The organism is Streptomyces marinisediminis, from assembly GCF_026262575.1.
GTDB lineage: Bacteria > Actinomycetota > Actinomycetes > Streptomycetales > Streptomycetaceae > Streptomyces > Streptomyces marinisediminis.
This window is the reverse complement of sequence record NZ_JAPKFL010000006.1, coordinates 57112-172454: the sequence shown is the minus strand read 5'-3', so window position 1 is coordinate 172454 and position 115343 is coordinate 57112. Positions and strand designations below refer to the sequence as shown.

Sequence of the window (115343 nt, the reverse complement as noted above, 5' to 3'; positions counted from 1 at the left end):
GCGCGCCGCCGGAAAGTCATCGCACCACACGGAGCACCGGCGCGGACGGGAACGCCCGGACGGACCGGCACGGCACCGGGACCGGGCGCCCGGCGGGGTGGGGATCGCGGGCGGGCGGCGCGGGACCGGCGGCGGGCGGGGCGCGGCGGGCGGCGGACGGGCCGGCGGGGGGTGCGGTGGGCCGCGCCGGGGCGCGCGGCGGGTGTGGTGGGATGGCGGCATGCACGGCTTCCCCGACCCCGCCGCCACCGCCGCCCCCACCGCCCCCACCGACGCGACCGACGCCCCCGGCACCGTCAGCGTCACCACCTGGTCGCTGGAGCAGACGTCACCGCACGACCTCACCCCAGTCCACGGAGTGGACACCCGTCCCGGAGTGCGGATCGAGCGGGCCGAGGTGCCCAGCCCGGAGTTCAGCCGGTTCCTCTACACGGCCGTGGGCGGCGACGTCACCTGGACGGACCGGCTCGGCTGGGACCGCGCCCGCTGGCAGGCGTTTCTGGAGCGGCCGGGCACCGAGACGTGGGTGGCGTGGGAACGCGGCACCCCGGCGGGCTTCATGGAGCTGGACGCCCAGCCCGAGGGCGTCGTGGAGATCAGCTACTTCGGCCTGCTCCCGGCCTTCCGCGGCCGCGGCATCGGCGGGCGGCTGCTGACCGCGGGCACCGCCCGCGCCTGGGACCTGGCCCTTCGCTGGCCGCACCGGGAGCCGACCCGGCGGGTGTGGCTGCACACCTGCTCCCAGGACGGTCCGCACGCCCTGCACACCTACCGGCGGCACGGCTTCCGCGTCTTCGCCACCAGGACCGAAAGGGAGCCCCACGTTCCGCCTCCCGGGCCGTGGCCGGGGGCCCACGGTCCGCACGACCGCTGAGCAGCCGGTAAACCTCCCCCACCCGGACACCCGGGTGTGACGCGCGCCACACCTGTCCGTAGAGTGGGACGCGAATGTCCGCACTCTGGATTACGGTGGACTGAGTCTCCCACCGCGTGCCACGCTTCTGCCCATGTCCAGAGCTGGGAACGCCTTGGTGAGTCGGCGCCACGTCGACCTCGGTCGCATGTCCAGCGCCATCTGTCCGGCGGGCTGACAGTCACAGCACCAACGCCACGCCGACGTACGCCGCCCCCGCCGACGCGGGCGGCGGCCGCACCCCCCCCCGAACCCCCGCCACGCGGCCGCGAGGCCGTGTGCCGTCGTGCCCGGACGCCCGCACGCGGGCGCCCCGGCGGCCTCCCGCACGGGAGGTGACCCCAGTCCGCCCGTCAGCCCCTAAGGACCTGCCACCATGGCCGACCAGCCCAAGCAAGCCGTCGCCCCGACGCGCCGCAAGACCGGCCGCCACCGCGGTGAAGGCCAGTGGGCCAAGGGACACTTCACCCCGCTGAACGCCAACGAGCAGACCAAGAAGGACGACGACGGTCTCAATGTGCGGACACGCATTGAGACGATCTACGCCCACCGCGGCTTCGACTCCATCGACGGCGCCGACCTGCGCGGCCGCATGCGCTGGTGGGGCCTCTACACCCAGCGCAAGCCCGGCATCGACGGCGGCAAGACCGCCGTCCTGGAGCCGGAGGAGCTGGACGACGAGCACTTCATGCTGCGCGTGCGCATCGACGGCGGGCGGCTGACCACCGAGCAGCTCCGCGTCATCGGCGAGGTCTCCCAGGAGTTCGCGCGCGGGACCGCCGACATCACCGACCGGCAGAACGTCCAGTACCACTGGATCCGCATCGAGGACATGCCGGAGATCTGGCGCCGCCTGGAGGCCGTGGGGCTGTCCACCACCGAGGCGTGCGGCGACACCCCGCGCGTGGTGCTCGGCTCCCCCGTCGCCGGGATCGCGGCCGACGAGATCATCGACGGCACCCCCGCGATCGAGGAGGTGCAGCGCCGCGTCGTCGGCAACCCCGCCTTCTCCAACCTGCCGCGCAAGTTCAAGTCGGCCATCTCCGGCTCGCCGCTGCTGGACGTGGCGCACGAGATCAACGACGTCGCCTTCGTCGGCGTCGACCACCCCGAGCACGGGCCCGGCTTCGACGTGTGGGTGGGCGGCGGCCTGTCGACCAACCCCAAGTTCGGCGTGCGACTGGGCGCGTGGACCCCGCTGGAGGAGGTCGCCGACGTCCTGGAGGGCGTCGTCAGCATCTTCCGCGACTACGGCTACCGGCGGCTGCGCACCCGCGCCCGGATCAAGTTCCTCGTCGCCGACTGGGGCCCGGAGAAGTTCCGCCAGGTGCTGGAGGACGAGTACCTGGGCCGCAAGCTGGCCGACGGCCCGGCCCCCGCCGCCCCCGTCCAGCAGTGGCGCGACCACGTGGGCGTGCACCGGCAGAAGGACGGCCGCTACTACGTCGGCTTCGCGCCGCGGGTGGGCCGGGTGGACGGCGCGACGCTGACGAAGATCGCCGAGCTGGCCGAGGCGCACGGCTCCCGGCGGGTGCGCACCACCGTCGAGCAGAAGATGCTCATCCTGGACGTGCCCGAGGAGCGGGTGGCGCCGCTGCGCGAGGAGCTGGCCGCGCTCGACCTCACCACCGAGCCCTCCCCCTTCCGGCGCGGCACGATGGCCTGCACCGGCATCGAGTTCTGCAAGCTGGCCATCGTCGAGACCAAGGGCCGCGGCCAGTCGCTCATCGACGAGCTGGAGCGGCGCCTGCCGGACTTCGCCGAGCCGATCACCATCAACATCAACGGCTGCCCCAACTCCTGCGCCCGCATCCAGGTCGCCGACATCGGCCTGAAGGGCCAGCTCGTGCTGGACGACGACGGCCACCAGGTCGAGGGCTACCAGGTGCACCTGGGCGGCTCGCTGGGGCTGGAGCCGGGCTTCGGCCGCAAGGTGCGCGGCCTGAAGGTCACCGCGGCCCAGCTCCCCGACTACGTCGAGCGGCTGCTGCGCAACTTTTCCGCGCAGCGCACCGAGGGCGAGCGGTTCGCCCAGTGGGCGGCCCGGGCGGACGAGGGGTCGCTGCGATGAGCGAGCGCGCCGCGCCGTTCTACTGCCCGTACTGCGGGGACGAGGACCTGCGGCCGAACGAGGAGGGGCACGGCGCCTGGGAGTGCGGTGCGTGCAACCGGGCGTTCACGCTCTCCTTCCTCGGCCTGCTGGCCCGCGGGTTCCACCGCACGGGGGACGCCCGGCGTCCCGACCACAGCGAAGGGGGAAGGGCATGACCACCGCGACCGACCTGCGGGCGCTGGCCGAGCGCGCCGGACGCGAACTGGAGGACGCCGACGCGCTGGACATCCTGCGCTGGGCCGCCGACACCTTCGGCGACCGCTTCTGCGTCACCTCCTCGATGGAGGACGCCGTCGTGGCCCACCTGGCCTCCCGGGCCCGGCCGGGCGTGGACGTGGTGTTCCTGGACACCGGCTACCACTTCCCGGAGACGATCGGCACCCGCGACGCCGTCGACGCCGTGCTGGACGTCAACGTCATCACGCTGACGCCGCGGCAGACGGTCGCCGAGCAGGACGCCGAGTACGGCCCGAAGCTGCACGAGCGCGACCCCGACCTGTGCTGCGCGCTGCGCAAGGTGGCGCCGCTGGAGCAGGGCCTGCGCGACTACGACGCCTGGGCCACCGGGCTGCGCCGCGACGAGTCCCCGACGCGGGCGAACACCCCGGTCGTGGGCTGGGACGAGAAGCGGCAGAAGGTCAAGGTCTCGCCGATCGCGCGCTGGACGCAGGACGACGTCGACGCCTACGTGATCGAGCACGGCGTGCTCACCAACCCGCTGCTGGAGGACGGCTACGCCTCCGTCGGCTGCGCGCCGTGCACCCGCCGGGTGCTGGCCGGTGAGGACGCGCGGGCCGGCCGCTGGGCCGGGCGCGGCAAGACCGAGTGCGGACTGCACGGCTGAGGGACGGGCGGTTGATGAGCGACGGGACGCGAGGAGCGCAGATGGGCGAGGGAAGCGACCGGGGCGCCACGGTGTGGCTGACCGGGCTGCCCAGCGCGGGCAAGACGACGATCGCACGGGCCCTGGCCGAGCGGCTGGGCGGCACGGGGCGGCGGGTGGAGGTGCTCGACGGCGACGAGGTCCGCGAGTTCCTCTCCGCCGGGCTCGGCTTCTCCCGGGAGGACCGGCACACCAACGTGCAGCGCATCGGCTTCGTCGCCGAGCTGCTGGCGTCCAACGGCGTGACGGTGCTGGTGCCGGTCATCGCCCCGTTCGCCGACAACCGCGAGGCGGTGCGCAAGCGCCACGAGCGCGAGGGCACGCCGTACCTGGAGGTGCACGTGGCCACCCCCGTCGAGGTGTGCTCGACGCGGGACGTGAAGGGCCTGTACGCCAAGCAGGCGGCCGGGGAGCTCTCCGGCCTCACCGGCGTCGACGACCCCTACGAGGCGCCCGCCGCCCCGGACCTGCGGATCGCGGCGCACGAACAGAGCATCGAGGAGTCCGCGGCGGCGCTGCACGCGCTGCTGACCGAGAGGGGACTGGCATGACGCCCGCGGCCACGGCAGCCACCACCGAGGCGGCCGACAGCCCGTACGCCCTGAGCCACCTGGACACCCTGGAGTCGGAGGCCGTCCACATCTTCCGCGAGGTGGCCGGCGAGTTCGAACGCCCGGTGATCCTCTTCTCCGGCGGCAAGGACTCCATCGTCATGCTGCACCTGGCGCTCAAGGCGTTCGCGCCCGCGCCGGTGCCGTTCGCGCTGCTGCACGTGGACACCGGGCACAACTTCCCCGAGGTCCTCCACTACCGCGACCGCACGGTGGCCGAGCACGGGCTGCGGCTGCACGTCGCCTCGGTGCAGGAGTTCATCGACCGCGGCGAGCTGCGCGAGCGCCCCGACGGCACCCGCAACCCGCTGCAGACGGTGCCGCTGCTGCACGCCATCGAGGCCAACCGGTTCGACGCCGTCTTCGGCGGCGGCCGCCGGGACGAGGAGAAGGCCCGCGCCAAGGAGCGGGTGTTCTCGCTGCGCGACGAGTTCGGCGGCTGGGACCCGCGCCGCCAGCGCCCGGAGCTGTGGCAGCTCTACAACGGCCGGCACGCCCCGGGTGAGCACGTGCGCGTCTTCCCGCTGTCCAACTGGACCGAGCTGGACGTGTGGCAGTACATCGCCCGGGAGAAGATCGAGCTGCCGGCCATCTACTACGCCCACGAGCGCGAGGTGTTCGCCCGCAACGGCATGTGGCTGGCCCCGGGCGAGTGGGGCGGGCCCAAGGAGGGCGAGCGCGTGGAGACCCGCCGCGTGCGCTACCGCACCGTCGGCGACATGTCCTGCACCGGCGCCGTCGACTCCGGCGCCGACACCATCGAGAAGGTCATCACCGAGATCGCCGCGTCCCGGCTGACCGAACGCGGGGCCACCCGGGCCGACGACAAGCTGTCGGAGGCCGCCATGGAGGACCGCAAGCGCGAGGGATACTTCTGATGAGCCAGGCCACCCACCCCACCGCCGACGACGTCGCCGGCCTGTCGTCGAGCTCGCTGCTGCGGTTCGCCACCGCCGGCAGCGTGGACGACGGCAAGTCCACCCTCGTCGGCCGGCTGCTGCACGACTCCAAGTCCGTCCTGGCCGACCAGTTGGAGGCCGTCGAACACGCCTCCCGCAACCGCGGACAGGAGGCCCCCGACCTCGCGCTCCTGACCGACGGGCTGCGCGCCGAGCGCGAGCAGGGCATCACCATCGACGTCGCCTACCGCTACTTCGCCACGCCCCGGCGGCGCTTCATCCTCGCCGACACCCCCGGCCACGTGCAGTACACCCGCAACATGGTCACCGGCGCCTCGACCGCCGAGCTGGCCGTGGTGCTGGTCGACGCGCGCAACGGCGTCGTCGAGCAGACCCGGCGGCACGCCGCCGTCGCCGCCCTGCTGCGCGTCCCGCACGTGGTGCTGGCCGTGAACAAGATGGACCTGGTGGACTACGCCGAGCCCGTCTTCGCCGCGATCGCCGAGGAGTTCACCGCCTACGCCGCCTCGCTGGGCGTCCCGGAGATCACCGCGATCCCCATCTCCGCGCTGAGGGGCGACAACGTCGTCACCGCCTCGGCGACCATGGACTGGTACGGCGGCCCGACCGTGCTGGAACACCTGGAGACGGTCCCGGTCACCCACGACCCCACCGGCGACGTGGCCCGCTTCCCCGTGCAGTACGTGATCCGCCCGCAGACCGCCGAGCTGCCCGACTACCGCGGGTACGCCGGCCAGCTCGCCTCCGGTGTGCTGCGCGTCGGGCAGGCCGTCACCGTGCTGCCCTCCGGGCGCGCCTCCACGATCGAGGCCATCGACGCGCTGGGCCAGTCCGTGGACGTCGCCTGGGCGCCGCAGTCGGTCACCCTGCGCCTCGCCGACGACCTGGACATCTCCCGCGGTGACGTCATCGCGCCGGCGGACGCCACCGTCACCCCCAGCCAGGACCTGACGGCCACCGTGTGCCACCTGCACGACACCCCGCTGACCGTGGACCAGCGGGTGCTGCTCAAGCACACCACGCGCACCGTCAAGGCCATCGTCAAGCAGATCCCCTCCCGGCTGACGCTCGACGACCTCTCCCAGCACCCCCGGCCCGGGCTGCTGGAGGCCAACGAGATCGGCCGCGTCGTCCTGCGCACCGCCGAGCCGCTGCCCGTCGACGCCTACGCCGACTCGCGCAGGACCGGCTCCTTCCTCCTCATCGACCCGGCCGACGGCACCACCCTGACCGCCGGCATGGCCGGCGACGCCTTCGCGGAGGCCGCCGAGGAGACCAAGGCGGTCGCCGAGGACGAGGGCTGGGACTTCTGACATGCCGGCGGTGACGGTGCCCGGCGCGGCGGGGGCGTATCCGACCTTCGACCGGCGGGGCGTGCGCGTCGGCGGCGGCCCGCTCGGCAGCGGCCAGGGCGGCATCGGGCGATGCCGCCGGTGACCCCGCGCCCGCCGCGTCCGTGCCCGGCACCACCCGCACCACCTCCGTACGTCCGATCTCACCTGCCGTAGCCGCCCGTCCGGGGCGGCGCACGACGAGAGGACACCCACCCGTGCCCCCGAAACTCGCCACCTCGACAGCGGCGACCACGACCGGCACCGCCACCGCACAGGCCGCGCCCCCGCCCTACGCGGTGAAACTGGACCACGTCTCCAAGGCCTTCGGCGCCCCGGGCGCCCAGCAGTTGGTGCTGGACGACATCCAGCTCCAGGCGGCGCCGGGCGAGTTCCTGTGCCTGCTCGGCGCCTCGGGCTGCGGCAAGTCCACCCTGCTCAACCTCGTCGCCGGGCTCGACCAGCCGACGGCGGGCACCGCCAGCGTGCCCTTCGGCCGCCCCGCGCTGATGTTCCAGGACCACGCCCTGTTCCCCTGGCTCAGCGCGGGCCGCAACGTCGAGCTGGCACTGCGGCTGGCCGGGGTGCCCAGGGCGCGGCGGCGCACCCAGGCCCGGGAGCTGCTGGACCTGGTCCGCCTCCCGGACGCCTACGGCAAGCGCGTGCACCAGCTCTCCGGCGGCATGCGCCAGCGCGTCGCCCTCGCCCGCGCGCTCGCGCAGGGCAGTGAGGTGCTGCTGATGGACGAGCCGTTCGCCGCGCTGGACGCCATCACCCGCGACCTGCTGCACGAGGAGCTGACCCGGGTCTGGTTCGAGCGCAAGCTGACCGTCCTGTTCGTCACCCACAACGTGCGCGAGGCCGTGCGGCTGGGCCAGCGCGTGGTGCTGCTCTCCTCCCGTCCCGGCCGGGTGGCCCACGAGTGGGAGGTCGACCTGCCCTACCCGCGCCGCATCGAGGACAACGGCGTCACCACGCTCGCCCGCGAGATCACCGGCCATCTGCACCAGGAGATCGTGCGCCATGCCCGCCACTGACACGGTGCCGGCGGACGGCGGCGGGCCCCCGGAGCCACCGGGCGACGCGTCCACCGAGATGACGTCCGGGCTCGACGCGCTGGAGAGCCAGCCGCCGGGCAGGGACGCCTCCCGGCGGGCGCTGGCCAAGGCGACGCCGCCGCTGCTCGCCGTGGCCGCCGTGCTCGTGCTGTGGCAACTCGCCTTCTGGCTCGGCTGGTCGGCGGAGCTGCCCGCTCCGGGCGCCGTCGCCGGGGCGCTGGGCGACTCCCTCGCCGACGGCACGCTGCTGCCCGCCCTGGGGCAGAGCGTGCTGCGCTGCCTGATCGGCTTCGGCGCCTCCGCCGCGATCGGCGTGCCCCTGGGCGTGCTGCTGACCCGCGTCACCGTGCTGCGCACCGTCCTCGGCCCGATCCTGTCGGCGGTGCAGTCCCTGCCCGCCGCGGCGCTCGTCCCGGTCGCGGTGATCGGGCTCGGCCCGTCGGAGGGCGCGGTCTACGCCGTCGTGCTGCTGGGCGCCGTGCCGTCCATCGCCGTCGGCGTCGCGGCCGGCATCAGCCAGGTGCCGCCGCTGCTGCTGCGCGCCGGCCGCTCCATGGGCGCCACCGGACCGCGCGGCGCGGTGCACGTCCTGCTCCCGGCCGCCCTGCCGGGTCTGGTCTCCGCGCTGCGGCAGGGGTGGACGTTCGGCTGGCGCGCGCTGATGACGGCCGAGCTCATCACCGCCACCCCGCTGCCCGGCATCGGCCGCATGCTGGCCGAGGGCACCGCCGCGGAGTCGATGAGCCGGGTGCTGGCGGCCGTCACGCTGATCCTCGCCGTCGGCGTGCTGGTCGAGTCCGCCCTGTTCACCCCGCTCGAACGCCGCGTCCTGCACAGCCGCGGCCTCACCGGCCGCTGACGGAACGGACCGATCCACGATGCGCTCCCCCACCCTGCTCGTCGTCGCCCACGGCAGCCGCGACCCCCGGCACGCCGCCACCGTCGCGGCGCTGTGCTCCCGCGTCCGCTCGCTGGCCCCCGGCGTCCGCGTCGAGGTGGGCTACCTGGACTTCGACACCCCCACCGTGCCCCAGGTGCTCACCCGGCTGCACACCGCGGGCGAGCGCGAGGTCGTGGCGCTGCCGCTGCTGCTGACGCGCGCCTTCCACGCCAAGACCGACATCCCGGCCGTGCTGCGCGAGGCGACCGCGCGCCTGCCCGGGCTCACCGTGCGCCAGGCGGGCGTCCTCGGGCCGCACGCGCTGCTGCACCGGGCGCTGGAACGCCGCCTGGCCGACGCCGGCCTGGACCGCGGTGCCGTCCCGGCGACCGGCGTGGTCCTCGCCGCGGCCGGCTCCACAGACCCGGAGGCGATCGCAGTGATCGCAGAAACCGCGCGGGAGTGGCGGCGTACCACCGGTTGGTGCGCCGTGCGTCCTGCGTTCGCCTCCGCATCCCCGCCCCGCACGGCGGACGCCGTCCGCGCCCTGCGCGCCGACGGCGTCCGCCGCGTGGTGGTCGCCCCCTACGTCATCGCCCCCGGGTTCCTGCCGGACCGCATCGCGGCCGGCGCGCGCGAGGCGGGCGCCGACCTGCTCGCCCCGGTGCTGGCCGACGCCCCCGAGCTCGCGCGCCTGCTGCTGAGCCGCTACGCCGAGACGGCGGCCGCCCGCCCCCTCCTGGCCGCCGCCTGACCCCGGTCGGCCGCCGCCGCGGCCTGCCGGAGCGCCCGGCGTCACCGGCCGGGGGGGCGGGGGCCGAACCGGCGGCATCGAGTACTGGACCCGCGAGGGCTTCCCCGTCGAGACGGCCCACGGCATCCGCCAGCGGCACCCCGCGCGGGTGGGCCTGCGGCGCGTCCCGCGGCCAGTCCCCCGACACGTGGCCGGACTGCGGCTGCTGACGCCCCCTCACCCGGCGGTGTCCGCCGTGGGCGTATTCCGCCCACGGCGATCCCCGGTACCGGACGCGCCACGCCTGCCGCACGGTGGGGGCATGAAGCCGCTGATCCTCGGGGCACCCGCTTCGTCGGGCGGGCCGTCCCCACGGAGGCCGTCGCCCGCGGCCGGGAGGTCACCGTCCGCGACCGGGGCGACCGGCCCGCCCCGCCGGGCACGCGCCGACTCCTCGCCGACCGCACCGCGCCGGACGGCGTCGCCGCCCTCGGCGGCCCACCACGCCACCGTGGCAGGCAGGTGAGGGGAGCGGCGGCGGCGCCTGCGGCGAGTCCCGGCCGGTGGGGCGGCCGGGACTTCCGGAGCGACTGCGGGGGCCGCGCCGGCGCGCCGGTGGGTGCGGGCGTCGGGTCGGGTCAGGTCGGGAGTTCGGCTTCGATGAGGTCGGCGGCGTAGGGGGTGCCGGGTTCGTCGTCGAGCCGGGTGCGCAGGGCGGTGAAGCGGGCGGGGAGGGCGGGGTCGGTGGTGAGGGCGAGTGCGGCCGCGCGCAGGGCCTCGGGGGTGGCGTCCTCGGTGTCGATGCGCCGTGCCACGCCGAGGGCGGCCAGGAGGTCGGCGTTGGTGAACTGGTCCACCGCCTGCGGGACGGCGATCATCGGGACGCCGCAGGTCAGCCCCTCCTGGCTGCCGCCCATCCCGGCGTGCGTGACGAACAGGTCGGCCTGCTGGAGAACGCGCAGTTGCGGCACCCAGCGGTGCACCTCCACGTTGGGCGGCAGCGGGCCGAGCTCCGCCTCGGCCACGTGCTTGCCGATCTGCAGCACCAGGTGCCAGCCAGGCAGGTCGCCGAAGGCGGCCAGGCACGCCCGGTAGAAGGCGGGCTGCCGGGTGAAGGTGGAGCCGAGCGAGACGAGGACGACGCGTTCGGCGTCCGCGGGGCGCGTCCAGTCGCCCTGGTGGCCGCGGTCGCCCTGGCAGGCGCCGGTGAAGGTGTAGACGGACCGGTCCACGCGGTCGGCCTGGGGCTGGAGCGCGCTGGGGATGAGGGCGAGGCTGCGGCGCGGTCGGCCGACGAACCGCTCGGGGTCGGTGCCGGGCAGGCCGTTCTCCGCGAGCCAGGCGCGGAAGCGGGCGGTGTAGGCGATGCCGCGCGGCGAGGTGCGCACCGGCGCGTACAGCTCTTCGCCGACCTCCTCCTCGTAGCCCTCCCAGGCCACCATGCACGGTGAGAGCTGCACGGCCGGGACGCCCCAGCGGTGGGCCAGGACGGGGGCGGGGTAGGCGGCGATGTCGTACAGGACGAGGTCGGGCTCGTCGCCGGCGTAGGCCCGGGCGAGCTGCGGGAGCGCCTGGACGGCGTCGTCGAGGAAGAGCTCCAGGGCGTCGATCAGCTCGGTGCCCCAGGCGGCGGGGTCGTCGTCGGTGGGCAGGACGGAGGTGTAGGGCCGCGGCTCGGCCCCGACGGAGGCGACCGCTTCGGCGAACTGCGCCGGGACGGCGTAGGTGACGCGGTGGCCACGGGCGACGAGTTCGCGCATCACCTCCAGGCTGGGGTGGACGTGGCCGGCGGCGGGGATGCTGAACATGGCGATGTGGGCGCGGCGTGTTGACGGCATGCCCCGCACCCTAAGCGAGACGATACGTCTCGTGCAACCCCGTTTCGCCCGGGCGCCCGCCCCGGCGCCCGTCACGACACCGGCCGCGCGTCACCCCACACCGACTCGAACTCCTCCCGGTAGGTGCCCAGCAGCCCCTCGTCCACCGGGCCGGGGCCCGCGCCGCTGATCACGTTCCGCCCGCCCCCGCGCAGGACCAGCACCGGCGACTCCATGCCGCGCGCGCGGCGCAGGTAGGGCTGGACGACCGCGAGGCCGTCCGGCCCGTCGCCGTCCACCAGGTAGGCGGTGAAGCGCGGCGTCTCGTCGAAGACGTGGATGCGGAACGCCGCCGGGTCCCGCACGTTCGCGCGCACCCGGCGCATGTGCAGGATGTTCGTCTCCACCGCGCGGCTCAGCTCCCCGCGCTTGAGCCCCAGCTCGCGCTCGCGGCGGCGCACCGCGCTGCTGGCCGGGTTGAGGAACAGCAGCCGGACGCGGCAGCCGGCGTCGGCCAGCCGCATCAACCGCCGTCCGGAGTAGTTCTGCACGAGCAGGTTCAGCCCTATGCCGATCGCGTCGATGCGCCGCGCGGAGCCGAAGAGGTCCTCGGCCGGCAGGCGGCGCTGGAGCCGCACGCGGTCGGGGTGGACGCCGACGACGTCCGCGTACCGGTCGCCGATCAGCTCCTCCAGGGCGTCGGCCGGCAGCCGCCCCTGGGACGGGGCGTCCCCGGCGCCCGCCCCCAGCATCGACAGCAGCCGCTGCGCGGTGCGCTCGGCCTGGGCCAGCACGGCCGGCGACAGCGCCCGGTTGCGCGAGACGGCGCTGCGCGCGACCTCCAGCTCGTCCAGGGCCAGCTCCAGCTCCCGGCGCCCCTCCAGGTACGGCTCGTAGCAGGGCCAGTGCTGGACCATCAGCTCGCGGAGCTGGGGCAGCGTCAGGAAGGAGAGCAGGTTGTCGTCGTCCGGGTCCAGGACGTAGCCCTTGCGGCGGCTGACCTCGCGCACCGCCACCGCGCGCTGCACCCACTCCTGGCCCGCCGGGCCCGCCGCCGCGACGACCCACTCCTCGCCGTGCACCGGCTCGTAGATCGGCCGGAGCACCCCGGCGACGACGGCCCTCAGCCGCTGCTCGACCAGGTTCAGCCAGATGTAGGCGCGCCCGGCGCGCTGGGCCCGGGTGTGCACCTCCGCCCACTGGCCGGCGTCCCAGGCCAGGTCGGCGCCGATCTCCACGGTGGGGGCGAGGGAGACCGCGCCGGGCGGCGCCTCGGGGGTTTCGGGGGCGCCCTCGCCCGGACCGCTGCCGCCCGGCGGGAGCTCAAGCCCTCCCGAACTCACCTGTGCACCGCCTTCCGCCCCCGTTGTTCGATCAAGGAGCCTACTGTGCCGCCGGGGACGCGGCGCCAGTATGCCCCACCAACTTCCTTTGCCTGACGGCCTCGCCAGGGGAAGATAGTCGCTTGTGTAGCACGACGTGCACAGGGTGTGGTCACCGAGCGGTGCGCCGGCCGGCGTCCGAGTGCCGCCGGCACCGCCGGGACGGCGACGGCGAGGACGGCCACCACCGCGACGACCGCGAGCCGCCGGGGCCGCGGCCGCGCACACGACGGACACGAAACACGAGGAAAGAGGGCCCATGCAGATCTGGCCGGGGCAGGCGTATCCGCTGGGCGCCACCTACGACGGGGCGGGGACCAACTTCGCCGTCTTCTCGGAGGCGGCCGAGCGCGTCGAGCTGTGCCTGCTGCACGAGGACGGCTCGGAGACGGCGGTCGAGCTGCGGGAGTCGGACGCGTTCGTGCGCCACGCCTACCTGCCCGGGGTGATGCCCGGGCAGCGCTACGGCTTCCGGGTCCACGGCCCCTACGAGCCGCAGCACGGGCACCGCTGCAACAGCGCGAAGCTGCTGCTGGACCCGTACGCGAAGGCCATGAGCGGCACCGTGGACTGGAACGAGGCCGTCTACGGCTACCACTTCGGCCACCCCGAGCGGCGCAACGACCTGGACTCCGCGCCGCACACCATGGCCGCGGTGGTGGTGAACCCCTACTTCGACTGGGGCGACGACCGGCTGCCGCGCACCGAGTACCACCGCACCGTCATCTACGAGGCCCACGTCAAGGGCCTGACCATGCGCCACCCCGACCTGCCGGACGAGCTGCGCGGCACCTACGCGGCGCTCGGCCACCCCGCGATCATCGAGCACCTCACCCGGCTGGGCGTGACCGCGCTGGAACTCATGCCGGTGCACCAGTTCGTCACCGACCACCGGCTGGCCGACGCGGGGCTGACGAACTACTGGGGTTACAACACGATCGGGTTCTTCGCCCCGCACAACGCCTACGCCTCCTGGGGGGACCGCGGGCAGCAGGTGCTGGAGTTCAAGCAGGCGGTGCGGGCCCTGCACACGGCGGGCATCGAGGTGATCCTCGACGTCGTCTACAACCACACCGCCGAGGGCAACCACCTGGGCCCGACGCTCTCCTTCCGGGGCCTGGACAACGCCTCGTACTACCGGCTGGCCGACGACCCGCGATACTACATGGACACCACCGGCACCGGCAACTCGCTGCTCATGCGCAGCCCGCACGTGCTCCAGCTCATCATGGACTCGCTGCGCTACTGGGTCACCGAGATGCACGTGGACGGGTTCCGCTTCGACCTGGCGGCCACGCTGGCCCGGCAGTTCCACGAGGTGGACCGGCTCTCCTCGTTCTTCGACCTGGTGCAGCAGGACCCGGTGGTCAGCCAGGTGAAGCTGATCGCCGAGCCGTGGGACGTGGGCGAGGGCGGCTACCAGGTGGGCAACTTCCCGCCGCTGTGGACCGAGTGGAACGGCCGCTACCGCGACACGGTGCGCGACCTGTGGCGCGGCGAGCCGCGCACCCTGGCGGAGTTCGGCTCCCGGCTGACGGGCTCCTCCGATCTCTACCAGGACGACGGGCGCCGCCCGCTGGCCTCGATCAACTTCGTCACCTGCCACGACGGCTTCACCCTGCACGACCTGGTCTCGTACAACGACAAGCACAACGAGGCCAACGGCGAGAACAACCGGGACGGCGAGAGCCACAACCGCTCCTGGAACTGCGGTGTGGAGGGACCGACCGACGAGCCGGGGGTGCTGGCCCTGCGCGGCCGCCAGATGCGCAACTTCATGGCGACGCTGATGCTCTCCCAGGGCGTGCCCATGATCAGCCACGGCGACGAGTTCGCCCGCACGCAGGGCGGCAACAACAACGCCTACTGCCAGGACAGCGAGCTGTCGTGGGTGCGCTGGCCCGAGGCGGACGACGACGACCCCCTGTGCGCCTTCACCCGGGCGATGGTGTGGCTGCGCCGGGACCACCCGGTCTTCCGGCGGCGCCGCTTCTTCCACGGCCGCCCGGTCGAGGGCACGCACGACGAGCTGTCCGACATCGCCTGGTTCACCCCCGAGGGTGAGGAGATGACGCAGCAGGACTGGCAGGAGGCCCACGCCCGGGCGCTGACGGTCTTCCTCAACGGCAACGCGATCTCCGAGCCGGGGCCGCGCGGCGAACCCATCGCGGACGACTCGTTCATCCTCATGTTCAACGCCCACGAGGAGAAGCTGGACTTCACCGTCCCGGCCGACCACGGCCGCGAGTGGCGCACGCTCGTGGACACCTCCCGGGAGGACGGCCACCCCCCGTGGGTGGGGCCGCACGTCGCGGGCGGCGAGGTGGTCACCGTCACCGACCGGAGCCTGGTGGTGCTGCGGCGGCCGGCCTGACCGGCACGGACCGGGCCGCCCCGGGGACAGCCGAGCGGGCGGCGGGGCGGGCGGGTTGCCGGGCGGGCGGGTGGCCGGGCGGGACGGGCGGAGGCGGTCACACCCGGGCCACCACCGCCGCGTGGGCCGGCAGCCGGGTGCCCGCGTCGCCGTGGGTCGCGGCGAGCCGGGTGCCGTGCGCGAGGGCGGGCACGTCCGCGTCGGCGTCCCCGAGGTTGACGGCGACCAGCAGCGCCCCGTGCCGCACGGTCAGCCACCGCTGCCCGGGGCCGCCGGTGCGCACGGTGACGTCCCGCAGCCGCACCCCGGGGTCGGCGTGCCGGCGCCGGACGGCGAGCAGGCGCCGGTGCCACTCCAGCAGCCGGGCGTGCGGCGCGCGGGCGGGTTCGGACCAGTCCAGGCAGGAGCGGTCGCGGGTCGCCGGGTCCTGCGGGTCGGGGACGGCGTCGGCGGGCCAGCCGTGCTCGGCGAACTCCCGCCGCCGCCCGGTGCGCACCGCGTCGGCGAGCTGGGGGTCGGGGTGGTCGGTGAAGTACTGCCAGGGCGTGCCCGCGCCCCACTCCTCGCCCATGAACAGCATCGGGGTGAACGGCCCGCACAGCACGAGCGCCGCGGCGCACGCCGCCAGCTCGGGGGCGAGGGAGGCCGCGAGCCGGTCGCCGAGCGCGCGGTTGCCCACCTGGTCGTGCGTCTGGGCGTAGCCGACGAACCGGTGGGCGGGCGTGTCCGGGGGCACGGGGGCGCCGTGGCCCCGGCCGCGGAAGGTGGAGTAGGTGCCGTCGTGGAAGAACGCGCCGGTCAGCGTCTTGGCGAGCGCGGCCAGCGGAGCGCGGGCGAAGTCGGCGTAGTACCCCTGGGCCTCGCCGGTGAGCGCGGTGTGCAGGGCGTGGTGGAAGTCGTCGTTCCACTGGCCGTGCAGCCCGAGGCCGCCCGCGGCGCGCGGCGCGGTGGTGCGCGGGTCGTTGCGGTCGGACTCGGCGATGAGGAAGAGCGGCCTGTCCAGCTCCGCGGCGAGCGCGTCGACGGCGGCGGACAGCTCGGCCAGGAAGTGCTCGGCCCGGGTGTCGGCGAGCGCGTGGACCGCGTCCAGGCGCAGCCCGTCCAGCCGGTAGTCCCGCAGGAACGCCAGGGCGCTGCCGAGGAAGTAGGCCCGCACCTCGTCGGAGCCGGGCGCGTCCAGGTTGACGGCCGCGCCCCACGGCGTGTGGTGGCGCTCGGTGAAGTAGGGGCCGAAGGCGGGGAGGTGGTTGCCTGCGGGGCCGAGGTGGTTGTGCACGACGTCCAGGACGACGCCGAGCCCGTGGCCGTGCGCGGCGTCCACGAAGGCGCGCAGCCCGTCGGGGCCGCCGTAGGGCTCGTGCACCGCCCACGGGGCCACGCCGTCGTAGCCCCAGCCGTGCCGCCCGGGGAACGGGCTGAGCGGCATGAGCTGCACGTGGGTGACCCCCAGCTCGGCCAGGTGGGCCAGGCGGTGCGCGGCGGCCGCGAAGGTGCCCTCGGGCGTGAACGTCCCCACGTGCAGCTCGTAGAGCACCGCCCCCGGCAGGCCGCGCCCGGGCCAGGGGTGCCGCCAGGCCGGGGGGCCGGGGTCGGGCACGGCGCTCAGCCCCTCGGGGCCGTCCGGCTGCCGGCGCGAGCGCGGGTCGGGGCGCACGGGGCCGTCGTCCAGGACGAAGCCGTAGCGGTCGCCGGCGGTGGCGGCCGCCTGCGCACGCCACCAGCCGGGGCGGGCCGGGTCGGGTTCCATGGGCTGGTCCGACGCGGCGCCCGCCGGGTCGTCGGCGCCGCGTCGGACCAGCCGCAGCGCCACCCGGTCCGCCCGGGGCGCCCACACGTCGAACAGCATGGCTCCATGGTCGGGCGCGGGCGCGCCGCGCGCCACGGCGCGCCGCACGCGCCCGGCGCGCCCCGGGGCCCGTCACCGGGCGGCCGGACCCCGGCGGCGGGGCCGACCTGGACACCCGTGGCGCGCGAACGGACAATGTGCGGCCATGACGACGTTCGAGTTCGCCGCCCTGCCACCGCGCCTGACCGACGCGGACCGCGACCGCGCGCTCGACGTGCTGCGGGAGGGCGCCGTGCGCGGACAGGTCTCCCCCCACACCTTCCAGCAGCGCATGGAGGTCATCCTGCGCGCCCAGCGGCCGGAGGAACTGTACGCCGTGCTGGGCGACCTGAGCGGGCGTCCGCCGGAGCCGGGCGCGCTGGCGCGCGCCGTCGGGCGCGTCGGCGGGCTCGGTCGGCGGCTGCGGCAGGCCTGGCAGGCCGAACGGCTGCCCGAGCTGCTGCTGCCCGGGCCGGGCCCCCACCCGCTGTCCATCGGCCGGGCGGCGGGCTCGGTGCTGCGGCTGAACCACCACACCGTCTCCCGCCGCCACGCCCAGCTCCGGCACACCGGCGCCGGGTGGACGCTGCGCGACCTCGGCTCGTTCAACGGCACCTGGGTGAACGGCCGCCGGGTGACGGGCTCGGTGGCGGTGCGCCCCGGCGACCAGGTGCGCTTCGGCGAACCGGGCTTCCGGCTGACGGCACCGTGAGGGCGGGGCGCGGCGCTCAGTCCCCTTCGCGCACCAGCAGCGCCACCGGGCCGCGGGCCAGCAGCCCGGCGAGCGGGACGCGGCCCGCCGCCGCCTGACCGGTCAGCAGGTCCCGCCACCGCCCCGGCGGCAGCGGCAGCGCCGTCTCGCGCCAGCCGCCCGCCGCCGTCAGCCGCCGCGTCAGCCGGCTGACGACGGTGACGACGGCGTCCGCGCGCGCGAACGCCAGGCAGTGCGCGGCGGCCGGGCCCTCCGCGGCCAGCGGCGTGTACCCGGCCTTGGCGCCGAACCAGTCCGGGTGGTCCCGGCGCAGCCGCAGGGCCGTCCGGGTGAGCCGCTCCTTCTCGTCCGGCTGCCCCGGCTCCTCGGGCTCCCCCGAGACCCCGTGCTCCCCGGGCGCCGGTCGCGCGTCGAACGCGGGCGGGCGCCGGTTGTCGGGGTCGACGAGGGCGAAGTAGGGCCGCTGGGTGCCCTGGTAGACGTCCGGCACCCCGGGCATGGTCAGGTGCAGCAGGGCCATGCCCAGCGCGGTGGCGCGGGTCCGCGGCGCGGCGGAGCGGGCGAAGGCGGCCAGCGCCGCGCGCCCGGCGCCGCGGGGACCGGCGTCTGCGTCCACATACCGCCGGACCCGCTCCTCGTACGCGGCGTCGGGCTCGGTCCACGTGGTGTGCAGCCCGGCCTCGCGGACCGACTTCAGCAGCGCCCCGGTCAGCCGCTCGCGGTCGGGGGCGTCCGGCCCGCAGCCCAGCCCGTAGGCGGTCTGCCACACCAGCCAGGCGGTGTGCGCGTCCAGGGCTCCGCCCGGGGGGCGGGCCGCCTCGCCCATCACCTGGCGGAGCAGCGCGGCCCAGCCCTCCGGGTCCTCGCTGAGCGCCGCGAGGGCCGCCCGCACGTCGGCGCTGCGCTTGGTGTCGTGGGTGGACAGCACGGTGCCGGTGGCCGGCCAGTCCCGCTGGACGCGGGCGCAGTAGGCGTGGAAGTCGCCCGGCGTCAGGGCGGGCCGTCCCGGATCGCCGCCCACCTCGGCGGCCGACAGCAGCGGCAGGTAGCGGTAGAAGGCGGTGTCCTCCACGGACTTGGCCCGCAGCGCCCCGGAGACCTGCGCGAAGCGGGCCCCGAACCCCTGCTCGCGCAGCCGGAGCGCCAGCCGGGCCACCGCGTCGACGGTCGCGGCCTCCTCGGGCACGGTGAACGCCTCGCGCGCCGCGGCGGCGATGCCGCCCAGCAGGTCGGCGCTCAGCGCCGGGTCGTCGTCGGGCGGCGGGTAGAGGCGGTAGACGGGCAGCCGCACCAGCAGCTCGCGCAGGGCGCGGGCGAGCGCCCAGTCGGCGTGGTCGCCGTGCCGCCCGCTCTCGGTGCGGTCCAGCGCCGCCCGGGCCTCGCGCACCAGCCGGTGCACCTCGGCGGCGAGTTCGTGCTCGACGACCTCGTGCGCGGCGCGGTGCGCGGTCGGCGCCCACCGGCCCCCGGCGTCGTCGGCCACCCGGGTGACCTCCCGGTACAGCGCGGCGAGCCGGTCGGCGCCCTCGGGGTCGACGAAGACGGCGTCGACGCGGCGCAGCGCGTCGTAGCCGGTCGTCCCGGCGACGGGCCAGCCGGCGGGCAGCGCCTCGTCGGGGCCGAGGATCTTCTCCACCACCGTCCAGGCGCCGCCGGTGCGCTCGTGCAGGCGGCGCAGGTAGGCCCCCGGGTCGGCGAGACCGTCGGGGTGGTCCACGCGCAGCCCGTCGACGACGCCCTCGCGCAGCAGGGCCAGGACCCGCTCGTGGGTGGCGTCGAAGACGTCCGGGTCCTCCACCCGCAGCCCGATCAGCTCCGAGACGGTGAAGAAGCGGCGGTAGTTCAGCTCGCTGCGGGCCAGCCGCCACCAGGCGAGGCGGTAGTGCTGGGCGTCCAGCAGCTCGGGCAGCGGCAGGTGCCCGGTGCCCGCGCGCAGCGGGAAGCGGTGCTCGGCGTAGGCCAGCTCGCCGTCGACGACGCCCAGTGCGTCCAGCTCGTCGCCGAGGCGGCCGCCGAGCACGGGCAGCAGCACCTTGCCGCCTCCGGCGGCCCAGTCGATGTCGAACCAGTGGGCGTACGGGGAGCCGGGGCCGTCGGCCAGGACCGACCACAGCGGGGCGTTGAGCGACATCGGCGCGGGCACGGCCATGTGGTTGGGCACGATGTCCAGCACCAGGCCCAGGCCGTGCTCGCGGGCGGTGCGGGAGAGCGCGCGCAGGCCGGCCTCGCCGCCCAGCTCCCCGCGCACCCGGGTGTGGTCGACGACGTCGTAGCCGTGCGGGGAGCCGGGCACGGCCTCCAGCACCGGGGACAGGTGCAGGTGGGAGACGCCCAGCGCGGCGATGGCCGGCACGTCGCGCGCCGCGGCGGCGAACGGGTAGTCCGGCTGTAGCTGGAGCCGGTACGTCGCGGTGGGCACCGCGGCAGGGCGCGCTGGGGGCTCGGACACGCTGGAAATTGTTCGCCGCCCCTTCTCCCCGGTCAAGGCGGGGCGGGCGTCGGGGTGGCGCCGCGCCCCGCGCCGTGCGGCACCAGGCGCCCGGAGCGCGGTGAGCGCGGCCCGGCGGGCTGTGGACCCGGCCGGCCGCGCTCCCGTCCGGCCGCGCTCAGCCCTCCTTCGGCGTCAGCCGCAGGGAGACGGAGTTGATGCAGTAGCGCTCGTCCGTGGGCGTCGGGTAGCCCTCACCGCGGAAGACGTGGCCCAGGTGCGACCCGCAGCGGGCGCAGCGCACCTCGGTGCGGGTCATGCCGAAGGAGAAGTCGTCGATCAGCTCGACGGCCGAGGTGTCGGCGGGGTCGTAGAAGGAGGGCCACCCGCAGTGCGAGGCGAACTTGGTGTCGGAGCGGAACAGCTCGGCGCCGCAGGCGCGACAGGAGTAGACGCCCTCGGTCTCGGTGTCGGTGTACTCGCCGGTGAAGGGGGGTTCGGTGCCCGCCTGGCGCAGCACCCGGTACTCCTCGTCGGTGAGTTCCGCGCGCCACTGCTCGTCCGGCTTGTCGATGTCGTAGGCCATCAGTGCCCTCCTCCGCTCGGGTCCAGCCGCGCCAGGATCCTCGGGCCGACTTCGGTGACGTCCCCGGCGCCCATGGTGAGAACCAGATCACCCGGCTTGGCCATTCCGGCGACGGCCTCCGGTACGGCGTCCAGTCCCGCGACGGGGGTGACGTCGGCGCTGCGGGCGCGGGCGGCGTCGGTGACCAGCGCGCTGGTGACGCCGGGGATCGGGTCCTCGCGGGCCGGGTAGACGTCCAGGACGAGCGCGGCGTCGGCGCCGGCCAGCGCGGCGCCCATCTCGGCGCCCAGCTCCCGGGTGCGGCTGAACAGGTGCGGCTGGAAGACGACCAGCACTCGCCCGTCGGGGGCGGCGGCGCGCATGGCCTCCAGGTCGGCGGTCATCTCGCTGGGGTGGTGCGCGTAGGAGTCGACGACGCGCACGCCCGCGCGCTCGCCGACGAGCTGGAGGCGGCGCCCGACGCCGGTGTAGGCGGCCAGCGCGGGCGCCAGCTCGGCGGCCGGCACCCCGGCGGCGACGCCGGCCGCGAGCGCGGCGACGGCGTTGTGCGCGTAGTGCCGGCCGGGCACGGACACGGTGAAGGTGAGCCGCTCGGGCCCCCCGGCCTCCCGCGCGCCCCCGGCCTCCCGCGCGCCCTCGGCCGCTTGGGCGCCCGCGGCCTCCTGGGCGCCCGCGGCCCGCTCGCCGCCGAGGGCGACGGTCACCTCGCTGGTCAGCCCGTGGGCGGTGACGTCCAGGACGCGCACGTCGGCGTCGGCCGACTCGCCGTAGGTGGTGACGGTCAGGTGCGCCGCCTCCCGCACCCGCCGCGTCAGCTCCCGGGCGCCGTCGTGGTCGGCGGAGACCACCAGCGTGCCGCCGGGGCGCACCCTGCACACGAAGGTCTCGAAGGAGGCGTAGATTTCCTCCATCGAGGCGTAGTTGGCGTGGTGGTCGAGTTCGACGTTGAGGACGATCGCCACCTCGGGGGCGTAGGCGTGGAAGCTGCGGTCGCTCTCGTCCGCCTCGGCGACGAAGATCTCGCCCGTCCCGTGGTGGGCGTTGCTGCCGGGGCCGTCGAGGTCGCCGCCGATCGCGTAGGACGGGTCCCGGCCCAGGCTGCGCAGGCTGACGGCGAGCATGGAGGTGGTGGTGGTCTTGCCGTGCGTCCCGGCGACGGCGATGGTGCGCAGCCCGGTCATCAGGCCGGCCAGCGCGTCGGAGCGGTGGACCACGGGCACGCCGCGCTCGGCGGCTGCGGCCAGCTCGGGGTTGTCGGCGCGGATGGCGGAGGAGACGACGACGGACGTCGCGTCGGGTGCGAGGTGCTCGGCGGCGTGCCCGAGGTGCACGCGCACCCCGAGCCCCCGCAGCGCGGCCAGGGCGCCCGACTCCTTGGCGTCGCTGCCCGAGACCCGCGCGCCCCGCTGGGCGAGGATCTTGGCGATGCCCGACATCCCGGCCCCACCGATGCCGATGAAGTGCGGTTTGTCCATGCCGGACGGGGCAGCGGCTGCCATGTGCGGGTCTCCCTCGGGTCGGTGCGGGGCCGCGTGCGGCCCCCGGCGTCCGGGCCGATTCTCGCACCCGGGCGGGCCGCCGCGGGACACCGGCGGCGCTGCGGGGCGCGCCCGCCGACGGCGTGCGGCGCGCCGGGCGTCACTGCGCGTGGGCGAAGAGGCGCAGCACGGGCACGCCGACCTTGTGCCGCGCGCGCGAGGCCCAGTCGCGGTGGAAGAACTCCTCCACCACGTGCGGCGAGGTAAGCACGATGACCTCGTCCGCCCCGGTCTGCTCGACCACGGAGGCCAGCACGTCCAGCGGGTGCTCGTCCACGAGCTGCCCGACGGCCTCGGCCCCCGTCTCGCGCAGCGACCTCAGCGCGTGCTCCAGGGCGAGCCGGTCGGGCGACAGCGCCTGGTCGCCCTCGGGGACGTCGGCCTCGTGGACGGCGTCCTCCAGCTCCCCCAGCGCCACGTCGTCCAGCGCGCGCAGCAGCCGGTCCTGCCGGCCGCGGGGCTGCATCAGGACGACGAAGGAGACCTCCTCCGCGCCGTGCAGGGTGGTCACCAGCTCCACGTCGACCGGCACCAGCGGCTTCTCGATCATCAGCACGGTCGTGAACACGGCAGGTGCCCTTCCCTCCGTCCGGCCCCCTCCGTCCGGCCGTCCGCGGACCGCCCCGGACGCCCGGCCGCCTCGGAGGACCGGAACGCTACGTTCCGCTCACCCTTCCCGCCGACGGTAGCGCGTGAAGAGGAAACCGGCCTCCTCAAGCACCGACTCCAGCGTGAAGTCGGCCGGGACCTCCAGCGCCGGACCGTTCATGATCCGGGGCGCCTCCCCGGCGGTGACCCGGGGCGAGAGGCTCAGGCACAGCTCGTCCAGCACGCCCGCGCCCGCGAACTCGCCCAGCACCCACGGCCCGCCCTCGGTGAGCAGCCGGTAGTGCCCGTGCCCGGCCAGCAGCTCCGGCACCCGGGCGGGGTCGGCGCCCACGCCCTCCCCGGCGAAGACCACCCGGGCACCGGCCGCCTCGGCGGCGTGCACGCGGTCCGCCGGCGCCCCGGCGCCGGTGAGTACCAGGGTCGGGGTGCGGGGTTCGGTGAACAGCGGGGCGGAGAAGTCCAGCTCCAGGCTCGCGCTCAGCACCGCGATGGCCGGTGCGGGGGCCTGCCCGGCCGCCGCGCGCCGGTCGGCGAACGCGGGGCGGGCCCGGGCCGGGCGGTACCCCTCCTTGCGGACGGTCTCGGCGCCGACGACGACGGCGTCCGCGAGGGCGCGCAGCACGCCGAAGACGCGCATGTCGGTGTCGTTGGACAGGGGCTGCGAGCGGCCCTCGTGGTGGGCGGCGCCGTCGAGCGAGGCCACCATGTTGGCGCGCAGCCAGCTCCGCGCGGCCCGCGGCCCGGTCTGCGGCGGGTAGGCGTAGGCGTCGGCCAGCTCCGCGAGGCTCCAGGCCCGGTCCGCGGTCTCGCCCGGCGCTGCGGGGTCGGCGTCCGGGGCGGCCCGGGGGGCGGCGGGGGGCGGGGGGAACAGGCGTCGCATACGCGCAGTGTGGCACGGGCCACCGCCGCGCGAGGGGGCCGCCCCGGGCCCGTACAGTGGCAGCGTGTCGTCCTCTGCTGCCCACTCCTCCCACTCCGTGCCCACGGCCGCGCGCGACGCCGGTGCGGCGCCCGGCGCGCTGAGCGAGCGGCACCCGCACGTGCCCGCCGAGCAGCTCGTCGCGGAGCTGGTCCCGCCGCCGCGCTTCGACGCGGTGCGCTTCGACACCTACATCCCGGACCCGGACCAGCCCAGCCAGGCCGAGGCGGTCGAGGTGCTGCGCGGCTTCGCGGCCTCGCTCGGCGGCCCGTCCCCGGCCGGTTCCGGCCGGCGGCGCTGGTTCCGCCGCTCCCGTCCGGCCGCGCCGCGGGGCCCGCGCGGCGTCTACCTGGACGGCGGCTACGGCGTCGGCAAGACGCACCTGCTGGCCTCCCTGTGGCACGCCACGGACGCACCGCCCGAGCGCAAGGCCTTCGGCACCTTCGTGGAGCTGACGAACCTGGTGGGCGCGCTCGGCTTCCAGCAGACGGTGCGCACGCTCGCCGGGCACCGGCTGCTGTGCATCGACGAGTTCGAGCTCGACGACCCCGGTGACACGGTGCTCGTCTCCACGCTGCTGGGCCGCCTCGTCGACGAGGGCGTGGCGCTGGCCGCGACGTCCAACACGCTGCCCGGCAGGCTCGGGGAGGGCCGCTTCGCCGCCGCGGACTTCCTGCGCGAGATCCAGGGGCTGGCCGACCACTTCCGCCCGCTGCGCATCGACGGCGAGGACTACCGGCACCGCGGGCTGCCGCAGGCCCCGGCACCGTTCGCCGAGGCCGAGGTGGTGCGGGCGGCGCAGCGCACCCCCGGCGCCACCCTGGACGCCTTCCCCGCCCTCCTGGACCACCTCGCCACCGTCCACCCCAGCCGCTACGGCGCGCTGTGCGAGGGCGTGCGCGCGGTGTGCCTCACCGGCCTGACCCCCGTCCCCGACCAGGCCACGGCGCTGCGCCTGGTGGTGCTCGCCGACCGGCTGTACGACCGGGAGGTCCCGGTCGTCGCCTCGGGCCGGCCCTTCGACGCGCTCTTCGGCGAGGACATGCTCAAGGGCGGCTACCGCAAGAAGTACTTCCGCGCCATCTCCCGGCTGACGGCGCTGGCCCGCGACGGCGAGACCCTGGTGGGCCCCGCCGGGGACTGACGCGCCGCCCGGTCGGCGAGGGGGCGGCGGCGTCACCCGGGTCGGCCGGTCGGCCGGGCGGAGTACGCCGACCTGCCCGAGTGTGATCATCACACTTAATGTCGCAGGGTGACCACCCGTACACGCACCGTCGCCCTCGCGCTGGCCGCGCTGGCGCTGACCGCCACCGCCTGCGGCACCGGCGGGCCGCCACCGGACGCCGAGCGGGCCTCCGCCGCCCCGCGCGAGGCCGCGGCCGGGGAACCCGCGCCCCGCCGCCCCGCCACGCTGCCGCTCACCCGGGACGGCCGGGCGCCCGTCTTCGCCCACGGACGGCGCGTGCCGCGGGACAAGACGGTGGCCCTGACCTTCGACGCCGACATGACCGCCGACCAGGGGCCGCGCGCCGCCGCAGGCGAGCCCTTCGACAACCCGGAGCTGGTCGGGCTGCTCCAAGCCGAGCGGGTGCCGGCCACCTTCTTCGTCACCGGCATGTGGGCCCGCACCTACCCCGGGCAGACGGCCGCGCTCGGCCGCGACCCGCTGTTCGAGGTCGCCAACCACTCCTACTCCCACTACGCCTTCACCCGGCCGTGCCACGGGCTGCCCGCCCTGGAGCCGGGGCGGGCGCTGGCGGAGGTCCGGCAGGGTTTCGCGGCCCTGCGGGCGGCGGGCGTACCCGACCCGGTGCCGTACTTCCGTTTCCCCGGCGGGTGCTACACCGACGCCACGCTGCGCGAGATCGCCCCGGCGGGCGTGACCGTCGTGCAGTGGGACGTGGCCGGGGGCGACCCGTTCACCGAGGACGCCGACGCGGTGGTGCGGCAGGTGCTGTCCGGGGTGCGGCCGGGGTCGGTGGTGGTCCTGCACTGCACGCGCAGCGCCGCCCCCGCGACGGCGGAGGCGGTGCGCCGCGTCGTCCCGGAACTGCGCGAGCGCGGGTACCGGTTCACGCGCGTGTCGGAACTCGTCGCGGACAGCGCGCGCTGACGGGAACAGCGAAGCGGAGCCGTTCGTTCCACTGAACGTGGGGCCCGGCGGTTTTCCCCCGAACGCCGGGTCCCACACCTGTCCGACCGGCGCACGTACCACCCGCGTACCGCACGCGCCGGGCTCGGCCGCCGCCGCTCACGCCAGGTCGGCGACGAGCCGCGCGAGCGTCTTGCGGCGGCCGGTGTAGAACGGCACCTCCTCGCGCACGTGGCGGCGCGCCTCCGACCCGCGCAGGTGTCGCATCAGGTCGACGATGCGGTGCAGCTCGTCGGCCTCGAAGGCGAGCATCCACTCGTAGTCGCCCAGCGAGAAGGAGGCGACGGTGTTGGCGCGCACGTCCGGGTAGCCGCGCGCCATCCTGCCGTGGTCGGCGAGCATGCGCCGCCGCTCCTCGTCGGGCAGCAGGTACCACTCGTAGGAGCGCACGAACGGGTAGACGCTCACGTACGCGCGCGGCGTCTCGTCGGCCAGGAACGCCGGGATGTGCGAGCGGTTGAACTCGGCGGGCCGGTGCAGCGCCATGTTCGACCACACCGGCTCCAGCGCACGGCCCAGCCGGGTGCGGCGGAACCGGTTGTAGGCGTCCTGGAGCGCGTCGGCGGTCTCCGCGTGCCACCAGACCATCACGTCGGCGTCGGCGCGCAGCCCGGAGACGTCGTACGTGCCGCGCACCGTGACGTCGTCCGCCGCGAGCCGCTCGAACAGCTCCTCGACCTCCTCGGCGTACCCGGAGCGGTCCTCGGGGAGCAGGTCCCGCAGCCGGAAGACCGACCAGAGGGTGTAGCGGATGACCTCGTTGAGATCCTTGGCCTTCTTCCCCGCGTTGGGGGCCTTGTGCGGTGCGGCGTCAGTCATGGCCCCATTCTCACCCCTGGCCCGTGCCGGCCCGCTCCAGGGTCCGGTCGGCGGCCCGCTCGCCGGAGGCGACACAGGCGGGGACGCCGACGCCCTCGTAGGCCGCGCCGCACAGCGCGAGCCCGGGCAGCCGGGCGACGGCGGCCCGCACGCGGGCCACCCGCTCCAGGTGGCCGACCGGGTACTGGGGCAGGCCGTCCGGCCAGCGGGTGACGGTGGCCGCGACCGGGCGCGCGGTGAGCCCGACGGCGTCGCGCAGGTCGTGCAGCGAGGCGGCGACCAGGTCCGCGTCGTCCCGCTCCAGCACGGCCTCCTCGCCGTGGCGGCCCACGGAGGTCCGCAGAACGAACAGCTCCGGGTCCTGCTCGGCGATCCAGGACCACTTGTTGCTGGCGAAGGTGGCCGCCTTGATGGTGCGCCCGTCCACCGGGGGGACGAGGAAGCCGCTGCCGGCGGGCACGCCGCCGCCCAGGTCGGCGCGGCGGAAGGCCAAAGTGCACAGCGCCATGGAGGCGTACTCCACGCCCGCCAGCGCCTCGGCCGCGCCCGGGGCCTGGTCGCGCAGCAGGCGGGCGGCGGCCGGGGCGGGCAGCGCGAGGACGACGGCGTCCGCGCGGTGCGCGCCGTCGTCGGCCCGCACCTCCCACCCGTCCGGCGTGCGGCGCAGCCCGCGCGCGCCCACGCCCGTCGCGATCCGCCCGCCCGCCGCGCGCACCGCGTCGGCGACCGCGCCGGGCAGCCGCCCCACGCCCCCCGCGATGCCCTGGAAGACCGGTCCGGACGCCGCCGTGCGCGCCGTCCGCTCCTGGAGCGTGCGCACGGCGGCCAGCAGCGAGGGCTCGGTGCGTGCGGCCTCGTAGAGCTGCGGCAGCGCCGCGCGCAGCGAGATCCGGTAGACGTCGCCGGCGTACACGCCGCTGAGGAGCGGTTCCACGAGCCGGTCGACCACCTCCCGGCCCAGCCGCTCGGCGACGTAGCCGCCCACGGTGACGTCGTCGCCCAGCGGCGTCGGCGCGCGCTCGGCGTCCTCGGCGACGCGGGCCAGCCCGTCGGGGGAGACGACGCCCGCGACGGCGGCCGGGTCCCCGGGCACTCCCATGAGGTGGCCGCGCGGCATGGGGCGGACGGCGCCGCGCGTCCACAGGGCGCCGCCGGCCACGGCCGGGGCCTGCAGCGCCGCCTCCAGCCCCACGGCGCGGGCGAGCCCCACGGCCTCCGGGCGGCGGGCCAGGAGCGACTCGGCGCCCAGGTCGACGGTGACGCCGGCGATCCGGCCGGTGCGCAGCTTGCCGCCGAGCCGGGCCGCGGCCTCCAGCACCGTGACCCGCGTCTGCGGGCCACCGCGCGTCAGCAGCCGGTGGGCGGCGGCCAGGCCGGCGATGCCGCCGCCGACGACGATGGTGTGCATGCCGGTCCCTCCCGGCGGCTCAGCGCGCGGTCTGCTCGTGGACGTAGGCCACCAGCCGGGTCAGCGCGTCGGGGTCGGTGTCGGGCAGCACACCGTGGCCCAGGTTGAAGACGTGGCCGGGCAGCCCGGCGGCGGCGTCCAGCACTGTGCGGGCCTGGGCCTCGACGGCCTCGCGGGGCGCGAACAGCACGGCCGGGTCCAGGTTCCCCTGGATCGCCCGGCCGGGGCCGACCCGGCGCGCGGCCTCGTCCAGCGGCACCCGCCAGTCGGCGCCCACCACGTCGGCGCCCGCCTCGCCCAGCAGCGGCAGCAGCTCGCCGGTGCCGACGCCGAAGTGGATGCGCGGCACCCCGTAGCCCGCCACGGCGTCGAAGACCTTGGCGGAGGCCGGCATGACGCGCGCGCGGTAGTCGGCCGGGGCGAGCGCGCCCACCCAGGAGTCGAAGAGCTGCACGGCGCTGGCGCCCGCCTCGATCTGCACGCGCAGGAACGCGGCGGTGATGCCGGCGAGCCGGTCCAGCAGCTCCGCCCACAGCTCCGGCTCCCCGTACATGAGGGCCTTGGTGTGCTCGTGGTTGCGCGAGGGTCCGCCTTCGACCAGGTAGCTCGCCAGGGTGAAGGGGGCCCCGGCGAAGCCGATGAGCGGGGTGGCGCCCAGCTCGTCGGTGAGCATGCCGACGGCCTCGGCGACGTAGCGGACGTCGTCGGGCGTCAGCTCCCGGAGCTGGTCCAGGTCGGCCCGGGAGCGGATCGGGCGGGCGACGACGGGGCCGACGCCGGGCTTGATGTCCAGGTCGACGCCGATGGCCTTGAGCGGGACGACGATGTCGCTGAAGAAGATCGCCGCGTCCACCCGGTGGCGGCGCACCGGCTGCAGGGTGATCTCGGTGACCAGGTCGGGCCGCATGCAGGAGTCCAGCATGGCGATGCCCTCGCGCACCCGGCGGTACTCCGGCAGGGAGCGGCCGGCCTGACGCATGAACCAGACGGGGGTGTGCGGCACCGGTTCACGGCGGCAGGCGGCGAGGAACGCGGAGTCGTACGTCTTGCTGGGCGGGCCCTGCGGGCGGTCAACGGCAGTCACAACCGGCAGTCTGCCACGCGCCGTGCGCCCGCACCGACGTGGTGGTGAACCGCCGGGTGTTCCTACCCGGCTCCGGGCTCGGGGGCGCCTAGTCTTCGGGACCATGACAGCGGCGCGTGCACACCAGTCGGAGGGTCCCGAGCACGGCGAGACGGCACCGGCGGCCTTCCGGCAGGCGGTCGCCGCGCTGACCGCCGCGCGCACGCCGGGCGCCGTGCACCTGGAGCCGCTCCCGGCACCACGGCGGCTCGCGCCGCACGCCCACGCGGTGGGCGCCTCCGTCGTCGTGGACGAGGAGGAGCTGGCCGACGGCCGGTTCGTCCTGCTGCACGACCCGCACGGCCAGGAGGCGTGGCAGGGCACGTTCCGGGTGGTGACGCTGGCCCGGGCCGAGCTGGAGGCGGAGATGGCGACGGACCCGCTGCTTCCGGAGGTCACCTGGTCCTGGCTCACCGGCGCCCTGGAGGCGCGCGGGGTGCAGGTCCGGCAGCCCGGCGGCACGGTGACCCGGGCGGGGTCGTCCTTCTTCGGCCAGCTCGGCGGGCGTCCGCCCGAGGCGGAGATCGAGCTGCGCGCCTCCTGGACGCCGCCGGCCTCCTTCGGCTTCCCGGACGTGGCCGCGCACTTCGGCGCGTGGTGCGACCTGCTGCGTCAGTGCGCGGGCCTGCCTCCCGAGCCGCCCGCCGAGCCCGACGCGCCCGGCATCGTCCCCCTCCCCCACCGGCGGCGCTGAGCCCGGTTTGGGGCGCTGAACCCGGTCGGCGGCGCCGAGCCCGGCCCGCGGCACCCGGCCCGGGCTCACCGCGCCGAGTCCGGGCCCCGCGCGGTCCGTCGGCGCCGCCCGCCCGTCGCACGCCCGGTGACCCGTGACCCGTGACCCGTGACCCGGTGACCCGGTGAGCGACGGACGGAAGGCTTCCGCACGGCGACCGCCCCGCCCCGGCCGCAGCCCCTCCCGGACGCCCGGCGGCGTCCCCGGCCCCCGTCCCGACCCGCACCCGCACCCGCACCCGCACCCGCCGGCGGCGCACGAGGGCGCGGGCACGGCAGGCCCGGTGGGCACGGCAGGCCCGCCCGTGCACGGCCCGCAGGCCCCGGCGACAGCCCCGGCACCGGCGCGCGGTCCGCGCCGCGGGCCCGGCAGGGCGGACTCAACACGTGCGGCATTCACGCACGGTTGTCCGAATTGAGAATTTTGTACTCACTCGTTCGTGATCTTCCCTAAAGCGACCCCCACGGGGTGCCGAATGACTTCGTGACCCTTCCCCAGGGACTCCCGCCGCCCACTCCACTCCCCAGGAGGCTCGGTGTCCGTTCTGCTCGACCACCCCACCAGCCTGGTCGCCTACCGTCCGAACAAGCCCACGGCCATGGTCGTCGTGGCCGACCCCCGCGTCCGCTCCACCGTCACCCGGCACCTGTGGGCGCTGGGCGTGCGGGACGTGATCGAGGCGTCGTCCGTCGCCGAGGCGCGGCCCCGCGTGGGCAACCCGCGCGACATCTGCGTCGCAGAGGTCCACCTGCCCGACGGCTCCGGGCTGACGCTGCTGTCCGAGACCCGCGCCGCGGGCTGGCCCAACGGCCTGGCCCTGTCGGCCGCCGACGACATCGGCGCGGTGCGCAACGCGCTGGCCGGCGGCGTCAAGGGCTACGTCGTCACCGGCACGCGCAACAACCTCGCCATGGCCGCCCGCCCCGGCGCCGCGGCGATCGGCGCGGCCGCCGCGCGGCTGCACCGCCGTCCACCCGGCGCCCCCGGCCACCCCGGCGGCCAGCGCGAGCTCTCCGGCCGCGAGGTGGAGGTGCTGCGCCTGGTCGCCGAAGGCCAGTCGAACAAGGCGATCGGCGTGTCGATGGGGCTCTCGGCGCTCACCGTCAAGAGCCACCTCGCCCGCATCGCCCGCAAGCTGGGCACCGGCGACCGCGCGGGCATGGTGGCCGTCGCCCTGCGCACCGGCATCATCCACTGACGCCGCACGCCCCGCGGCGCCCGCCGACGTAACGTTCCGTCGGCGGGCGCTGTCCGCAGGGTCACCAGGGCGGCCGTCAGAGGCCGCCTATACCCTTGTCGGGTGACCGACGCTCAGGAGACCCCAGCAGACAGCGCAGCTCAGTCCCCCTCCGCGGCCCCGGCCCCGATGCCGGTGCCCCTGCTGGAGCCGGGCGACGGGATTCCGCCGGTCACCGCGGACGCCGACGGGCTCGCCGCGGTCGTGGCCGCGTTCGCCGAGGGCAGCGGCCCGGTGGCGGTGGACGCCGAGCGGGCGTCGGGCTACCGGTACGGTCAGCGGGCCTACCTGGTGCAGCTCCGGCGCGCGGGCGCGGGCACCGCGCTGGTCGACCCGGTCGCCTGTCCCGACCTCTCCCCGCTCGCCGAGGCGCTCGCAGACACCGAGTGGGTGCTGCACGCCGCCTCCCAGGACCTGCCGTGCCTGCGGGACATAGGCATGGTGCCCGGCACCCTCTTCGACACCGAACTGGCCGGGCGGCTCGCGGGCTTCCCCCGGGTCGGGCTCGGGGCGATGGTCGAGGGCGTCCTCGGCTACACCCTGGAGAAAGGGCACTCGGCGGTGGACTGGTCCTCCCGCCCGCTGCCCGAGCCGTGGCTGCGGTACGCCGCGCTCGACGTCGAACTGCTGGTGGAGCTGCGCGACGCGCTGGAGAAGGAGCTGGAGCGGCAGGGAAAGCTGGACTGGGCGCGCGAGGAGTTCGCCGCCATCGCCTCCGCTCCCCCGCCACCGCCGCGCAAGGATCCCTGGCGCCGGACGTCCGGCATGCACAAGGTGCGCCGGCGCCGCCAGCTCGCCGTCGTCCGCGAGCTGTGGCAGGCGCGGGACAAGGTGGCCCAGCGCCGCGACGTCTCGCCGGGCAAGGTGCTCACCGACGCGGCGATCGTCGAGGCCGCCCTCGCCGCGCCGGAGACGGCGGAGGCGCTGGCCAAGCTGCCCGGGTTCAGCAGCCGGGCGGGCCGCCGGCAGCTCCAGCACTGGCAGGCCGCGGTGGACCGGGCGCGGGCGCTGCCGGAGTCGGCGCTGCCCCAGCCCGGCCAGACGCCCAGCGGACCGCCCCCGCCGCGCGCGTGGGCCGAGAAGGACCCGGCCGCCGCGGCCCGGCTGGCCGCCGCCCGGGCCGCCGTCACCGCGCACGCCGAGCGGCTGGGCATGCCGCAGGAGAACCTCATCACCCCGGACACGGTGCGCAGGCTGTGCTGGGAGCCCCCGGCCGACACCGGCCCCGACGCCGTGGCGGCCGTGCTGCGCGACCACGGGGCCCGCGAGTGGCAGATCGAGCAGACGCTCCCGCTGCTGACCACGGCGCTGCTGGCCGCCCCCGCCTGACCCGGTCGGCGGCGCCCGCGTCGCGCCGTGTGACCGGAACCGCACGGGCTCCGGCGAGGCTGGCCCTTGCCTCGTGGTTACCGGCAAGTAGCATGGGTGCGGGAAGCCCGCACCGCGCGCACCCGTGCCGCGAGCCGCGCGGCGGCAGCGTTCTCCCGGACAACCCCGGCCGCACCTGCAGGAGGAGAGCCAACGTGCCTCGTACCGCTAGGGACGTCGTCTTCGTCGACGGCGTTCGCACCCCGTTCGGCAAGGCGGGACCGAAGGGCATCTACCACGAGACCCGCGCGGACGACATGGTCGTCAAGTGCATCCGTGAGCTGCTGCGCCGCAACCCGGACCTGCCGCCCGAGCGCATCGACGAGGTCGCCGTCGCGGCGACCACGCAGATCGGCGACCAGGGCCTGACCCTGGGCCGCACGGCCGGCATCCTCGCCGGGCTGCCCCAGACGGTCCCCGGCTACTCCATCGACCGCATGTGCGCCGGTGCCATGACGGCGGTCACCAGCACCGCCGGCGGCGTCTCCTTCGGCGCCTACGACGTCGTCCTCGCGGGCGGCGTCGAGCACATGGGACGGCACCCCATGGGCGAGGGCGTGGACCCCAACCCCCGCTTCGTCTCCGACAAGCTCGTGGACGAGTCGGCCATGTTCATGGGCATGACCGCGGAGAACCTCCACGACCGCTTCCCGCACCTGACCCGGGCGCGCTCGGACGCCTACGCCGTGGCCAGCCAGGAGAAGGCCGCCAAGGCGTACGCGAACGGCTCGATCCAGTCGGACCTGGTGCCGGTCTCGGTGCGCCGCACCAACCCCGAGGGCGGCGAGACCGGCTGGGGCCTGGCCACGGAGGACGAGCCGATGCGCCCGGGCACCACGCTGGAGAACCTGGCGGGCCTGAAGACGCCGTTCCGCGCGCACGGCCGCGTCACCCCGGGCAACGCCGCGGGCCTCAACGACGGCGCCACCGCCTCGCTCATCGCGGCCGAGGACGTCGCCCGCGAGCTGGGCCTGCCGGTGAAGATGCGCCTGGTGTCGTACGCGTTCGCCGGGGTGGAGCCGGAGGTCATGGGCATCGGCCCGGTGCCCTCCACCGAGAAGGCGCTCGCCAAGGCGGGCCTGTCCATCGGCGACATCGGCCTGTTCGAGATCAACGAGGCGTTCGCCGTCCAGGTCATCGCGTTCCTGGACCACTTCGGGATCGCCGACGACGACCCGCGCGTCAACCAGTACGGCGGCGCGATCGCCTTCGGCCACCCGCTGGCCTCCTCCGGCGTCCGCCTGATGACGCAGCTCGCTCGGCAGTTCGAGGAGCAGCCGCACGTGCGCTACGGCCTGACGACCATGTGCGTCGGCTTCGGCATGGGCGGCACCGTGATCTGGGAGAACCCGCACTTCGAAGGGGCAGGCAAGTGACCACAGGCACCGGGACCCGAGAACTGCTCAAGGGCGCCGCCGAACTCTTCCCCGACGAGGTGGTGACCCAGGCCCACGTGCGGCACCTGGACCTGCCCGCCCGTGCCGGACGGTTCGCGCTCATCACGCTGGACAACGGCTTGGACCACACCAAGCCGACCACCTTCGGCCCGCAGTCGCTGGCCAACCTGGACGCCGCCATCGACCAGGTGGAGGCCGAGGCGGGCCGCGGCGAGATCGTCGGCGTCGGCATCACCGGCAAGCCGTTCATCTTCGCCGTCGGCGCCGACCTCAAGGGCGTCGAGCTGCTCGGCCGCCACGAGGACGCCCTGGCCATCGGCAAGGGCGGGCACGAGGTCTTCAAGCGGCTGGCGCACCTGGCCGTGCCCACGTTCGCCTACTACAACGGCGCGGCGATGGGCGGCGGCGTCGAGGTGGGCCTGCACTGCACCTACCGCACCGTCTCGCAGTCGGCCCCGGCGTTTTCGCTGCCGGAGGTCTTCCTCGGCCTGGTACCGGGGTGGGGCGGCTGTGTCCTGCTGCCGAACCTGATCGGCGCCGAGCGCGCGGTCAAGGTGATCATCGAGAACTCGCTGAGCCAGAACAAGCAGCTCAAGGGCGCCCAGGTGCACGAGCTGGGCATCGCCGACGCCCTCTTCGAGGGCGCGGACTTCCTGGAGCAGTCGCTGCACTGGACGGCCGCCGTGCTCTCCGGCGAGCTGAGCGTGGCCCGCCCCGAGGTCGACCGCGGCGAGGCCTGGGACGCGGCCGTGGCCCACGGCCGCGCGGTCGCCGACGCCAAGGTGCACGGCGCCGCCCCGGCCGCCTACCGCGCGCTGGACATCATCGCGGCCGCCAAGGACGGCGACCTCCAGGCCGGTTTCGACGCCGAGGACACGGCGCTGGCCGACCTCATCATGGGCGGCGAGCTGCGCAGCGGCATCTACGCCTTCAACCTGGTGCAAAAGCGCGCCAAGCGGCCGGCCGGCGCGCCGGACAAGTCGCTGGCCCGCCCGGTGACCAAGGTCGGCGTGGTGGGCGCGGGTCTGATGGCCTCGCAGTTGGCGCTGCTGTTCGCCCGCCGCCTGGAGGTGCCGGTCGTGCTGACCGACATCGACCAGGAGCGCGTGGACAAGGGCGTCGGCTACGTCCACGAGGAGATCGACAAGCTGCTGCTGAAGGGCCGCGTCGGCCAGGACAAGGCCAACCGGCTCAAGGCGCTGGTGACCGGCTCCCTGGACAAGGCGGCCGCCTTCGGCGACGCCGACTTCGTCATCGAGGCCGTCTTCGAGGAGATGGGCGTCAAGCAGAAGGTGTTCGCCGAGGTCGAGGCGGTCGTGCCGGAGCACGCCGTCCTGGCCACCAACACCTCCTCGCTGTCGGTGACGGAGATGGCCGCGCAGCTCAGGCACCCCGAGCGCGTGGTCGGCTTCCACTTCTTCAACCCGGTCGCCGTGCTGCCGCTGCTGGAGATCGTCCGGGCGGAGCGGACCGACGACGCCTCACTGGCCACCGCGTTCGCCGTGGCCAAGAAGCTCAGGAAGACCGCGGTGCTGGTCAAGGACGCCCCGGCGTTCGTCGTCAACCGCGTCCTGACCCGGTTCATGGGCTCGGTGCTCGGTGCCATCGACGAGGGCACGCCGGTGGAGGTCGCCGACCGGGCGCTGGCCCCGCTGGGCCTGCCCATGTCGCCGATCGTGCTGCTGGAGCTCGTCGGCCCGGCCGTCGCGCACCACGTCGCCGGGACGCTGCACGACGCCTTCCCCGAGCGCTTCGGCGTCTCGGAGAACCTGGGCCGCGTGGTCTCCGCCGGCAAGCGCGGCCTGTACCTGCCGGGCACCACGGAGCTGGACCCGGAGGTGGCCGCGCTCTTCGAGACCGGCGACACCGCGCTGACCGAGGAGCAGGTCCGCGACCGGGCGCTGGACGCCATCGCCGAGGAGATCGACCTCATGCTGCGCGAGGGCGTCGTCGCCGAGGCGCAGGACGTCGACCTGTGCCTGATCACCGGCGCGGGCTGGCCCTTCCACCTGGGCGGCATCACGCCGTACCTGGACCGCGCGGGGGTCAGCGAGCGGGTGCGCGGCGCGACGTTCCACGCCCCGGGCGTGGCCAGCGTGCCGCAGGCGTAACCCGTCGCTCCCTGACCGACGGCCCCGACGCCCCGAGGGCCCCGCACCGCGCGCACGCCGCGTGGTGCGGGGCCCTCGCGCCGTCTGCGTGCTCGTCAGCCGCTCGCCGGAGGGGGCCGCATAGGATGGGCGGATGACCTATCTCGTGACCGGAGGAGCCGGCTACATCGGCGCGCACGTCGTGCGGGCGATGGTGCGGGCGGGCGAGCGCGTCGTCGTGCTGGACGACCTGTCCACGGGCCTGCGGCAGCGGCTGCCGTCGGACGTCCCGCTGGTGGAGGCCTCCGTGCTGGACCGCGCGGCGCTGGACCGGGTGATCGCCGAGCACGGCGTCACGGGCGTCGTGCACCTGGCCGCCAAGAAGCGGGTGGGCGAGTCGGTGGAGGTGCCGCTGCGGTACTACCACGAGAACGTGCACGGGCTCCAGGTGCTGCTGGAGGCGGTCGTCGCGGGCGGGGTGGAGGCCTTCGTGTTCTCCTCCTCCGCCTCCGTCTACGGCATGCCGGACGGGGAGACGGTGACCGAGGACACCCCGTGCGCCCCGATGAGTCCGTACGGGGAGACGAAGCTGGCCGGCGAGTGGCTGGTACGCGCCACCGCCGGGGCCCACGGGCTGCGCACGGCGTGCCTGCGGTACTTCAACGTGGCCGGCGCTGCGGCCCCCGAGCTCGCCGACACCGGCGTGGCCAACCTGGTGCCGATGGCCTTCGAGCGCCTCACCGACGGCGCGGCCCCCCGGATCTTCGGCGACGACTACCCCACGCCCGACGGCACGTGCGTGCGGGACTACATCCACGTCGCCGACCTCGCCGACGCGCACCTGGCGGCGGCCCGCGCGCTGGCGTCGGGCCAGGTGCGCCCCGGCGCGGACCTGACCGTCAACATCGGTCGCGGCGAGGGCGTCTCGGTGCGGGAGATGATGGACGTCGTCGCCGAGGTGACCGGGCGGAAGTTCACCCCCGAGGTGACGCCCCGCCGCCCCGGCGACCCGGCCCGCGTCGTGGCCCGCGCCGACCGGGCCGCGCGGGAGCTGGGCTGGACGGCGCGGCGCGACGTGCGGGAGATGGTCGCCTCGGCCTGGGCGGGCTGGCCGCAACGCGACCCGGCCCCCGTCGCGTGACGGCGCCCCCGCCGCCGCTGGTCGTGGTGGACGCCGCCAACGTCGTCGGCTCCGTCCCGGACGGCTGGTGGCGCGACCGGCACGGGGCCACGGAGCGGCTGCGCGACCGGCTGGCCGCGGCGCGCGGGACGGGAGGCGGCCTGGCCGGGGTCGCGGAGCCGCTGGAGCTGGTGCTCGTCGTCGAGGGCGCGGCGCGCGGCGTGGCGCCGGTGCCGGGGGTCCGGGTCGTGGCGGCGCCCGCCAGCGGGGACGACGCGATCGTCGCCCTGGTCACGGCCGAGGGCGCCGGGCGCCCGGTCGTGGTGGTCACCGCCGACCGCGGACTGCGCCACCGGGTGGGCGAGCGCGGGGCGTCCGTCGTGGGTCCCCGGCTCCTGCCGCGCTCCTGACCCGGCCGGTGCGGCGCGCTCAGCGCTCCGTCCGCGCGTACACCACCGCGCCGTCCACGACGCCCACCCGCTCGTAGCGCTCGGCCAGCACCCGGCGCAGGGACGGCAGCCGCTCGGGACGGTACGGCTTGCCCCGCGAGTCGTCGACGATCAGCGCGGGCCGTGCCGCCGTCAGCTCGTGCAGGAACACCGGCCAGGTGCCCGGCACGCCGTACCGCTCCCCCACGCGCGGCCCGTCGCGGCCGCCGCTGTAGTTGGTGAGCAGCCCGGCGGTCAGGTACCGGGAGGCGGGCGGGCGGTCGGCGAGCCAGTAGGTCTCCGGGTGCATGCCCCACACCAGCACCCGCTCCCCGGGCTCCGTCCGCGCCCGTATCGTGGCCGCGAGGCGCTCGGCGTGCCGCAGGGAGTCGCGTTCGGCGTGGCTGCCCCAGGCCACGAAGACGGTGCTCACCACCACCGAGACGAGGACGGTCAGGCGCAGCCAGTCGGTGGTCAGCAGGTGCAGCGCCCCGGCGGCCAGCAGCGCCAGCGGGGGCAGCAGTTGCAGGTAGTAGTGGCCGAAGAAGTGGAAGCCGGTGACGACGCCGACGGCGGAGGCGGCCAGCCACAGCCACAGGTCGAAGGAGAGCACGTGGCCGCGCGGCACCCGGCGGCGCAGCACGGTGAGCACCGGCAGCAGCGCTCCGCCCGCGCCGAGGGCGAAGACGGCCGTGGTGCCCAGCGCCCGGCCCAGCACGTGCAGTTCCGAGCCGGCGAAGGTCGCGTAGGAGCCGGAGCCGGTGACGGTCCAGAACAGGGTCCGGGACAAGCCGGTGGCCAGCGCGGTCGCCAGCAGCGGCGCGGCGAAGGCGGCCAGCACGACCAGCAGCGCGCGCAGCCTCGGCGCGCCGCGCGGCACGCCGCGCCACACCAGGTAGAGCACGGGCAGCAGCACGGCGCCGCCGGTCTGCTTGGCCAGGACGGCTCCGGCCACCGCGAGCCCGGCGGCCCACCAGCGGCGCCGGTCCGCGTACCAGAAGGCGGCGGCCGTGCACGGCAGCAGGAAGACCTCGAAGGTGGCGGCCTGGGCGTCCTCGGGGTTCAGGCCCACCGAGGCGAGCACGCACAGCACTCCGGCCGTGGCGCCCGCCCGGCCGCCCCAGCGGCGCCGGGCGACGGAGGCGACCAGGGCGGCCGTCCCGGCGACGGCGAGTACCGCCAGGGCCCGCAGCGGCCACAGCGAGTCGTCCCCGAAGAGCGCGAAGGCGCCCTGGTACAGCCACGGCAGCAGCGGCGGCTTGCGGTCGACGACGGTGCCGTAGAGGGTGCCGCCCGCGGCGAGCATGCGGGCCTGGGTGGCGACGAAGCCCTCGTCCGGGTTCCACACCGGGCGCTGGAAGGACGGCAGGCGGGTGACGGCCGTCAGGACGAGCAGCGCCGGCAGCAGCCGGAGCCAGAAGGCGCGCGCGGGCATCCGCGCCCGGCGGCGGCCGCCCGGCACGGAGCCGGCCGGCCGGCGCGGGCCGGGTGGCGGCCCGGGCGACCGGGGGCGCGGCGCCCGGGCGAGGGGGACGGTCGCGGACGACGCCGCGGCCGGGTGGGCCGCCACGAGGTCGGTCGGGGCCTGCGGGGACGAGCCCGGCGGCTCGGCGGTCGGCATGACGCCTCACCCTATCCGGCCCCGCGCGCCGCCCGGGAGGCGGAGTGCGGGGCCGGTGGGCACGGCTGAGCGGGCGTCAGTCGCGGGCGGACTCGCGCTGCCGGTCGGGGGCGGCGGCCGGTGCTCCGGCGGGCGGGTCCGCGTCGCCGTAGCGCCCGTCGAGCTGGGCGACCAGGCCGGTGACCTGGCGGGCCACGTCCGGGGCGGTCAGCCCGATCTCGGCCAGCACCTCCTTGCGCGAGGCGTGGTCGAGGAAGCGGGGCGGGATGCCGAAGTCGCGCAGCGGCACGTCCACCCCGGCGTCGCGCAGGGCCTGGGAGACGGCCGAGCCGACACCGCCCACCCGGGAGTTGTCCTCGACGGTGACGACGACCCGGTGCCGGGCGGCCAGCGGGGCGAGCGCCTCGTCGACGGGCTTGACCCAGCGCGGGTCGACCACCGTCGTGCTGATGCCCTGCCGTTCGAGCAGGTCGGCGGTCTCCAGGCACATCGGGGCCAGCGCGCCGACGGAGACGAGCAGCACGTCGGGGCGGTCGCTGCCGGGCTCGCGCAGCACGTCCATGCCGCCGACGACCCCCACGGCCGGGACGGCCGGGCCGACGACGCCCTTGGAGTAGCGCACCACGGTGGGGGCGTCGTCCACCGCGACCGCCTCGCGGAGCTGGGCGCGCAGCTGCTCGGCGTCGCGCGGCGCGGCCAGGCGCAGGCCGGGCACGACCTGGAGGATGGACATGTCCCACATGCCGTTGTGGGAGGCGCCGTCCGAGCCGGTCACGCCCGCCCGGTCCAGCACGAACGTCACGCCCAGCCGGTGCAGGGCGACGTCCATCAGCACCTGGTCGAAGGCGCGGTTGAGGAAGGTGGCGTAGACGGCGAAGACCGGGTGCAGCCCGGCGGTGGCCAGCCCGGCGGCGGACACCGCGCCGTGCTGCTCGGCGATGCCGACGTCGAACACCCGGTCGGGGAAGGCCTCGGCGAAGGGGTGCAGCCCGGTGGGGCGCATCATCGCGGCGGTGATCGCGACGACGTCCTGCCGCTCCCGGCCGATGCGCACCATCTCCTCGGAGAACACCGACGTCCAGTCGGCGCCGGAGGTGGAGACGGGCAGGCCGGTGTCGGGGTGGATGACGCCGACCGCGTGGAACTGGTCGGCGTCGTCCTGGCGGGCGGGCTGGTAGCCGCGGCCCTTCTCGGTCAGGCAGTGCACGATCACCGGGCCGCCGAACCGCTTGGCGCGCAGCAGCGCGGACTCCACCGCGGTCACGTCGTGCCCGTCGATCGGGCCGATGTACTTCAGGCCCAGGTCTTCGAACAGGCCCTGCGGCGCGATGACGTCCTTCAGGCCCTTCTTGGCGCCGTGCAGCGTGCCGTAGAGCGGCTTGCCGACGACGGGGGTGCGGCTGAGCATCTCCTTGCCGCGCGCGAGGAAGCGCTCGTAGCCGTCCGTGGTGCGCAGGGTGGCCAGGTGGTTGGCGAGGCCGCCGATGGTGGGGGCGTAGGAGCGCTCGTTGTCGTTGACGACGATGACCAGCGGGCGGTCCTTGGCGGCGGCGATGTTGTTCAGCGCCTCCCAGGCCATGCCGCCGGTCAGCGCGCCGTCCCCGATGACGGCGACGACGTGGTCGCCGGTCTCGCGCAGCTCGTTGGCCTTGGCGATGCCGTCGGCCCAGCCGAGCACCGTGGAGGCGTGGCTGTTCTCGATGACGTCGTGCGGGGACTCGGCGCGCGAGGGGTAGCCGGACAGGCCGCCCCGGGTGCGCAGGCGGGAGAAGTCCTGGCGACCGGTGAGCAGCTTGTGCACGTAGGACTGGTGGCCGGTGTCGAAGAGCACCTTGTCGCTGGGCGAGTGGAAGACCCGGTGCAGGGCGATGGTCAGCTCCACCACGCCCAGGTTGGGGCCCAGGTGGCCACCGGTCCGGGCCACGGACTGCACCAGGAACGAGCGGATCTCCGCGGCGAGCTGATCGAGCTGCTGCGGACTGAGCCCGTCGAGGTCACGCGGCCCCTGGACGCGGGCCAGCAGTGGCCGTCCCCGTGCAGGCTCGCTCCCCGCTGTCTCCGGTCGTCGCGGTTCGCGCGGCACCTTTGGCACTGAGCCTCCTTGCTCTCGGGCTGTTCGGCCTCAACCGATCTTCCCGAGTCTAGTATTCGCGCCGACGGCGCCGCCTGGCGTGGGTGGGAGATGCGTCACCCCGCCGGGGTGCGCGCCCTCGCGCGACCGGCGCGTGCCGTGCGCGTGCGCGGTGCTCAGCTCCGGGACGCGCCCGGGTGGGCGGCCCGCACGTCGCTGAAGTCGATGGCCTCCCGCGCCTCCCGCTGCGTCTCCTCGGCCACCTTGCGCGACTCGGCCAGGATGTCGCCGTGCTCCTCTATGAGACTGTCGTAGATGGGCGCCTCGGGACTGCCGGACGACGTCATCGGGGGCTCCTTCGGATCGGTTTCCAGGGCGTGCCGGTGGCCGCACGTGACGGGGCACGAGCGGTCGGCGACGCAGTTTACGTGGCCCTTACAGCGCACGGCGCCGCGCGGTCAGGTTTCCCGGTCGGACGCCGGCCACACATAGGGAAGGTCGTCCGGAACGCCAGGGAAGCGGGGCCGGTAGTGGGCGGGGTCCTTGCGGACGAGCGCGGACTGGTGGCTGCGGTGGAACGCCGCGTCCCCCAGCCACGGCGGCAGCTCCCCGGCCGCGGCCAGCTCGCGCTGGGTGCGGACGGGCTCCGCGCGCCCGGCGGCCGCGAGGTCGGCCAGCATGGTGGCGGCGCAGGTGTCCTTGCCGCCGCCCTCGCACCACACCCGGCACACGTCCAGGCCGTACCGCACGAGCGCCTCGGCGTACCCCGTCCACATCCGCACCGCCGGGTGGTGCCGCCACCCGTACCCGGGCACGGTGAGGCCGCGCAGCACCTGCAGCGCCTCCACGCGCTGCTTGCCCAGCCGGCGGCGGTCCAGGGTGGCCGCGGCCTCCGGGAAGTCCGGGTAGGGGAGGAAGGTCTGCATGGCGCCCGCGTACCCCGTGGGGGCCGTTTCCGCGCCCGCGCCCGGCGAGCGGGGCGAGATGTCACCCGGTCGGCGGTCCTTCGCGTCCGCCTCTCCGGGGGGGGCGGGGTCGCTCGCGGCGGGGGCGGCGGGGGCGGGTCCGGGCCGCGCCCGGCGCGCGGCGGCGCCCGGGCGGGGCGGGGTGCACGCGGGGTTTGGGCCGGCTCGCTCGCGGTCACCCGGGCGGTGATGGACGCGATAGCGAAGCGGTGCGACGTCGTGGTGGTGGGGGCGGGGCTGGCCGGGCTCGCCGCCGCCCGCGCGCTGACGGCGCGCGGCCTGGAGGTCCTGGTGCTGGAGGCCGGGGACGCGGTCGGCGGCCGGGTGCGCACGGACACCGTCGACGGGTTCCTGCTGGACCGCGGCTTCCAGGTGCTCAACACCGCCTATCCCGAGGTGCGCCGCCAGCTCGACGTGGAGCGTTTGGACCTGCGCCCGTTCGAGCGGGGTCTGCGGGTGTTCTCCGAAGGGCGGCTGTTCCGGCTGGGCGACCCCCGCCGCGACCCCCGGGACGCGGTGCGGGCCCTGCGCGCGCCGCTGGGCCCGCTGCGCGGCCGGCTGGCCCTGGCCGCGTACGCGTCCGGCGCCGCCGCGCTGCCCGCGCGCCGGCTGCTGCGCCGCACCGACGAGCCGGCACTGCGCGCCTGGCAGCGCCGGGGACTGACCGAGCCGGTGATCGGGAAGGTGCTGAGGCCGTTCTTCGCCGGGGTGACGCTCGACTCCCGGGGCGCCACGTCGAGCCGGTTCGTGGAGCTCATGCTGCGGATGTTCGTGCGCGGCGAGGCCGGGGTGCCGGACGCCGGGATGCAGCAGATACCGGAGCAGTTGGCCCGCGACCTGCCGCCCGGAGCGTTGCGGCTGCACACCGTGGCGCGGGAGGTGGCGCCCGACCGGGTGGTCACCGGCGAGGGCACGGTGCACGCCGGGGCGGTGGTCGTCGCGACCGACGCGGACGCCGCGGGCCGCCTGCTGCCGGGGCTGCCCACGCCGCGCTGGAAGGGGCTGACCACGCTCTACCACGCCGTGGACGGCTCCCCCGCCCCCGGCGCCACCCTGCTGGTGGACGCCGACCGCTCCCCCGTCGCCAACACCGTCGTCGTCAACGCGGCGGCGCCCTCGTACGGGCCCGCCGGGCGCACGCTGGTGGCCACGACGTTCCTGCACGGGGACCCGCACGCGCCCGGCACGGACGTCGAGGCCCGCGTGCGGCGGCGGCTGGCCACGCTGTACCGCACGGACACCGGCGGTTGGGAGCACCTGGCCACCTACAACATCCCGCACGCTCTGCCCGACATGACCGCTCCCCACCCCTTCCGGCGGCCCGTTCGGGTGGGCGGGCTCTTCGTGTGCGGCGACCACCGCGCCACCAGCTCCATCGAGGGCGCCCTGGCCTCCGGCCGGCGCGCGGCCGACGCGGTGGCCGCGCACGTGGCCGCCCCGGCTCCGGCGCCGCAGGCGGAGTAGGGGCACCCTGGTGCTGGCGCCGGTGGCGCCGCAAAGGTCCGCCGGGAAGGTCTGACGGAAAGGTCTGACAGAAAAGTCTGACGATCCGACAGACGCCAGGCGCACCACCGTGCCGCGCCCCGCGCGCCTGCGCCGCCCGTATCGGTGGTTTCGCTCCGCAAAGGCGGCGGACGGGCCGCTCCGCCGGGAAGCATGGGCACCGCACGCCCCGCACGCCGCGGGGACCTGCCGCTAGGAAGGAACCATGCCCATGTTCCGTAGGAAGCTGCTCGCCGTCACGGCCCTGCTCGGCCTGGCCTTCGCCGGGCTGTCGGCCAACCCGGCCGGTGCCGCCGCTCCGGCTGCCGAGGCCGCCGCGGAAGCGGCACCGACGGCGCAGACCCTGGTGCTGCGCAGCGTCAAGAACTCCAACCTCGTCGTCGACCTCGCGGGCAGCTCCGCGCGGCCGGGGACCCCGGTCATCACCTACCCGTACCACGGCGGCGCGAACCAGCAGTGGGAGGTCGTCCCGGTGCAGGGCGACTGGTTCCAGCTCCGCAACAAGGCGTCGGGCACCTGCCTGGTGAACGGCTACCACAGCGTGGAGAACGGGCACGAGCTCACCGGGTACGGCTGCAACAGCGGCTACGAGGACCAGCTCTGGGCCCGCGTGCCGGTCGAGAACGGCAAGGAGTTCACCCTGGTCAACAAGTACAGCGGCAAGTGCATGGACCAGACCCGCACGCCGCAGGCGCGGACCCCGATCATCCAGTGGACGTGCCACGGCCTGGCGCACCAGCGCTTCACCGCGCAGAGCGTCTGACGAGCCCCGCCCCCGCGCCGCCCACCCGGCGCGGGGGCGGTCCCGCCCCGCGGCTTCGCCCCGCACGCCGACCGTCCGGCGTGCGGGGCGAAGCCGCGGGGTGCTCCGGTCAGGTGCGTCCGGCCGTCCGCTGCGTGCGGCGCGAGACGGAGTCGATGACCACCGCCGCCAGCAGCACCGCACCCGTGATCATGTATTGGACGTGGGACGGGCTGCCCAGCAGGGCCAGCCCGTTGGAGATGGACCCGATCACCAGCATGCCCAGCAGCGCCGACCACACCGTGCCCCGGCCGCCGAAGAGGCTGGTGCCGCCGATGACGGCCGCGGCGATGGCCTCCATCAGCAGCACGCCCGAGCCCGCGCCCTGGTTCGCGGCCGCGATGCGGGAGGCGATGAGCAGCCCGCCGAAGGCCGCCAGCGTGCCCGCGAGGGCGAAGACGGAGATCCGCACGGCCGCGACGTCGATGCCGGCCCGGCGGGCGGCCTCGGTGTTGCCGCCCAGCGCGAAGACCCGGCGACCGTACCCGGTGCGGCGCAGCAGGAAGTCGAAGGCGACGAGCACCGCGAGGAAGACCAGCAGGGCCAGCGGCAGCCCCCGGTACTGGTTGAGCATGTACGCGGCGGCGAACGCGAGCGCCGCCAGCACCGCCGTGCGGACCACGATCTCGTTCACCGGACGCGCGGGCACCTGGGCGGCGGTGCGCCTGCGGTGCTCGTGCCACTGCGCCGTGAAGTAGCCCAGCACCGCGATCAGGGCCAGGCCGTAGGCGGCGGCGACATCGGTGAAGTAGTAGCTGGTCAGCTGCCGCACCAGGCCGCCGTCGCGCAGGTTGATCGTGCCGTCGGACGCCAGCACCTGGAGCATCAGCCCGTTCCAGAACAGCAGCCCGGCCAGGGTGACGACGAAGGCGGGCACGCCCACGCGGGCGAAGAAGAAGCCGTGCACGACGCCGGCCAGACAGCCCGTCAGCAGGGCGGCCACCAGGGCCAGCCACTCGGGTACGCCCTCGTTGACGGCGAGCACGGCGAAGACCGCACCGGCCAGCCCGCTCACCGAGCCGACGGACAGGTCGATCTCGCCCAGCAGCAGCACGAAGACCACGCCGACGGAGATCAGGCCGGTGCCGACGACGTAGACCGACAGGTTGCTGAGGTTCTGCGCGGAGAGGAACTTGTCGTCCAGCAGCCAGAACACCAGCCAGATGACGGCCAGTCCGACGACGACGGGCACCGAGCCCAGTTCGCCGCTGCGCATGCGGCGGGTGAAGTCCGCCCAGTACCCGGCCAGGCCCTGCTCGCGCACCAGCAGCCGGGGGTCGGTGGCGGGGACGGCGGCCGGGGCGGCGCCGTCGTGCGCGGCGCCGCCCGGCTCGCCCTGGCTCTTGGTCACGTCGGTGCTCACTGCGGTGCCTCCGCGGTGCGGGCCTTGCGGCGGGTGACGGCGTTCTCCGTGGCGCCGGTGATGGCGGCGATGACCTCTTCCTGGGAGGTGGTCGCCACGTCGAAGACGCCGTTGTTGCGGCCGAGGCGCAAGACGGCCACCGTGTCGGCGACCGCCTTCACGTCGGCCATGTTGTGGCTGATGAGCAGCACGGCCAGTCCGCGCTCGCGCAGGCGTTCCACCAGGTCGAGCACCTGGGCCGTCTGCTCGACGCCCAGCGCCGCGGTCGGTTCGTCGAGGATGACGAGGCTGGGCTCGCCGAGCATGGACCGGGCGATGGCGACCGTCTGGCGCTGCCCGCCGGAGAGCGAGGCCACGGGGATGCGCACGCTCGGGATGCGGATGGAGAGCGTCTGCAGCAGCTCACGGCTGCGGCGCTCCATCTCCACCTCGTCCAGCACGCCGGAGCGGTGGATCTCCCGGCCGAGGAAGAGGTTGCCGACGACGTCGAGGTTGTCGCAGAGCGCGAGGTCCTGGTAGACGGTCGCGACGCCGAGGGCCTGGGCGTCGTGCGGGCGGGTCACGCGCTCGGGCCTGCCCTGCCAGACGAACGCGCCCTCGTCGGCCGGGCCGACCCCGGCGATGGCCTTGACGAGCGTGGACTTCCCGGCGCCGTTGTCGCCGACGAGGGCGACCACTTCGCCCGCGTGGACGGCCAGGTGGACGTCGGTGAGCGCCTGCACGGCGCCGAAGCGCTTGGAGACTCCGCGCAACGCCAGTACCGGCGTAGCGGACATGGGGATCAACTCCTGGGGAGGGGTGCGAAGGAGCGGAGCGGCGGCGGGCGGCCCGGGGACGGGGCGGCGGCCGCTTACATCAGGCCCGCTTCCTCGCACGCGGTGCGGTACTCGGGCGTGCAGACCTCCTCCAGCGTGTACAGGCCGTCCTTGAAGACCGTCTCCTCGAGGTTGTCCACGGTGAGCGCCACCGGCGTGATGAGCGTGGCCGGCACCCCCTCGGTGGTGGCGCTGTCCACGGTCGACTCGGCCTCGGGCTCCTCCCCCCGGGCCAGCGCGATGGCCATCTCGGCCGCCGCCTCGGCCTCCGGGCGGTACGGCTTGTAGACGCTCATGAACTGCTCGCCGGCCACGATCCGCTGGACGCCGGCGATCTCGGCGTCCTGCCCGGTGACGGGCGGCAGCTCGGCGAAGTCCGCCTCCTTGAGCGCGGTGATGATGCCGCCGGCCATGCCGTCGTTGGCCGAGTAGACGCCGACGATGTTCTCCTCGCCGAGCGCGGCGATGGCGCCGTTCATGTTCTTGTTGGCCTCGCTCGGCTTCCACTCCGTGGTGTCGTAGGACTTGCCGATCTCGACCTCGCCCTCCAGCACCGACAGGGCGCCCTTCTTGAACATGGCGGCGTTGGGGTCGGTGGGCGAGCCGTTCATCATGACGATCTGCCCGTCACCGCCGGCCTTCCCGATCTCCTCCAGCAGCGCGGTGCCCTGGACCCGGCCGACCTCCTCGTTGTCGAAGGAGGTGTACGCGTCGATCGGGCCTTCGGCGAGGCGGTCGTAGGCGACGACGGGGATACCGGCGTCGTCGGCGGCCTGGACCGAGCCCGCGATGGACTTGGCGTCCACGGCGTCCAGGATGATCACGTCGACCTGCTTGGTGATCATCGAGTTCATCTGCTGCTGCTGGACGGACGCGTCCTGCTTGGCGTTGACGTAGGTGACCGTGCAGTCGGGGCAGAGCTGCTCGATCTTCCCCTCGATCAGCGGGCGGTCGAACTTCTCGTAGCGGGCGGTCTGGTCCTCCGGCAGCAGCAGGCCGATGGAGAGCGGACCGTCCTTCCGGTCGCCGTTCTTGCCGTCCGAACCGCCGTTTTCACCGGCTTGTTCGGCGCTGCCGCAGGCGGCGAGCGAGACGGCCGCGGCGGAGGCGGCGAGGACGGCTGCGGCACGACGGAGCGTCGCGTTCATGTGGGGCACCTCCCTGACGTGGCCGCGTCATCGCGACCGAGGTGCGGGGAAGTCAACCGTCGCCGGAGGATGTCGTCAAGAAGTAAATCAACAACGGTCGAGCAACATCGCGTTCCGTGGAAGCCGTGAAGCCGTACGTCGTCGGCCGCGCCCGAGCGGGAGGGCCGGGCGCCCGGTGCCGGGGAGCGGACGCGCCGGGACGCGGGGCGCGCCCGGCGCGCGTACCGGCCGGCCCGGCATGGCCCGACAGGCCGGACGCCGTCGGTGCGCGCTGAAGCGGCCGGTACGCACCGGCGGCCCGGGCGCACCGGGCGACCAGCGCGCACCGGGTGCGGCTACACGGTGGCCGTGCTCCTGTGGGCCGGTGCGGCCGGCAGGGGCGCGTCACCCATCTCGCTGAGCACGAGCGCCAGCGCCCCCAGCACCTCGGCCCGCCCGCCGAGCGCGCCGGGGACGACCGTCAGCCCGCAGGCCGCGCTGGGGATGGCGTACCGCGCGACGGAGTCGCGGATCGGGTCGAGCACCAGCTCACCGGCGTCGGCGAGGTCCCCGCCGAGGATGACCCGGCTCGGGTTGAGCAGGTTGGTGAGGTTGGCCACGCCGCTGCCGATGTGCCGCCCTATGTCGGCGACGACGCGGCGGCACCCGGGGTCACCCTCGCGGGCGAGCGCGACGACGCGCGGCATCGTCAGGTCGGGTCCGTGGCTGGGGGTGAGCAGCGGCAGCACGTACCGGGCGGCGGTGAACGTCTCCAGGCAGCCCCGGTTGCCGCACCGGCACACCGGGCCCGCCTCGTCCAGCGTGATGTGCCCGATCTCCCCGGCCGTACCGCCGGGTCCGCGGTAGACCTGCCCCCGGATGACCAGGCCCGCGCCGACGCCGCTGGCCACCTTGATGTAGGCCAGGTCGGCCACGCCCCGGCCGCCGCCCCACACCAGCTCGCCCAGCGCGCCGAGGTTGGCGTCGTTGTCCACGTGCACGGGCACGCCCAGCCGGGCGGCCAGGTCGTCGCGCGGGTTGGTCCCGGCCCAGCCGGGCAGGATGGCCGTGGAACCCAGGACGCCGGTTTCGACGTCGATCGGGCCGGGAACGCCCAGGCCCACGCCGATGACCTTCTCCGGGCCGATGCCCGCGCCGGTGAGCAGCCGTGCGACGACCTCCTCGGCCCGGTCCAGCCCCTGGGCCGCGGAGGCGTCGACGTCGATGGGCTCGGACTCCTCGGCCAGCACGCGGTGCGCGAGGTTGCCGACGGCGACGCGCAGGTGGGAGTGGCCGAAGTCCACCCCGACGACGATTCCGGCGTCCCCCGACAGGGAGACGCTGCGCGCTCGGCGACCGCCCGCGGAGGTGGGGGTCACCTCGACCGTCCCGCCGTCCTTGAGCTCGCGGACGATGTTGGAGACCGTGGCGGCCGAGAGCCCGGTGGTGCGCGCGATCTCCGCCTGGGTCAGCGAGCCGGCCATGCGCACGGCCCGCACCACGCGTTCGAGGTTGGCGCGGTGCAGCGAGGACTGCGACCCCGGTGTCTCCACTACTGACCCACTCCCGCCAGGACGCGGCGGCACGCCGACCGCCCGCGTCGGCCGCCCCTCGCCCGGGGAACGGCCTGCTTCCAACATGTGAACCCTAAGGGGACCGCGCGGGGTTCTCCCCCGTCAAGCCCCTGAGCGGGGTGGGTGCTCACATGTGAGTCACAGACGGCGGCCCCGACGCCCCGGGCGGCGGTACGGCGTGCGGGGCGGCCGGCACGGGCTGAGTCGGCGGCACGGTGTGCGGGGCGGCCGGGACGGCGGGTCAGGCGGATCCGCCCAGCACCGCGCGGCCCAGCACCGCGCGGCCCAGCACCGCGCGGCCCGGTCCGCTCCGGCGCGGGAGCCCGGTGGTCACTTCACGGCGCCGGCGGTGAGCCCGTCCTGCACCTGGCGCTGGAAGACCAGGTAGACGACGAGGATGGGCAGCATGGCGATCGTGAGCCCGGCGAAGAGGGCGCCCCAGTCGCCCTCGTACCCCTGGCTGACCGAGAGTTCGGCCAGCCCCTGGGTGAGCAGGGCCCGTTCCCGGTTCTCGGCGTTCAGCGCGAGCGGAAGGAAGTACTGGTTCCACTGGCCGAGGAAGTTGAAGATGCCGATGCTGATCAGCCCCGGCTTGGCCATGGGCAGCATGATCTGGAAGAAGGTGCGGGTGTGCGAGGCGCCGTCGATCGTGGCCGCCTCGGCGACGCTGCCCGGCAGCGTGCGGAAGAACGCCGTCATGAAGAACGTCGTGAACGGCAGCGAGTACGCGATGTAGGCCAGGATCAGCCCCGGCCGGGTGTCGAGCAGGGACAGGTTGTCCATGACGAAGAACAGCGGCACCACGGCGAGGATGATCGGGAACATCATGCCGCCGGCGAACAGCAGGTAGATCGCGCGGTTGCCGCGGAAGGAGAAGCGGGCGATGACGTAGGCGGCCATCGAGCCCAGCAGCATCGTGCCGGGCAGCGAGCCGGCCAGGATGATCACCGAGTTGAGCGTGTACCGGCCGATGTCGGCGTCCGACCAGGCGTTGGCGAAGTTCTCCAGGCTCAGCGTGTCCGGCCAGCCGAACGGCGCGCCCTGGATGGACCCGGAGTCGCGCAGGGAGTTGACCATCACCCACAGCAGCGGCCCGGCGGCCAGCACCGCCCACAGCAGCAGGAAGGCGCCGGAGAAGACGTTGAGCGGGCCGCCCTCGCCGCCCCCGCGCTCCCGCCCGTGCGGCGGTGCGTCGCCGGTGCGGCCCCGGGCCGCGCCGCCGCCGGGTCGTGACGCGGCCGGGCTGCCCGCCGCCGGCTGGTCGGTGCTGATGGCGCTCATCGAACCCGTCTCCCCGCTTCCGTCAGTACTCGATGCGCTCGCGGCGGCTGAGGAGCGTCATGATCGCCGCGAAGACCATGGTGACCAGCAGCAGCACCACGCCGATGGCGGTGGCGTAGCCGGCCTGGCCGCTGTCGAAGGCCTTCTTGTAGAGGTAGACCGGTGTGACCAGGGTGGCGTTGCCGGGGCCGCCCTGGTTGATCGTCATGATGTGCACGATGGCGAAGGCGTCGAGCGCCTGGATGCCCATGTAGATCCAGCCGGTGTGCACGGTGTCGCGGATGAGCGGCAGGGTGACGCGGAAGAACGTCGTCGCGCGCCCGGCCCCGTCCAGCAGCGCGGCCTCGTAGATGTCCCCCGGTATCGCTCCCATGGCGGCGGAGAACAGCACGACGTAGAAGCCCACGAAGCTCCAGCACAGCACGAACAGCACCGACCACAGCGCCAGCGAGCGGTCGGCCAGCCAGAGCTGGGTGAGCCCGTCCAGGCCGACGGCCTCCAGCAGCCCGTTCAGCGGCCCGGTGATCGGGTCGTAGACCGCGGCCCACACGACGCCGATGATCGCGACCGAGATGACCTGCGGGAAGAAGTACAGCACCGTGTAGAACCGGGCGCCGCGTACGCCCGAGACGGCCTGGTTCCGGCGCTTGCGGCCGCCCGCCTTGAGCATGAACGCCAGGAACAGGCCGAGCCCCAGGGTGGCCACCGGCGCGAGGACGAGGAGGGTGAGGCTGTTGCCCAGCGACGCCCAGAAGTCGGAGTCGTCGGCGAGGCGCGCGTAGTTGTCCAGGCCGACGAAGGTGAAGTCGGCGCTGTACCCGGTCCAGTCGGTGAGGGAGTAGGAGAAGGCCTGGACGAAGGGCGAGACGACGAAGACGGCGTACACGGCGAGCGGCAGGAACAGGAAGGCGCACACGAAGCGGTACCGGTCGATCGTGCGGTAGCGCCGGTCCGTCTTGACCCGCCGGGGTGTCCACCGCGGCGGCAGCACGAACGCCGCCGCGAACAGGGCCCGTTCGCCGACGCTCAGCCGCGGCGCGGCCCCGACGCCCGCCCCCCGCGCTTCCTCCACCGCCACCGCGCCTCCCGTTCCTCGCCGTGCGGCGCCCGGCTCCGCCCGGGCCCCGCGCCTGCTCGCTCCACCCGCCGGCCGGGCGCCCCGGCACGCCGGTCGCGGGTGGGGTGGCGGATGTGGCTCGCCGCCCGCGTCCCGTGCCCCGAGGCGACGGGCCGCGGTCCGGTCGGCCGCGACCCGCACGCCGGTGCGCCGATGCGCCGGTGCTTCTAGGAGCGCTCGTACTTGCGGATCGAGTCGTCCTTGGCCACCTCGTCCGCGTACCGCTGGCAGCGGGTGACGGCCTCGTCGGGCGTGATGTCACCGGACATCATGGCCGCGATGGCCCCGCCGACCTTGTCCTTGTGCAACCCCAGGTACCAGTCGTGGATGCGCGGGGTGACCACGTTCTCCCCCGCGGCCGCCAGGACGGCGCTCGCCGAACTCAGCCCGGACTGCAGCTCAAGCCCCTCGGCCGCACCCTTGACGCAGGTGAGGGCGGAGACGAGCCGGGTGAAGTTCGACGTGGACTCCTTGCCCAGCATGATGCGCAGCCACTCCAGGCCGCCCGCGACGTTCCTGGCCTGCGAGGGCACCATGAACGGCTCGCTCGCCTCGGCCCACACCGTCTCGAACGGCATGGCGTCGGAGGAGTCCAGCCCGGTGGGCGGGGCGACCGTCATCCGGAAGTCCTTCGGCGTGGTGGACTTGGCCTCGTTCTCCACCCAGGAGCCGTTGGGCAGGAACAGGGCGTTGCCCTTGGTCCACTGCGTCTGGGACTGGATGTGGTCGATGCCGGGCGTGCCCTCCAGCACGTACCCCTTGGCGTACAGCTCGTGGTAGGCCTCGAAGGCGGCGCGCACCGCGTCGTGCTTCCAGGCACCGGGCTCCAGGTTGTCGATGTCCCGCAGCACGTCCGCGCCGCCGATCTTGGCGATGAACGGGTACATCGTGAAGGAGAAGTAGTACGGGTGCTTGCCCGCGTAGGTCCACCCGGCGATGCCCTGCCGCTTGGCCTTGGCGCAGACGGCGAGCATCTCGTCCCAGGTCCTGGGGTACTCCACCTCCAGCCGTTCCAGCGCGCTGGCGGAGTACCAGGTGCCGTAGACGGTGAAGGAGTAGTTGAACTGGTACATCTCCTCGCCGCCGAACTGGCCCTTGGTGATGGTGCCGGGGACGAGCACGTCCCGCACCTTCTTGTCCGGGTCGTCGAGGGTGGGCGCGTCCAGGAGGGCGTCCAGCGGCTCGACCTGGCCCTCCTCGATGAGACTGGCGATGTCCATCTGCTCCGCGCCGGAGTTGTTGATCACGTCCGGCGGGTCGCCCTTGATGATGCGGGGCTGGAGGAGCGTGCGGATCTTCTGGGTCTTCTCGTGCTTGACCTGCCCGTACGCGGCCTCGTAGATCTCGTGCGCGTCCCGGGCGTACTGGTCGCCGTAGCCGCCGTTGAAGATGACGACGTCCAGGGGCGCGTCCTTGTTGACGCCCAGCGGGTTGTCGGCGGTCTTCTCCCCACCGGCCACCTTCTCGTTGTCCCCGCCGCCGCCGGTGGCGCAGGAGGTGAGCGCCGCCATGGCCGGGGTCGCCACGAGCCCCAGGGCCGTCGCCCTCTTGATCAGTTCACGGCGGTTGACGTCGGTGGTGCCCATGCTCAAGTCCTCGCCTTCTTCCAGGACTCAGGCGGTGTACCGGACATTCGGCGCTACCGGCGAAGGGCCTTACACCGCGGGTCTGTGGAGCTCGGGTCGTACGGCCGGGAAGGGGCCGCGACGGGGTCGCGGGCAGCCCGAATGCCGACAGGTATAGTCCACTCCACCGCGCCGGGCAAGATCGAGTGCAGGGTTCCGCCAGTCTTTCCCGAGTTGAGACCTCCCGCCCCGCCCGAGCGCCCGCCGCCGGCACCCACGGCGCCGAGCGCGAGGCCCGGCCAGTGGGCGACGCGGGGCGCGGCCGTCCCCGGCCCGGAACCCGTAGCGCGGGGTCGAAGCGCGCGGACACGACGGCCAGGCGACACCGGGCACGAAGGAACCGCGACGCGAAGACGCCAGGAGGCCGCGTCCAGCGCGCGGTACCGGCAGACCCGGAACGGCGGACCCCCTCGCCTCCGTGCCCGGTGTCCGAGGCGCGCCGGCACGGCACGACGGCACGCCGCCCCCGGGGCACGGCCGCCGGGCCGCGAGGACACGGCGGCGCGGGGGCGTACGCGTCCGGCGGCGCGGGAGCACGGGCACGCGGTGACGTGAGGGCGCGGCGTCCGCGGGCGCGGATACCGGGAGGACCGGCCCGGCGTCCGGGCGAGGGCGACGCCGGGGCACGGCGCCACGGGACGCGGGGCATGAGCGCCCGGGCCACGAGCGACACGGAGCACGGAGCACGGAGCACAGAAGCACGGAACGCCGTAGCCCGGAGGACGGGAGCGCGGGAACGCGGTCGTCCCAGGGCACGCGGTTCGTCCGGGGGCGGTCACGCCGGCCCGGCGGCCCGGAGCCAGCGGCGGCGCGCGGCGGGACGCCGTGAGCGGGGCGCCGTGGCCGGGGCGCGACGTGCGGCGGCGCCGCGCCCCGGGCGGGACGCGGCGCCGTCGGCCGCCGCGGGGCCCGGCCGGAGTGGCCCGGGCCCGGCGGCGGTCGGGTGCTACTTGCGCAGCAGCGAGCGAAGCACGTACTGCATGATGCCGCCGTTGCGGTAGTAGTCGGCCTCGCCCGGGGTGTCGATGCGCACCTGCGCGTCGAACTCCACGCCGGTGTCGGTGCTGACCTTCACCGTCTCCGGGATGCCGCCGTCGTTCAGCGCGGTGATGCCGGAGACGGCGAACGTCTCCTCACCGGTGAGCCCCAGCGACTCCGCGCTCTGGCCCTCGGGGAACTGCAGCGGCAGGACGCCCATGCCGATGAGGTTCGAGCGGTGGATGCGCTCGTAGGACTCGGCGATGACCGCCCGCACGCCCAGCAGCGCGGTGCCCTTGGCCGCCCAGTCGCGCGAGGAGCCGGAGCCGTACTCCTTGCCCGCCAGGACGACGAGCGGGATGCCGGCGGCCTGGTAGTTCTGCGAGGCGTCGTAGATGAAGGAGACCGGGCCGTCGGCCTGGGTGAAGTCGCGGGTGTAGCCGCCCTCGGTGCCCGGCGCGATCTGGTTGCGCAGGCGGATGTTGGCGAACGTGCCGCGGATCATCACCTCGTGGTTGCCGCGCCGCGAGCCGTAGCTGTTGAAGTCGCGGCGCTGCACGCCGTGCTCGGTGAGGTACTGGCCGGCCGGGGTGTCGGCCTTGATGGCGCCGGCCGGGGAGATGTGGTCGGTGGTGACCGAGTCGCCCAGCTTGGCCAGCACACGGGCGCCGGAGATGTCCCCCACCGGCTCGGGCTCCATGCCCATGCCCTCGAAGTAGGGGGGCTTGCGGACGTAGGTGGACTGCGGGTCCCACTCGAAGGTGTCACCGGTCGGGATGGACAGCGACTGCCACTGCTCGTCGCCGGCGAAGACGTCGGAGTAGCTGCGGCCGAACATCTCCTGGCCGATCGCGGAGGCGACGACCTCCTCGACCTCGGCCTCCGAGGGCCAGATGTCGCGCAGGTAGACGTCGTTGCCCTCGGCGTCCTGCGCCAGCGGCTCGGTGGTGATGTCGATGTCCATCGACCCGGCGATCGCGTAGGCCACGACCAGCGGGGGCGAGGCCAGGTAGTTCATCTTGACGTCGGGGTTGATCCGGCCCTCGAAGTTGCGGTTGCCGGACAGGACGGAGACGACGGCGAGGTCGTTGTCGTTGACCGCCTCGGAGACCTCCTCCGGCAGCGGGCCGGAGTTGCCGATGCAGGTGGTGCAGCCGTAGCCGACCAGGTTGAAGCCCATCTTGTCCAGGTAGGGCGTGAGGCCCGCGCGGTCGTAGTAGTCCATGACGACCTTGGAGCCGGGGGCCAGCGTCGTCTTCACCCACGGCTTGCGGGTCAGCCCGCGCTCTACGGCCTTCTTGGCCAGCAGCGCCGCCCCCACCATGACGGAGGGGTTGGAGGTGTTGGTGCAGGAGGTGATCGCGGCGACGGTCACGGCGCCGTGGTCGATCTCGTAGCTCTCACCGTCCGCGCCGGTGACCGCCACCGGGCGGCTGGGGCGGCCGTCGGCGGTGGCGGCGGCCGAGTGCTTCGGCTTGCCGTTGCCGTTCTCGCCGGAGGCGTAGGCCGGGGCGTCGCTGGCCGGGAAGGACTCGTCGCTGGCCTCGTCCACCGGGGACTTGGTACCCGGTCCCGCCTTGGTGTCACCCACGTAGTTCGGCAGGTCGGCGCGGAACTGCTCCTTGGCGCGGGAGAGCGCGATGCGGTCCTGCGGGCGCTTGGGGCCGGCGAGGGACGGCACGACGGTCCCCAGGTCCAGCTCCAGGTACTCGGAGAACTCCGGCTCGGCGGCCGGGTCCAGCCACAGGCCCTGCTCCTTGGCGTAGGTCTCGACCAGGGCGAGCTGCTGCTCGTCGCGGCCGGTCAGGCGCAGGTAGTTGATGGTCTCGGCGTCGATCGGGAACATGGCCGCGGTCGAGCCGAACTCCGGCGACATGTTGCCGATGGTGGCGCGGTTGGCCAGCGGGATGGCGCCGACGCCCTCGCCGAAGAACTCCACGAACTTGCCCACGACGCCGTGCTCGCGCAGCATCTCGGTGATGGTGAGCACCAGGTCGGTGGCGGTGGTGCCGGCGGGCAGCTCGCCGGTGAGCTTGAAGCCGACGACGCGCGGGATGAGCATGGACACCGGCTGGCCGAGCATGGCGGCCTCGGCCTCGATGCCGCCGACGCCCCAGCCGAGCACGCCCAGGCCGTTGACCATGGTGGTGTGCGAGTCGGTGCCCACCAGGGTGTCCGGGTAGGCCTGGCCACCGCGCACCATCACGGTGCGGGCCAGGTGCTCGATGTTCACCTGGTGCACGATGCCGGTGCCCGGCGGGACGACCTTGAACTCGTCGAACGCCGTCTGGCCCCAGCGCAGGAACTGGTAGCGCTCCTTGTTGCGGCCGTACTCCAGGTCGACGTTCTGGACGAAGGACTCCGGGGTGCCGAACTTGTCGGCGATCACGGAGTGGTCGATGACCAGCTCGGCGGGGGCGAGCGGGTTGATGCGGGCCGGGTCGCCGCCCAGCTCCTTGACGGCCTCGCGCATGGTGGCGAGGTCCACCACGCAGGGCACCCCGGTGAAGTCCTGCATGATCACCCGGGCGGGGGTGAACTGGATCTCCTGGCTGGGCTGGGCCTGGGCGTCCCAGCCGGCCAGCGCACGGATGTGGTCGGCGGTGATGTTGGCGCCGTCCTCGGTGCGCAGCAGGTTCTCCAGCAGCACCTTCAGGCTGTAGGGAAGGCGTGCGGAGCCTTCGACCTTGTCCAGCCTGAAGATCTCGTACGACTCGTCGCCCACCTGCAGCGTGCTGCGAGCGTCGAAGCTGTTCGCCGACACGACAGTCTCCTTCAGTGCATGAGTTCGCGCGTACCGCCGCAATCCTGCCGCCTGCGACCCTTGTCCGGCGGCTAAGGTTGCCCTAAGTTAGCCTTGCCTAAGTTCGAGAGACGGCGGCACGCCCCGTCCAGTGTTCTCGTCAGATATCTCGATGTCGAGATAACTCTAGTACATCGCCGCCCCGCCAACCATGCCCGACCCCCGTCCCGGCCCGCGCGTCGCGCACCCGGCGGGCGGACCCGGCGTGCGGCAGCGCGGCGCCGTGTCCCGGCCCTGCGCGGCGCCGCGCCGCCGCACGCCGGGACGCCCGCACCGGGCGCCGCGCGCAGCGCCGCGCCGCGACGGCCCCCAGCCCATCCCGAACACCGCCGTCCCGTACACCGTGCCCCGCCCGCGCCGCACCCGCCGCCCGGCGCGCGTTTCACCGCCGCGCGCCGGGTAACCCACCTGCCCGCCGACCGCGGGCGTCGTCACACCTCACCCGCCCGCCCCAGCGCCACCAGTCTCCCCAACGAGCACTCATCTCACATATGAGTTAGCCTCACGAACATGAGCGACGACTACCTCGCCCGGATCGGGCGGCTCATCCGGGACGCCCGTCAGCATCGCGGCTGGTCACAGGCGCACTTGGGGGAGGCACTCGGCACGAGCCAAAGCGCGGTGAACCGCATCGAGCGCGGCAACCAGAACATCAGCCTTGAGATGATCGCCCGCATCGGCGAGGCGCTCGACAGCGAGATCGTCTCCCTCGGCTACTCCGGCCCGATGCACCTGCGCGTCGTGGGCGGGCGCCGCCTCTCCGGCGCCATCGACGTCAAGACGAGCAAGAACGCGTGTGTGGCGCTGCTGTGCGCGTCCCTGCTCACCTCGGGCCGCACCGTGCTGCGTCGCGTGGCGCGCATCGAGGAGGTCTTCCGCCTGCTGGAAGTCCTCAGCTCGATCGGGGTACGCACCCGGTGGATCAACGAGGGACGGGACCTGGAGATCGTCCCGCCGGCCGCACTCGACCTGGCCGGGATGGACGAGGACGCGGCGCGCCGCACCCGCTCGATCATCATGTTCCTCGGCCCGCTCCTGCACCGCATGGACCGATTCCGCATCCCGTACGCGGGCGGCTGCGACCTCGGGACCCGGTCGGTGGAGCCGCACATGCAGGCCCTGCGCCGTTTCGGCCTCTCCGTCGCCGCCACCGACGGCGCCTACCACGCCGTGGTCGACCGCTCCGTGCGCCCGGACCGGCCCATCGTGCTCACCGAGCGCGGCGACACCGTCACCGAGAACGCGCTGCTGGCCGCCGCGCGGCACGACGGCGTCACGGTCATCCGCAACGCGTCCAGCAACTACATGGTCCAGGACCTGTGCTTCTTCCTGGAGCGGCTGGGCGTGCGGGTGGAGGGGGTGGGCACCACGACGCTCACCGTGCACGGCGTGCGGGACATCGACGTGGACGTGGACTACTCCCCCTCCGAGGACCCGGTGGAGGCCATGAGCCTCATCGCCGCCGCCGTGGTCACCGGCTCCGAACTCACCGTCCGGCGGGTGCCCGCCGAGTTCCTGGACATCGAGCTGGCCGTGCTCGAGGAGATGGGCCTCGACCACGACCGCGGCGGCGAGTACCGGGCCGACAACGGCCGCACCCGCCTGGTGGACATCACCGTGCGCCCGTCCAAACTGGAGGCGCCGATCGACAAGATCCACCCCATGCCCTTCCCCGGCCTCAACATCGACAACGTGCCCTTCTTCGCGGCCATCGCCGCCACCGCGCACGGCTCGACGCTGATCCACGACTGGGTCTACGACAACCGCGCCATCTACCTCACCGACCTCAACCGCCTCGGTGGCCGCCTCCAACTCCTGGACCCGCACCGGGTGCTGGTCGAAGGCTCCACCCGCTGGCGCGCCGCCGAGATGATGTGCCCGCCCGCCCTGCGCCCCGCCGTCGTCGTCCTGCTGGCGATGATGGCCGCCGAGGGCACCTCCGTCCTGCGCAACGTCTACGTCATCAACCGCGGCTACGAAGACCTCGCCGCCCGCCTCAACTCCATCGGCGCCCAGATCGAGACCTTCCGCGACATCTGATCGGTGCCCGCTTTCGCCCTCCCCCGGCCAGGCGGGACCGCTGGTGAGGAAGGGCGGCGGCACCGGTGGGACGCCGTGGGGACGGCTCGCCGGACTCCGGTGCCGGTCCGGCCAGGGTGGTTTCAGGGCGATTCCTGATGCGGCACGGCCCGGAATGGGCCCATATTCGGGGGTACGACCGCTTCTCCCGAAGGGACCACCAGCCATGACGTCACCCACGCCCGGCAGCTCGCGGCGCCGTGTCCTCGCCTCGTTCGCCGCACTGGGCGCCCTCGCCCCGGCGGGGCTGGCCGGCGCCGCGCCGGTGCCCACCGGCGCCGGGCCCCGGCAGCCGCGTGTGGTCGGTGAGGAGCGCACCGGCGACCGCATCACCGACCTGACGCTCGACTCCCCGGCACTGGGCGGGACGGCGGCGGTCCGGCTCCTCACCCCCCGGGGCTGGCACCGGCGCCGCCACCACGCCGCACACTGGCCGACGCTCTACCTCCTGCCCGGAGGCGACGGCGACCACCTCTCCTGGACCCGGCACCACGGCATCCACCGGCTGGCCGACCTGCGGGACACCCTCGTGGTCATGCCGGACATGCCCCTGTACGGCTTCTACACCGACTGGTGGGACCACAAGGCGGGCGGCCCGCCCAAGGTCGCCACGTTCCACGTCGGGGAGGTGCTGCCGTTGATGGAACGGCACTTCGGCGCCGGACCACGGCGGGCCGTCGCCGGGGAGTCGCAGGGCGGCTTCGGCGCCCTCTCCTACACCGCCCGCCGACCCGGCCTGTTCCGCGCGGCGGCGAGCTACAGCGGCTACGTCCACCCGCTCCAGCACCCGCACACGGTCCGGGCCGGCATGACCTACCTCGGCATGGACTGGCTCGCTCTGTGGGGCCATCCCGTGCGGCAACGCCACATCTGGCAGGCCCACGACCCCGCCCACCTCGCGCACCGGCTCCGCGGCGTCCCCGTCCACCTCTCCTGCGGGGACGGACGGCTCGGTCCGCTCGACCCGCCGGGAACCGAGCCCGACGAGGACGTCCCCGGGCTGGAGGACCCCGAGAACCCCTTCCCGGACGACGTCTACTCCCCGACCGAAGCCGTCATGCGGGAGGAGAACGAGACGCTCGCCGCCCGGCTGGACCGGGCGGGCGCCCGCCTCACCACGCACTTCCACTCCGGCACCCACGACCCCGCCTACTGGTCCCGGGAGTTCCGCAGGTCCCTGCCGATGCTGCTGCGAGCCCTGCACCGCTGACCGGCGCACCGACCGGCCCCGCGCCACCGGTGTGGCACGAGCCGCGGCGCACCGGGCAGAGCGCCGCAAGGGGCCCGGGCCTCGCGGCATCCGCAGCGCGGGACCGGCCGACTCCACCCGCCCGGCTCCTCCGGCCGAGCCCGCACCCGCGGGGGCGACCCCCCGGCGCTGAGGGGGACACCGGTCAGAGCGGCGGCGGTGTTGACGCCGTCGCCGACGACAGCAACGCGCTGTCCTTCGCCGCCCGGGCGTGCGCCGAGCGTAACGGGCCCGCCACGGGGGTCGTTGCAGAGCCCGCACGCCCCGCTCCGGCCACTGCTGCCGCTCGTCCACGACGGCCGCACGCGGGGCCAGCACCTTTGCCGCCGTCTCCCGCGCCACGGACACCGCGGCACCCAGTTCCGACCGACCCGGCTACGGCCCACGCCGGGCGAGGAGGCCGCCTCGCCCGGTCGGCGCCCGTGGTCAGCGCGTTGGCCGTCCCGAGCGCGCGCGGGTTGACGCCGTCGCGCCCGAGTTCCAGCGCGAGGCCCCGGCGCGTGCCGGGCCGTTCACGCCCCAAAGCGTGAACGGCCCGGGCTTTTGGCGGTAGGCCGCCGCGCTGCGGGTCAGCTCTCCTGGTCGCCGGTGTAGCGGTAGATGTTGCCCGCCGAGTTCACCCCCCACACCGTGCCGTCAGCAGCCGCCCCGACATCCGTCAACGCCCCGGGCACCTGCACCCACGGGCTCGCGTCATTGTTGGTGTAACGGTAGATGTTCCCCGCCGAGTTCACACCCCAGACGGAGGTGCGGGAGCCCGCCGAGATCGCCCTGAGCGCACCGCTGACCTGCTTCCAGTGGCCACTCTCCTGGTCGCCGGTGTAGCGGTAGATGTTGCCCGCCGAGTTCACCCCCCACACCGTGCCGTCAGCAGCCGCCCCGACATCCGTCAACGCCCCGGGCACCTGCACCCACGGATTGGCGTCATTGTTGGTGTAACGGTAGATGTTCCCCGCCGAGTTCACACCCCACACGTTCGTCCTCGACCCGGCCGAAATCCGGACGAGCGCACCGCTGACCTGCTTCCAGTGGCCACTCTCCTGGTCGCCGGTGTAGCGGTAGATGTTCCCGGCCGAGTTCACCCCCCACACCGTGCCGTCAGCAGCCGCCCCGACATCCGTCAACGCCCCGGGCACCTGCACCCACGGATTGGCGTCATTGTTGGTGTAACGGTAGATGTTCCCCGCCGAGTTCACACCCCACACGTTCGTCCTCGACCCGGCCGAAATCCGGACGAGCGCACCGCTGATCTGCTTCCAGTCGGCCATTGCACCGGCTCCTTCACGTCTGGGATCGCTGTGAGGAGATGCTTTCGCGGCGGGGTGATCCAGCACTACAGCGCACGTGCAGCAAGCTGATAATTCCGTCTGGATTATCGCGTTTACCTCACGGCTGCCGTAGCCAGGCTGGAGATGTACGGCTCGGTGGTTCACCAGACGCGACCTGAACAGACGTCACCCTTGTGGGCTAACCACGGTCACCGCGTTGACAATGACGCGTACGCGAGGGCACGGGCCGCCGACGCCGCGTGGACGACCCGCCAGAGGGCGCGGTCCCGGCGGCCCGCTCCGGTCCGCTCGCCGGCCCCCGTTCACCGTGGCCGGGCAGCCTCCCGCGAGCCCGTACCGGGACGCGGAACCGCCGGGGGCGGGCGGCCCCGGCGTACGCGGCGGCTGGCGGCGGGCGCGCCGCCGCGCCGGCCCCGCCCGCCTCGGACGGCCGGACCGAACCCGCGCGAGCCCCTGGGGGCCGCCGACGCGACGCCCGCCGGACGGTGTCCCGCGGGGGCGGCTGCGGTACACCGGCCGGTCACTCCGGCACATCGGCGAAGGAGCACCGGCTGCGGCTCTTAGGTCACGTGCCGGGGGTCGGCGTGGCCGTTCCGTACTGCGGGCGTCCGGTCGGCCGGTAGACCTGGATCGTCACCCCCTTCGGGGTGGACCGGGTCTCCAGCAGGTCGAGCGCTGCGTCCGGGCCGGTGTCGGGGAACAGCCGCGTGCCCTGGCCGATGACCACGGGGCAGACCAGCAGGGTGAGCTCGTCGACGAGCTGGTTGCCGAGCAGCCAGCGGATCAGACCGCCGCTGCCGTGCACCTGCAACTCCCCTCCCTCTTCGGCCTTCAGGCGGCCGATGGCGGCGGCGACGTCACCGGTGAGGACGGTGGTGTCCGACCACGTCGGGTCGGTGAGCGTGGTCGACGCCACGTACTTGGGCTTCGTGTGCAAGGCCGCTGCGATGGGGTTCGCGCCCGGGTCCGCCATCGCTCCCCAGTAGCCGGCGAAGATCTCGTAGGTCCGCCGACCGAAGAGGAACGCGTCGGCGCGCCCGTAGACCCGGTGCAGAAACGTCGCGGCCTCGTCGTCGAACAGCGGCATGGCCCATCCGCCGCGCTCGAATCCGCCGCCGCGGTCCTCGTCCGGCCCGCCGAGTCCCTGCATCACGCCGTCGAGGGAGATCCATGTGGTGGTGGTGAGCTTCATGACCGCGACTTCCTTCTCGCTGGGTTTCCTGCATCGTTCCATCCGACCGGTCCGCCGGCCGGTCCGCGGTGCGCGTCTCGTCGAGGGCAGCGGAGTCCGTCCGGTCGGTTCATTGAGGTTCTCTCAGCGGAACGCTCTTCCCGAACGCGGCCCGCGCCTCGGCGACGTCGTACTCCTGAACGGACGCCGTGAGCATCGCCGGGAGCGGTTCCGTGTCGGGGGCGCTGCCGCGGAAGGCGTCCAGCGCCGCCTGCGACTCCCAGCGCTCGAAGATGTTGACCCGGCCGGGGTCGACCAGGTCCGCGCAGATCGCGATGTCGAGGCAGCCCGCTGCCCGGCGAGCCGTTTCGACGATGCGCACGCAGCCCGCGAGGTAGGTCTCGCGCTGCCGCGGCTCAACGGTGAGGTGCCCTGCAACAATGACCATGGGTGCGCTCCAGTTCCGTCGCCTTCCGTCCAGCCCACCGGGCTGTTCCGCCGGGATAGACCCGCAGGGCGGGAGGAACTCATCGTTCGGCAACCCGGACCAGCCGCCGGACACCGGCCCGGCGTGCACGGTGAGCACAGTGGGGCTTTGCCGACGTGCCGGGTGAGCAGGGGGTCGCTGGGCTGACAGCGAACGTGAAGCCCTCGGCGGGCGGATGCCCGACCAGGGCCCCCCGTCCGTCAGGGGTCCCGTGTGCTCGTCCACCGACAGAACGGGCGGGAGGGCGCAGGAGAAGTCGGCGACAGCTCACGGGTGTGGTGCCGGAGGTGTCGGGCCCCCGGCGTGCGGCTCCGGAGCCCGGTGCGGCATGTTGCGCTCGCTGGGACCCGGCGGAGCACGGCCTCCGGGGCGCCGCGCGCGGCGTGGCAAGCGTGGCAAGCGGCGGCGGCGCAAGCCTCCGGAGCCCACCGGAGCGCCGCGACCCACATAAGACACGCTTTCATGAATTCACGCTTCGATGTATCGTCGGGCGGGTGCTTACCCTCGCGACCGACATCGACGCACTGGCCCGCTTCGGCCGGGCGCTGGCCGACCCGATCCGGTGCCGGGTCCTCCTCGCCCTGCGGGACGCGCCACGCCACCCGGCCGACCTCGCGGAAGCGCTGGACGTCTCCCGCACCCGGCTGTCGAACCACCTGGCCTGCCTGCGCGACTGCGGCCTGGTCGTCGCCGTACCGCAGGGGCGGCGCGTGCGCTACGAACTCGCCGACTCCCGCCTCGGCCACGCCCTCGACGACCTGCGCGACGCCGTGCTCGCCGTCGAGGCCGACCGCACCTGCCCCGACGCCGCCGAGCAGGGGTGCTGCTGATGGCCTCCCTGGAGCTGGACCCCTCCCCGGCGCGGCGGGAGGTCCTCACCCGCCGCGTGAGATGGCTGGTCGCCGCGACCATCGCCTACAACGTCGTCGAGGCCGTCGTCGCCCTGACCTTCGGCACCATGGCCTCCTCCACCGCCCTGATCGGCTTCGGGCTCGACTCGGTCGTCGAGGTCTCCTCCGCCACGGCGGTGGCCTGGCAGTTCTCCGCGACGGACGACGCGGTGCGCGAGTCGCGGGAGAAGACGGCGCTGCGCGTCATCGCCTTCTCCTTCTTCGCCCTGGCCGCCTACGTCACCCTCGACGCGATCCGCTCCCTGCTGGGCAGCGGCGAGGCGGACGGCTCCCTGCCGGGCATCGTCATCGCTGCGCTGTCCCTGGCCGTCATGCCGTTCCTGTCCTACGCACAGCGCCGGACCGGCCGCGAACTGGGGTCGGCCTCGGCCGTGGCCGACTCCAAGCAGACCCTGCTGTGCACCTACCTCTCCGCCGTCCTGCTGGTCGGGCTGCTGGCCAACGCCACGCTCGGCTGGTCCTGGGCCGACCCCCTCGCCGCCCTCGTCATCGCCGGCATAGCCGTCAGGGAGGGCCGCGAGGCCTGGCGCGGGGACGGCTGCTGCGCCGCGCCCCCCGCCGCCGTGCTCACCGCGTCTCCGGCAGCGGACCAGCCCGCCGATGACGCGTGCGGCTGCGCGACCGGCGGCTCCTGCCGCACGCCGAGCGGCGACCGCCGGTGAGCGCCGCCGCGTAGGCCCGGCCCGCGACCGGGCCTGTGACCGGTCGGGCCCGGCGCCGGTGGAGCCGCTGTTCGGCCGAGCCGCCTGCCGCCGCCCCGGGGTACGTAACCGGTCGGTTACGCTGCTGGTCCCCCGGGGCCGGTGTCATCGGGCGCGGCTAGAGTTTCGCCAGGTTCGTCGGCGTTGCGCGGGAGCGTGCGGAGGCCGGGGCGGGCGGGCGGACGGGCACGGAGTACGTGGGACGTAGGCGGGGAGTCGCGCATGCGGGAAGGCCGGTGGACGACGGTCACCGAGTCCGAGTTCGACCACGAGCGCCGTGGCCTGGAGGCCATTCGCGAGCGGTTGCCGGACGCCGACCCCTGGCGGGCCTGGTCGAACTTCACGTTCACCGCGAACACCGGGCACGTGCGCGAGGTGGATCTGCTCGTCGTCGCACCGGCCGGTGTGTGGATGGTCGAGCTCAAGCACTGGCACGGCTCGGTCACCAGCGAGAACGGCACCTGGGTGCAGACCAGGCCGGGTGGGCGCCGCGAGTCACACGGCAACCCGCTGCACCTGGTCAACAAGAAGGCCAAGGAGCTGGCCGCCCTGCTCGGCAGCGCCGGTCGGCGGGTGTGGGTCGCCGAGGCGGTGTGCTTCACCGATGACAGCCTGCGGATCCGGCTGCCCCCGCACGAGCAGCACGGCGTGCACACCGTCGCCCAGCTCGTGCGGATGCTGAGGCAGCCGCCGCGTGACGAGCGCCGCCGCGTGACGGTGACCGCCTCGCGCGAGGTCAAGGGGGCGCTGGAGCGCGTCGGCATCCGCAAGAGCGACGCCGAGTACAGGGTCGGCCCCTACCGGCTGGAGCGCAAGGCGTTCGACTCCGGGAAGACGTGGGCCGACTACCTGGCCCAGCACACCGAGCTGCCCGAGCCCGCCCGGGTGCGCATCTACCTGCGTGAGCGGGGGTCGGACGCGTCGCTGCGCCAGTCGGTGGACAACGCCGCCCGGCGGGAGGCGGCGGTGCTGCGCCGCTTCCGCCACCCCGGGGTCGTCCAGCTCAGGCAGTACGACCCCTCCGGCCACTCGGCGGGCCCGGCGCTGATCTTCGACTACCACCCGCAGACGCTGCGCCTGGACGAGTACCTGCTCCAGTACGGGGACAAGCTGGACATCCTGGCCCGGATGGCGCTCGTGCGGCAGCTCGCCGAGACGGTGCGCTCCGCCCACTCCAGCCGTATCCACCACCGGGGCCTGGCCGCCCGCTCGGTGCACGTCGTCCCCCGCGACCGGGGCCGCCGGAGCGGGGCGATCGGTGAGGAGGCGGCCTGGCTCGCCCCGCGCCTGCAGCTCTCCGACTGGCACATCGCCACCCAGCGCGGCGGCACCGACGGCGGCTCGGCGCCCGGCGCGGCGGGCGGGGGGAGGCGTCTGGCGCCGACCGCGCTGTCCGTCGCCCACCTCTCCGACGACTCCGACCCGTATCTGGCACCCGAGTTGACGGCGCTCAGGGCGGATCCGGTGTCCTTGGACGTGTACGGCCTCGGCGTCCTCACCTACCTGCTGGCCACCGGCACGGCACCGGCCGCGAGCCAGGCCGAACTGCTGGCCCGGCTGGAGGCGGGCGAGGGCCTGCGTCCCAGCGCGCTCGTCGACGGTCTGTCCGAGGACATCGACGATCTGGTGCAGGCGGCCACCGCGTACCGTCCCGAGCAGCGGCTCTCCACGGTGGACGAGTTCCTGGAGATGCTGGAGTGCGTCGAGGACGGTCTCACCGCCCCGACGGCGGCGCCCGCACCGGAGGGCGACGAGGCCGGCGCCGCGGCGGGGGCAGCCACCGCCGTCCCGGAGAAGGACCCGCTGGAGGCCGTCGCCGGGGACGTCCTGGCCGGTCGTTGGGAGATCCGCCGCCGCCTGGGCACGGGGTCGACGAGCCGCGCCTTCCTCGTGCGCGATCTCCAGGCCGCGCAGCGCGGCACCCGGGCGCTGGCCGTGCTGAAGGTCGCCCTGTCCGACAGCCGGGGCGAGGTGCTGGCCCGCGAGGCCGAGGTGATGGGCCGGCTGCGGCCGGACTCGCGGATCATCCGGCTCGTCGAGCGCGCGCCGCTGCGGATCGCGGGGCGTACCGCCCTCGTCCTGGAGTACGTGGGCGACGAGCGCGAGGACGACGTCGAGGGCGAGGGGCCCACGGCGTCCGGCACCCGCACGCGGCACCGCGAGGAGACGGTCGCCCGGCAGTTGCGCGAGGGCGGCCGCCTCCGGCTGGACCAGCTCGAAGCCTACGGCGACTACCTCTTCGGCGCGGTCGACTTCCTGGAGGGCGAGAGCATCTGGCACCGCGACATCAAGCCGGACAACATCGCCGTCCGCATCCGCCCCAACCGCACCCGCGAGCTGGTCCTCATCGACTTCTCGCTGGCCGGCTACCCGGCGAAGGACTACGAGGCGGGTACCGAGGGCTACCTCGATCCGTTCATCGGGCGACTGACCCGCACCGCCTACGACTCGCACGCCGAGCGCTACGCCGTCGCCGTGACGCTGCACGAGATGGCCTCGGGCGAGCTGCCCCGGTGGGGCGACGGCTCGGTGCCGCCGCACATGACGGACGCCGAGGAGTTCCCGCACCCGGTCATCGCCGCCGACGCCTTCGAGTCCCCGGTGCGCGACGGGCTGCTCGCCTTCTTCCGCAAGGCCCTGCACCGGGAAGCCGCCCAGCGCTTCCCCGAGCTGAAGCCGATGCGGGACGCGTGGAAGCGCGTCTTCCTGGACGCCTCGCAGACGGTGCCCTCCAGCCACCGTTCGCGCCGCGCGGAGGCGGAGTCCACCGCCGGAACGGCCCCGGGGACCGCGGCCGGAGCCGGGGCCGGGGCCGACGCCGCCGGAGCCGCCGACGCCGACCCGGCGGCCGGGCGGGCGGCCGGGCACCCGGCCGCCATCGCGGACGCCGAGCCGCTCACCGCCGAGCAGGAGCGCGAACGGCTCGCCGCCGTCGTCACCCGGGACACGCACCTGTCGGCCTCCGGCCTCTCCCCCGCCGCCGAGTCCTTCCTCTACGGCCTGGGCATCACCACCGTCGGCGAACTCCTCGACTACAGCCGCCGCAAGCTGCTCAACGCGCCGGGCCTGGGCGCCAAGACGCGCGGCGAGGTGCAGCGCCGCCAGCGCGAGTGGGGCGAGCGGCTGCGCGAGGCCCCGCTCTCCCCGCTGACGCCGCGCGGCCGGGCGGAAGCCCGCGAGGAGCTGGCGCAGCTCACCCGCGCGGAGTCCGCCGTCCTCGGTTCCCTCGCGACGAGTGCGGGCGCGGGCGGGCTGAGCGGCAAGGCGCTGCGCTCGGTCAGCCTCGACACGCTGGCCACCGTGCTCGTCCCCGCGCTGAACAACAACCGCTCCAACCACAACAAGGTGGAGACGGTCCGCCTCCTGCTGCGGCTGCCCGACGAGCACGGGGAGCTGCCCGGCATCGGCGTCTGGCCCAGGCAGAAGGACGTCGCCGACGCGCTGGGCCTGTCCGCCGGACGCATCCCGCAGCTCCTCAAGGAGGAGCGCAAGCGCTGGAAGAAGGACCCCGCGGTGCGGGCCCTGCGCGATGAGATCACCGACCTGCTCGTGGGGCTGGGCCGGGTCGCCTCCGCCGTCGAGATCGCGGACGCGCTCGCCGTGCGGCGCGGCACGCAGCTCGCCGAACGCGGGCAGCGCCGCGCGCTGGCCCTGGCCGCCGTCCGCGCCGTCGTGGAGGTGGAGCAACTGGAGCCCGCCGAGGCGGAGTTCCAGCACCAGCCGAACCGCAGGGCGACGCAGGAGGAGCTGGGCGCGGGTCTGCTCGCGCTGGACGTCCGCGAGGACGACGCCCCCGACACCCCGACGGCCCCCGGACTGCTGGACTACGCGACGCGGCTGGGCCGGACGGCCGACCGCCTGGCCCGCCTGGACACCCTGCCGACGGCGACGACGGTGCTCGGCGAGCTGGGCGCGCTCACCCCGCCGCCCGGTGCGGTGGAGTGGGACGAACGCCGCCTGGTCGAGCTGGCGGCGGCGGCCTCCGCCAACGCGGCGGCCACCCCCCGGCTGGAGATCTACCCGCGCGACCTGCCGCTGGTGCGCGCCCTGCGGCTCACCCAGGCCGGCTTGGTCCGGCCGAACCCCGGCGTCCCGGAGGAACGACAGCCCGGCGTGACCGCGACCGAGATCCACGAGCGGGTACGGGCCCGCTTCCCCGAGCTCGTCGTCCCCCACCCGCGCGGCGGCACGACCCACGAGCTGCCCACCGGCGGCCCGCTCACCAAGGCGCTGCGCGAGGCCGGCTTCGACCTGAAGCTGGCCACCCGCGAGGACACCGGCACCTCGCGCTACCTGCCCGCCCGCCCGGACACCGCGTCGAGCTACCTGACGACGGACGCCTGGCGCCGGTCCACCGGCGTCGGCGCCGTGACCCGGTACGCCGACGACCCGTCGCTGGCGGGCGCCGTGCGCGCGGAGGAGCGGCTGACGGCCTCCGCCCGCCGCGACGGCTACCGGGTGCTCACCGTCCACCAGGACAGCTTCCACGCGGCGGCGCGGCAGCTCGCCCGCGCGGACCGGACGAACGCGCAGGTCGTCTCCGTCACGGAACTGTTCCTCACGGCGCTGCGCGGGCTCGTGCCGCCGGGCACCAAGCCGACGTGGGAGACGCTGCTCAAGGCGGACGCCGCCGAGCCCGGCTCCCGCGGCGCGGTGAAGTTCGCCGAGTACGCGCGCACGGCCTGGGGCGCGGTGGAGCCGCAGGTGCGCGCGCTGCTGACCGGCGGTGACGGGAACGCCGGGAGCGCGGCCGGCCCCGGCCCGGTCCTGCTGACGGAGGCGGCGGTGTTCGCGCGCTACGACGCGATGGGCGTGCTGGACCGGCTGGCGGAGGCCGCCCGGCGGGGCGGTCGCGGGCTGTGGCTGCTGGTGCCGCAGCCCGACCCGGCGCGGGAGCCGAAGCTGGGCCAGGTCGCGGTGGCGCACCAGGCCGGGCTGGGCGAGTGGATCGAACTTCCGGACGCGTGGGTCAACAACGCCCACCGGTCCGGCGAGCAGGGCGTCGAAGCCCAGGGAACCGAGGGAGTGGCCACGTGATCGACCGCAAGGCGTTGCTGGAGGACCTGAAGAGGCAGGTCAAGGCGGTCGAGGCGGATCTCGGGCAGCAGGTGAGGGAGCTGCCGGAGGTGGGTGCGAAGCTCCGCGCCGAGTACGACCAGGCCCGCACGCTCGGCCGCACGGCGGCGACGTGGAACTCCTGGCTGGACGAGCGCGTCACACAGGTCGCGGTGGCCTGGGTCCTCGGCACGGTCTTCGTCCGCTTCTGCGAGGACAACGAGCTGATCCCGGAGCCCTACCTGACGGCTCCGGAGACGGACCGCCTCGACGTGGCGCTGGCCCGCTTCGAGGACTACGTCGCCACGTCGGACGACCCGACGTACCGGGGCTGGCTGGAGCACGCCTTCGACGAACTGGGCGCGGGGCAGGCCGGACGCCTCCTCTTCGACCGCCGCCACAACCCGCTCTACCAGATCCCCCTCTCCCACGACGGCGCCCGGGACCTGGTGGACTTCTGGCGCGAGCGCGACGAGTCGGGGACCCTCGTCCACGACTTCACGGACCGGCTCAACGAGGACGGCACGGAAGGGTGGGACACGCGCTTCCTGGGCGATCTCTACCAGGACCTGAGCGAAGCCGCCCGCAAGACGTACGCGCTGCTCCAGACCCCGGAGTTCGTGGAGGAGTTCATCCTCGACCGGACGATGGACCCGGCGGTCCGCGAGTTCGGCTACGAGGAACTGAAGATGATCGACCCCACCTGCGGGTCGGGGCACTTCGTACTGGGCGCGTTCCGGCGCCTGCTGCGGCTGTGGGGCGAGGGCCAGCCCGGCCGTGACGTGCACGAGCGCGTACGGGCCGCGCTGGACTCCGTCCACGGCGTCGACATCAACCCCTTCGCCGTGGCCATCGCCCGCTTCCGGCTGCTGGTCGCCGCGATGGCGGCGAGCGGCGTCCGGACGATGGCCGAGGCCAACCGGTACGCGTGGCCGATGCACCTCGCGGTGGGCGACTCCCTGATCAAGCACCGGCAGGACGCCCTGTTCGCGGAGGCGGACCTCCTCGGTGGAGGCGGCGACGGCGACGAACTGGCCGACTTCAAGTACGCCCCCGAGGACATCCACGAGCACCCCGGCATCCTGGAACCGGGCCGGTACCACGTGGTGGTGGGGAACCCGCCGTACATCACGGTGAAGGACAAAAAGCTCAACGCGCTGTACCGGGAGCTGTACGACGCCTGTGGTGGCACGTACGCGTTGTCGGTGCCGTTCGCCCAACGGTTCTTCGAACTCGCCTGCCGAGGAGACGCTGAAGGCAGCGGCTACGGCATGGTGGGCCAGATCACCGCGAACTCGTTCATGAAGCGCGAGTTCGGAACGAAGCTGATCGAGTCCTTCTTCCGCGACAAAGTGGAATTGACGGAGGTCATCGACACTTCCGGCGCTTATATCCCAGGGCACGGGACGCCGACTGTTATTCTCATCGGCACACGCCGCTCGGGCAGCACCCGCTCAGCAACGATCCGCACCGTTCGTAGCGTCCAAGGCGAACCTGCCGCGCCAAAGCGTGGCGAAGATGGCTTTGTGTGGCGTGCAATTGTGCGGCAGGTCGATAACCCTGGGTCAGCTAACTCATGGATTTCCGTAGACGATCTAGAGCGGGAACGCTACTTCGGGGCCCAACCATGGATTTTGACTGATGGGGGCCTTGAGCTGGTTGAGACCCTGGAAATGGCCTCCACCACAACTCTCTCCTCACTGATTCATGACATTGGAGCTGGAGCCGTCACAAGAGAGGACAGCGCATATCTAGTTGGCTCCGGATTCCTCAACCGGCGCGGCATCTCCAAAAGCTTTCACCGCCCTTTGATTGAAGGGACCGAAGTTCGCGACCTTCGAATCAATGGGACCACTGCAACAATCTGGCCCTATTCTGGAGATTCACTCAAAGCGGCGACGAACCGCGAAGTCGATCAAGCCTTGTGGCCCAACAAGACTCTACTGAGGCAGCGGTCAGCCTTCGGCAAGAATCAGCAAGAACGAAACCTTACCTGGTTCGAATACTCAATGTTTTTTAGGGAGCGGTACCGCGCTAGGCTCTCGATTCCCTTCGCGTTCGTCGCATCACACAATCACTTCGCCTTGGCCCGCAAGGGCAGCGTATTCAAGCACTCAGCACCCGTAATCATTCTCAAGGATGATTGCTCAGACCAGGATTACCGAAACATTTGGGCGCTCCTGAATTCATCAACCGTGTGCTTCTGGATGAAGCAGGTGAACTACGGAAATGGCGGAGATCCTGTCGGAAGCGATGGCGCAAGGGTAAGCGCGCAACCCTGGTCTGAACGCTTCCAATTCAATGCCACGCCGATGATGCGCCTTCCTTTGCCGGGCGCCAACCCAAAATCTCTCGCCACAGAACTGGATAACCTAGCCCAGCTAACCGCTGACGACGCCTCGACCATTGCAACTGCACCTGCCTCATCAGCTAATCTCCGTCAGGCGCGTGAGGCTTGGCACTGCAACCGCACAAGACTCATCGCATTGCAGGAAGAGTTGGACTGGCACGTCTACCACCTCTACAACCTACACCCGCAAGACCTAAGAGTTTCCGAAAATCCAAAATCGCCTGAAATCCCTAACATTTCACTCGGTGAACGAGCTTTTGAAATTGTACTCGCCCGACGCGCCACGGCTGGAGAAGCCAGCGACGAGTGGTTCAAGCGGCATGGCTCTACGCCGATCACCGAGATTCCGGAACACTGGCCAGCCGCATACCGCGAGGTTGTGCAGAAGCGGATTGACGCCATCGAGTCGTCGCGTGCCATCGGGATGATCGAGCGGCCGGAGTACAAGCGGCGGTGGGCTACCGAAGGGTGGGACTCGCTTCAGGAGAAGGCGCTGCGCGCCTGGCTGTTGGATCGGATCGAGGCGCGGGAGCACTGGTTCGACGAGAACGGCATGCCTGCGCTGGTCACGCTGTCGCGGTTGACTGATGCGCTGTCGCAGGACGAGGACTTCGTGTCCGTGGCGAAGATCTACGCGCCGCGTAAGGAGCTTCCTGCCGTCGTCGCGGAGTTGATGAGCGACGAGCACGTGCCGTTCCTCGCCGCGTTGCGGTACAAGCCGTCCGGGCTCAAGAAGCGGGCCGACTGGGAGCACGTCTGGGACCTCCAGCGGCAGGAGGACGCCGCCCCGGACGAGCAGGCCAAGCGGAAGATCCGTGACACCATCCCCGTCCCGCCGAAGTACACGTCCGCCGACTTCCTGCGGCCCTCCTACTGGCGAGCACGCGGCAAGCTGGACGTGCCCAAGGAGCGGTTCATCTCCTACGGGCAGACCAACGTTGCGACGCCGCAGCTCTACGGCTGGGCCGGGTGGGATCACCAGGAGCAGGCGTACGCCCTCGACACCTACATCGCCACGCACGAAGCGCTGACCGCCGAGGAGCTGACGCCCTTCCTCGCCGGACTGCTGGAGCTCCAGCCCTGGCTGGATCAGTGGCACAACGAGTTCGACGCGGCCTTCAGCTCCTCCCCGGCCGCGTTCTTCCGGGGTGACCGGCAGATGGTGCAGGGCGAGCACGGCCTCACCGACGACGATCTGCGCGCCTGGCGCCCGCCCGCTGCGACGCGAGGCCGCCGCGCGGCGAAGAAGTAGTCCCGCACGCAACGTCAACGGCTCCTGCGATCCACTGATCGCAGGAGCCGTTGCGTGCACGTGGCTCAGGCCGTGAGCTGTCCGTTCTTCACCCCTCCGACGAACGACGTCCAGCCGCTCACGGGGAAGGCGAGTACGGGGCCATGCGGCGCCTTGCTGTCCCGCACGGGGACAACAGCGGCGAAGTCGTCAGAGACCTCAACGCACTCGCCACCGTCCGAGTTGCTGTAAGAGCTCTTGCGCCACGTAGCGGCACTCAGGTCGACGGTTCGCACGGTACTTCCTCCAAGATGGCCAGGACGAACTTCAGCGACGCGGTCGGAGACATCGCCAGGTCGCGCATCGCATCGTACGCTCGCTGCAAGCGCTCGACCGGTGCGTTCGCCTCGATCAGTTCGCCTCGATGTGCGTTCTCCGTGTACGCAACGGTACGCCCGTCCACGAGCCGCAGGAACATGAGAGTCGTGCTGTCGAGCCCGTGCATACCCGCTGCCAAGGGCAGTACATGCAACGTCACGTTCGGCCGTTCTGCCACCTCAGCGACATGCTGCAACTGCTCGCGCCACTCCCCCTGGTCGCTCAGCGGCGTGCGCAGCACCGCTTCCGACAGGATGGTCCGGAACGGTGGGGCGTCGTCACCCTCCAGCAGTTCGCGTCGGCCCATCCGGGCCTCGACCTGTTGGTCCAGCTCAGGACGCTTCAAGCCACCCGCTGACAGCACTTCCCGCGCGTACCCCGGCGTCTGCAACAGCCCCGGCAGCACGCTCACCGCGAAGTGCCACAGGCTCACCGCTTCGGCCTCCAGCGTCATGTAGCGCCGGTAGCGTTCGCGGAACTGCGTCTTGTCGCCGGCGGCCAGCTCCCACATGGCCAGGAGCAGGCCCGGGGTGCCGTAGAAGTCGTCCAGCGCTTCGGCGACCTCGGGGCTGCCGATGGTGTCGCCCTTCTCCATCTTGCCGAACAGCGACCAGTCCCAGCCCATCCGCTCTCCGAGTTGCCGCAGGGTGATGCCCTGCTGCGACCGCAGTCTCCGCAGCTCCTCGGCGAACCGCTGGCGTGGCTCCTGGCTCCGGCCCGTGACGACGCGACGTTGCGGCATGCGGTGTTCCCCTCCGTGCTGGCCGTTGGTCCCGCCCGTGGAAGGTGTGGAACAAGCGTGGAACGACGCGGAACCCATCCCGCCCCGTCCACTCCCCAGCACTCCCCTGGCGGCCAAGCTTGTGATGAAGCTGTTACGAACCGTAGTTCGCATCCCCGGCCCTTCGCAGGTATACCGCCAGATATCCACAGAAAGAGTCGTCGGCGCCGGACCGGATTGCTGCGCTGAGCCCGAGGGGGGAGACAGCCGCGTCCGGAACCCCGACCCCGGAAGCGCACTCCCCACACCGCCCCTGCGTTCGAACCCCGCCTCCGCCGACGGAGCGTCTTCCGCTTCGGCCTGCGCTCGCCTTCACTGACGCGAGAAGCCACGTACTTTCCCTCGGCCGCTCCGGACAGGCCACCCCCACACAACGCACCACCAAGGAGTTACGGCGTGACTACACTCCGGCCGATGACCACTCAGAGTCCCGACCCCGCTCGGATCGATTCCCTGCGCGAGAAGATGATCGCCGAGCTGCGCAAGCTGGGCGCGATCCGTACCGAAGTAGTCGAGCAGGCGGTCCGCACCGTCGGCCGGCACCTGTTCATGCCCGAGGAGACGCTGGAGAAGGCCTACGCCCCCGAGCACGCGCTGATCACCAAGAGGGACGAGAACGGGACGTCCCTCAGCTCCGTCAGCGCCGCCCGCGTCCAGGCGTTCATGCTGGAGCAGGCCGACATCCGCCCCGGCATGCGGGTGCTGGAGATCGGCAGCGGCGGCTACAACGCCGCCCTGATCGCCGAGCTGGTCGGCGAGAGCGGCGAGGTCACCACGATCGACATCGACGCCGACGTCATCGACCGCGCAGGCAAGCTGCTGCCCGCCGCCGGATACGGCCGCGTGCACGTCCTGGTCGGCGACGGCGCCGACGGGGAGCCCACCCATGCCCCCTACGACCGGATCGTGGTCACCGTCGAGGCCGCCGACCTCGCCCCGGCCTGGGTGGACCAGCTCGCCGAGAACGGGCGGATCGTCGTGCCGCTCCGGCTGCGGGGCCTGACCTGGTCGGTCGCCTTCCAGCGGGAGGACACCGCGCTGACGGCGAGGGACTTCGAGGTCTGCGGGTTCGTCCCGATGCGCGGGGCCGGAGCCCGTGACGAGCGCCTGGTGGTGCTGCACGACGGCGAAGACGAAGAGGTCGGCCTGCGCCTGGACGAAGGCCAGGTCGACGCCGACCGGATGCGCAAGGCCCTGGCCGGCCCGCGCACCGAGGCATGGTCCTCAGTGACGCTCGGGCTGGGCCTCCCGTACGACGACCTGGAACTGTGGCTGGTCTCGGCGCTGCCCGAGTTCGCGCTGCTGGCCGCCACCCGCGAGGCCCGTGACCGCGGCGTGGTCGCGTCCTGGTCCCGCCGCGGAGTGGCGACGCTCCTCGACCGGGCCTCCGGCTCCTTCGCCTATCTGACGATGCGCCCGACCACACCCGAGCGGCAGGTGTTCGAGTTCGGCGCCGTCGGCCATGGGCCCGAGGCCGCCAGGACCGCGGAGGCGCTGATCGCCCAGATCCGCACGTGGCACCGCGATCACCGGGGCCACCAGCCCGAGCTGAGGGCCTTCCCCGCCCTCACCGGTGACCAGCGGCTGCCCGCCGGGGCGGTGCTGGACGGGTCCGCCTTCCGCTTCACGATCTCCTGGCCCGCCGGGCACTGACGCTCCGAGCAGGCCAGGTGTACGTGCACATCCCTCACTCACCCCTGGAGGAAACAGTGGACGCCGCCCGAGTAAGCACGACCGACAGCGACTTCGACCTGGACGTGACCTTCGCGGAGAAGGGCACGGTCATCGCGGAGCTGATGAACAAGACCAGCGACAACTGCGGCAGCACCAGCGAGAGCGCCTGCGCCGGCTGCATCACCGATTGATCAGGGTGACGCCGGGCCCGGTGCCCGGACCTGCATCGCAAGGTCCGGCGCCGGGCCGATCCCGTCACACCAGGGGAGGGAAACGTGCGGATGTACCGGTACGTGGACGCGGCCCTGCTACGGGCCGCCGCCTATCCGAGCGGACTGGCCCTCCCGCCCCGGCCGGAGCCGACCGGCGACGCGGAGGCGGACGCCGGGCGGTCGCGCGAGTGGATCACGCAGGTGTGGGCCATCGGCTCGGTCGCCGAAGCGGTCGAGCTGTCCAGCCCGGTGCTGGCCCGCCGCATCGAGGAGATCCGCACCGGGCGGGTGCGGCAGCCCAAACAGGTACGGCGGGCCGCAGGCGCCCTCGCCCGCTATGTGCTGCGGTTTCGGCACCGGTCTACCCCCTTCGGCCTGTTCGCCGGCGTCGCCCCCGCCCGTATCGCCGACACGCTCACCCTCGACTGGACGGACGCGCACCAGCCCACCGCACGCGTGGACTCCGTATGGCTCGCGGACGTCATCGACCGCTTGGAGTCGCTCCCCGAACTGCTGCGGCGCCTTCCGGTCGTGGTGGACTCCACCTGCTTCGTGCGTGACGGACGCCTGGTCGTGCCCTTCCAGCGGCCCGACCGTGACAGTGACCGTGGCCCCGGCGAGATGAGCATGCGGTACACCGGTGCCGTGCAGATGGTCGTGGACGCCACCACCGTGCCTGTCACGGTCGCCGACCTGGCCGCCAAGCTCGCCGCCGAGTACCGCGATACCCCCGCCCGAGCCATCGACGCCCTGCTGGCCGAACTGGTGGCCCGCCGCGTTCTGCTCACCGCCGTGCGTCCGCCGATGACCGTCACCGACCCGCTGGGGCACGTCATCACCGCGCTTGAGACGGCAGACGCCGTGCACGTCGAGGCCGCGCGGCCCCTCCTGAACGCGCTGAAGGACATCCGGGCGACGCTGACCCGGCACGATGCGGCTCCCGCTTCCCAACGGCGAAGCCTGCGGGGCTCGGCGGCCGGGGCGATGACCGCCCTCGCGCCGGCCGCCGGGGCGCCCCTGTCCGTGGACCTGCGGCTGGGTGCCGCGCCGGTCCTGCCCCACCTGGTGGCTCGCGAGGCGGCCAAGGCTGCGAGTGTGCTGGCCCGCTTGACGCCGTTCCCGTCCGGCTCGGCGTCCTGGCAGGACTACCACGCCCGGTTCCTGGAGACCTACGGGCCCGGCGCCCTGGTTCCCGTCCGTCAGCTCACCGACCCCGATACCGGCCTTGACTTCCCTGCCGGATACCGCGGCTCCCGCCGTGCCCGGCCCACCCCGACCCTGACCGTTCGCGACGAACAACTCCTCGCGCTCGCCCAGCACGCCGCCTTCGACGGTACCCGCGAAGTCCCTCTCACCGATGCGATGCTGACCGGTTGGGAACACGCGCAAGGCAGCGTCCCTCTGCCGCACATCGACCTGCGCTTCCACCTCCAGGCCCGCACCCGCCAGGCGGTCGAGAACGGCGACTTCCACCTCCATGTCAACGGCATCGCCCCGGCAGCCGGGGCTACCGCAGGCCGCTTCCTCGACCTCTTCGACGCCGCCGACCGCGACCGTATGACCACCGCGTACACGAGCCTGCCGACCCTGGCCAGCGGCGCCAGCCGGGTCCAGGTCTCCAGCCCCGCACTGCACATCCGCACGGACAACGTCGGCCGGGCCCCCGCCCTGGAACCCGACGTCATATCCATCGCCGAGCACCACTCCGGCGCCCTGCTGGAGTGGGACGACCTTGCGGTCACTGCGGACGTCACCGGCTTCCGCCTGGTCCGGCTCTCGACCGGCCACACCATCGAGCCGTATCTGCTCAACGCGGTGGACCTGTCCACCTTCACCCACCCGCTGGCCCGGCTGCTGGTCGAACTGCCCCGAGCCAGGGCCGCCGCCTTCGGCCCGTTCGCCTGGGGCGCCGCCGCCCGCCTGCCGTTCCTGCCCCGCATCCGCTACGGCCGTACCGTTCTTTCCCCCGCTACCTGGCGCCTCACCACGGCCGACCTCCCCTCCTCCAACGCCGAGTTCGCTCCGTGGGCCGAGCGTCTGAGCGCCTGGCGGCATCGCCTCGGTGTCCCCGGCGCCGTGCACCTCGGAGACGACGACCAGCGCCTTCGTCTCAACCTGGAGCAGAGGGCCGACACGACGCTGTTGCGCGCCGAGCTGGACCGCGCCGGACACGCAGTGCTGCGCGAAGCGGCCGACGAGACGGCCTGGGCGTGGATCGACGGGCGCCCCCACGAGATCACCCTCACCCTCGCCTCCACCGCCCCGCCCACCACGCACCGGCACGAGGCGGGGGGCCAGAGGGTCGTCGGCCGGGATCACGGGCACGTGCCCGGCACCTCGAATTGGGCCTACCTCAAGCTCTACTCACACCCCGACCGCGTCCCCGGCCTCCTCATCCGCCACCTGCCCCGCCTCCTCGACGGCTTCGACCAGACGCCTGCGTGGTGGTACGTCCGCTACCGCGACCCGCACGACCACCTGCGGCTGCGTTTCCACCTCCCGCACCCCCACGCGTTCGGCGAGATAGCCGCCCAGGCCGGCGCCTGGGCAGCCGATCTCCGGCAGCGCGGACTGCTCGGCCGCATGCAGTGGGACACCTACTACCCTGAGACCGGCCGCTACGGCACCGGGATGGCCATGGCCGCCGCAGAGACGGTCTTCGCCGCCGACTCCGCCGCCGCCCTCGCCCACCTGACCTGCGCGGCCGACAGCGGGGCCGACCCCCACGCCCTGATCACCGCCGGCCTCGTCAACCTCGTCGTCTCCTTCACCAGCGACACCCCGCGCGCGATGCGCTGGCTCATCGACCACATCGACCCCACCGCCGCCTCGCACCCGGCCCGCCCTCTCCACCAAGAAGCGATGCGCCTGGCCAACCCGGCCGACGACTTCGCCGCCGTACGCGCTCTGCCCGGCGGCCAAGCGCTCACCACCACCTGGGGAATCCGCCGCCAGGCCCTGCGGCGCTACCGCTCCGTCCTCGCGGCCACCAGCACGAAGGCGCCGGAGACGGTGCTGCCGTCCCTGATGCACCTGCACTACCTGCGTGCGGCCGGGATCGACCCGGCAGGCGAGGACACCTGCTCACGGCTGGCCCGCTCCGCCGCCCTGTCCGATGCCGCCCGACACCAAGGAGCCCGCGCGTGACCCCCTCAACGACCACCGGCTCGACGAGCCCGGAGCCATCCGACCCCGGCCACGGCCCCGCCGCTCGCGCTCTACGGGCCCAGTCCCTCGCCCACGGCACCGTCGGCACCGCACTGCCGCACATCGAGCGCGCCCACCGCGGCCTCACCTCCTGGGCCGACGCACACACCCTGCTCACGTCCTGCACCAAAGACCTCCTCGCCGACGAGACGGCCTCGCTGTACGTCGGCGCCCCGGCCATCGCCTTCGCCCTTCACACCGCGGCCCGGGACACTGGCCGCTATACCGGAGCCCTGCACGCCCTCGACTCCCGGATCACCCGCCTCACCCGACAGCGCGTCCACGCGGCGCACATCCGCATCGACCGCCAGATACGCCCCCGCGTCGGCGAGTTCGACCTCTTCTACGGGCTTACCGGCCTGGGCTCCTACCTGCTCAGCCGCGACCCGGCAGCCCCGGCCATGCGCGAGGTCCTCACCTACCTGGTGCGACTGACACTTCCTCTCGAACACGACCCGGACCAGCTCCCGGGATGGTGGACGGACCTCGATCCCTCCGGCAGTCGCACAGCGGAGTTTCCCGGCGGACACGGGAACCTGGGGATGGCCCACGGCGTCGGCGGGATTCTGTCGCTGCTGGCCATCGCTGCACGGGCGGGAGCGGTCGTGGACGGCCAGAACGCGGCGATGAAACGGATCTGCGCCTGGCTGGACCGCTGGCGCCAGGGCACCGAGACCAGCCCATGGTGGCCGCAGTGGATCACCTGGACCGAACACCGCACCGGCACCGTGAAGCAGACCGGGCCGCTCCGGCCGAGCTGGTGCTACGGCACCCCCGGCCTCGCCCGCGCCCAGCAACTCGCCGCCCTCGCCCTCGGCGACACCGACCGTCAGCGCCTCGCCGAACACGCCCTCCTCGCCTGCCTGTCCGACCCCGACCAGCTCGGCCGCATCCGCGACGCCGGGATCTGCCACGGCGCGGCCGGCCTCCTCCACACCACCCACCGCGTCGCCCGCGACGCCACCGCGACCGGCTTCGATGCCCATTTGCCCGGCCTTCGCACCCTCCTCCTGAAGCACCCCGCCGACGATGACGGATTCCTCGACGGCGAGGCCGGACGCGCGCTCGCCCTGCTGACCGCCCAGACGCACGGCGCCACGGCCTCCGGCTGGGACGCCTGCCTGCTGTCCGGCTGACCACCCCGCCATCGCCGCAGATCCCCTCCGGCTTGTCGAGAAGAGGCCACCGCATGCCCCCGAACCCCCACACGACAGAGACCCTCGTCCTGGCCGTTCTCGCGGGAACGCCGCTGGAGACGGCCGCCGCCCAAGCCCCGATGGAACCCGCCCACCTCATCGAGGCGATCGAGGCGTACAAGGCCGCCGGACGCGCCGCCCTCGAAGCACAAGCCGACCAACGCGACTGGTACCAGACCCGTATCCGGTTCACCGACTGGGACAGTGCCGAACGGATCGCCGCCGCCCGCCTGGGCCCGCAGCTGCAGCAAGCCCAGGAAGCCGGGACGATCGCCCAGTGGTGGTTCCTCCGCAAGCACCCATGCTGGAGGCTGCGGTGCCGCCCCGGCCCGAAGGCCACCACAACCGAGATGACGGCCGCCGTCAGCGCAGTGCTCGACACCATGGCCGCCGACGGCGCCGTCGAACGCTGGTGGGAATCCCTCTACGAACCCGAAGAGCTCACCTTCGGCGGACCGGCAGGCATGGACATCGCCCACGCCCTCTTTCACGCTGACAGCCGCGGCACTGTTGACTGCCTGCGGCACACGTTTGGACTGCCGAACCAAGCCGCCGTCGGCCGACGCGAGTTGTCCGTCCTGTTGTGCAGCACTCTGTTCCGCGGCGCCCGCCAGGACGACAACGAGCAAGCCGACATCTGGCACCGCGTCGTACGCGAACGCCCCCTGGCCGCCGAACCCTCGCCGGACCAGCTGAACGGCATGATCCCCGGCCTACGACGGCTCATCAGCCTGGATACCTCGCCCACCGGCACCCTCTTCGCAGTCCACGGCCCCCTCGCCTTCGCAGCCGAGTGGTCCGAAGCCTTCGCCCACACCGGCAGGCGCCTGGCCGACGCCGCCCGTGACGGCACCCTCGAACGCGGATTACGCGGCGTTCTCGCCAGCCACGTGATCTTCCACTGGAACCGCCTCGGCCTGCCCGCCGCCACCCAGGCCGTGCTCGCACGGGCCGCCCGAACCGCTCTCCTCACCGCTCCCGACGATCGTCCGGCGCCGTAATGCACTCCGAACCCGCCGACCCCCAGGTCGGCGCCCGCATGCGGACCGCCCACCACCGAGCCCGCACCACTCTGGGCGCACGGCCCCATCCGGGCGGGCGCGAAGCATGGGGCTGGCACGGACGAACCCTCGGCCGCACCGTGACCACCCCCGACGGCCCCGCCTGGCTTCGCCTCGCCGCCGCACCTCTCGACCAAGCCGACTCCACCTTCTTCAACGGCTCCCGCGACGCCGAGGACACCATCCCGCACACGGTGCCCCGCCCCCGCCTGCACACGATCCACGATTGGAACGAGCCGCCGTGGCGCTACCGCGCCGAGCTGTACGACCACATCGACGAACCCCCTGTCGCAGCGTCTCCGATCCTGACGACGAACTCCAACCTGCCCGCGTCGTGGTGGACATCCCTGCGCACAGCCCTCGGCACCATCGCCACGATCCCCACCAATCGCCACACCACCGACCAGCAGTACCTCAACTGGGCCATGCCGAAGTTCCTCAGCCCCGCCGTCGACACCCGAGCCCCGTCCTGGAACACCGCACACGGCGACCTCCACTGGGCGAATCTCTGCGCACCCCGGCTCACGATGCTCGACTGGGAGGGATGGGGGCTCGCGCCCACCGGCTATGACGCCGCCACCCTCCACAGCCACAGCCTCCTCACACCCGACGTCGCCTCGCGCATCCGCTGCGAGTTCGCGGACGTGCTGAGCACACCGGCCGGCCGCTTCGCCGAACTCGCCGTCATCACCGAACTCCTCGAAAGCACCGTCCACGGCGACAACCTCCCGCTCGCCGAACCGCTCCGACAACGGGCAGCCCACCTACTGGCGTGACGTGCGTCACTTCAACGGAGCGGTCGTGATGCCTCGACCTCCACCATCCACAGCAAGAGGTGGACCTGTACCGCCACGCGGCGGACTACCTCAGGAGCCGGAACGTCGCCGTCCTCTGGATCGACACCAGCGACTGCCCCTCCCGAGAAGTCGCCCACCGCATAGCCGACGCCGCCCTGCCCCTCCGGCCCCCTACAGCCCCCCCCCCACTCCACCGACCTCCAGGAACCATGAGCGCACAGCCGGCACAGCCCGTCATCGACACCCACGTCATCGTCCGCGACGGCGACAGGATCCTCTTCTCCCAGCGCAACGGCCCCTACGGCCACGGTCGATGGCACATGCCCTCGGGCAAGCTCGACCACGGCGAGCCACTGACCGACGGCGCGGCACGGGAGCTCTTCGAGGAAACCGGCCTCACCGTCGCACCGGCCCACCTGCGTCTCGTCCAGGTCGTACACCACCGGCAGAGTGACAGGATGGAACGGATCGGGTTCTTCTTCGAAGCCACCGCATGGGACGGCGAACCCACCAACAGGGAGCCTGAGAAGTGCATGGGTGTGGGATGGTTCACGGTGCACGAACTTCCCGATGACATCATCGAGTACCCGCTGGCAGGACTACTCGGCTACCTCAACGAAGACGCGCTCCTGAACCAGCACGGCTGGCAATAGGTACTGACCACGTCAACGGCTCCTGCGATGCGGTGATCGCAGGAGCCGTTGACGCACGCCGGACCGTCCGAACCCGTGCAGTGCTGGGCCTTCTCCACACGCGGCCTCAGCTGTTCCCGCCTCGCACCGGCTAGATCCGCGAGGTGCGCAGCGACTGCCACACGGCACCGGCCAGGGCCCGCGCCGCGGGACCGACAGGTGCTCGTGCTTGCGGTACAGCTCCCAGTTGTACTGGACGAGACTGAGCTTGTTGGAGGACAGCGATCCCGCTTGATGGGCGATGTGGGGCTTCCGCTGGCCGTGCGCGCCGCAGAGGTGGCCCCCGTGTCGTCAGCTACGAGGTCAGCCCGGAACATATCCACCAGTTGGCTGCAACCGGTCCTACGAATAGCCGAGCTACGGCTCGAACTCAGTGCCGAAGTGCGTGCGGCGGACTCGCACGTCGACGATGCCACCTGCACCAGCACACCGCTGAACCGAGTGGCTGCCGAAACCGCTTGTCCCGTGCCAACATCGACGTTCCGCAGACGGCCGCAGGCCACGCGCCGATGAGTGACATAGTGGGGCGACGACGGGCACGGCGGCTGCGAGGAGTGTCCCGACGGGGAGCACGCCGATCGCTACGGCCCATCCTCCATCTGGCCGCGTGCAGAGGCCGTCACACGACTACACCTGGAGAAGCACGAGCATGGGGCAAGCCTCGCAGGCACCGTCGGGTACCCGGGACCTCTTGGCCGATGAGGTACGCCGCCGAAAGGCTGCGTTCGACACGTTGGCCGAAATTTTCGAGAGCTTCGGGTTCGACCCCTTGGAAACCCCGGCTTTCGAGAATGTGGACGTGATCACCGGGAAATACGGGGAAGAAGCGTCAAAACTCGTTTTCAAGATTCTCAAGCGCGGCGTGCACGAAGCATCTGGGCAGCCCGATCTGGCCCTGCGCTACGACCACACGGTGCCGCTGGCGCGCGTCATCGGCAGTCACGGCGGCAAGCTGCCCAGCCCCTACAAGCGATACGCCATCGGCCCGGTATGGCGGGCGGACCGCCCGCAGGAGGGACGCTTCCGGGAGTTCGTGCAGTGCGACATCGACACGGTCGGGTCACACTCCCCGCTTGCCGACGCCGAGATCGTTCTCGCTCTCGCTCAGTGCCTCGACGCCCTCGGCGTGCAGGACTTCACCTTCATGGTGAACTCCCGGAAGGCCCTCCACGCCCTGCTGAACGTCTACGGCATCGACCCGGCCGACGGACCCGGCGTCCTGGGCACACTCGACAAGCTCGACAAGATCAGCGCCGACGCCGTCGCGAAGGAGCTGGCGAGCGAGCGGGGCATCTCCCCGGACGTCGCCGAGTCGCTGGTCGCGGACGTGGCCGCCGAGAGCCCGGACCGCGTCCGGGAGCGACTGGAGGCAACCGAGCAGGGCAAGGCCGGCCTGGCCGAGATCGACACGCTCATCCGCCTCACCACCAGTGCCGGACTCGCGAGCGAGCGCATCGTCCACACCCCCCGTATGGTGCGCGGTCTCGACTACTACACGGGCGCGATCTACGAGGTGGTGGCCACCGGATTCCCCGGTTCGATCGCCGCCGGCGGCCGATACGACCACCTGGTGGCGACGCTGGGTGGCCCCGACGTTCCCGCCTGCGGTGGTTCCATCGGCATCGAACGCATCCTCGCGATCCAGGGCTCCCAGCACACCGAACCCCGCGGCCTCGACGTCGCCTTGACCGTCATCGGCGGCGAAGAGGACGTGATGAGCCTGGCGGCGCAGCTCCGGGGCCGGGGGAAGCGGGTGGGCACCTACCTGGGGGCCTCCACGAAGCTGGGCAGGCAACTCAAGTGGGCTGACGACCAGAAGGCCCGCCTCGCGGTGCTGTACGGCCCGGACGAGCGAACCGCAGGAGAGGTCACCGTCAGGAACATGCACTCGGGCGAGCAGACTCGGGTACCTCTCGCCGAAGCCACGTCGTACCTGTGCGAAACACTCGAGGAATCCGGACCGCGGCCCGAACAAGGCCGGTGAGCCCCTCGTGTCCCGGAAGCTCGGGACGTCGGCGTAGTCGCCGCTTGAGCGACCTGCCCCGACGTGCTGTGGGCACGCCGTAGCGGCGTGCCTGCGGAACGTCCAGAGCAGGTCCGGCTGCTGCCCGGTCGGCTGCGCCACGGAGTCCTCCTCCGGAGTGCTCAGTCGCTGCACCCCCTCTTTGGCGACACCGGACAATGAATCTCTGACCGGTGCCATGCAGGCCACAAACCCTTGCCCTACGCGATCTGCCAGAACCGCACCAGGTAGCGTTCCACGCCGTGGGGAACACCAACGGCTGCGAGCCGGGCCACTTCAGCACGACCTGAGCAGTAGGCCCGCACCCTCCACCGTGCGTCTTCAGCACCGAGGACGATCGCTTCGCTCTCGCTTCCGGCGACCACCTCGACGGACAACCTCCCGGTGAGGGAACTCAACTCCGCCTCGCCCTCGGCCTCCCACGGGCCCTCCGCCCGCGGCGCCTCACCGTCCCACACCTCCGCCACGAGCACAGCCGTGTGCGTATGACCAGCACTCCCGAAGTCGAGACGCATCTCGTGCGCGGTCAGAAAGGGGCGGCCAGAAGCCTCCTCACGTCCCTCGGGAAAAGGAACCGGCACTTCCATGTCGTCGTACTCCTGCAACGCGAAGCCACGAAAGTCCACCGGAACAGTGATCTCTTGCCGCCGTAGCGCTGACGCCATCCCCAAACCCCCGCCCAGCGGCTCGACACGATGTGTCGTACGTCCGGCATTCTCCCGTATCCGTACACGAGGAACAACACGTCGTGGATGGGGACCGGGCTTGACCCGGACTTTGGACACGGGCCAGCGGCTGGTGTCAGCGTCAGGGATGGGCCTCATTCACGAGTCCGGAGCGCTTCCAGTGGCACCTCCCTGGGCGTACTGGTGCGGGCGATGACGTGGACCAGGACGGTGAGGAGGGCGGCGGTGACGGTACCGGAGAGGTAGGGCGCGGTGTCGATGCGGACCGGAATGCGCACGAGGCGGTCGAAGCCGAGGTCGGTGAGGAAGGTCAGGAGCCAGGCAGCCGGGAGGAGAATGAGGACGGGCAGGATGCTGTAGAAGGCCCAGGCGCGTCCCAGGACGCGGGGTGGTACGCCGACGATGCCGAGGTAGGCGTGGACGCGGCGGCGCTCGATCAGGGTGGTGAGGGCGGAGACGAGGACGAAGGCGGTGGCGACGCCGAGGGTGACGACGGCGGCGGAGGTGAACCAGCCCCGGTAGTGGCCGGTGCGCTGCAGACGCTCGTGGTAGGCGGCGGCGTCGTCCTGGAACTCGGCGGCGGGGTCGGCGGCGAGAACCTGGGCCCGCACTGCTGCGGTATGCGCGTCCTGGGCCGCTAGGAGCGCCGTTCCTTCGCGAAGCGCAGGGCCCCCTGCCTGAGCCCATGTCCTCTGGTCGACGAGGAGCGAGAGGTCATTCCCGAGGGCGGTGCCCGCGACACCCGGGAGCGGTTCGTGGCTCAGCACCTGGTCGGGCAGAGAGAACCGCAGCGGTGCGTCGTCTGCCGTGTCTGACGTGTGAAGTGCCAGATCGATGCTGCCGCCTTGGGGCAGGGGGTTGGAGAACTGGGAGGACTGGAGGCTGACGGTGCCCTGGACACAACGGGTGGGTTCTTCGCCCACGAGAGTGAGGAAGGCTTCGCAGTCGCCCACCATGACGTTGACGGTGACGTCGAGGAACGGGTCGTTGGTCAGGGGATGGGTGGAGCCGTCGCCGGTTCGTACACGGGTGACGGTCACCGGGGTGAGGGTGGCGGCGTTGGGAGGCAGAGCGTTGCGGACGGCGGGGAGGTTGTGGGTGGTGATGGCGATGACGGAGCGTTCGGGATCGGTGCGGTAGAGCTCGGTGTCGATGTAAGCGATCTGGCCGGTGATGGCGCCGACGACGCCGGAAGCGGCGACGGCCAGGGTGATGGCCAAGGCGCCGAGGGTGCCGGTGTGGGGGTCGGCTTCGAGGCGGCCGCTGCCAAGGGCCAGCCAGGGTGTGTCACGGCGGGAGAGACGGTGGCCCACGGCCCGGACGAGGACCGGGCCGGCCCAGGCGAGGCCGAGCACGGCCAGGACGAGGGCGGCGATGCCGAGGTAGACGACCCATCCCCGGGGCTGCGCGTTGGGCGCCCAGGGGAACGCAGCGATGCCGGCGAGGATGCCGACGCCGGAGATCAGCGGGGCAAGCCGTACCAGGGGGCGTGAGGCGCTGTGTTCGCGGGGTCGGCCGGTGGTGCGCAGGGCCGCGATCGTGGCGGCGAGGACGAAGAAGGTCATGGTCACCAGTGCCGGCCCCCATTGCCAAGCGACATCGCTGGGGAACCACGCGGCAGGTTCGGGCGGCCAGCTCGCGGCTGCTTCGAGGAGCGGCGTGGTGACGACCACGCCGACGGCCCACCCGGCCACGGCGACCAGCACGACCTCGGCTGCGGTGATCAGTCGTACCGTGCGGGCGGGTACACCGAGCAGGTCCAGGGAAGCCAGTGTTCGGCGGCGTCGTTCGCGCATCAGGGCCGAGCTGCCCAACACCAGCATGGCCAGGGGTACGCAGATCGCGACGGTGGCGACCATGAGCAGGGTGCGGATCGGGCCGGTCAACTGGGGCACTTCGCCGAAGCTGCCGTAGTCGGAGGTGTTGGGAGGAGTACCGAAGCCGTCCACGGGGGTGAGGTCTGCGGCCGGGGCGTCGGCGGGGAGGGTGACGTAGGCGAGGTTCTCGTCAGGGTGCAACAGGCCCGGCTTGGTGACGGTGCCGGTCACTTGCCCGAACTGATCGCGTGCCCGGTCAGGGTCCGCGTCCAGGGCGGCTTTGAGAGCCGGTGAGACGACGGACTGTCCCGGCTCGGGCCACCGGGACAGTCCTGGGGGCAACGGCGTGGCCGGTTCCTCGGGTACGCGCAGCAGGACGCGGGTGACCGGTTCGTCCTCCCAGGAGTCGCTGCGCTGGCCGAAGGACACCTGGTCGGGAGCGGGCTGGTCGTTCTCCTGCAGCAGGTGGTAGGGGGAGCGTGCTTCGGCGCGGGCGGTGCGTTCACCGATGATGTGAGGCATCGACAGCGCCGCGACCAGGCTGACGGTGCCCACGGCGGTGCACAGCACGACGGCCAGGGTCATCCACGACCGCGCTCTCAGGGCCAGGTACACGCCCAGGCGCGCTCCGGCGAACCACTGGTATGGCGGACCCGGGAAGTGACGTTCTGTGCCGGATGAGCGGCGCGTGACAGCGGTCGGCGAAGGCGTGGGGGTGTTCATGCCACCATCTGCCCATCACTCATCCGCGCGGTGCGGTCCATTCGCTCAGCAACGTGTTCGCTGTGGGTGACCACGACCAAGGCGGCGCCGGTGCGGGTGGTCTGCGACAACAGCAACTCCACGACCTCGTCGCTGGTGGCGCTGTCCAACGCGCCGGTGGGCTCATCGGCGAGCAGCACGGCGGGTTCGTGCACCAGGGCCCGGGCAAGGGCCGCACGCTGCATCTCACCCCCGGAAACTTGCGAAGGCCGCTTGCCGTGCAGAACCGGCTTCAAGCCGGTGGCTTCCAGCAGCGGGCGGGCACGCTCACGGGCTTCGCCACGTCGCATGCCGGTCAGCCACAGCGGCAGACTGGCATTGTCCAGCAGGCTCAGTTCCGGCACGAGTTCGCCGAACTGGAAGAGGAAACCGAAACGGCGCAGTCGCAGTTCCGAACGTTGCTGGGGCGGCAGATGGTCGAACCGCTCCCCTTCCAGGCAGACCGTACCGGTCTCAGGGCTGAGCACACCGGCCAGACACTGCAGAAACGTCGATTTCCCCGCCCCGCTGGTACCCACCACCGCCACACTTTGTCCTGCCGCCACGCTCAGCGAAGCCCCTTTGAGCACGTCGGCCTCCCCCAGCCGAACGTGCAAGCTCTCCGCCGTCAAACAGGCCGATTCAGCCGTCGGTTCCACGCGACTGTCCTTTCCCCACTTTCGATGTTGCCAGCCCGTGCCGCCTCCCACGGTGGGAGTCCGCAGTCAACGGCATGAGCCGGACTGACCGGAGCCCACCGGTCTCGCTACAGCTCTCGGTCTTCGCCGTCCTCCGGGCCTTCCGGCGGATTCCAGTTGGTCTCCTCGATCTCGGTGAGGAGTGCGAGGCGTTCCTCGTCGGTCAGCGAGTCCCCGTTGACGCTGTGCATCCCCACGGAACGCGGCAGGGTCCGTCGCGATCGGCGTCCGGGCGGAGCACGTCCGTCAGGCGGTCCATCAGCTCCTCGTGTGCGGCTGAGGTGGCGATCACGGCGATCTTCACATGCCCGAGCCTCGGCTCCTCGGCCCCCTGTCGCCCCCGGTGCCGGGGGTGAGGGCGCTGTCAGCGAGGGGCTCGGAACCGGTAGATCGGTGACAGGGATGGTCTCACGGTTTGCGACTGATCACGGAAACCGACGTCCGGCCCTGCGGCGTCGTTGTCCGCAGGGCCGAACGGCCGTCGGTACACAAGGCTTCCCACACCTGAGCCCAGACTGGATGTTCACCTTGCCCCTGCGCTTCACGGACTGCACGTTCGGCTACCGGCCGAACGCACCCGTACTCGACCGGTTCTCTCTGAAGTTCCCCACGGGCTGCACGGTGCTGCTCGGGCCGAACGGGGCGGGCAAATCCACCCTGCTGTCCCTGGGCGCATCTCTCCTCACCCCCAAGAGAGGGCAGGTGGCCCTGGGCGAGACCGACAGCGCCCGCAAGAAGACGCGCGGGCAGTACCGCAGGCGCGTGGGGTGGCTTCCGCAGCAGATCCGGCCCGTCCCCAACCTCACCGTGCGAGAGCAAGCCGCGTACGCGGGCTGGCTGAAGGGCCTTTCCAAAGCCGAAGCGTGGAGCAGATCCGCACAGGCGCTGGCACGGGTGCGCTTGAGCGACCTTGCGGACAGGCGCAGTCACGAGCTGTCCGGTGGTCAGATGCGTCGGCTCGGCATCGCCCAGACGCTGGTCCATGACGCCGAGGTGGTGCTGCTGGACGAGCCGACCGCCGGCCTGGACCCGGTCCAGCGGAGTGTCTTCAGGAACCTGCTGGGGGAACTTGCTGGCCACGTCAGCTTCATCGTCTCCACCCACCAGACGGAAGACCTGATGGACATCTACCAGACAGTTGTCGTGCTGGACCGGGGACACGTCACCTACCAGGGAACGACAGCAAGCTTCCTCTCGCTGGCCGGAGCCGAGGTCACGGCAGAACGGAAGGCGGAGACGGCCTACCGCGGTCTTGTACGCGGAGAGGCGTGAAGGACCATGAAACTCGCCACCCTGCTCAAATCCGGCCCCACCGCCTGGGCCGCTCTCCTGCTGCTCCCCGGTCTGGTGTGGTTCGGCGCCCAGAACACCGAATCGACCATTCCGTCCTGGGAATCGGTGACCGCCCAGTCGACCATCGTGCTCGGATTCGTCACCGCCGTGTGTGGCGCCTGCGCCGCATGGGAGGGGGCACGCCTGGAGAGCGCCCGTATCGCGGACTGGGCAGCGGTACGCAGCCCGCTGCGCATCGCGTTGGAGCACCTCGCACCAGTGGCCCTTCTGGGCCTGGCCGGCCTCCTCGCCGCCCTGGCCACATACTTCTCCACCGGTGCCCCGACGGTGGGCTATCCGGACCCGGGGATCCTGGGTGCCGCGTACCTGGCCGTCTTGGCGCACGTCGCCGTCGGCTACCTGGTCGGCCGCAAGCTGACTCGCCTGCTGGGCACCGCAGTGATGCTGGTCGTCGGCTATCTGTGGGGATTCTGGCCGGCGGCTCTGGCCTCCCCGGCCTGGTTGCGCCATCTGAACGGCCAAGGCGTTGGAGAGTGTTGCACTCTGGGCCGGGAGGCCTCCCCGCGCTCCCTCGCCGCGACCGCCGTTTTCAGCCTCGCGCTGATCACTGCCGCCCTCGTCGCACTCGTACTGGACAAGGGACGCCTGCGCACGGCTGTAGCCGGAGTCCTCGGCGTGGCCGTGGCGGGGGTGTCCGTGGCGTTGGCCGCGCCGCTTCGGTTCGACGGCACCCAGCCCCGCGACCGCTCGGCGTTGGAGTGCACAGGCAGCGCCCCGCAGGTGTGCCTGTGGCCGGAGCAGCAGGAACACCGGCAGACCTTCCTCGCCGCAGCCGCGAAGACCAAGCAACGGTTGGAGACGGTCGGAGTCCGACTGCCCGCTCGCATCGAGTACAGCATGACCGACCCTCGGGACACGGAAGTCCGCGCAGCGACGGCCACCAGCGTGCTCCCCGGCCGACCTCCTGCCTGCTCGCAGGGACCCCACGCCCAGTACCCCGGGTATGAGGCTGCCGGCGTCCTCTACGCCTGGCTCGCCCTGTCCGCAGGCATGCCCGCTTCCGAACTGAGCGCGCAGTGGCCGCCCGAAGAAGTCACGCTGGCCCAGAGCGTCCGCGAACTCCCTGCTGGCGCACAAGCCGCGTGGTACAAGCGCACCATGCAGTCCGTGCGGGACTGCGCAGTAGAACCGGAGTTGTCCCCAGCAACCTTCGGCCACCTGAAGGGCGACACCGCATGACCTGGTGGCTACGCGTACACGCCGTGACCACCGGCGCCATCACGCTGTTGCTGTGTTTCGCCCTCGCTCCCCTACTGGGCTCCTCCATCCTGCCCGTCCCCTCACTCTTCGGCGGGGTCTCCGGCGGCATCCCCGTCCCTCTCGTTCTCCCGGTGCTCCCCGCCGGTGCCCTGCTCTACGGCCTCAACCGCGTCCCGCACGAGTTCGAGGCCACTGCGGCACGGCATGTCGGCTGGTGGTCGACCGGCCTCCTGACCGCTGCCTGCCTCACAGCACTTCTCGCAGGCGCCGCCGAACAGGTCTGGTTGGACTTCCCCCTCGCAGGAGCCGTCGCCCGGAACACCATGGGCTACCTGGGAGTCGGCCTACTGGCGCAACGCCTCCTCGGCGCGCAGTACGGCCCTCTCACCGTGGCCCTCCTCCCGCTGGCCTGCGCTCTCCTCGGCACGGGCCCCGCAGGACGGCCCTACCCCTGGGCATGGCCCCTCCACCCCGGCGACTCCTCCCTGGCCCTGGTCACCGCAGCCATCCTGTTTCTCACCGGAGCCGCCGCCGCGCTCCACACGTCCCCCACCCAGCGGAAACCACCGCTGTGAGCAACCGCCACAGAGCCGACGGCCAGCACATACCGCCGCAGAACCCGCGCACCCACCTCATCGCCCCGCTGGCTGGCCACAGGCCACTTCCGACCAGCCAGACGACGCCTACGGAACGGCGCACGCCGCGGACTCGGCTCCCGCGTGTGACCGCTCGACACTCCGACAGGTACGGCGCCCGCCCCGTCATGGCCGTGGACCCACCCGTGGAACGTGTGGAACGAACGCCCGGGCCCGGGGCAGCCACGTCACGAGACACGTCGTCAGCCACCTTCTGACGCCATTCTCGTCATGGCTTCACTACGCAGCGTGTTCCTCGTCGAGGGACCGGCGCAGGCGAGGCCGCGAGAACAGGCAAGGAACAGGAAGAGGCACGGCATGACGACGACACCACGACCCGCCAGCGACACCGCCGCCCGGCGCGCCAAGGTCAAGGAGGCCCTGACCGCCCAGTACGCCCTGGCGGACGCCCTCAGGCGCGCGGGTATCCAGCTTCCGGCCATGGAGATCCGCACCCCGTGGGCCGACGAGTCCGAGGGCGGGGCGCGGTACGCGCTCATCCACCTCGGCGTCTGCTCGGCCCCCGTCGCGCACCTGCTGGCCGAGGCCATCGCCAGGGGCGCCGAGCGGTGACGGCGGCCGAGCTGCCCGCCGTGGGAAGCGCGGTGCGGGACACCGGGTCCGAACGCGTGGGGGTCGTCATGGCGTACGAGGGCCCGTACGCGCAACTGCGCCCGCTGCTCGGCGGGCTGGAGTGGGACGCCGCCCCCGACGCCCTCGTCCCGCTGGACTCCGGCGAGCGGCTGCGCGCCCACGTGGCGGAACTGAACGCCCGCAGCCGCCGCCCACCCGGCTGAACGCACCACGGCTCTGCCGTCGGCGACGCGCGGCGAGTCCCACTCTGCGCGTCGCTGAGGCGCGACGCGGAGCCTCCGGCTCCGGGCGCGCGATCACGTCAGCCTCTCCGTCGCGGGAGCCCCGCGTGGTGTCGCTGGTCGGAACTCGCCCGCAGGCGACCGAGCGGTTCTGGAGGCGCACAGGCTTTGGCGGGAGCTGGTCTGTATGAGACGGGAGTTACCGGGCACGGGCAGGCGACTTCCGGGGCTGCTGTGACACCTTGCGCGTGCTGTGGCGGCCACGGGGGCCGCTCTGGGGTCTTCCTGGGGTCCTCCTGGGGGAAGGCGTTGCGCAAGCGTGGGCAGTTCGTGGAGGCCTGCCAGTCCTGCGAGTCCAGCGCCCCTCACTGATGTATAACATAATAATGTACAATTGCATTGGCCGATACGGTGAAACTCTCGTTACCCAAGGGCTTCCGCGGCACCTTCTCCGCGTCAGGCATGGCGTACAGCCGAGTCCGGTCGCCCCCGATCCCCCGGAGCCAGCGTGCCTCCATCCTCAGCCCGCCCTACCACGGGCAGCCACGACCTCCCGATCTCACCCGCCCTGGCGTCGTTCATGAGCAGCGGCTGGGCTCCCTCCCGTCTGCCCCGCGACGCGCGCGTCCCCGGCCGCCAAGCCACCTCGGTCCGGCGAGCACGGCTCTCGGAACGCTTCCCCGGAGAGCGGCTCATCCTGCCGGCCGGTGAGCTGAAGGTGCGGTCCAACGACTGCGACTACCACTTCCGCCCCCACACCGCCTACGCGTGGCTGACCGGCCTCACCGGCGAGGACCAGCCGGGCAACGTGCTGGTCATGGAGCCCTCCAGCCCCGCGGGACACCACCCCGTGCTGTACCTGCGGCCCCGGTCCTCACGCGCGGACGAGGAGTTCTACCGTGACCGCCGATACGGCGAGTTCTGGGTCGGTCGCCGCCCTGACCTCGATGAGGCGATGCAGCTCACCGGCATCGAGTGCCGCCATCTGGACGAGCTGACCGGTGCGCTCTCCGGGCCCCGGCCTCTCACCCGGGCGCTGACCGGGATCGACGGTGCTGTTGACGCCCTGGTCGAGCCCCGCGCCCCCAGCGAAGTCGAGCGGCTGCGGGAGAAGGAGCTGGAGGCCTGTCTGTCCGAGCTCCGCCTGGTCAAGGAAGCCTGGGAGGTCGAGCAGCTCCAACTGGCCGTGGACCACACCACCATGGGCTTCGAGGACGTGGTGCGGGCCCTGCCCCACGCCCTGCGCCACCGCCGCGGTGAGCGGTGGGTCGAAGGAGTCTTCAACCTCCGGGCCCGGGCCGAGGGGAACGGCGTGGGGTACGAGACCATCGCGGCCGCCGGAGCACATGCCTGCGTACTGCACTGGGTACGCAACGACGGCCCCCTGGACCCCTCCCAACTCCTGCTCCTGGACGCCGGGGTGGAGACCGACACGCTCTACACCGCCGACATCACCCGCACCCTCCCCCTGTCAGGACGCTTCTCCCCCGTGCAGCGACAGGTCTACGACCTGGTGCTGGCGGCTCAGGAGGCCGGTATCGCCGCGTTGCGCCCGGGCGCCTCGTTCCGCGACTTCCACCGCGCCGCCATGAGGGTGATCGCCGAAGGTCTGTGCGACTGGGGCGTGCTGAAGACGCCTACCGACGAGTTGGGCGCGGACAGCGGCCTGCACCGCCGCTACACCCTCTGCGGCAGCGGCCACATGCTCGGCATGGACGTGCATGACTGCGCCAAGGCCCGCGCCGGGGCCTACGTCGAGGGAGCGCTGAGGGAAGGCCAGGTCCTGACCGTCGAGCCGGGTCTGTACCTGCAGCCTGACGATGAGACCCTGCCGGTCGAACTGCGGGGCATGGGCGTGCGCATCGAGGACGACCTGGTGATCACCAAGGACGGTGCACGGCTGATGTCCTCCGCGCTGCCCAGGACCGCGGACGGTATCGAGGAGTGGATGGGCACGCTGCTACAGGGGTGACAGGAGTCCGCCTGACCATGGGCGGGGAGCGCCTCCGGCCGGACGCGCTCCCCGCCCGGCCTGTGCAGCTCTGCCGGCTCCGGGAGGTCAGCGTGCGTTCAGCTTCCGGGCCGGGGACTTCTGTTCGGGCGTCTGCTGCCCGCGTGCGGCCCACAGGGAGCGGACGTGCGCCAGGTGGTGGCGCATGTGTTCCTCGGCTGCCTCGGCGTCACCGGCCAGTACGAGGTCCAGCAGCTCGGCGTGTTCCTGCGCGGAGGCCACCAGCGCACCCGCTTCCGCGAGCTCGGTGAGTCCGTAGAGCCGGGAGCGCTTGCGCAGGTCGCCCACCGTCTCGACCAGACGGGAGTTGCCGGCCAGGGCGAGCAGGTCGAGATGGAAGCGGCGGTCGGCCTCCAGGTATCCGATGAGGTCACCGGCACGTGCGGCGGCCACGATCTCCTCGGCTATGGGGCGCAGGGCCTCCAGTTGCTCGCGTGTGGCGGCCCTGGCCACCCTGCCAACGGTCGGGATCTCGATCAGGGCGCGGATCTCGGTGAACTCGTCCAGATCGCGCTCGGACAGTGCGGTGACGCGGAAGCCCTTGTTGCGCACCGGCTCGACCAGCCCCTCGCGCGCCAGGTCCAGCATCGCCTCGCGCACGGGGGTGGCCGAGACACCGTACTCGGTGGCGAGAGTGGGGGCGGAGTAGATCACTCCGGGCTGCAGTTCGCCCGCGATCAGCGCGGCACGGAGGGCGTTGGCCACCTGGTCACGCAGGTGCTCCTGCACCGAAACGAGTTTCCGGGGTTTCAGCTCACTCATGGGTTCCCCTCCGTGGGTTCGTGATCCCACTGTACAATGTCACGTTGCGTGACATCTACGCCATCCCCGGCGCGCCGACCAGGGAGCGCCGGGGAGCGGAGGGTGCCCGTTCGCGACGGTTCAGGCTGATGCGGCGGGCAGGAGGGACACCGTGCGGCTGGAGGTGTAGAAGTCCATCGCGGCGTGCCCCTGCTCCCTCATCCCGTAGCTGGAGCCCTTCTCTCCCCCGAAGGGGAGGTGGAAGTCGACACCGGTGGTAGGAGCGTTCACCCGCAACATGCCCGTGGCGAGGCGGTCGACCGCCGAGAGTGCTCTTTGCAGGTCGCCCGTGTGGAGCGACGCGACCAGGCCGTAGTGACCGCTGTTCGCGGCCTGGACCGCCTCGTCGAAGTCCACCGCCCCCGACAGCACCGCGATGGGGCCGAAGACCTCACGGTCGTGCAGTTCGTGCCCGGCGGGCACGTCCTCCAGCAGCACCGGATCGACGTACCAGCCCGCTGCTGTGCCCGGACCGCGCCGCTCACCCCCCGCCAGCGCACGCGCCCCCGTGCTGAGGGCGCTGTCCCGGGCTCGGAGAACACGGTCCTTGGCCACTTCGGAGATGACGGGACCGCAGACCGCATCCGCCGCGCGGGGGTCGCGGGCGGGCAGTTCCCGCAGGGCCTCCGCCAGCGCCTCGCGCAGCCTCGGCAGAGCGCTGCCCACGGCGATCACCCTTCTGGTGGCGGTGCATTTCTGACCCGCGTAACCGGCGATCGCCGCGGCGATGTCCGCGGCCGCCTTCCCCATGTTGGCGTCCGGCAGGACCACGGCAGCGTTGTGGCCGCCCATCTCCGCCTGGGCGGGGACGCCGCGGGTCGCGGCGGCACGGGCGACGGCGGCCCCGACGGCGGTCGACCCGGTGAAGGAGACGACGTCGGCCAGGCCGGTCAAGGCAGCGCCGACTTCGGCGCCCCCGGGGATGACGTGCAGAACGTCCGCGGGCAGGACCTCCTTGATGATCTCGGCCAGCCGCAGAGCGCACGCGGTCGCCTCCGGTGCGGGCTTGAGGACGACCGTGTTGCCGGCGGCCAGGGCCGGAGCGGCCTTCCACGACGGAATGGCCATGGGGAAGTTCCACGGAGTGATCAGACCGGCGACGCCGTGCGGGCGGCGCCGGGTGAGCAGCAGCCCCGGCCCCGAGGCCGGCTCGTGCACCGATCCGGTGGCGTCGTAGGGAAGCTGGGCGTAGTAGCGCCAGATCGCCACCGTGCGCGCCACCTCGCCGCGGGCCTCGGCGAGTGGCTTGCCAACCTCTCGCACCAGGAGCCCGGCCAGTTCCTCGGACGCGCTCTCCACGGCGTCTCCGGCTCGGCGCAGGGCCGCGGACCGCGCTGTCGCGCCGCCGGCGAGCCACTCGCTCTGGGCTCGGGCAGCTCGCCGCACGGCACGGTTGGCTGTGTCCGGGCCGCAGCCGTGCAGTGCGACGAGGATGTCGCCGGGGTCGGCGGGGTTGCGGGAGATCACCGAGTTGTCGGCTGCCGGGGTGGGAGGGGTGTTCACAGGAGGAAGCCTTCCGGGAACGGGTCGGTGGGGTCGAGGAGGAACTGGGCGGTGCCGGTGATCCAGGCGCTGCCGGTGAACGTCGGCACCACGGCGGGCCGGCCGGCGACCTCGGTCTCTTCCACCAGGCGGCCGGTGAAGGCGGTGCCCAGGAAGGACTCGTTGCGGAAGTCGCGGTGCAGGGGGAGTTCCCCGCGGGCGTGGAGCTGCGCCATGCGGGCCGAGGTGCCGGTGCCGCAGGGCGACCGGTCGAACCACCCGGGGTGGATGGCCATCGCGTTCCGCGATCGCCGGGCGTCCGATCCCGGGGCGAGGAGTTGCACGTGATGGCATCCCCTGATCCCGGGATCCTCCGGGTGCACCGGCTCGCCCGCGGCGTTGATCGCAGCCATCACCTCCAGGCTCGCTCCCAGGATCTCCTCCTTGCGCGACCGGTCGAAGGGCAGTCCCAGTTCCCCGATGGGGAGGATGGCGTAGAAGTTGCCGCCGTAGGCCAGGTCATAGGTGATCTCTCCGAAGCCGGGGACTTCGGTCTTCTCCCCCAGGGCGACAGCGAAGGAGGGGACGTTGCGCAGTGTCACCGCGCGGGCGGCACCCTCGTGGACGTGGACCTCGGCGGTGACGAGCCCGGCCGGTGTGTCCAGCCGGACGGTGGTCACCGGCTCTGTCACCGGCACCATGCCGGCTTCCACCAGTACGGTGGCGACCCCGATGGTGCCGTGCCCGCACATGGGCAGACAGCCGGACACCTCGATGTAGAGGACTCCCCAGTCCGCGTCGGGGCGGGTCGGAGGTTGCAGGATCGCACCGCTCATCGCCGCGTGCCCGCGCGGTTCGTACGTCAGCAGGGTGCGGATGTGGTCCAGGTGGCGCATGAAGTACGTGCGTCGTTCGGCCATGGTGGCCCCGGGAACCGGTGCGACTCCTCCGGTGATGACGCGCGTGGGCATGCCCTCGGTATGGGAGTCGACGGCGTGGAAGACACGGCGACTACGCATGGCTCTCCTCCTGGCGGACGGGGGTGTCGGGGGTGCGCGCGGGACGGTTTCAGTTCAGGCCCTCGGCCAGGACCTTCTCCGTCACGGACCGCACGGCGGCTTCCGCCTCTGTGTCCAGCGGGGAGCGCGGCGGACGGCAGGGGCCGCCATGGCGCCCGGCGATGTCCATCGAAACCTTGATGGCCTGCACGAACACGTGCTTGGTGTCCCAGCGCAGCAGCGGGTGCAGCGCTCTGTAGAGGGGCAGCGCGGTCCCCAGGTCCTGGGCGATGGCGGCCCGGTACAGTGCGACGCAGGAGTGCGGCAGGGCGTTGGGGTAGCCGGCGATCCAGCCGACAGCGCCGGCCAGGGCCAGTTCCAGCAGGACGTCGTCGGCTCCGATGAGCAGGTCCAAGCCGGGGGCGCGCTCGGCGATCTCGTAGGCCCGTCGTACGTCGCCGCTGAACTCCTTGACCGCGACGATGTGCTCCTGCGCGTGCAGCTCGGCCAGAAGCCGCGGGGTGAGGTGAACACGGGTGTCGTAGGGGTTGTTGTAAGCCACCACGGGCAGCCCGACACCTGCGACCTCGGCGTAGTGGGCGCCGACCTCCGCGTCGTTGGCGCGGTAGGCGTTGGGGGGCAGCAGCAGGACGGAACCGGCCCCGGCTTCGGCGGCCTGCTCGGTCCAGCGCGCGGCCTCGGTGCTGCCGTAGGCCGCCGCTCCGGCCATGACCCGGTTGCCGTCCCCGGCGGCCTCCACCGCAGTGCGGATGACGCGGGCACGTTCGTCGTCGGTGAGGGTCTGGTACTCCCCCAGGGAGCCGTTGGGGACGACGCCGTCGCAACCGGCGTCCAACAGGAAGCGGACGTGCTCGGCGTAGGCGTCGTAGTCCACCGACAGGTCTTCCTTGAAAGGAAGGGCGGTAGCCACCATGACACCACGCCAGGGGTGTTCGGCGCTGTGCTGGATTGCGCTCACGTTCGGTTCTCCTAGGGTTGGGCGAATCCGGCCGGGCCGGTTCTCGAAGGGGTTGGAGGTTCTGGTCGGGTCGCGCCGGTCAGAGGTGCTCCTGGGGCCGGTGCCGGGCGAGCTGGGCGAGGGGGACGGGGCGGGACAGCGGGCGCCTGTCCACGCTCACCGGTGCGCCGCCGTCGGCGGACGCGAGGCAGGAGACCGCGGGGCCGCACATCCGTCCCTGGCACCAGCCCATACCTGCCCGGGTCAGCAGCTTGACCGTGCGCGTGTCGCCCGCGCCGAAGGCGTCGACTGCCTCGCGCACGGATGCGGCATCGACCTCCTCGCAACGGCAGATCTCGGTGTCGCCTCGCAGCCACTGGGGCCAGGCCGATCCGGGCCGGTGCACCTGCGCCATGAGGTCGGCGAAGACGCGCAGCCGAGTGGCACGTGTGCGCAACGCCGCAGCCGTGCGCGCGGGAGCGGGCTCGCCGTGCACCGCGGCAGCGACAGCACGAGCAGCCAGCTCTCCCTCGCACAGAGCGAGCTGGGCGCCGCCTACGCCGTTGGTCTCGCCTGCCGCCCACACGCCTTCGACACTGGTGCGCAGGAAGGAGTCCACCACAAGGGCGGGTGTGCCGTCGGGCGTGGTGCGGGTAGCACAGCCCAGTTCCACAGCGAGTTCGAGCTGGGGTATCAGACCATGGCCTACGGCCAGAGCGTCGCAGGACAGGTGCTGCTCGGTCCCGGGCCGCGGTCGCCAGTCGCCGTCCACTCTCGCCACGGTCACGCCGGTGACCCGGTCGGTCCCATGGGCCTGGACCACGGCGGTCCGGGTGCGTAGCCGTACCCCCCGGCGGGCGAGTGCCGCCGCGTGCCGGGCCCCTTCGGTGAGCTTGCCGGGGTTGCGCAGCAGCGGTCCCGGTCGGCGGGCGTAGGGCAGGTAGCCGCTCGCCTCCACAACGTACGGCACGCGGGCCCCGGCGGCGGACAGCGAGGCGGCCGCGGCCAGCAGCAGGGGCCCGCTGCCGGCGACGATCACGCGACGGCCCGGCAGGACCAGGCCGGACTTCATCATGGCCTGGGCTCCTCCGGCACCGACGACTCCAGGCAGGGTCCAGCCGGGGAAGGGCAGTTGGCGCTCGTAGGTTCCGGTCGCCAGCAGCAGCCGGTGCGCCGGCACACTCTCCCTCGGCGCCTCGTCCGTGTTCTGGTCGCCAGAGTCGGCCTGGTCGTGCGGTGGCACGGTCGCGGTGGTGAGCAGTGTCCAGCGGCCCGTGTGGCCGCACTGCTGGATGGTCCACACCTGCCGTCCCGGCAGGTGCCGGATTCGGCCGGCGTGCCTGTGCTGACGCAGCCGGGTCTCCAGGGCGGTGAAGGCGGCCCAGCCGTGGTGGAGTGCCTCGGGCCGCCGCGCACCCAACCCGGGTGCCGGATGGCGGTAGTACTGGCCGCCCGGCCGGGGTTCGGCATCCACCAGGGCGACGGTCAGCCCCGCGTCGGCGGCAGTGACGGCCGCAGCGAGCCCGGCGGGCCCGGCGCCCACGACCGCCAGGTCGTACGGGGCTCTGAGGGGCTCAGCAGGAGAGGTCGGCATAGCCGTCTCCTTCCTGGGGGGTGACGGTGTCGCCGTCGTGCGCCGGAACCAGGCACGCGCGCTGGTTGGGCCGGCCGTTGACAGTGATCAGACAGTCGAAGCAGACCCCCATCCCGCAGAAGGCACCGCGGGGTCGCTCGCCGCGGCGGGTGGTGCGCCAGGAGACGATGCCTGCGGCCCACAGGGCGGCGGCGATGCTCTGGCCCGGCAGCGCCGGAAGCTTCCTGCCGTCGTAGTCGATGCCCATGGCGGACTGAGAATCGGCCCGCACCAGCCCGGCCGGAGTGCGTGACATGGGACTTCCCTGGGGTGCCGGCGTGCGGTGGTCGCCGGTGCGGTGCCGCGTACTCATGCGTGCTGGACCTCGGGTTCGAAGCGGTCAGGGCGGAAGGGGGCAAGGTCCAGCGATGGCTCTTGCCCGGTCAGGGCCTGGGCGAGCAGCAGCCCCGTGGCCGGTGCCAGCCCGATCCCCGCACCCTCGTGCCCACAGGCGTGGTGGAGGCCGGGGACGCGGGAGTCGGCGCCGATTGCCGGGAGGTGGTCGGGGAGGTAGGGCCGGAAGCCGTGGTAGGCACGTAGAACGGAGACCTGGGCCAGGACGGGGAAGAGGGTCACCGCGCTGTCAGCCATGCGCCGCACGGCCTCGGTGGACAGAGTGCTGTCGAAGCCGGTCCGTTCCCGGCTGGATCCGATCAGTACGGGGCCGGCCGGTGTGCCCTCGACCACGGGAGAAGTCTGGAGGGAGGCGGAGTCGCTGGCCACGTCGGCGACGTAGGCGGCGGCGTAGACCTTGTGCCGCACCACGCGGGGCAGGGGTTCGGTCACCAGGACGAAGCCCTTGCGTGGCATGACCGGCAGGGCCGTCCCGGCCAGGGCGGCGATCTGTGCTGACCAGGTGCCGGCGGCGTTGACCACCACCGGGGCCTTCAGCTCGCGGTGGGGGGTGCGCACGCCGTCGATCCGCCCCGCGGGGGTTACCAGCACCTCTGTGACCGCCTCCCGCACGTGGAGGGCGGCGCCCGACGTCCGCGCGGCGTGCAGGAGGCGGGAGGCGGCGAGGGCGGGCTGGACCTGGGCGTCCTGGGGGTAGTGGACGGCTCCGGCCAGGCCGGGGGCCAGGTGCGGCTCGAGGTCCGGCAGCCGGTCGGCGGGCACCTCGCGAGCCACGACACCGGCCGCGGCCTGCCCGGCGGCCATGCGGCGCAGCGCGGACCACTCGGCGTCGTCCGCGGCCACCACGACTCCGCCCTTGGCCTCGTACTCGATCCCCTCGGGCAGCCGGGCGGCCAGGTCACGCCACAGGCCCGCGGAGAGCTGGGCGAGATCGAGCTCCGGGCCTGGGGGCTTGTCCGAGACCAGCAGGTTCCCCTCCCCCGCCCCCGTCGTACCACCGGCCGGGCTGCCGCGGTCGACGACGGCGACGGCGAGTCCGGCGCGGGTGGCGTAGTAGGCGCACGCCGCACCGACGACTCCCGCTCCGATGACGACGGCATCGACGGTTTGTCTCATGGGCACCACAGTAATATGTCACATGCTTCGAGGGTAGCCCGGAGGCGTCGACCACCTTTCGGGAGGGCACGCAGACCGGGGCGGGGCGCGAGGAGTTCCTCGCGCCCCGCCCCGGCGGCTGGAGGGTGGAGCGGGCCGGCACTGCCCGAGCGGCTACCTGGACAGGACCGGGACCGGTCGGGTCGTATGGCGACGGAAGACGCCGCTCCGCCGCGACGGTCGGTGGGGCGAAGGGGTCAGTACTCGGTCTTGACGGTCGCCCCGGCGAAGTCCTCCGCGGCGGCCAGGCTGACGTAGTGCCAGCCGGCTGCCGGGTTGGTGATGGTGAGCGTCTCGCCGTTGCCCGCGCCCGTGGAGCGGCTGGTGTGGGTGGTGGTGGTCGCCCAGGTGCTGTTGCTGTAGTAGAGGTCGGCGTTGCCGGTCCCGCCGGACGAGGTGATCTTCAGTTGCTGGGTGCCGGCGGGGAGGTAGACGTAGAGGTAGGCGTAGTTCCCGGCGGTCGCGGACAGGTTGCTGCGCTTGCAGTTGCGGTCGAGTTCCCGGGTGTCGCCGCCGGTGCACTCGGGAGTGGTGTCCGCACCGCCGACGGCGATGCTCTGGGTGGCGGTGCTGGTGGCGCCCTTGTCGTCGGTGACGGTCAGCTTCACGGTGTAGGTGCCCGCCGCCGCGTAGGTCCTGGAGGGGTTGGCGGCGGTGGAGGTGGTGCCGTCACCGAAGTCCCACGAGCGTGCGGCGATGGTGCCGTCGGAGTCCGTGGAGCGATCGGTGAGGTTCGCCGTCAGGCCGCTGACGGCTACGGTGAAGGCCGCGCTGGGCGCCTGGTTGCCGGGCGGGCTGGTGGAGCCGCCGCAGTCGCCGGCCGCACACCGCGACAGCCAGCTGTACCAGTCGCTGTTGTAGCGGGTGCCGATGCTGCCGGTGAGGTAGGAGCGGGCCGCGCTCCAGTTGCCGGCGCGGTAGTAGCCCAGGACGGTGTCCATCTCAGCCCGGTGGGACTGGAGCATGTACCGCACGGCGAGGTAGCCCCACCGGTAGACGCGCGTGGTGTCGTGGCTGTAGGTGGTGTCGAACAGGGTGCTCAGCGCGTAGGTGCGTTTGCCGGCCTCGGTGATGGCCGCGTCGTAGCGCAGGTTGCGGTAGGAGTAGGAGACGTACTCGGCGAAGCCTTCGATCCACCAGATGGTGGGGGTGGCGATGTTGTCGGCGAAGCCGCCGTGCAGGTTGAAGCGGCCGTCGAGGTAGTGCGTGTACTCGTGGTTGAGGTTCCAGATCTCGAAGGAGGGCCGCGCCCACTCGGCCTCGTAGGCGATGAAGCGGGCCTGGTTGCCGGCGGCGGAGGGGTCGCCCTCCAGGTACATGCCGCCGTTGTTGGTGTCGATGCCCCAGGTCGCTCCGGCGTAGGTCCGGTAGTCGGTGCTGCTGTCGTAGGCGACCACCTCGAGGCTGGTGTTGCGGTCGCCGGCGACCGGGCCGCTGTCCTTGGCGATGCTGTGGAAGTACGCGTCCTGGTCGGCCAGGCTGCGGCAGGTGTCCGCCAGCTGCGCCGAGGTCATCTGCTGGGCGCGGATGCGGAGACTGGCGCTGCAGGTGTGGTTGATCACCAGGACGTCGGCTATCAGGCGTTGCTGGAGGTCGCAGGTGCCGTAGTAGCCGCAGTTGGCCTTGTCGTAGCTGTCGGTCATCTCGGCGATGCCGACCCACAGTGGGGCGGTGTCCCCCTTGATGGAGCTCTGGTTGAGCAGCCCAGCCGCCTGCGGCCGGACCGTACTGCGCATCGAGGCGTGCTGCAGGAACCGGGCGTGCTCGCGTCCGGCGTTGGAAGCCAGGTAGCTCTGCTCGGTGCCCAGGAGGTTCTTGTGGGATGAGGCGAAGTTGTACAGCGCGTCCAGGACGCTGCGGTCGGAGGACACCGCGGCGACGAAGGCGGGCACCTGGTGACCGCGGAAGAGGACGGTGTAGACGTTGTTGACCGCGGTCAGCATCCACCGGGAGGAGTTGTAGGAGCTGCCGTAGGCGTTCAACAGGCGCTTGACGACGTACAGGTAACGGGCGTTCTCCTCGGCGCTGTCGATCAGGGTGACGGCCTCGGCGAGCACTTCGCCGTTGGCGTCGGTGACGTCGCGGGAGCGGGGGGCGGCGAAGAACGCGTCGAGGCCCGCGCGGATGGCGGTGCGCAGCGTCGGGCCGTAGGGGCCGGTGTCGGCCTCGTGGTACCAGTGCACGTAGTAGCCGGCGCGCAGGTAGAGCACGAGCTGCGCCACCCCGGTGCTGCTGTCGCCGGGGTAGGAGGCGGAACCGTCGCGCAGCGCGTAGGCGACACTGGTCATCTGCGCCTCGCGGAACGCCTGGTAGGCGTCGCCACCGGTGAGCCCGAACAGGGTGTTGACGCACTCGGTCGTGGACCCCTTGATCTGCCGCACCAGGGCGCTGCCGGTACGGCCGGTGAAGTCACCTGTGCTGCACCCGGGCACCGCCGCCGTCGAGGCTTTCCCCTTCTTGGCGGTCTCGTTCTCCGGGGCCGCCTGCATGGACGGTCTCTGCCGCGGCGCGGGGGAGGCGGGGTCGTCGTAGTCCCGGCGCAGCGCGTCCTTCGTCGAGGGCAGCGGAGCACGGTCCTCGACCTTCAGCGGCTCGTGGCGCACGTGCTCGGGATCGTCGCTCACCGCTGTCTGTGCCGACGCCTGCGGGGGGACGTCCTTGGGAGCCTGCTGCTCAGCCGGCTTCTCATCCGCGCGGCTCGGGGCGGCGTGTCCCGGAGCGGCGAGCATCCCGATCCCGAGGCACAGCGCCAGGATCAGCACACTCAGCCTCGCGAAAGGGAGTCGGACATCTTCTGTTCTCACTCGCTGCCTCCAGCGGGAGGAAAGGGCCGTACGAGGGGCACGGCCGGGTGGAGTGTCCACACGACGGGCCCTGGAGGAGTAGCGGAGAAGGCGCACTCCCCAGGATTGTCATGTACACACCTGTGCTATGTAACGGGTGATATTGCGCTTCGCTTTCGGGTGGGAAGGATCCGAAGCCGAGAGGACGGGTAGCGCGCCCGGGGTTCGGCGCGTCCGGCGAGTGGCCGCCGCGCTCCCCCTGCACCGAGCGCGGTGGCTCCTACCCGGTCAGCCGGCCAGGAGTGTGACTCCCAGAGAGGAGAGAGCGCGGCTGATGGGCTCGTGGATCATGCCGCAGCCGCTGTTCGGGCCGCCGCTGAGGATGCCGTGCGCGGTGGATCCGCTGTAGACACCGCTACCGCTGTCGCCCGGCGCCACGCACGCGGTGCTCCAGGTCATCCCGGTCAGGGTGCGGCCGGGGTAGTGGACGGTGGCGTTGGTGTCGGTGATCTGCCCGCAGGTGTAGCCGGTGGTGGAGCCCTGCTTGCACACGTACTGGCCCACGTAGTCGTAGTCCCAGCTCCGGACGGGCTGGGTGGTGTAAACCCACCCCCGCGGCTGCCAGAAGGCAGGATCGCTGATCCGCACGGCGGCGTAGTCACCGTAGTAGCCGAAGTGGTAGGAAGCGGTGCTACCCACCCCCTGGTAGCCGTAGCTGTAGGTCGGGACCTCCCAGTAGGAGGCGGCCTCGGTGCAGTGCCCGGCGGTCAGCATGTAGGAGCTGGACCCGGCGTAGGCCATGAAGGCGCTGGTGCAGCGGGTGTTGCCGCCGTAGATGGCCAGCCCCGAGCGCAGCGGCGGGTCACAGGAGTACTGCCCGCCGCAGTACAGCGGCTTGGAGGCGTGCTGGTAGGTGTCGACGACCAGTGCGTCCCCGAACTCGCCCTCGGCCCAGCGCACGGTCCGCTGCTGCTCGCTCGTGAGCTTCCTCCCCTGCGGAAGGTCCAGTCGCAGCACGTTCTTCTCGGTCATGACCGCGGATTGCAGGCCGTACTTGGCGCCCTTGTTGGCCTTGGCGATCCGCTTGCTCAGCTGTTCCGACATCTTCCGCAGTTCGCCCATGCCACGCCGGACGACCACGGCCTCGGCCGCCGCCTCCTTCGAGACGAGAGCGTTGACCGTCGGCACCGCCGACTTCCCGGTCACCGCGACGACCAGCTTGCCGCCTCGGTCGTGGTCCACCCACGCCCCGCCGAAACGCGCCCCCAGCCTCTTGCGCAGCTTGGTGGCGAGAGCGGCCTGCTCGTCCTGTCGCGCTATGCGCCGCTGCCCTTCTTCGGCCGGGACGCCGTAGTCCTCGGCCAGCTGGGTCGCTGCGGCCATCTGCTGGGCGTCCAGGCGCGGTTCGGCCCGGCCCGCCTCACCCGCCGAAACCGGCGGAGCGAGAAGGATCGCGGCGATGAGAGCGGCCAAAGCCGCCCACACGGCCCCCGACAAGCGTAGTGAAGCACCGTGCATCGAGCACCTCCGTGTGATGGAGCGAGCACCGGATGCAGTGGACGCCCCACGCGGCGCCCCTGTGAACATCCGGCGTCAGGAGCATGACAGGGAACAATATGGCGGGTGACATTTCACATATCAAGGGTGATGCTTCAATCTTGAGCAACTGCGCAGATCCGCTCGAGAAGCAGCTTCAGGCGCGTGAGGACGGCGAGGTGGTGGCGGAGGCCACCGTCGGCCGGCCGGAAGCAGGGATCGGGGTGCTGTGGTGGATCAGCGTCGCCCCCACCGCACGCGGACGCGGGCTCGGGACGGGTTTGCTGGGCTCCTCGCTGGAGCTGCTGGCCCGACTGGGCGCGGGCGAGGTGCTCCTCTACGTCGACGACGCCGCACCGGGTGACCCGGAGCGGGATCGGACCGCGGCCAACGCCTCTACGACCGGGCCGGCCTCCACGAGGTCGACCGGCTGTTCTCCTTCACCCGCCGGCCCTGACCTGCGGGTGGGTGGCTGCGCTGCGCGAACGCGCAGTCCGGGAGGCCGGGTGCGCCCCCGCAGGAGCGAGACGGGTCGAGGTGGTCTCGCTCGTCGGTCACCGTCGGCGTGTCCGCTGTCGGCGGTGGGTGACATGCTGGGCGTGCGTGGTCGGGTCGGCGCACCACCGCACGGGTGGGGCGTGCGTGGCGGAGAATGTCCCGAGCACCACGGACCGGTACGGAAGCGACGGTCGGCGCGGCGCGGTGGGCGCGTCCGCGTCGAGAGGGAGGGCGAGACCCGGCATGGCACAGCAGCGGCCCCTGCTCCGGGATGTCATCGACATCAAGGAGTCCATCTCCACCTCGGACTTCGTCCTCCAGCTCTCGGAGGCGACGACGGACGAGGGGGCCGAGCACGCGCTGCGGGACTACGTGGTCACCGAGCGGCTGCTGGAGAACTTCGACGAGGCCCTGGGGCTGATCAAGGCCGCCGTGGACGGACGGACGTCGAAGGCCGCGTACCTGCACGGCTCGTTCGGTTCGGGTAAGTCGCACTTCATGGCCGTGCTGCACGCGCTGCTCAGCGGCAGCCCGGCGGCCCGGTCCCGCACCGCCTTCGACCCGGTGCTGACCAAGCACGAGTGGCTGGGCACCGACGGCAAGCGGTTCCTGCTCGTGCCGTACCACATGCTGGGCGCCAAGGCACTGGAGCAGCGGGTCCTGGGCGGCTACGTCAGCCACGTGAGGAAGCTGCACCCTGACGCGCCGACACCGCAGGTGTACCGGACGGACGCGCTGTTCCAGGACATCCGGGGCCTGCGGACACGCATGGGCGACCAGGCGGTGATCGCGGGGCTGGCCTCGGCGGAAGGACCGGGCGGTGCCGAGGACGACGAGTGGGGCGAGTCGTTCGCGTGGACGCCCGAGCTGCTGGACACGGCGCTGGCCGCCGAGGAGGTGCACGACTCCGGCCAGGCGCTCAACCTGGTCAGCCCGGCCACGCCGGCCGAGCTGCGCGCGCGGCTGGTGCAGGACGCGGGCGCCAACCTGCTCACCGGCTTCGCGCGGGGCGCGGCCGAGGACGAGCACGGGTTCGTCTCGCTGGACGCGGGTCTGTCGGTCATCGCGGAGCACGCCAGGTCGCTGGGCTACGACGGGCTGATCCTGTTCCTGGACGAGCTGATCCTGTGGCTGGCCACCCTCATCCACGACCAGAGGTTCGTCGCCCGCGAGGCCAGCAAGATCACGAACTTCGTGGAGGGCGGCGACGCACGCCGGGCGATCCCGGTGGTGTCGTTCATCGCCCGCCAGCGGGACCTGCGCGAACTGGTCGGTGAGGAGGTGTCCGGCGCGGCGGAGGCGTCCATCCAGGACACGCTGAACCTGGCCCAGGGCCGGTTCGACAAGATCACGCTGGAGGACCGCAACCTGCCGCAGATCGCGCACGCCCGGCTGCTGCGCGCGAAGGACGCCGAGGCCGCGGCGCTGGTCGAGGCGGAGTTCGCCAAGACCCGCAAGGTCCGCCAGGAGGTGTGGGACACGCTGCTCGGCTCCGGACGCTCGGCGGACGGCGTCGGCGCGGACGAGGACAGCTTCCGGCTGACGTACCCGTTCTCGCCGGCGTTCATGGACACCCTCGTCCACGTGTCCTCGGCGCTCCAGCGCAACCGCACCGGCATGAAGCTGATGGGCCAGCTCCTGGCCGACCACCGCGACCACCTGCGGCTCGGCGACCTGATCCCGGTCGGAGACCTGTACCCGCTCATCACGGCCGGCGGCGACAAGCCGTTCTCGGACAGTCTGAAGGTCGTCTTCGAGGCAGCCGACAAGCTGTACCGGACCAAGCTGCGCCCCTACCTGCTGGCCACGTACAACCTCTCCGAGGAGGACGTGGAGCAGTTCGCGCACCGCCCGGACAGCGTCGCCGACGACGACCTGCGCGGACGGCTGACGACGTTCACCGGCGACAACCGGATCATCGGCACGCTGCTGCTGTCCGCGCTGGCGCCCAGCGTCCCCGCGCTGTCCGACCTCACGATCCGGCGACTGTCCGCGCTCAACTACGGCTCGGTCGTGGCCCCCATCCCCGGGCGCGAGTACGGCATCCTGAAGAACAAGGTCGCCGAGTGGGCGGGGCGCTTCCCCGAGATCAAGGAGACCGGCACCGACGCCAACCCGGGCGTGCGTCTTGAGCTGTCGGGGATCGACGTCGACTCGGTGATCGCCAACGCCAACGTCAACGACAACCCCGCCAACCGCGCCGCGCTCGGCAAGCGGCTGCTCTCGCGGGAACTGGGCGTCGACACCGGCTCGTTGGTGGACGAGCTGAACTTCGTGTGGCGCGGCACGCAGCGCACCGTCGAGGTGGTGTTCGGCAACGTCGCGGACCGTGAGGAGCTGGCCGACCACGATCTGACGCCGCAGGTCGAGGGTCGTTGGCGGCTCGTGGTGGACCTGCCGTTCGAGGAGGGCCACTACGGCCCGGTCGACGACGTTCAGCGGATGCGCACGTTGCGCGAGCAGCAGGGCGAGCCGTCCCGGACCGTCGCCTGGCTGCCCACCCATCTGTCGGCCCAGCGGTACGCGGACTTCCGGCGGCTGGTGGTCATCGACAAGGCGCTCGCCGACGAGCAGCGGTTCGACACCCAGTACGCGGGCCACCTCAACCCGGACAACCGGGCGCGGGCCAAGGGGCTGCTGGAGACGCAACGTGAGTCGCTGCTGAAGAACGTCAGGGCGGCGTTCAAGCAGGCCTACGGCCTCGCCGACAAGAAGCCGTCGGACGTGGAGGTCGGGTTCGGCGACCACCTGGAGTCGCTGCGACCGGTGGACGACCTCACCCTGTCCTTCGGGCAGTCGCTCCACGACGGCGTCCGGCACATCGCGGGCAGGCTGCTGGCCGCCCAGTTCCCCGGCCACCCCGACCTGGACCCGGACGGCACGGGGACGACGGTCAAGCCCGCCGACGCCCGCCGGGTGTTCACCCACGTGCGGGACGCCGCCGAGGCCCAAGACCACCGCACCGAGGTCCCGGCGGCCGACCGCAAGCTGATGCAGCGGCTCGCGGGGCCCCTGCGGCTGGGCCAGCAGAAGGAGGCGTACTTCGAGCTGTCGCTCTACTGGGCCGACCACTTCCGGCAGCTCGCCCGCGCCCAGGGCGTCACCGGCGACCTGACGCTCATCACCCTCACCGACTGGACGGACCGCCCCGAGCCCCGCGGCCTGCCGGACTTCCTGGCGAAGCTGGTGGTCGCGTCCTTCGCCGAGATGGACGACCGGGTCTGGGTGCGCGGCGGCATGCCGCTGGACCCGCCCCCCGAGCTGGCCCAGATCAAGGACCATGACGCGCTGCGCAGCCAGCCGCTGCCCTCCGAGGAGGACTGGGAGAGGGCGCGGGCCCGCTTCGAGACGCTGTTCGGAGTGAAGGCTCCGACGCTGCGGCGCGGACGCATGGTGAACCAGCTCGCCCGGCAGATCACCGAGCAGGCGCGCGGAGCGCGGGAGTCCGCCGACGACCTCGTGCGCATGCTGGAGACGCACGCCGGTTTCCTCCGGCTCGACGAGACGGCGGAGACGGGCCGTCTGGCGATCGCACGGCGGTCGGTGGAGCTGCTGAAGGCACTCACCCAGGCGTCCGGACAGGGCGCGGCCGGGGCGAAGATGACGGTCGAGGCCCTGGCGGGCTTCGACTTCGGGCAGGTCGGTGCGGACCGCTTCGGCACCTCCGTGAAGCAGGCGCGGGCGGTCGCCCAGGCACTGGACGCGGCGTCGTGGACGACGCTCGAACTCGCCACCGCCGAGGGCCCGGAGGGAGCGGCGCTCCTGGAGTCGCTGCGCAACCGGGCGCGAAGCGATCAGCGGACCAACGACCTGCGGGCCGCGCTGACGCAGACCCAGCGCGAGGTGCTGGACCTCGTCAAGCGCAACCGGGCGGCGGCCGCTCCGCCCCCGGCACCGCGGCCTTCCGCACCCCCCGCACCGCCGAGCCGGGCCGGGGAGATTCCGCTCGACACGGCCAGCAGCCACCCGCCGGTCTCCGAGACCGCCCCGCCGGGCGCGACCACGGGCAGGGCCCGGCGCTCCGGAGGCGGACGGACCACCGTGGCCGGCGCCGTCGCCCGGTTGCGGGCCGAGCTGCAGGAGCTGGAGGCTCAGGAGCCGGGTGCCACGATCGAGATCACCTGGCGCGTGGTCGAATGACGCACTCCACCGCCGCAGGCGTCGCCGTGCAGCTCAATCTCGCGACGATCACCCAGTACCTGACGTCCCAGTCGGCGCTCGCCTCCTCCCTCACGGGCGGCGACAGACGCCGCGTGGTCCTGCTGCGCTCCGCGCCGCGGTGGGACGGGCCCGCCCGGCCGACGTGGGGCGAGGGGCGGACGGCGCGGATCACGGCCGCTCCGTCCCCGCTTGCCGTCCACGAGCTGGTGCTGGACCACCTCGCGGAGCGGGCGGCGGGGCCGGACGTGCTGGTCGTGCTCACCGACCGCGAGCAGAACGAGCTCGACCCGGCGATCCTGGCCAGGGCCCACAAGCGGCGCGTCGAGGTCGTCGACAGCTGGGACGTGGTGCGCGACGCCTTCGGCGCGAAGCACGTGGACCCGCGGCTCAAGGAGGCCAACTGGGCCGGTGAGGCGCTGCTGGACGCGGCGCCCCCGGGCGGCTGGCCCCCCGTGGCCGGTGGCACGCTCTCCCGCCAGGTCGCGCTGTCCGCCCTGGCGCTGCGGCGACTGCGCGTCGGCCGGTACGCGGAGCGGTCCGGGGAGCCGACGGACGCGGCACGGCGGGCGGGCCGGGGCTCCGCGTACGACCCGGTCGACCCGCACACGCTCCTGAGCTGGTCCCTGACGGCGGGCGGGCCGCAGCGGCTGCTCGCACTGCGCGCACCGGAGCGCGCGGGCCTGGCCGCGTTCCTCGGTGAGGAGGAGCAGGCCGGCCCGGCCGGTCGCGCCCTGCTGGCCGTGGTCGAGGCCGAGCACGGCCCCGAGGCCGTCGCCTTCGGGCTGCTGTGCGCGGCCCTGTGGTGCCACGCCGCTCCGGACGCGGCCACCTACACGGCACGCGGCCGGGCCGGGCAGTGGTTCGGCGAGCGGGACGGGAAGCGGCTGACCGACGACGAGGTCGCCGAGCTGGCCTCGGCCCTCGGGCGCGCCGCCGAGGAGTATGTCGGCGCCCTGCTGGCGCGGGCGGCGCGCGGCGCGGACGACGCCGCGGGCGGGCCGGCGTCCGGGGCGGACGACGCCCGCGAGGCGCGGCGCCTCAGCGACATCGTGCTGGACCAGGCGGCGCGGCTCGCCCGGCAGCTCGGCGCGGAGGCGGCGACGGCGGCGAGCCCGCTCCTCCCGGCGGGCCTGGACGCCCGGTTCGCCGCCGTCGGACACGCCCTGGCCGCCGGCCGTCCCGCACCGCTCGCGGAGGCGATGCGGGCGCTGGCCGCCCACCGACGTGCGGGGGGCGAGCAGGCGCGGGTGCGCATCGAGCGGGCCCGTATGGCTCAGCGCCTCACCCGGTGGCTGGCCGGTGAGCCCGGCTCGGAATGCGTCACGGTGGCCGACGCGCTGGAGCGGCACGTGCGGGAGACCGGCTGGGTGGACCGCGCGCTGGAGCACATCGAGGCGGGCGGCGACCCGGAGCCGGCGCTGCGGTCGGCCTACGACGCGCTCGCCGCGCGGGTGCGGGCCCGGCGTCAGGAGATCGACCGGGACTTCGCCCGGCGGCTGGCCACCTGGACGGCCGCCGGTACACCGCCCGGGTCGATGCTGACCGTGGAGACGTTCCTGGACCGCGTGGTGCGGCCGGTGGTCCGCTCCGCGCCGAAGCGGCGGGTGCTCCTGCTCGTGCTGGACGGGATGAGCGCGGCCATAGCGGGTGAGCTGGGTGAGGAGCTGCGCTCCTCCTGGGCCGAGTACGACCCGGTGGACGACGGTCCGCCCCGGCGCCGGGCGATGGCGGCGGCCCTGCCGACGCTCACGGCGGTCTCCCGGACGTCGTTGTTCGCCGGGGCGCTGACGCGTGGCGCGCAGGCGGACGAGAAGCGGCTGTTCCCGTCGTTGCCGCTGTGGGACGGCGCACCGGCCGCCGTCTTCCACAAGGACGACCTGCGCGCCGACAGCGCCGGGGAGACGTTCGGGCCCGCCCTGGCCGACGCGCTCGCCGACGGCCGCACCCATGTGGCCGTGGTGCTGAACGCCGTCGACGACCGGCTGGCCAAGGAGCAGAAGCTGGGCGACGGCGCGTGGCGGGCCGAGCACGTCCCGGCGCTGCTGGAGCTGCTGGACGCCGCCGCCGCCGAGGGCATGGCGGTGCTGCTCACCAGCGACCACGGCCACGTGGTGGACCGGCACGGCGCGAAGGTGGACGCCGCGGAGCCGGGCTCCGCGCGCCACCGCGCCCCCGGCGGCCCGCCGGGAGCGGCGGAAGTGGCACTCGCCGGGCCGCGCGTGGTGTGGCCGGAGACCGGCGACTCGATCGTCGCCCTGTGGGATGCCGACTCCCGTTACACCGCGCGCAAGGCCGGCTACCACGGCGGCGCGTCCCTCGCGGAGTTCTGCATCCCGGTCCTCGCCTTCCTGCCGTTCAACGCCGAGCCGCCCCAGGGGTGGCGCGAGCTGGGCGACCCGTGCCCGGCGTGGTGGTCGGGCAACGGCGCGACGCCGGGCGGCGACGGCACGGTGGCGTCGCCCGTCCGGGCGACGGCGGCGCCGAAGCCCCCGCGGGAACGGCCGACGCGGGCGCAGGAGGAGTTGGCCCAGACCCACGACTCGCTCTTCGAGGTGACGCTGATCCCGGCGGAGGACGAAGGCCGCGCTCTGTTGGCGCCGGCGCTCACGACGCCGCACGAGGCCCTGGTGGCCGCCCTGTTGGCGTCGGATGCCTTCGCCGGGCAGGTCGGCCTGCTCGCCCGCAGACCCCCGGTGGACAAGGTGGAGAAGGCCCTGCTGGCCCTGCTCGACGCGGGCGGCACACTCCCGGTGACGGCCGTGGCGCAGCGCGTCGACTACCCGCAGGGGCGGGCCGACGGCTTCGCCGCGGTCCTGCGCCAACTGCTCAACCACGACGGCGTGCAGGTGCTGGAGATCCTGCCGGACGGCCGCACGCTGCGGCTGGACACCCGGCTGCTGCGCCTGCAGTTCGACCTGTGAGCCGCTCCGGTACCTCCCCGCCCGCTGGCCCGGCCCACGGCCGACGGCGCGGGGCGGGCCGGGACGATGGGACACTGGTGCGCGTGCGTACCGCTGATTCCTCCCGCCCGGTCCCGGCCAGTGCGGCGCGGCGCCGCGCGGTGATCGACGCGCTGCGCCGGGGGGCCGTGCCCGAACAGGGACTTGACCTGCTGGCCACCGGCCTGGACCGATTCGCGTCCGCACTCGACGCGCAGTTGGACGCCGTCGCGTCCGGTGCGTCGGTGTTCAAGGCGGTGCGCGGCGAGTACGGGTCCGGCAAGACGTTCTTCACCCGCTGGCTGGGTGAGCGGGCCAAGCGGCTCGGGTTCGCCGTCGCCGAGATGCAGGTCTCGGAGAACGAGACGCCCCTGCACCGGCTGGAGACCGTCT

The 115343-nt window shown here is 73.1% G+C and carries 87 protein-coding genes and 3 pseudogenes (1 of these 90 running past the window's edge); 48 read left to right on the top strand and 42 right to left on the bottom strand.

The annotated features are described in order from the left end of the window. The first annotated feature begins 220 nt into the window (after positions 1-220). From OSB71_RS07225 to OSB71_RS07180, 11 genes are all read left to right on the top strand, one after another. Complete coding sequence (locus OSB71_RS07225) at positions 221-874, top strand: GNAT family N-acetyltransferase (RefSeq protein ID WP_265945466.1); 654 nt, start codon at positions 221-223, stop codon at positions 872-874. A gap of 133 nt (positions 875-1007) precedes the next feature. After that, positions 1008-1091 (top strand): putative leader peptide, encoded by an 84-nt coding sequence (locus OSB71_RS24585; RefSeq protein ID WP_416237213.1) that lies wholly within the window; start codon positions 1008-1010, stop codon positions 1089-1091. A 198-nt stretch (positions 1092-1289) separates the two neighbouring features. After that, entirely contained in the window at positions 1290-2984 is a 1695-nt protein-coding gene (locus tag OSB71_RS07220; protein WP_265945464.1) for a nitrite/sulfite reductase, read from the top strand. Then, positions 2981-3181, top strand: a complete 201-nt coding sequence (locus OSB71_RS07215; protein WP_265945462.1) for a hypothetical protein — start codon at positions 2981-2983, stop codon at positions 3179-3181. Before OSB71_RS07220 ends, OSB71_RS07215 begins: the two co-directional genes overlap by 4 nt. Next, a complete protein-coding gene (locus OSB71_RS07210) occupies positions 3178-3870 on the top strand; it encodes a phosphoadenylyl-sulfate reductase (RefSeq protein WP_265945460.1) in 693 nt (230 codons plus the stop codon). Before OSB71_RS07215 ends, OSB71_RS07210 begins: the two co-directional genes overlap by 4 nt. Positions 3871-3911: 41 nt before the next feature. After that, entirely contained in the window at positions 3912-4460 is a 549-nt protein-coding gene (gene cysC / locus OSB71_RS07205) for an adenylyl-sulfate kinase (protein ID WP_265945458.1), read from the top strand. Beyond that, positions 4457-5398 carry a sulfate adenylyltransferase subunit CysD gene (gene cysD, locus OSB71_RS07200; protein WP_265945456.1) on the top strand — a complete coding sequence of 314 codons (942 nt, stop codon included), beginning with the start codon at positions 4457-4459 and terminating at the stop codon, positions 5396-5398. The genes cysC and cysD overlap by 4 nt, the downstream gene beginning before the upstream one ends. After that, on the top strand, positions 5398-6753 hold the full coding sequence (locus tag OSB71_RS07195; protein ID WP_265945454.1) for a sulfate adenylyltransferase subunit 1: 1356 nt from the start codon (positions 5398-5400) through the stop codon (positions 6751-6753). The genes cysD and OSB71_RS07195 overlap by 1 nt, the downstream gene beginning before the upstream one ends. A 236-nt stretch (positions 6754-6989) precedes the next feature. Then, positions 6990-7808, top strand: coding sequence for an ABC transporter ATP-binding protein (locus OSB71_RS07190; RefSeq protein ID WP_265945452.1), 819 nt, complete (start codon positions 6990-6992; stop codon positions 7806-7808). Continuing rightward, positions 7795-8688, top strand: coding sequence for an ABC transporter permease (locus OSB71_RS07185; protein ID WP_265945450.1), 894 nt, complete (start codon positions 7795-7797; stop codon positions 8686-8688). Before OSB71_RS07190 ends, OSB71_RS07185 begins: the two co-directional genes overlap by 14 nt. A 19-nt stretch (positions 8689-8707) precedes the next feature. Next, a complete protein-coding gene (locus OSB71_RS07180) occupies positions 8708-9463 on the top strand; it encodes a sirohydrochlorin chelatase (RefSeq protein WP_265945448.1) in 756 nt (251 codons plus the stop codon). A gap of 617 nt (positions 9464-10080) precedes the next feature. Here OSB71_RS07180 and OSB71_RS07170 read toward each other — a convergent pair. Then, positions 10081-11317, bottom strand: a pseudogene (locus tag OSB71_RS07170) (macrolide family glycosyltransferase). 34 nt (positions 11318-11351) lie between these two features. Beyond that, entirely contained in the window at positions 11352-12602 is a 1251-nt protein-coding gene (locus tag OSB71_RS07165) for a DUF5919 domain-containing protein (protein WP_265945444.1), read from the bottom strand. Positions 12603-12900: 298 nt separating this feature from the next. Between OSB71_RS07165 and glgX the strand changes: the two genes are divergently transcribed. Then, positions 12901-15015 carry a glycogen debranching protein GlgX gene (glgX, locus tag OSB71_RS07160; protein ID WP_265945442.1) on the top strand — a complete coding sequence of 705 codons (2115 nt, stop codon included), beginning with the start codon at positions 12901-12903 and terminating at the stop codon, positions 15013-15015. A 97-nt stretch (positions 15016-15112) separates the two neighbouring features. Here the strand turns inward: glgX and treZ are convergent, their stop codons facing one another. Continuing rightward, positions 15113-16861, bottom strand: a complete 1749-nt coding sequence (gene treZ, locus OSB71_RS07155; RefSeq protein ID WP_265945439.1) for a malto-oligosyltrehalose trehalohydrolase — start codon at positions 16859-16861, stop codon at positions 15113-15115. A gap of 145 nt (positions 16862-17006) precedes the next feature. Here treZ and OSB71_RS07150 point away from each other — a divergent pair, with 145 nt between their 5' ends. After that, a complete protein-coding gene (locus tag OSB71_RS07150; RefSeq protein ID WP_265945437.1) occupies positions 17007-17552 on the top strand; it encodes an FHA domain-containing protein in 546 nt (181 codons plus the stop codon). Positions 17553-17568: 16 nt separating this feature from the next. Here the strand turns inward: OSB71_RS07150 and treY are convergent, their stop codons facing one another. The 5 genes from treY to OSB71_RS07125 all read right to left on the bottom strand — a co-directional run bounded on the left by treY (position 17569) and on the right by OSB71_RS07125 (position 23593). Beyond that, positions 17569-20001, bottom strand: coding sequence for a malto-oligosyltrehalose synthase (gene treY / locus OSB71_RS07145; protein ID WP_265945435.1), 2433 nt, complete (start codon positions 19999-20001; stop codon positions 17569-17571). Between the two features lie 157 nt (positions 20002-20158). Then, positions 20159-20566 (bottom strand): peptide-methionine (R)-S-oxide reductase MsrB, encoded by a 408-nt coding sequence (gene msrB / locus OSB71_RS07140; RefSeq protein ID WP_265945433.1) that lies wholly within the window; start codon positions 20564-20566, stop codon positions 20159-20161. Beyond that, the gene (murC, locus tag OSB71_RS07135) at positions 20566-22065 is read right to left on the bottom strand and encodes a UDP-N-acetylmuramate--L-alanine ligase (protein WP_265945431.1); all 1500 of its coding nucleotides are present in this window, start codon (positions 22063-22065) and stop codon (positions 20566-20568) included. The genes msrB and murC overlap by 1 nt, the downstream gene beginning before the upstream one ends. A 139-nt stretch (positions 22066-22204) precedes the next feature. Further along, positions 22205-22672 (bottom strand): indole-3-glycerol phosphate synthase, encoded by a 468-nt coding sequence (locus OSB71_RS07130; RefSeq protein ID WP_265945429.1) that lies wholly within the window; start codon positions 22670-22672, stop codon positions 22205-22207. 99 nt (positions 22673-22771) lie between these two features. Then, positions 22772-23593, bottom strand: a complete 822-nt coding sequence (locus tag OSB71_RS07125) for a pyrimidine reductase family protein (protein WP_265945427.1) — start codon at positions 23591-23593, stop codon at positions 22772-22774. 64 nt (positions 23594-23657) lie between these two features. Here OSB71_RS07125 and zapE point away from each other — a divergent pair, with 64 nt between their 5' ends. Both zapE and OSB71_RS07115 read left to right on the top strand, forming a co-directional pair. Beyond that, positions 23658-24776, top strand: a complete 1119-nt coding sequence (gene zapE / locus OSB71_RS07120) for a cell division protein ZapE (RefSeq protein ID WP_416237210.1) — start codon at positions 23658-23660, stop codon at positions 24774-24776. Between the two features lie 108 nt (positions 24777-24884). Next, the gene (locus tag OSB71_RS07115) at positions 24885-25745 is read left to right on the top strand and encodes a polysaccharide deacetylase family protein (protein WP_265945425.1); all 861 of its coding nucleotides are present in this window, start codon (positions 24885-24887) and stop codon (positions 25743-25745) included. Between the two features lie 138 nt (positions 25746-25883). Here the strand turns inward: OSB71_RS07115 and hemQ are convergent, their stop codons facing one another. From hemQ to hemE, 3 genes are read right to left on the bottom strand one after another with little or no spacing between them, the layout of a single operon-like run. After that, positions 25884-26603 carry a hydrogen peroxide-dependent heme synthase gene (gene hemQ / locus OSB71_RS07110; protein WP_265945423.1) on the bottom strand — a complete coding sequence of 240 codons (720 nt, stop codon included), beginning with the start codon at positions 26601-26603 and terminating at the stop codon, positions 25884-25886. Positions 26604-26613: 10 nt separating this feature from the next. Continuing rightward, positions 26614-28011: a protoporphyrinogen oxidase gene (gene hemG / locus OSB71_RS07105; RefSeq protein WP_265945421.1), complete on the bottom strand. Its 1398-nt coding sequence runs from the start codon at positions 28009-28011 to the stop codon at positions 26614-26616. A gap of 19 nt (positions 28012-28030) precedes the next feature. After that, positions 28031-29095, bottom strand: coding sequence for a uroporphyrinogen decarboxylase (gene hemE, locus OSB71_RS07100; protein ID WP_265945419.1), 1065 nt, complete (start codon positions 29093-29095; stop codon positions 28031-28033). Positions 29096-29198: 103 nt separating this feature from the next. On the opposite strand from hemE, the gene OSB71_RS07095 reads away from it, so the two are divergent. The 7 genes from OSB71_RS07095 (at position 29199) to OSB71_RS07065 (ending at position 37489) form a co-directional block, all read left to right on the top strand. Next, positions 29199-29828 (top strand): DUF3000 domain-containing protein, encoded by a 630-nt coding sequence (locus tag OSB71_RS07095; RefSeq protein WP_265945417.1) that lies wholly within the window; start codon positions 29199-29201, stop codon positions 29826-29828. A 574-nt stretch (positions 29829-30402) separates the two neighbouring features. Beyond that, positions 30403-31065, top strand: coding sequence for a helix-turn-helix transcriptional regulator (locus OSB71_RS07090; RefSeq protein WP_265945415.1), 663 nt, complete (start codon positions 30403-30405; stop codon positions 31063-31065). Between the two features lie 102 nt (positions 31066-31167). Next, entirely contained in the window at positions 31168-32433 is a 1266-nt protein-coding gene (locus tag OSB71_RS07085) for a ribonuclease D (protein ID WP_265945413.1), read from the top strand. 194 nt (positions 32434-32627) lie between these two features. After that, the gene (locus OSB71_RS07080; RefSeq protein WP_265945411.1) at positions 32628-33848 is read left to right on the top strand and encodes a thiolase family protein; all 1221 of its coding nucleotides are present in this window, start codon (positions 32628-32630) and stop codon (positions 33846-33848) included. Further along, entirely contained in the window at positions 33845-35980 is a 2136-nt protein-coding gene (locus tag OSB71_RS07075) for a 3-hydroxyacyl-CoA dehydrogenase NAD-binding domain-containing protein (RefSeq protein ID WP_265945409.1), read from the top strand. The genes OSB71_RS07080 and OSB71_RS07075 overlap by 4 nt, the downstream gene beginning before the upstream one ends. Positions 35981-36113: 133 nt before the next feature. Further along, on the top strand, positions 36114-37100 hold the full coding sequence (gene galE, locus OSB71_RS07070) for a UDP-glucose 4-epimerase GalE (RefSeq protein ID WP_265945407.1): 987 nt from the start codon (positions 36114-36116) through the stop codon (positions 37098-37100). Continuing rightward, positions 37097-37489 carry an NYN domain-containing protein gene (locus tag OSB71_RS07065; RefSeq protein ID WP_265945405.1) on the top strand — a complete coding sequence of 131 codons (393 nt, stop codon included), beginning with the start codon at positions 37097-37099 and terminating at the stop codon, positions 37487-37489. Before galE ends, OSB71_RS07065 begins: the two co-directional genes overlap by 4 nt. Positions 37490-37508: 19 nt before the next feature. Here the strand turns inward: OSB71_RS07065 and OSB71_RS07060 are convergent, their stop codons facing one another. The 4 genes from OSB71_RS07060 to OSB71_RS07045 all read right to left on the bottom strand — a co-directional run bounded on the left by OSB71_RS07060 (position 37509) and on the right by OSB71_RS07045 (position 42125). After that, on the bottom strand, positions 37509-39128 hold the full coding sequence (locus tag OSB71_RS07060; RefSeq protein ID WP_416237209.1) for an ArnT family glycosyltransferase: 1620 nt from the start codon (positions 39126-39128) through the stop codon (positions 37509-37511). 76 nt (positions 39129-39204) lie between these two features. Next, a complete protein-coding gene (dxs, locus tag OSB71_RS07055) occupies positions 39205-41211 on the bottom strand; it encodes a 1-deoxy-D-xylulose-5-phosphate synthase (RefSeq protein WP_265945600.1) in 2007 nt (668 codons plus the stop codon). Positions 41212-41375: 164 nt separating this feature from the next. Continuing rightward, positions 41376-41546 carry a hypothetical protein gene (locus OSB71_RS07050; RefSeq protein WP_265945403.1) on the bottom strand — a complete coding sequence of 57 codons (171 nt, stop codon included), beginning with the start codon at positions 41544-41546 and terminating at the stop codon, positions 41376-41378. A gap of 111 nt (positions 41547-41657) precedes the next feature. Further along, positions 41658-42125, bottom strand: coding sequence for an MSMEG_6728 family protein (locus tag OSB71_RS07045; protein ID WP_265945401.1), 468 nt, complete (start codon positions 42123-42125; stop codon positions 41658-41660). 225 nt (positions 42126-42350) lie between these two features. Here OSB71_RS07045 and OSB71_RS07040 point away from each other — a divergent pair, with 225 nt between their 5' ends. Next, the gene (locus OSB71_RS07040) at positions 42351-43628 is read left to right on the top strand and encodes an NAD(P)/FAD-dependent oxidoreductase (protein ID WP_265945399.1); all 1278 of its coding nucleotides are present in this window, start codon (positions 42351-42353) and stop codon (positions 43626-43628) included. Between the two features lie 250 nt (positions 43629-43878). Then, positions 43879-44430, top strand: a complete 552-nt coding sequence (locus tag OSB71_RS07035) for an RICIN domain-containing protein (RefSeq protein ID WP_265945398.1) — start codon at positions 43879-43881, stop codon at positions 44428-44430. A gap of 109 nt (positions 44431-44539) precedes the next feature. Here OSB71_RS07035 and OSB71_RS07030 read toward each other — a convergent pair whose 3' ends face one another. The 8 genes from OSB71_RS07030 to OSB71_RS06995 form a co-directional block, all read right to left on the bottom strand. Continuing rightward, positions 44540-45832 carry a sugar ABC transporter permease gene (locus tag OSB71_RS07030; protein ID WP_265945397.1) on the bottom strand — a complete coding sequence of 431 codons (1293 nt, stop codon included), beginning with the start codon at positions 45830-45832 and terminating at the stop codon, positions 44540-44542. After that, complete coding sequence (locus OSB71_RS07025) at positions 45829-46608, bottom strand: ATP-binding cassette domain-containing protein (protein ID WP_265945396.1); 780 nt, start codon at positions 46606-46608, stop codon at positions 45829-45831. The genes OSB71_RS07030 and OSB71_RS07025 overlap by 4 nt, the downstream gene beginning before the upstream one ends. A gap of 74 nt (positions 46609-46682) precedes the next feature. Next, positions 46683-47795: a substrate-binding domain-containing protein gene (locus OSB71_RS07020; RefSeq protein WP_265945395.1), complete on the bottom strand. Its 1113-nt coding sequence runs from the start codon at positions 47793-47795 to the stop codon at positions 46683-46685. 335 nt (positions 47796-48130) lie between these two features. Continuing rightward, positions 48131-49327 (bottom strand): ROK family transcriptional regulator, encoded by a 1197-nt coding sequence (locus OSB71_RS07015; RefSeq protein ID WP_265945394.1) that lies wholly within the window; start codon positions 49325-49327, stop codon positions 48131-48133. A gap of 351 nt (positions 49328-49678) precedes the next feature. After that, the gene (locus OSB71_RS07010) at positions 49679-50629 is read right to left on the bottom strand and encodes a carbohydrate ABC transporter permease (RefSeq protein ID WP_265945393.1); all 951 of its coding nucleotides are present in this window, start codon (positions 50627-50629) and stop codon (positions 49679-49681) included. A 22-nt stretch (positions 50630-50651) separates the two neighbouring features. Beyond that, positions 50652-51707, bottom strand: coding sequence for a carbohydrate ABC transporter permease (locus OSB71_RS07005; RefSeq protein WP_416237208.1), 1056 nt, complete (start codon positions 51705-51707; stop codon positions 50652-50654). A gap of 206 nt (positions 51708-51913) precedes the next feature. Next, the gene (gene ngcE / locus OSB71_RS07000) at positions 51914-53332 is read right to left on the bottom strand and encodes an N-acetylglucosamine/diacetylchitobiose ABC transporter substrate-binding protein (RefSeq protein ID WP_265945392.1); all 1419 of its coding nucleotides are present in this window, start codon (positions 53330-53332) and stop codon (positions 51914-51916) included. Positions 53333-54317: 985 nt separating this feature from the next. After that, the gene (locus OSB71_RS06995) at positions 54318-57113 is read right to left on the bottom strand and encodes an aconitate hydratase (RefSeq protein ID WP_265945391.1); all 2796 of its coding nucleotides are present in this window, start codon (positions 57111-57113) and stop codon (positions 54318-54320) included. 549 nt (positions 57114-57662) lie between these two features. Here OSB71_RS06995 and OSB71_RS06990 point away from each other — a divergent pair. Together OSB71_RS06990 and OSB71_RS06985 are read left to right on the top strand one after the other, a co-directional pair. Then, positions 57663-59192: a UDP-N-acetylglucosamine 1-carboxyvinyltransferase gene (locus OSB71_RS06990; RefSeq protein WP_265945389.1), complete on the top strand. Its 1530-nt coding sequence runs from the start codon at positions 57663-57665 to the stop codon at positions 59190-59192. A gap of 205 nt (positions 59193-59397) precedes the next feature. Next, entirely contained in the window at positions 59398-60441 is a 1044-nt protein-coding gene (locus OSB71_RS06985) for an alpha/beta hydrolase (RefSeq protein WP_265945387.1), read from the top strand. A gap of 608 nt (positions 60442-61049) precedes the next feature. Here the strand turns inward: OSB71_RS06985 and OSB71_RS06980 are convergent. The 3 genes from OSB71_RS06980 to OSB71_RS06970 form a co-directional block, all read right to left on the bottom strand. After that, positions 61050-61748, bottom strand: a complete 699-nt coding sequence (locus OSB71_RS06980; protein WP_265945385.1) for a tectonin domain-containing protein — start codon at positions 61746-61748, stop codon at positions 61050-61052. A gap of 586 nt (positions 61749-62334) precedes the next feature. Beyond that, the gene (locus OSB71_RS06975) at positions 62335-62961 is read right to left on the bottom strand and encodes a dihydrofolate reductase family protein (RefSeq protein ID WP_265945383.1); all 627 of its coding nucleotides are present in this window, start codon (positions 62959-62961) and stop codon (positions 62335-62337) included. 109 nt (positions 62962-63070) lie between these two features. Further along, a complete protein-coding gene (locus OSB71_RS06970; RefSeq protein ID WP_265945380.1) occupies positions 63071-63388 on the bottom strand; it encodes a putative quinol monooxygenase in 318 nt (105 codons plus the stop codon). A gap of 533 nt (positions 63389-63921) precedes the next feature. On the opposite strand from OSB71_RS06970, the gene OSB71_RS06965 reads away from it, so the two are divergent. The 4 genes from OSB71_RS06965 to pglX all read left to right on the top strand — a co-directional run bounded on the left by OSB71_RS06965 (position 63922) and on the right by pglX (position 73696). Then, positions 63922-64257: an ArsR/SmtB family transcription factor gene (locus OSB71_RS06965; RefSeq protein WP_265945378.1), complete on the top strand. Its 336-nt coding sequence runs from the start codon at positions 63922-63924 to the stop codon at positions 64255-64257. Beyond that, complete coding sequence (locus tag OSB71_RS06960; protein ID WP_265945376.1) at positions 64257-65000, top strand: cation diffusion facilitator family transporter; 744 nt, start codon at positions 64257-64259, stop codon at positions 64998-65000. Before OSB71_RS06965 ends, OSB71_RS06960 begins: the two co-directional genes overlap by 1 nt. 261 nt (positions 65001-65261) lie before the next feature. Then, positions 65262-70076, top strand: a complete 4815-nt coding sequence (pglW, locus tag OSB71_RS06955; protein ID WP_265945374.1) for a BREX system serine/threonine kinase PglW — start codon at positions 65262-65264, stop codon at positions 70074-70076. Further along, positions 70073-73696 (top strand): BREX-2 system adenine-specific DNA-methyltransferase PglX, encoded by a 3624-nt coding sequence (gene pglX / locus OSB71_RS06950; protein ID WP_265945372.1) that lies wholly within the window; start codon positions 70073-70075, stop codon positions 73694-73696. The genes pglW and pglX overlap by 4 nt, the downstream gene beginning before the upstream one ends. A 65-nt stretch (positions 73697-73761) precedes the next feature. Here the strand turns inward: pglX and OSB71_RS06945 are convergent, their stop codons facing one another. Together OSB71_RS06945 and OSB71_RS06940 are read right to left on the bottom strand one after the other, a co-directional pair. Beyond that, positions 73762-73971: a DUF397 domain-containing protein gene (locus OSB71_RS06945; protein WP_265945370.1), complete on the bottom strand. Its 210-nt coding sequence runs from the start codon at positions 73969-73971 to the stop codon at positions 73762-73764. Next, positions 73953-74795, bottom strand: a complete 843-nt coding sequence (locus OSB71_RS06940) for a helix-turn-helix domain-containing protein (RefSeq protein ID WP_265945368.1) — start codon at positions 74793-74795, stop codon at positions 73953-73955. Before OSB71_RS06940 ends, OSB71_RS06945 begins: the two co-directional genes overlap by 19 nt. A 453-nt stretch (positions 74796-75248) precedes the next feature. Between OSB71_RS06940 and fxlM the strand changes: the two genes are divergently transcribed. The 7 genes from fxlM to OSB71_RS06905 all read left to right on the top strand — a co-directional run bounded on the left by fxlM (position 75249) and on the right by OSB71_RS06905 (position 83634). After that, positions 75249-76487, top strand: coding sequence for a methyltransferase, FxLD system (gene fxlM, locus OSB71_RS06935; protein ID WP_265945366.1), 1239 nt, complete (start codon positions 75249-75251; stop codon positions 76485-76487). A gap of 23 nt (positions 76488-76510) precedes the next feature. Beyond that, positions 76511-76699 (top strand): FxLD family lanthipeptide, encoded by a 189-nt coding sequence (locus tag OSB71_RS06930; protein WP_265945364.1) that lies wholly within the window; start codon positions 76511-76513, stop codon positions 76697-76699. A 90-nt stretch (positions 76700-76789) separates the two neighbouring features. Next, positions 76790-79867, top strand: a complete 3078-nt coding sequence (locus tag OSB71_RS06925) for a lantibiotic dehydratase (RefSeq protein ID WP_265945596.1) — start codon at positions 76790-76792, stop codon at positions 79865-79867. Further along, on the top strand, positions 79864-81063 hold the full coding sequence (locus OSB71_RS06920; RefSeq protein WP_265945362.1) for a lanthionine synthetase C family protein: 1200 nt from the start codon (positions 79864-79866) through the stop codon (positions 81061-81063). Before OSB71_RS06925 ends, OSB71_RS06920 begins: the two co-directional genes overlap by 4 nt. A 53-nt stretch (positions 81064-81116) precedes the next feature. Continuing rightward, positions 81117-82124: a thiopeptide-type bacteriocin biosynthesis protein gene (locus tag OSB71_RS06915; protein ID WP_265945360.1), complete on the top strand. Its 1008-nt coding sequence runs from the start codon at positions 81117-81119 to the stop codon at positions 82122-82124. Continuing rightward, the gene (locus tag OSB71_RS06910) at positions 82124-82960 is read left to right on the top strand and encodes a hypothetical protein (protein WP_265945358.1); all 837 of its coding nucleotides are present in this window, start codon (positions 82124-82126) and stop codon (positions 82958-82960) included. The genes OSB71_RS06915 and OSB71_RS06910 overlap by 1 nt, the downstream gene beginning before the upstream one ends. Positions 82961-83190: 230 nt before the next feature. After that, positions 83191-83634 carry an NUDIX hydrolase gene (locus OSB71_RS06905; protein ID WP_265945356.1) on the top strand — a complete coding sequence of 148 codons (444 nt, stop codon included), beginning with the start codon at positions 83191-83193 and terminating at the stop codon, positions 83632-83634. A gap of 130 nt (positions 83635-83764) precedes the next feature. Here OSB71_RS06905 and OSB71_RS06900 read toward each other — a convergent pair. Continuing rightward, positions 83765-83904, bottom strand: a pseudogene (locus OSB71_RS06900) (glycosyltransferase family 2 protein); the annotation flags it as partial. Between the two features lie 418 nt (positions 83905-84322). Here OSB71_RS06900 and hisS point away from each other — a divergent pair. Further along, positions 84323-85657, top strand: coding sequence for a histidine--tRNA ligase (gene hisS / locus OSB71_RS06895; RefSeq protein WP_265945354.1), 1335 nt, complete (start codon positions 84323-84325; stop codon positions 85655-85657). A 239-nt stretch (positions 85658-85896) separates the two neighbouring features. On the opposite strand, the gene OSB71_RS06890 is transcribed toward hisS, so the two are convergent. The 4 genes from OSB71_RS06890 to OSB71_RS06875 all read right to left on the bottom strand — a co-directional run bounded on the left by OSB71_RS06890 (position 85897) and on the right by OSB71_RS06875 (position 89835). Continuing rightward, positions 85897-86322, bottom strand: coding sequence for a hypothetical protein (locus OSB71_RS06890; RefSeq protein WP_265945352.1), 426 nt, complete (start codon positions 86320-86322; stop codon positions 85897-85899). Between the two features lie 194 nt (positions 86323-86516). Next, positions 86517-88784: an FtsX-like permease family protein gene (locus OSB71_RS06885; RefSeq protein WP_265945350.1), complete on the bottom strand. Its 2268-nt coding sequence runs from the start codon at positions 88782-88784 to the stop codon at positions 86517-86519. 134 nt (positions 88785-88918) lie between these two features. Continuing rightward, the gene (locus OSB71_RS06880; protein ID WP_265945348.1) at positions 88919-89599 is read right to left on the bottom strand and encodes an ABC transporter ATP-binding protein; all 681 of its coding nucleotides are present in this window, start codon (positions 89597-89599) and stop codon (positions 88919-88921) included. A gap of 107 nt (positions 89600-89706) precedes the next feature. Further along, positions 89707-89835: a hypothetical protein gene (locus OSB71_RS06875; protein ID WP_265945346.1), complete on the bottom strand. Its 129-nt coding sequence runs from the start codon at positions 89833-89835 to the stop codon at positions 89707-89709. Positions 89836-90157: 322 nt separating this feature from the next. Here OSB71_RS06875 and OSB71_RS06870 point away from each other — a divergent pair, with 322 nt between their 5' ends. The 6 genes from OSB71_RS06870 (at position 90158) to OSB71_RS06845 (ending at position 95613) form a co-directional block, all read left to right on the top strand. After that, the gene (locus OSB71_RS06870; protein WP_265945344.1) at positions 90158-90910 is read left to right on the top strand and encodes an ATP-binding cassette domain-containing protein; all 753 of its coding nucleotides are present in this window, start codon (positions 90158-90160) and stop codon (positions 90908-90910) included. Between the two features lie 6 nt (positions 90911-90916). Next, positions 90917-92170 (top strand): DUF7224 domain-containing protein, encoded by a 1254-nt coding sequence (locus OSB71_RS06865; RefSeq protein ID WP_265945342.1) that lies wholly within the window; start codon positions 90917-90919, stop codon positions 92168-92170. Further along, positions 92167-92766: a hypothetical protein gene (locus tag OSB71_RS06860; RefSeq protein ID WP_265945340.1), complete on the top strand. Its 600-nt coding sequence runs from the start codon at positions 92167-92169 to the stop codon at positions 92764-92766. Before OSB71_RS06865 ends, OSB71_RS06860 begins: the two co-directional genes overlap by 4 nt. A 378-nt stretch (positions 92767-93144) precedes the next feature. Continuing rightward, a complete protein-coding gene (locus OSB71_RS06855) occupies positions 93145-93399 on the top strand; it encodes a hypothetical protein (protein ID WP_265945338.1) in 255 nt (84 codons plus the stop codon). Beyond that, positions 93396-93623 carry a hypothetical protein gene (locus OSB71_RS06850; protein WP_265945336.1) on the top strand — a complete coding sequence of 76 codons (228 nt, stop codon included), beginning with the start codon at positions 93396-93398 and terminating at the stop codon, positions 93621-93623. Before OSB71_RS06855 ends, OSB71_RS06850 begins: the two co-directional genes overlap by 4 nt. Positions 93624-94221: 598 nt before the next feature. Further along, entirely contained in the window at positions 94222-95613 is a 1392-nt protein-coding gene (locus tag OSB71_RS06845) for an aminopeptidase P family protein (RefSeq protein WP_265945334.1), read from the top strand. An 87-nt stretch (positions 95614-95700) separates the two neighbouring features. Here OSB71_RS06845 and OSB71_RS06840 read toward each other — a convergent pair whose 3' ends face one another. The 9 genes from OSB71_RS06840 to OSB71_RS06800 all read right to left on the bottom strand — a co-directional run bounded on the left by OSB71_RS06840 (position 95701) and on the right by OSB71_RS06800 (position 107199). Next, complete coding sequence (locus tag OSB71_RS06840; RefSeq protein WP_265945332.1) at positions 95701-96414, bottom strand: GntR family transcriptional regulator; 714 nt, start codon at positions 96412-96414, stop codon at positions 95701-95703. A 120-nt stretch (positions 96415-96534) separates the two neighbouring features. After that, entirely contained in the window at positions 96535-97956 is a 1422-nt protein-coding gene (locus OSB71_RS06835) for an aldehyde dehydrogenase family protein (RefSeq protein WP_265945330.1), read from the bottom strand. Further along, positions 97953-98954 carry a proline racemase family protein gene (locus tag OSB71_RS06830; RefSeq protein WP_265945328.1) on the bottom strand — a complete coding sequence of 334 codons (1002 nt, stop codon included), beginning with the start codon at positions 98952-98954 and terminating at the stop codon, positions 97953-97955. The genes OSB71_RS06835 and OSB71_RS06830 overlap by 4 nt, the downstream gene beginning before the upstream one ends. A gap of 49 nt (positions 98955-99003) precedes the next feature. After that, positions 99004-99867, bottom strand: coding sequence for a dihydrodipicolinate synthase family protein (locus OSB71_RS06825; RefSeq protein ID WP_265945594.1), 864 nt, complete (start codon positions 99865-99867; stop codon positions 99004-99006). 124 nt (positions 99868-99991) lie between these two features. After that, complete coding sequence (locus tag OSB71_RS06820) at positions 99992-101485, bottom strand: FAD-dependent oxidoreductase (RefSeq protein WP_265945326.1); 1494 nt, start codon at positions 101483-101485, stop codon at positions 99992-99994. Continuing rightward, the gene (locus OSB71_RS06815) at positions 101466-101780 is read right to left on the bottom strand and encodes a (2Fe-2S)-binding protein (RefSeq protein ID WP_265945324.1); all 315 of its coding nucleotides are present in this window, start codon (positions 101778-101780) and stop codon (positions 101466-101468) included. The genes OSB71_RS06820 and OSB71_RS06815 overlap by 20 nt, the downstream gene beginning before the upstream one ends. Positions 101781-101833: 53 nt before the next feature. Beyond that, positions 101834-102994 (bottom strand): NAD(P)/FAD-dependent oxidoreductase, encoded by a 1161-nt coding sequence (locus tag OSB71_RS06810; protein WP_416237207.1) that lies wholly within the window; start codon positions 102992-102994, stop codon positions 101834-101836. Positions 102995-103230: 236 nt separating this feature from the next. Then, the gene (locus OSB71_RS06805; RefSeq protein ID WP_265945592.1) at positions 103231-105762 is read right to left on the bottom strand and encodes a collagenase; all 2532 of its coding nucleotides are present in this window, start codon (positions 105760-105762) and stop codon (positions 103231-103233) included. A gap of 342 nt (positions 105763-106104) precedes the next feature. Beyond that, positions 106105-107199 carry a S1 family peptidase gene (locus tag OSB71_RS06800; RefSeq protein WP_323055252.1) on the bottom strand — a complete coding sequence of 365 codons (1095 nt, stop codon included), beginning with the start codon at positions 107197-107199 and terminating at the stop codon, positions 106105-106107. A gap of 218 nt (positions 107200-107417) precedes the next feature. Between OSB71_RS06800 and OSB71_RS24580 the strand changes: the two are divergent. The 4 genes and pseudogenes from OSB71_RS24580 to brxD all read left to right on the top strand — a co-directional run. Next, positions 107418-107639, top strand: a pseudogene (locus OSB71_RS24580) (GNAT family N-acetyltransferase); the annotation flags it as partial. A gap of 454 nt (positions 107640-108093) precedes the next feature. Continuing rightward, entirely contained in the window at positions 108094-111990 is a 3897-nt protein-coding gene (gene pglY / locus OSB71_RS06795) for a BREX-2 system ATPase PglY (protein ID WP_265945318.1), read from the top strand. Beyond that, positions 111987-114932 (top strand): BREX-2 system phosphatase PglZ, encoded by a 2946-nt coding sequence (gene pglZ / locus OSB71_RS06790; protein WP_265945316.1) that lies wholly within the window; start codon positions 111987-111989, stop codon positions 114930-114932. The genes pglY and pglZ overlap by 4 nt, the downstream gene beginning before the upstream one ends. An 83-nt stretch (positions 114933-115015) precedes the next feature. Further along, positions 115016-115343, top strand: partial view of a BREX system ATP-binding protein BrxD gene (brxD, locus tag OSB71_RS06785; RefSeq protein WP_265945314.1) — the beginning only. The gene runs 1007 nt beyond the window's last position; 328 of the gene's 1335 nt are visible here — the first part of the coding sequence; its start codon is at positions 115016-115018; its stop codon lies off the right edge, out of view.

What these genes read in the sequence shown, in the direction of transcription:
- OSB71_RS07025 (WP_265945396.1), bottom strand. Translation starts at nt 46,608, where the DNA reads ATGTCCGCTACGCCGGTACTGGCGTTGCGCGGAGTCTCCAAGCGCTTC.
- OSB71_RS06870 (WP_265945344.1), top strand. Translation starts at nt 90,158, where the DNA reads ATGTTCACCTTGCCCCTGCGCTTCACGGACTGCACGTTCGGCTACCGG.
- ngcE (WP_265945392.1), bottom strand. Translation starts at nt 53,332, where the DNA reads ATGGGCACCACCGACGTCAACCGCCGTGAACTGATCAAGAGGGCGACG.
- OSB71_RS07010 (WP_265945393.1), bottom strand. Translation starts at nt 50,629, where the DNA reads ATGAGCGCCATCAGCACCGACCAGCCGGCGGCGGGCAGCCCGGCCGCG.
- OSB71_RS06915 (WP_265945360.1), top strand. Translation starts at nt 81,117, where the DNA reads ATGCCCCCGAACCCCCACACGACAGAGACCCTCGTCCTGGCCGTTCTC.
- OSB71_RS06830 (WP_265945328.1), bottom strand. Translation starts at nt 98,954, where the DNA reads ATGCGTAGTCGCCGTGTCTTCCACGCCGTCGACTCCCATACCGAGGGC.
- OSB71_RS06990 (WP_265945389.1), top strand. Translation starts at nt 57,663, where the DNA reads ATGAGCGACGACTACCTCGCCCGGATCGGGCGGCTCATCCGGGACGCC.
- OSB71_RS06860 (WP_265945340.1), top strand. Translation starts at nt 92,167, where the DNA reads ATGACCTGGTGGCTACGCGTACACGCCGTGACCACCGGCGCCATCACG.
- OSB71_RS06855 (WP_265945338.1), top strand. Translation starts at nt 93,145, where the DNA reads ATGACGACGACACCACGACCCGCCAGCGACACCGCCGCCCGGCGCGCC.
- OSB71_RS07095 (WP_265945417.1), top strand. Translation starts at nt 29,199, where the DNA reads ATGACAGCGGCGCGTGCACACCAGTCGGAGGGTCCCGAGCACGGCGAG.
- OSB71_RS07045 (WP_265945401.1), bottom strand. Translation starts at nt 42,125, where the DNA reads ATGCAGACCTTCCTCCCCTACCCGGACTTCCCGGAGGCCGCGGCCACC.
- OSB71_RS06865 (WP_265945342.1), top strand. Translation starts at nt 90,917, where the DNA reads ATGAAACTCGCCACCCTGCTCAAATCCGGCCCCACCGCCTGGGCCGCT.
- OSB71_RS06815 (WP_265945324.1), bottom strand. Translation starts at nt 101,780, where the DNA reads ATGTCACGCACTCCGGCCGGGCTGGTGCGGGCCGATTCTCAGTCCGCC.
- OSB71_RS07210 (WP_265945460.1), top strand. Translation starts at nt 3,178, where the DNA reads ATGACCACCGCGACCGACCTGCGGGCGCTGGCCGAGCGCGCCGGACGC.
- galE (WP_265945407.1), top strand. Translation starts at nt 36,114, where the DNA reads ATGACCTATCTCGTGACCGGAGGAGCCGGCTACATCGGCGCGCACGTC.
- OSB71_RS06940 (WP_265945368.1), bottom strand. Translation starts at nt 74,795, where the DNA reads ATGCCGCAACGTCGCGTCGTCACGGGCCGGAGCCAGGAGCCACGCCAG.
- hemQ (WP_265945423.1), bottom strand. Translation starts at nt 26,603, where the DNA reads ATGACTGACGCCGCACCGCACAAGGCCCCCAACGCGGGGAAGAAGGCC.
- OSB71_RS07215 (WP_265945462.1), top strand. Translation starts at nt 2,981, where the DNA reads ATGAGCGAGCGCGCCGCGCCGTTCTACTGCCCGTACTGCGGGGACGAG.
- OSB71_RS07180 (WP_265945448.1), top strand. Translation starts at nt 8,708, where the DNA reads ATGCGCTCCCCCACCCTGCTCGTCGTCGCCCACGGCAGCCGCGACCCC.
- hemG (WP_265945421.1), bottom strand. Translation starts at nt 28,011, where the DNA reads ATGCACACCATCGTCGTCGGCGGCGGCATCGCCGGCCTGGCCGCCGCC.
- OSB71_RS06980 (WP_265945385.1), bottom strand. Translation starts at nt 61,748, where the DNA reads ATGGCCGACTGGAAGCAGATCAGCGGTGCGCTCGTCCGGATTTCGGCC.
- OSB71_RS06910 (WP_265945358.1), top strand. Translation starts at nt 82,124, where the DNA reads ATGCACTCCGAACCCGCCGACCCCCAGGTCGGCGCCCGCATGCGGACC.
- OSB71_RS06800 (WP_323055252.1), bottom strand. Translation starts at nt 107,199, where the DNA reads ATGGCCGCAGCGACCCAGCTGGCCGAGGACTACGGCGTCCCGGCCGAA.
- pglZ (WP_265945316.1), top strand. Translation starts at nt 111,987, where the DNA reads ATGACGCACTCCACCGCCGCAGGCGTCGCCGTGCAGCTCAATCTCGCG.
- pglW (WP_265945374.1), top strand. Translation starts at nt 65,262, where the DNA reads ATGCGGGAAGGCCGGTGGACGACGGTCACCGAGTCCGAGTTCGACCAC.
- glgX (WP_265945442.1), top strand. Translation starts at nt 12,901, where the DNA reads ATGCAGATCTGGCCGGGGCAGGCGTATCCGCTGGGCGCCACCTACGAC.
- OSB71_RS07020 (WP_265945395.1), bottom strand. Translation starts at nt 47,795, where the DNA reads ATGAACGCGACGCTCCGTCGTGCCGCAGCCGTCCTCGCCGCCTCCGCC.
- OSB71_RS06885 (WP_265945350.1), bottom strand. Translation starts at nt 88,784, where the DNA reads ATGACCCTGGCCGTCGTGCTGTGCACCGCCGTGGGCACCGTCAGCCTG.
- OSB71_RS06925 (WP_265945596.1), top strand. Translation starts at nt 76,790, where the DNA reads ATGTACCGGTACGTGGACGCGGCCCTGCTACGGGCCGCCGCCTATCCG.
- msrB (WP_265945433.1), bottom strand. Translation starts at nt 20,566, where the DNA reads ATGGCCTACGACATCGACAAGCCGGACGAGCAGTGGCGCGCGGAACTC.
- cysC (WP_265945458.1), top strand. Translation starts at nt 3,912, where the DNA reads ATGGGCGAGGGAAGCGACCGGGGCGCCACGGTGTGGCTGACCGGGCTG.
- pglY (WP_265945318.1), top strand. Translation starts at nt 108,094, where the DNA reads ATGGCACAGCAGCGGCCCCTGCTCCGGGATGTCATCGACATCAAGGAG.
- OSB71_RS07185 (WP_265945450.1), top strand. Translation starts at nt 7,795, where the DNA reads ATGCCCGCCACTGACACGGTGCCGGCGGACGGCGGCGGGCCCCCGGAG.
- OSB71_RS07035 (WP_265945398.1), top strand. Translation starts at nt 43,879, where the DNA reads ATGTTCCGTAGGAAGCTGCTCGCCGTCACGGCCCTGCTCGGCCTGGCC.
- fxlM (WP_265945366.1), top strand. Translation starts at nt 75,249, where the DNA reads ATGACCACTCAGAGTCCCGACCCCGCTCGGATCGATTCCCTGCGCGAG.
- treZ (WP_265945439.1), bottom strand. Translation starts at nt 16,861, where the DNA reads ATGCTGTTCGACGTGTGGGCGCCCCGGGCGGACCGGGTGGCGCTGCGG.
- OSB71_RS07060 (WP_416237209.1), bottom strand. Translation starts at nt 39,128, where the DNA reads ATGCCGACCGCCGAGCCGCCGGGCTCGTCCCCGCAGGCCCCGACCGAC.
- OSB71_RS07125 (WP_265945427.1), bottom strand. Translation starts at nt 23,593, where the DNA reads ATGCGACGCCTGTTCCCCCCGCCCCCCGCCGCCCCCCGGGCCGCCCCG.
- hisS (WP_265945354.1), top strand. Translation starts at nt 84,323, where the DNA reads ATGGGGCAAGCCTCGCAGGCACCGTCGGGTACCCGGGACCTCTTGGCC.
- OSB71_RS06960 (WP_265945376.1), top strand. Translation starts at nt 64,257, where the DNA reads ATGGCCTCCCTGGAGCTGGACCCCTCCCCGGCGCGGCGGGAGGTCCTC.
- OSB71_RS06840 (WP_265945332.1), bottom strand. Translation starts at nt 96,414, where the DNA reads ATGAGTGAGCTGAAACCCCGGAAACTCGTTTCGGTGCAGGAGCACCTG.
- OSB71_RS07050 (WP_265945403.1), bottom strand. Translation starts at nt 41,546, where the DNA reads ATGACGTCGTCCGGCAGTCCCGAGGCGCCCATCTACGACAGTCTCATA.
- OSB71_RS24585 (WP_416237213.1), top strand. Translation starts at nt 1,008, where the DNA reads ATGTCCAGAGCTGGGAACGCCTTGGTGAGTCGGCGCCACGTCGACCTC.
- OSB71_RS07225 (WP_265945466.1), top strand. Translation starts at nt 221, where the DNA reads ATGCACGGCTTCCCCGACCCCGCCGCCACCGCCGCCCCCACCGCCCCC.
- cysD (WP_265945456.1), top strand. Translation starts at nt 4,457, where the DNA reads ATGACGCCCGCGGCCACGGCAGCCACCACCGAGGCGGCCGACAGCCCG.
- OSB71_RS07150 (WP_265945437.1), top strand. Translation starts at nt 17,007, where the DNA reads ATGACGACGTTCGAGTTCGCCGCCCTGCCACCGCGCCTGACCGACGCG.
- OSB71_RS06805 (WP_265945592.1), bottom strand. Translation starts at nt 105,762, where the DNA reads ATGCTCGCCGCTCCGGGACACGCCGCCCCGAGCCGCGCGGATGAGAAG.
- OSB71_RS06905 (WP_265945356.1), top strand. Translation starts at nt 83,191, where the DNA reads ATGAGCGCACAGCCGGCACAGCCCGTCATCGACACCCACGTCATCGTC.
- OSB71_RS06845 (WP_265945334.1), top strand. Translation starts at nt 94,222, where the DNA reads ATGAGCAGCGGCTGGGCTCCCTCCCGTCTGCCCCGCGACGCGCGCGTC.
- OSB71_RS07195 (WP_265945454.1), top strand. Translation starts at nt 5,398, where the DNA reads ATGAGCCAGGCCACCCACCCCACCGCCGACGACGTCGCCGGCCTGTCG.
- OSB71_RS07220 (WP_265945464.1), top strand. Translation starts at nt 1,290, where the DNA reads ATGGCCGACCAGCCCAAGCAAGCCGTCGCCCCGACGCGCCGCAAGACC.
- OSB71_RS06975 (WP_265945383.1), bottom strand. Translation starts at nt 62,961, where the DNA reads ATGAAGCTCACCACCACCACATGGATCTCCCTCGACGGCGTGATGCAG.
- OSB71_RS06985 (WP_265945387.1), top strand. Translation starts at nt 59,398, where the DNA reads ATGACGTCACCCACGCCCGGCAGCTCGCGGCGCCGTGTCCTCGCCTCG.
- OSB71_RS06970 (WP_265945380.1), bottom strand. Translation starts at nt 63,388, where the DNA reads ATGGTCATTGTTGCAGGGCACCTCACCGTTGAGCCGCGGCAGCGCGAG.
- OSB71_RS06825 (WP_265945594.1), bottom strand. Translation starts at nt 99,867, where the DNA reads ATGGTGGCTACCGCCCTTCCTTTCAAGGAAGACCTGTCGGTGGACTAC.
- murC (WP_265945431.1), bottom strand. Translation starts at nt 22,065, where the DNA reads ATGGCAGCCGCTGCCCCGTCCGGCATGGACAAACCGCACTTCATCGGC.
- OSB71_RS06820 (WP_265945326.1), bottom strand. Translation starts at nt 101,485, where the DNA reads ATGCCGACCTCTCCTGCTGAGCCCCTCAGAGCCCCGTACGACCTGGCG.
- OSB71_RS06810 (WP_416237207.1), bottom strand. Translation starts at nt 102,994, where the DNA reads ATGAGACAAACCGTCGATGCCGTCGTCATCGGAGCGGGAGTCGTCGGT.